The sequence below is a fragment of the Xanthomonas euvesicatoria pv. euvesicatoria genome (genome assembly GCF_020880415.1).
Classification (GTDB): Bacteria; Pseudomonadota; Gammaproteobacteria; order Xanthomonadales; family Xanthomonadaceae; genus Xanthomonas; species Xanthomonas euvesicatoria.
On sequence record NZ_JAJIUJ010000072.1, the window covers coordinates 1 to 115,343 of the forward strand.

Annotated in this window: 86 protein-coding genes, 1 tRNA gene, 4 pseudogenes and 1 riboswitch (1 of these 92 running past the window's edge); of the genes and pseudogenes, 39 read left to right on the forward strand and 52 right to left on the reverse strand. The window is 65.9% G+C overall.

The features are described 5' to 3' along the window. Window positions 1-115: 115 nt before the first annotated feature. From LN450_RS12275 to mrcB, 5 genes and pseudogenes are all read right to left on the reverse strand, one after another. Window positions 116-472, reverse strand: a pseudogene (locus tag LN450_RS12275) (ADP-ribosylglycohydrolase family protein); the annotation flags it as partial. Next, on the reverse strand, window positions 469-1,188 hold the full coding sequence (gene tsaB / locus LN450_RS12280; RefSeq protein WP_011348246.1) for a tRNA (adenosine(37)-N6)-threonylcarbamoyltransferase complex dimerization subunit type 1 TsaB: 720 nt from the start codon (window positions 1,186-1,188) through the stop codon (window positions 469-471). The gene tsaB and the pseudogene LN450_RS12275, both read right to left, overlap by 4 nt. 165 nt (window positions 1,189-1,353) lie before the next feature. Continuing rightward, complete coding sequence (gene yoaA / locus LN450_RS12285) at window positions 1,354-3,342, reverse strand: DNA repair helicase YoaA (protein ID WP_011348247.1); 1,989 nt, start codon at window positions 3,340-3,342, stop codon at window positions 1,354-1,356. A 270-nt stretch (window positions 3,343-3,612) separates the two neighbouring features. Continuing rightward, window positions 3,613-4,137: a hypothetical protein gene (locus LN450_RS12290; RefSeq protein ID WP_011348248.1), complete on the reverse strand. Its 525-nt coding sequence runs from the start codon at window positions 4,135-4,137 to the stop codon at window positions 3,613-3,615. A gap of 13 nt (window positions 4,138-4,150) precedes the next feature. Continuing rightward, window positions 4,151-6,598, reverse strand: a complete 2,448-nt coding sequence (gene mrcB, locus LN450_RS12295) for a penicillin-binding protein 1B (protein WP_011348249.1) — start codon at window positions 6,596-6,598, stop codon at window positions 4,151-4,153. A gap of 237 nt (window positions 6,599-6,835) precedes the next feature. Between mrcB and LN450_RS12300 the strand changes: the two genes are divergently transcribed. Further along, window positions 6,836-8,920: a glycosyltransferase gene (locus tag LN450_RS12300; protein ID WP_011348250.1), complete on the forward strand. Its 2,085-nt coding sequence runs from the start codon at window positions 6,836-6,838 to the stop codon at window positions 8,918-8,920. 355 nt (window positions 8,921-9,275) lie between these two features. On the opposite strand, the gene LN450_RS12305 is transcribed toward LN450_RS12300, so the two are convergent. Both LN450_RS12305 and LN450_RS12310 read right to left on the reverse strand, forming a co-directional pair. After that, on the reverse strand, window positions 9,276-10,706 hold the full coding sequence (locus tag LN450_RS12305; protein WP_039417080.1) for a hypothetical protein: 1,431 nt from the start codon (window positions 10,704-10,706) through the stop codon (window positions 9,276-9,278). Between the two features lie 274 nt (window positions 10,707-10,980). After that, entirely contained in the window at window positions 10,981-13,167 is a 2,187-nt protein-coding gene (locus LN450_RS12310; protein WP_039417082.1) for a RelA/SpoT family protein, read from the reverse strand. A 290-nt stretch (window positions 13,168-13,457) separates the two neighbouring features. Here LN450_RS12310 and pqqA point away from each other — a divergent pair, with 290 nt between their 5' ends. The 9 genes from pqqA (at window position 13,458) to LN450_RS12355 (ending at window position 23,242) form a co-directional block, all read left to right on the forward strand. Beyond that, the gene (pqqA, locus tag LN450_RS12315; protein WP_002812057.1) at window positions 13,458-13,538 is read left to right on the forward strand and encodes a pyrroloquinoline quinone precursor peptide PqqA; all 81 of its coding nucleotides are present in this window, start codon (window positions 13,458-13,460) and stop codon (window positions 13,536-13,538) included. 81 nt (window positions 13,539-13,619) lie between these two features. Beyond that, on the forward strand, window positions 13,620-14,519 hold the full coding sequence (pqqB, locus tag LN450_RS12320) for a pyrroloquinoline quinone biosynthesis protein PqqB (RefSeq protein ID WP_011348253.1): 900 nt from the start codon (window positions 13,620-13,622) through the stop codon (window positions 14,517-14,519). Beyond that, window positions 14,516-15,268: a pyrroloquinoline-quinone synthase PqqC gene (gene pqqC / locus LN450_RS12325; RefSeq protein ID WP_007967171.1), complete on the forward strand. Its 753-nt coding sequence runs from the start codon at window positions 14,516-14,518 to the stop codon at window positions 15,266-15,268. The genes pqqB and pqqC overlap by 4 nt, the downstream gene beginning before the upstream one ends. Beyond that, window positions 15,265-15,543 (forward strand): pyrroloquinoline quinone biosynthesis peptide chaperone PqqD, encoded by a 279-nt coding sequence (gene pqqD, locus LN450_RS12330; RefSeq protein ID WP_011348254.1) that lies wholly within the window; start codon window positions 15,265-15,267, stop codon window positions 15,541-15,543. The genes pqqC and pqqD overlap by 4 nt, the downstream gene beginning before the upstream one ends. Further along, entirely contained in the window at window positions 15,540-16,658 is a 1,119-nt protein-coding gene (gene pqqE, locus LN450_RS12335) for a pyrroloquinoline quinone biosynthesis protein PqqE (protein ID WP_011348255.1), read from the forward strand. Before pqqD ends, pqqE begins: the two co-directional genes overlap by 4 nt. 62 nt (window positions 16,659-16,720) lie before the next feature. Next, the gene (locus tag LN450_RS12340) at window positions 16,721-17,233 is read left to right on the forward strand and encodes a hypothetical protein (RefSeq protein ID WP_039417084.1); all 513 of its coding nucleotides are present in this window, start codon (window positions 16,721-16,723) and stop codon (window positions 17,231-17,233) included. A 428-nt stretch (window positions 17,234-17,661) separates the two neighbouring features. After that, the gene (locus tag LN450_RS12345; protein WP_011348257.1) at window positions 17,662-19,176 is read left to right on the forward strand and encodes a PhoPQ-activated pathogenicity-related family protein; all 1,515 of its coding nucleotides are present in this window, start codon (window positions 17,662-17,664) and stop codon (window positions 19,174-19,176) included. Window positions 19,177-19,468: 292 nt separating this feature from the next. Next, complete coding sequence (locus tag LN450_RS12350) at window positions 19,469-20,503, forward strand: glucokinase family protein (RefSeq protein WP_011348258.1); 1,035 nt, start codon at window positions 19,469-19,471, stop codon at window positions 20,501-20,503. Window positions 20,504-20,605: 102 nt separating this feature from the next. Next, on the forward strand, window positions 20,606-23,242 hold the full coding sequence (locus tag LN450_RS12355) for a TonB-dependent receptor (RefSeq protein ID WP_011348259.1): 2,637 nt from the start codon (window positions 20,606-20,608) through the stop codon (window positions 23,240-23,242). A 215-nt stretch (window positions 23,243-23,457) separates the two neighbouring features. Here LN450_RS12355 and hrpA read toward each other — a convergent pair whose 3' ends face one another. Beyond that, window positions 23,458-27,579 (reverse strand): ATP-dependent RNA helicase HrpA, encoded by a 4,122-nt coding sequence (gene hrpA / locus LN450_RS12360; protein ID WP_011348260.1) that lies wholly within the window; start codon window positions 27,577-27,579, stop codon window positions 23,458-23,460. Window positions 27,580-27,681: 102 nt separating this feature from the next. On the opposite strand from hrpA, the gene LN450_RS12365 reads away from it, so the two are divergent. The 5 genes from LN450_RS12365 to LN450_RS12385 all read left to right on the forward strand — a co-directional run bounded on the left by LN450_RS12365 (window position 27,682) and on the right by LN450_RS12385 (window position 32,456). Next, on the forward strand, window positions 27,682-28,230 hold the full coding sequence (locus LN450_RS12365; RefSeq protein WP_003482535.1) for a Dps family protein: 549 nt from the start codon (window positions 27,682-27,684) through the stop codon (window positions 28,228-28,230). A 381-nt stretch (window positions 28,231-28,611) separates the two neighbouring features. Continuing rightward, window positions 28,612-30,408: a DNA helicase RecQ gene (gene recQ, locus LN450_RS12370; protein ID WP_011348261.1), complete on the forward strand. Its 1,797-nt coding sequence runs from the start codon at window positions 28,612-28,614 to the stop codon at window positions 30,406-30,408. 138 nt (window positions 30,409-30,546) lie between these two features. Continuing rightward, the gene (locus LN450_RS12375; protein ID WP_008578046.1) at window positions 30,547-31,044 is read left to right on the forward strand and encodes a hypothetical protein; all 498 of its coding nucleotides are present in this window, start codon (window positions 30,547-30,549) and stop codon (window positions 31,042-31,044) included. 78 nt (window positions 31,045-31,122) lie between these two features. Beyond that, window positions 31,123-31,527 (forward strand): response regulator, encoded by a 405-nt coding sequence (locus tag LN450_RS12380; RefSeq protein WP_008578047.1) that lies wholly within the window; start codon window positions 31,123-31,125, stop codon window positions 31,525-31,527. A gap of 218 nt (window positions 31,528-31,745) precedes the next feature. Continuing rightward, window positions 31,746-32,456: a hypothetical protein gene (locus LN450_RS12385; RefSeq protein WP_228885086.1), complete on the forward strand. Its 711-nt coding sequence runs from the start codon at window positions 31,746-31,748 to the stop codon at window positions 32,454-32,456. An 895-nt stretch (window positions 32,457-33,351) separates the two neighbouring features. Here LN450_RS12385 and LN450_RS12390 read toward each other — a convergent pair. Further along, complete coding sequence (locus LN450_RS12390) at window positions 33,352-34,062, reverse strand: rRNA pseudouridine synthase (RefSeq protein ID WP_011348264.1); 711 nt, start codon at window positions 34,060-34,062, stop codon at window positions 33,352-33,354. Between the two features lie 232 nt (window positions 34,063-34,294). Between LN450_RS12390 and LN450_RS12395 the strand changes: the two genes are divergently transcribed. Then, entirely contained in the window at window positions 34,295-34,501 is a 207-nt protein-coding gene (locus LN450_RS12395; protein ID WP_008578051.1) for a hypothetical protein, read from the forward strand. Window positions 34,502-35,015: 514 nt separating this feature from the next. After that, entirely contained in the window at window positions 35,016-37,184 is a 2,169-nt protein-coding gene (locus LN450_RS12400; RefSeq protein ID WP_011348265.1) for a methyl-accepting chemotaxis protein, read from the forward strand. Between the two features lie 359 nt (window positions 37,185-37,543). Here the strand turns inward: LN450_RS12400 and LN450_RS12405 are convergent, their stop codons facing one another. Beyond that, window positions 37,544-38,170 (reverse strand): LysE/ArgO family amino acid transporter, encoded by a 627-nt coding sequence (locus LN450_RS12405; RefSeq protein WP_011348267.1) that lies wholly within the window; start codon window positions 38,168-38,170, stop codon window positions 37,544-37,546. A gap of 101 nt (window positions 38,171-38,271) precedes the next feature. Here LN450_RS12405 and LN450_RS12410 point away from each other — a divergent pair, with 101 nt between their 5' ends. Beyond that, window positions 38,272-39,174, forward strand: a complete 903-nt coding sequence (locus tag LN450_RS12410) for a LysR family transcriptional regulator ArgP (protein ID WP_011348268.1) — start codon at window positions 38,272-38,274, stop codon at window positions 39,172-39,174. 269 nt (window positions 39,175-39,443) lie between these two features. On the opposite strand, the gene LN450_RS12415 is transcribed toward LN450_RS12410, so the two are convergent. Both LN450_RS12415 and LN450_RS12420 read right to left on the reverse strand, forming a co-directional pair. Further along, window positions 39,444-39,803, reverse strand: coding sequence for a response regulator (locus LN450_RS12415; protein WP_008578055.1), 360 nt, complete (start codon window positions 39,801-39,803; stop codon window positions 39,444-39,446). Continuing rightward, window positions 39,800-40,807, reverse strand: coding sequence for a sensor histidine kinase (locus tag LN450_RS12420; protein ID WP_031423766.1), 1,008 nt, complete (start codon window positions 40,805-40,807; stop codon window positions 39,800-39,802). Before LN450_RS12420 ends, LN450_RS12415 begins: the two co-directional genes overlap by 4 nt. Before the next feature lie 276 nt (window positions 40,808-41,083). Between LN450_RS12420 and queC the strand changes: the two genes are divergently transcribed. Both queC and LN450_RS12430 read left to right on the forward strand, forming a co-directional pair. After that, window positions 41,084-41,758 (forward strand): 7-cyano-7-deazaguanine synthase QueC, encoded by a 675-nt coding sequence (gene queC / locus LN450_RS12425; protein WP_011348271.1) that lies wholly within the window; start codon window positions 41,084-41,086, stop codon window positions 41,756-41,758. Window positions 41,759-41,806: 48 nt separating this feature from the next. Beyond that, window positions 41,807-41,882: transfer RNA gene (locus tag LN450_RS12430), tRNA-Lys, on the forward strand. 247 nt (window positions 41,883-42,129) lie between these two features. On the opposite strand, the gene queE is transcribed toward LN450_RS12430, so the two are convergent. The 17 genes from queE to aspS all read right to left on the reverse strand — a co-directional run bounded on the left by queE (window position 42,130) and on the right by aspS (window position 58,758). Then, window positions 42,130-42,813 (reverse strand): 7-carboxy-7-deazaguanine synthase QueE, encoded by a 684-nt coding sequence (gene queE / locus LN450_RS12435; protein ID WP_011348272.1) that lies wholly within the window; start codon window positions 42,811-42,813, stop codon window positions 42,130-42,132. 41 nt (window positions 42,814-42,854) lie between these two features. Further along, on the reverse strand, window positions 42,855-43,673 hold the full coding sequence (gene ybgF, locus LN450_RS12440) for a tol-pal system protein YbgF (RefSeq protein ID WP_007971751.1): 819 nt from the start codon (window positions 43,671-43,673) through the stop codon (window positions 42,855-42,857). A 6-nt stretch (window positions 43,674-43,679) separates the two neighbouring features. Further along, window positions 43,680-44,198, reverse strand: a complete 519-nt coding sequence (gene pal, locus LN450_RS12445) for a peptidoglycan-associated lipoprotein Pal (protein WP_003482562.1) — start codon at window positions 44,196-44,198, stop codon at window positions 43,680-43,682. Window positions 44,199-44,255: 57 nt separating this feature from the next. Further along, window positions 44,256-45,575, reverse strand: coding sequence for a Tol-Pal system beta propeller repeat protein TolB (tolB, locus tag LN450_RS12450; protein WP_003482565.1), 1,320 nt, complete (start codon window positions 45,573-45,575; stop codon window positions 44,256-44,258). Between the two features lie 188 nt (window positions 45,576-45,763). Continuing rightward, a complete protein-coding gene (gene tolA / locus LN450_RS12455; RefSeq protein WP_008578062.1) occupies window positions 45,764-46,804 on the reverse strand; it encodes a cell envelope integrity protein TolA in 1,041 nt (346 codons plus the stop codon). Beyond that, a complete protein-coding gene (gene tolR / locus LN450_RS12460) occupies window positions 46,794-47,243 on the reverse strand; it encodes a protein TolR (protein ID WP_005913652.1) in 450 nt (149 codons plus the stop codon). Before tolR ends, tolA begins: the two co-directional genes overlap by 11 nt. 157 nt (window positions 47,244-47,400) lie before the next feature. Then, window positions 47,401-48,180 (reverse strand): protein TolQ, encoded by a 780-nt coding sequence (tolQ, locus tag LN450_RS12465; RefSeq protein WP_008578063.1) that lies wholly within the window; start codon window positions 48,178-48,180, stop codon window positions 47,401-47,403. 11 nt (window positions 48,181-48,191) lie between these two features. Beyond that, the gene (gene ybgC / locus LN450_RS12470; RefSeq protein ID WP_008578064.1) at window positions 48,192-48,650 is read right to left on the reverse strand and encodes a tol-pal system-associated acyl-CoA thioesterase; all 459 of its coding nucleotides are present in this window, start codon (window positions 48,648-48,650) and stop codon (window positions 48,192-48,194) included. A gap of 52 nt (window positions 48,651-48,702) precedes the next feature. Further along, window positions 48,703-49,743 carry a Holliday junction branch migration DNA helicase RuvB gene (gene ruvB / locus LN450_RS12475; RefSeq protein ID WP_042841112.1) on the reverse strand — a complete coding sequence of 347 codons (1,041 nt, stop codon included), beginning with the start codon at window positions 49,741-49,743 and terminating at the stop codon, window positions 48,703-48,705. 39 nt (window positions 49,744-49,782) lie between these two features. After that, entirely contained in the window at window positions 49,783-50,901 is a 1,119-nt protein-coding gene (locus LN450_RS12480; RefSeq protein WP_011348274.1) for an SMI1/KNR4 family protein, read from the reverse strand. A 2-nt stretch (window positions 50,902-50,903) separates the two neighbouring features. Then, on the reverse strand, window positions 50,904-52,808 hold the full coding sequence (locus LN450_RS12485; RefSeq protein WP_008578069.1) for a potassium transporter Kup: 1,905 nt from the start codon (window positions 52,806-52,808) through the stop codon (window positions 50,904-50,906). Window positions 52,809-53,004: 196 nt separating this feature from the next. Next, the gene (gene ruvA, locus LN450_RS12490) at window positions 53,005-53,589 is read right to left on the reverse strand and encodes a Holliday junction branch migration protein RuvA (protein WP_008578070.1); all 585 of its coding nucleotides are present in this window, start codon (window positions 53,587-53,589) and stop codon (window positions 53,005-53,007) included. Between the two features lie 157 nt (window positions 53,590-53,746). Next, window positions 53,747-54,271, reverse strand: a complete 525-nt coding sequence (gene ruvC / locus LN450_RS12495; protein WP_011348275.1) for a crossover junction endodeoxyribonuclease RuvC — start codon at window positions 54,269-54,271, stop codon at window positions 53,747-53,749. Between the two features lie 130 nt (window positions 54,272-54,401). Continuing rightward, window positions 54,402-55,130 carry a YebC/PmpR family DNA-binding transcriptional regulator gene (locus tag LN450_RS12500; RefSeq protein WP_008578072.1) on the reverse strand — a complete coding sequence of 243 codons (729 nt, stop codon included), beginning with the start codon at window positions 55,128-55,130 and terminating at the stop codon, window positions 54,402-54,404. A gap of 89 nt (window positions 55,131-55,219) precedes the next feature. Further along, on the reverse strand, window positions 55,220-55,897 hold the full coding sequence (locus LN450_RS12505) for an alpha/beta hydrolase (protein WP_011348276.1): 678 nt from the start codon (window positions 55,895-55,897) through the stop codon (window positions 55,220-55,222). A gap of 95 nt (window positions 55,898-55,992) precedes the next feature. Continuing rightward, entirely contained in the window at window positions 55,993-56,520 is a 528-nt protein-coding gene (locus LN450_RS12510; protein WP_011348277.1) for a GNAT family N-acetyltransferase, read from the reverse strand. Window positions 56,521-56,991: 471 nt separating this feature from the next. After that, window positions 56,992-58,758: an aspartate--tRNA ligase gene (aspS, locus tag LN450_RS12515; RefSeq protein WP_011348279.1), complete on the reverse strand. Its 1,767-nt coding sequence runs from the start codon at window positions 58,756-58,758 to the stop codon at window positions 56,992-56,994. 157 nt (window positions 58,759-58,915) lie between these two features. Here aspS and LN450_RS12520 point away from each other — a divergent pair. Next, window positions 58,916-59,699 (forward strand): annotated as a pseudogene (locus LN450_RS12520) (DUF3011 domain-containing protein). A 469-nt stretch (window positions 59,700-60,168) separates the two neighbouring features. On the opposite strand, the gene LN450_RS12525 reads toward LN450_RS12520, so the two are convergent. Continuing rightward, a complete protein-coding gene (locus tag LN450_RS12525; RefSeq protein ID WP_008578079.1) occupies window positions 60,169-60,462 on the reverse strand; it encodes an FmdB family zinc ribbon protein in 294 nt (97 codons plus the stop codon). 473 nt (window positions 60,463-60,935) lie between these two features. Between LN450_RS12525 and LN450_RS12530 the strand changes: the two genes are divergently transcribed. The 3 genes from LN450_RS12530 (at window position 60,936) to LN450_RS12540 (ending at window position 67,256) form a co-directional block, all read left to right on the forward strand. Further along, window positions 60,936-62,174 (forward strand): MFS transporter, encoded by a 1,239-nt coding sequence (locus tag LN450_RS12530; RefSeq protein WP_011348281.1) that lies wholly within the window; start codon window positions 60,936-60,938, stop codon window positions 62,172-62,174. 403 nt (window positions 62,175-62,577) lie between these two features. Beyond that, window positions 62,578-65,034, forward strand: a complete 2,457-nt coding sequence (locus LN450_RS12535) for a TonB-dependent receptor (protein ID WP_011348282.1) — start codon at window positions 62,578-62,580, stop codon at window positions 65,032-65,034. Window positions 65,035-65,108: 74 nt separating this feature from the next. Beyond that, window positions 65,109-67,256: a phosphocholine-specific phospholipase C gene (locus LN450_RS12540; RefSeq protein WP_011348283.1), complete on the forward strand. Its 2,148-nt coding sequence runs from the start codon at window positions 65,109-65,111 to the stop codon at window positions 67,254-67,256. Between the two features lie 258 nt (window positions 67,257-67,514). Here the strand turns inward: LN450_RS12540 and LN450_RS12545 are convergent, their stop codons facing one another. Together LN450_RS12545 and bla are read right to left on the reverse strand one after the other, a co-directional pair. After that, window positions 67,515-68,420 (reverse strand): alpha/beta hydrolase, encoded by a 906-nt coding sequence (locus LN450_RS12545; protein WP_011348284.1) that lies wholly within the window; start codon window positions 68,418-68,420, stop codon window positions 67,515-67,517. A 112-nt stretch (window positions 68,421-68,532) separates the two neighbouring features. Further along, the gene (gene bla, locus LN450_RS12550; protein WP_011348285.1) at window positions 68,533-69,426 is read right to left on the reverse strand and encodes a class A beta-lactamase; all 894 of its coding nucleotides are present in this window, start codon (window positions 69,424-69,426) and stop codon (window positions 68,533-68,535) included. Window positions 69,427-69,526: 100 nt separating this feature from the next. Between bla and ampR the strand changes: the two genes are divergently transcribed. After that, window positions 69,527-70,402: a LysR family transcriptional regulator AmpR gene (gene ampR, locus LN450_RS12555; protein ID WP_011348286.1), complete on the forward strand. Its 876-nt coding sequence runs from the start codon at window positions 69,527-69,529 to the stop codon at window positions 70,400-70,402. Window positions 70,403-70,417: 15 nt separating this feature from the next. Here the strand turns inward: ampR and LN450_RS12560 are convergent, their stop codons facing one another. Both LN450_RS12560 and LN450_RS12565 read right to left on the reverse strand, forming a co-directional pair. Then, entirely contained in the window at window positions 70,418-70,918 is a 501-nt protein-coding gene (locus LN450_RS12560) for a YcxB family protein (protein WP_039416460.1), read from the reverse strand. Window positions 70,919-71,110: 192 nt separating this feature from the next. Continuing rightward, complete coding sequence (locus LN450_RS12565; RefSeq protein WP_029820024.1) at window positions 71,111-73,027, reverse strand: ABC-F family ATP-binding cassette domain-containing protein; 1,917 nt, start codon at window positions 73,025-73,027, stop codon at window positions 71,111-71,113. Between the two features lie 179 nt (window positions 73,028-73,206). Here LN450_RS12565 and LN450_RS12570 point away from each other — a divergent pair, with 179 nt between their 5' ends. The 4 genes from LN450_RS12570 to LN450_RS12585 all read left to right on the forward strand — a co-directional run bounded on the left by LN450_RS12570 (window position 73,207) and on the right by LN450_RS12585 (window position 81,843). Further along, window positions 73,207-75,591, forward strand: a complete 2,385-nt coding sequence (locus LN450_RS12570; protein ID WP_011348289.1) for a TonB-dependent receptor plug domain-containing protein — start codon at window positions 73,207-73,209, stop codon at window positions 75,589-75,591. 423 nt (window positions 75,592-76,014) lie between these two features. Continuing rightward, window positions 76,015-76,440 (forward strand): VOC family protein, encoded by a 426-nt coding sequence (locus tag LN450_RS12575; protein WP_008571081.1) that lies wholly within the window; start codon window positions 76,015-76,017, stop codon window positions 76,438-76,440. Between the two features lie 273 nt (window positions 76,441-76,713). Further along, a complete protein-coding gene (locus LN450_RS12580; RefSeq protein ID WP_039416456.1) occupies window positions 76,714-79,101 on the forward strand; it encodes a TonB-dependent receptor plug domain-containing protein in 2,388 nt (795 codons plus the stop codon). Window positions 79,102-79,443: 342 nt separating this feature from the next. Further along, window positions 79,444-81,843 (forward strand): TonB-dependent receptor plug domain-containing protein, encoded by a 2,400-nt coding sequence (locus LN450_RS12585; RefSeq protein WP_011348292.1) that lies wholly within the window; start codon window positions 79,444-79,446, stop codon window positions 81,841-81,843. A gap of 199 nt (window positions 81,844-82,042) precedes the next feature. Here LN450_RS12585 and LN450_RS12590 read toward each other — a convergent pair whose 3' ends face one another. After that, entirely contained in the window at window positions 82,043-83,236 is a 1,194-nt protein-coding gene (locus tag LN450_RS12590) for a cytochrome P450 (protein ID WP_011348293.1), read from the reverse strand. A 439-nt stretch (window positions 83,237-83,675) separates the two neighbouring features. Here LN450_RS12590 and ybaL point away from each other — a divergent pair, with 439 nt between their 5' ends. The 8 genes from ybaL (at window position 83,676) to LN450_RS12630 (ending at window position 96,102) form a co-directional block, all read left to right on the forward strand. Beyond that, window positions 83,676-85,373, forward strand: coding sequence for a YbaL family putative K(+) efflux transporter (gene ybaL / locus LN450_RS12595; RefSeq protein WP_008571076.1), 1,698 nt, complete (start codon window positions 83,676-83,678; stop codon window positions 85,371-85,373). 337 nt (window positions 85,374-85,710) lie between these two features. After that, a complete protein-coding gene (locus LN450_RS12600) occupies window positions 85,711-86,472 on the forward strand; it encodes an HpcH/HpaI aldolase family protein (RefSeq protein WP_011348296.1) in 762 nt (253 codons plus the stop codon). Next, the gene (locus LN450_RS12605) at window positions 86,473-88,614 is read left to right on the forward strand and encodes a TonB-dependent receptor family protein (RefSeq protein ID WP_011348297.1); all 2,142 of its coding nucleotides are present in this window, start codon (window positions 86,473-86,475) and stop codon (window positions 88,612-88,614) included. A 236-nt stretch (window positions 88,615-88,850) separates the two neighbouring features. Continuing rightward, window positions 88,851-90,077, forward strand: a complete 1,227-nt coding sequence (locus tag LN450_RS12610; protein ID WP_011348298.1) for an ATP-grasp domain-containing protein — start codon at window positions 88,851-88,853, stop codon at window positions 90,075-90,077. Next, entirely contained in the window at window positions 90,074-91,876 is a 1,803-nt protein-coding gene (locus LN450_RS12615; protein ID WP_039416455.1) for an IucA/IucC family protein, read from the forward strand. Before LN450_RS12610 ends, LN450_RS12615 begins: the two co-directional genes overlap by 4 nt. Then, the gene (locus tag LN450_RS12620) at window positions 91,873-93,069 is read left to right on the forward strand and encodes an MFS transporter (RefSeq protein ID WP_011348300.1); all 1,197 of its coding nucleotides are present in this window, start codon (window positions 91,873-91,875) and stop codon (window positions 93,067-93,069) included. Before LN450_RS12615 ends, LN450_RS12620 begins: the two co-directional genes overlap by 4 nt. Then, window positions 93,047-94,816, forward strand: a complete 1,770-nt coding sequence (locus tag LN450_RS12625; protein ID WP_011348301.1) for an IucA/IucC family protein — start codon at window positions 93,047-93,049, stop codon at window positions 94,814-94,816. Before LN450_RS12620 ends, LN450_RS12625 begins: the two co-directional genes overlap by 23 nt. Then, window positions 94,813-96,102, forward strand: a complete 1,290-nt coding sequence (locus LN450_RS12630; protein WP_011348302.1) for a type III PLP-dependent enzyme — start codon at window positions 94,813-94,815, stop codon at window positions 96,100-96,102. The genes LN450_RS12625 and LN450_RS12630 overlap by 4 nt, the downstream gene beginning before the upstream one ends. Here the strand turns inward: LN450_RS12630 and LN450_RS12635 are convergent. From LN450_RS12635 to LN450_RS23285, 14 genes and pseudogenes are all read right to left on the reverse strand, one after another. Beyond that, a complete protein-coding gene (locus tag LN450_RS12635) occupies window positions 96,006-96,917 on the reverse strand; it encodes an AraC family transcriptional regulator (protein ID WP_011348303.1) in 912 nt (303 codons plus the stop codon). The genes LN450_RS12630 and LN450_RS12635 overlap by 97 nt on opposite strands. 232 nt (window positions 96,918-97,149) lie before the next feature. After that, on the reverse strand, window positions 97,150-97,884 hold the full coding sequence (locus tag LN450_RS12640) for an adenosylcobinamide-GDP ribazoletransferase (protein WP_011348304.1): 735 nt from the start codon (window positions 97,882-97,884) through the stop codon (window positions 97,150-97,152). Next, window positions 97,881-98,471, reverse strand: a complete 591-nt coding sequence (locus LN450_RS12645) for a histidine phosphatase family protein (RefSeq protein ID WP_011348305.1) — start codon at window positions 98,469-98,471, stop codon at window positions 97,881-97,883. The genes LN450_RS12640 and LN450_RS12645 overlap by 4 nt, the downstream gene beginning before the upstream one ends. Further along, on the reverse strand, window positions 98,468-99,514 hold the full coding sequence (cobT, locus tag LN450_RS12650; protein WP_011348306.1) for a nicotinate-nucleotide--dimethylbenzimidazole phosphoribosyltransferase: 1,047 nt from the start codon (window positions 99,512-99,514) through the stop codon (window positions 98,468-98,470). Before cobT ends, LN450_RS12645 begins: the two co-directional genes overlap by 4 nt. Then, window positions 99,507-100,031 (reverse strand): bifunctional adenosylcobinamide kinase/adenosylcobinamide-phosphate guanylyltransferase, encoded by a 525-nt coding sequence (gene cobU / locus LN450_RS12655; protein WP_011348307.1) that lies wholly within the window; start codon window positions 100,029-100,031, stop codon window positions 99,507-99,509. The genes cobT and cobU overlap by 8 nt, the downstream gene beginning before the upstream one ends. Further along, window positions 100,019-101,493, reverse strand: a pseudogene (locus LN450_RS12660) (cobyric acid synthase). Before LN450_RS12660 ends, cobU begins: the two are co-directional and overlap by 13 nt. Continuing rightward, on the reverse strand, window positions 101,490-102,473 hold the full coding sequence (gene cobD, locus LN450_RS12665) for a threonine-phosphate decarboxylase CobD (protein ID WP_011348309.1): 984 nt from the start codon (window positions 102,471-102,473) through the stop codon (window positions 101,490-101,492). The pseudogene LN450_RS12660 and the gene cobD overlap by 4 nt, the downstream one beginning before the upstream one ends. A gap of 93 nt (window positions 102,474-102,566) precedes the next feature. Continuing rightward, complete coding sequence (gene cbiB / locus LN450_RS12670; protein WP_011348310.1) at window positions 102,567-103,481, reverse strand: adenosylcobinamide-phosphate synthase CbiB; 915 nt, start codon at window positions 103,479-103,481, stop codon at window positions 102,567-102,569. Between the two features lie 70 nt (window positions 103,482-103,551). Next, window positions 103,552-104,163: a cob(I)yrinic acid a,c-diamide adenosyltransferase gene (gene cobO / locus LN450_RS12675; RefSeq protein WP_011348311.1), complete on the reverse strand. Its 612-nt coding sequence runs from the start codon at window positions 104,161-104,163 to the stop codon at window positions 103,552-103,554. Beyond that, on the reverse strand, window positions 104,160-104,771 hold the full coding sequence (locus tag LN450_RS12680) for a hypothetical protein (RefSeq protein WP_039416449.1): 612 nt from the start codon (window positions 104,769-104,771) through the stop codon (window positions 104,160-104,162). Before LN450_RS12680 ends, cobO begins: the two co-directional genes overlap by 4 nt. Further along, on the reverse strand, window positions 104,771-105,364 hold the full coding sequence (locus LN450_RS12685) for a hypothetical protein (RefSeq protein WP_039416447.1): 594 nt from the start codon (window positions 105,362-105,364) through the stop codon (window positions 104,771-104,773). The genes LN450_RS12680 and LN450_RS12685 overlap by 1 nt, the downstream gene beginning before the upstream one ends. A gap of 279 nt (window positions 105,365-105,643) precedes the next feature. Next, window positions 105,644-107,521 carry a TonB-dependent vitamin B12 receptor gene (btuB, locus tag LN450_RS12690; RefSeq protein ID WP_011348314.1) on the reverse strand — a complete coding sequence of 626 codons (1,878 nt, stop codon included), beginning with the start codon at window positions 107,519-107,521 and terminating at the stop codon, window positions 105,644-105,646. Between the two features lie 114 nt (window positions 107,522-107,635). Beyond that, window positions 107,636-107,859, reverse strand: a riboswitch (cobalamin riboswitch). Between the two features lie 145 nt (window positions 107,860-108,004). Further along, window positions 108,005-110,590, reverse strand: a complete 2,586-nt coding sequence (clpB, locus tag LN450_RS12695; RefSeq protein ID WP_011348315.1) for an ATP-dependent chaperone ClpB — start codon at window positions 110,588-110,590, stop codon at window positions 108,005-108,007. A 267-nt stretch (window positions 110,591-110,857) separates the two neighbouring features. Continuing rightward, a pseudogene (locus LN450_RS23285) lies at window positions 110,858-111,381 on the reverse strand (ATP-binding cassette domain-containing protein); the annotation flags it as partial. A gap of 180 nt (window positions 111,382-111,561) precedes the next feature. Between LN450_RS23285 and LN450_RS12705 the strand changes: the two are divergent. Both LN450_RS12705 and LN450_RS12710 read left to right on the forward strand, forming a co-directional pair. After that, window positions 111,562-111,888, forward strand: coding sequence for a GIY-YIG nuclease family protein (locus LN450_RS12705; RefSeq protein ID WP_039416464.1), 327 nt, complete (start codon window positions 111,562-111,564; stop codon window positions 111,886-111,888). Window positions 111,889-111,932: 44 nt separating this feature from the next. After that, window positions 111,933-112,640, forward strand: coding sequence for a glutathione S-transferase (locus LN450_RS12710; RefSeq protein WP_011348318.1), 708 nt, complete (start codon window positions 111,933-111,935; stop codon window positions 112,638-112,640). 226 nt (window positions 112,641-112,866) lie between these two features. On the opposite strand, the gene LN450_RS12715 is transcribed toward LN450_RS12710, so the two are convergent. From LN450_RS12715 to LN450_RS12725, 3 genes are all read right to left on the reverse strand, one after another. Further along, a complete protein-coding gene (locus tag LN450_RS12715) occupies window positions 112,867-113,685 on the reverse strand; it encodes a DUF3014 domain-containing protein (protein ID WP_011348319.1) in 819 nt (272 codons plus the stop codon). A gap of 294 nt (window positions 113,686-113,979) precedes the next feature. Further along, window positions 113,980-115,134, reverse strand: coding sequence for a lysozyme inhibitor LprI family protein (locus tag LN450_RS12720; RefSeq protein ID WP_011348320.1), 1,155 nt, complete (start codon window positions 115,132-115,134; stop codon window positions 113,980-113,982). A gap of 8 nt (window positions 115,135-115,142) precedes the next feature. Continuing rightward, a protein-coding gene (locus tag LN450_RS12725) for a SulP family inorganic anion transporter (RefSeq protein WP_039416445.1) crosses the window boundary here: on the reverse strand, window positions 115,143-115,343 show its 3' end. The gene runs 1,401 nt beyond the window's last position; only the last 201 of its 1,602 coding nucleotides appear in the window; its start codon lies off the right edge, out of view — the gene reads right to left on this strand; its stop codon occupies window positions 115,143-115,145.

The following is a 115,343-nucleotide window of genomic DNA, read 5'->3' on the forward strand; positions in this document are numbered from 1 at the left end:
GCCGATACTGCGTTGCGCGCTTTGCCCAGGCAGCCAGCCTGGGCCGCAGCGCACGCCTTGTTTCAACGCGCCACAGGCCGCTTCGCACTCATCTCAAAGTGGATGACACGCTCTAGGCGGGGCCGCCATCGAGATAGCGCTCCAGCGCCTGGCGCACGGTGTTGCCGATATCGAAACAATGGCCGGTGCTGCTGAGGTAGCCGTGCTGATACCAGTTGCAATAGCGATTCATCTGGTCGGCGGGGTCGAAGCCTTGCCGGTGCAGCAGGCTGTGCGCCAGGCACAGCGCCATCGAGGTGTCGTCGGTCCACTGCCCTGCACGCAGGGCGAACGGACCACCGCCGTGCATGTCGTCGATCGGCGTGAAGCTGCCGGGCGCCTGTAATTCCAGCGTGGTGCCCAGCGCATCGCCGACCGCCAGACCGAGCAGACAGCCGCGAAACCGCGCGCGTTCGAGATCGCCGTGTGTCATGGCGCGGCGGTGGCCGCCTTCGCTGCGCGGGCGGCCTGTTGCTCGACCAGGGTGAGTGCAACGTTGTCGCGCAGGTACGCCGGTTGCACGCGCTCTGGCGCCAGCCCTTCGCCCCGCTGCAGCGCGGGCACCGCAAGCGTGAGCAGATCGGCGGCATGCGGCAAGGCACGGGCATCGACGCTGCTCAGTTGTGTGGCTAGGCGCTGCTGCAGCAGTCCGTCGGCGGCCGCAAATCCGGTTCCCACCCCAGCCACGCGCTGCGCCGTCTCGGGCATGACCACCGCATCGGGCGTGCACACGCGCTCCGGGGCAAGTTCCAGCAACCCATCCTCGTTACGCGCAAACACTCCGGCATAGACCTCGCCCATGCGTGCATCGATGCAGGCCAGCACCTGGCTCGCCTCGGCAGGCGCACGCAAGGCCAGCACCTGCAGCGTGGAAACGGCCAGCACCGGCAGATCCAGCGCCAGCGCGATGCCCTGCGCAATGCCGATCGCCAGACGCACGCCGGTGAACGCGCCGGGGCCGCGGCCGACCGCAATCGCATCGAGCTGGCGACGGGTGATGCCTGCCTCGGCCAGCAATTGTTCGGCCCACGGTAGCGCCAGTTCGGCGTGGCGGCGCGGCGCCAGTTCGAAGCGCTCGATCACGCGCCCGTCGACCTGCAAGGCGACGGAACAGGCTTCGGTGGATGTCTCGAAGGCGAGGACGTTCATTGGGGGAGCCGGGACCGGGGACCCGGGATTGGGGACCCGGGAGGGCGCAAAGTTTAACTGATCGATCCGAGTGGCCGGCACGGTACCTGGGATGACAACCGCTGCACACCCGCCAACCAACCGGCAACGACGCCCACCCGGGTGCCGGAAGCGGTTCGCACGCCTTTACCCGGGTGCCCGGTCCCGGGCCCCCGGTTCCGGCGCGAAAAACGCCTGCACATCGGCAATGGCATGCGTGCGCGCAAACGGCGGCAGCGATTTCATGAAGGTGCGGCCGTAGCTCTTGTTCACCAGCCGCGGGTCGCACAGCACCAGCACGCCACGGTCGGTTTCGCTGCGAATCAGCCGGCCCACGCCCTGCTTGAGCGCGATCACCGCCTGCGGCAACTGCTCGTCGCGGAATGGGTTGCCACCCTCGCGACGGATCGCATCCAGGCGCGCTTCGAACACCGGGTCGTCGGGTGCGGCGAATGGCAGCTTGTCGATCACGACCACGCTCAAGGCATCGCCCACCACGTCCACGCCCTCGCGGAAACTGGCCGAGCCCAGCAGCACGCCATTGCCGGAATCGCGGAAGCGCTGCAGCAAGGTCGCGCGCGGCGCCTCGCCCTGCACGAACAACGGCCACGGCGCGCCGCGCAGGGCTTCGGCGGCTTCACGCAGCGCGCGGTGCGAGGCAAACAGCAAGAACGCACGGCCGTTGGAGGCTTCCAGCACCGGCGTCAGCGCGCCGATCAAGGCAGTGCCGAACCCGCGTGCGGCCGGATCGGGCAGGTTCGGCGGCAGGTAGCACAAGGCCTGGCGCGCCCAATCGAAGGGGCTGGGTTGCAGCAATGTCACCGGATCGCTCAAGCCCAGCCGCTGCGCGATGTGGTCGAACTCGCCGCCCACCGCCAGCGTGGCCGAGGTGAATACCCAGGCCGCCTGCGATTTTTCGCGGTGTTCGCGCAGCGGGCCGGACACATCCAGCGGCGTGCGCTGGCAACGGAAGCCGCGCGGGCTGAGTTCGTACCAGAGCACATCGTTGTCGACCACCTCTTCCGGCGGGTCCTGCGCGAAATCGGCCACCGGCTGGTCTTCGCCGAGCCAGCGCGACAGGCGGTTCAACGCTTCCTGCGCACGTGCCGTGCAGCCGTCGAAACCCGGTGAGGCCTCACGCAACGGCAGCAGGGATTCACCCAGCCGTGCCAGCGACGACAGCACGGCGTCGAACCCTTCGCGCACCTGCGGCTTGGCCAGCGCACGCCATTGCGTGCCGCGCGGCGGCAGCCCTTCCATGCCGGCACGCAGGCTGCGCAAGGCTTCGTCCAGCGCCAGGATCGGTGCCTGCAGGCTGGCCTGCGCGCCGGCCACCAGGCGCGCTTCGACCATGCAATCGCGCGCCAGCTCCTGCCATGGCCGCATGCCGAAACTTTCGCCGAAGAAATTGGCCGCCAGTTCCGGCAACTGATGCGCCTCGTCGATGACGAAGGCCTGCGCACCGGGCAGGATTTCGCCGAAACCTTCCTGTTTGAGCGCCAGATCGGCCAGCAGCAGGTGGTGATTGACCACCACCAGATCGGCCGCCTGGGCACGCTGGCGCGCCTGCACCACGAAGCATTCGCCGTAGAACGGGCAGTCGGTGCCCAGGCAGTTGTCGACGGTGGAGGTCACCATCGGCAGCAGCGGCGAGTCGCCGGGCAAGGCTTCCAGCTCGGCCATGTCGCCGAACTGGGTGCGCCCGCTCCAGGCCACGATGCGCTGGAACTGCGAGACCTGTTCGGGCGCGGCAAAGCGCGGTTCGCCACGCGCCTGCTGGGTGCGGTACTTGCACAGGTAGTTGGCGCGCCCCTTCAACAACGCACTGCGCAGCCCCACGCCCAGCGCTGCGCGCACGCGCGGCAGGTCGCGATGGAACAGCTGATCCTGCAGCGCGCGCGTGCCGGTGGAGACGATGGTCTTGAGCCCGGACAGCAAGGCCGGCACCAGGTAGGCGTAAGTCTTGCCGGTGCCGGTGCCGGCCTCTGCCAGCAGCACATCGCGTTGTTCGAACGCTTCGGCGATGGCTCCAGTCAGCCGCAACTGCGCAGCGCGTGGCGCGAACGCGTCGAGCTGGCGCGCAAGCGCTCCGCCCTCGCTGAGCGCTTCGATGCTGGCAGTGGCAAGTTGGGACATGGGAGCGAACGAAAAGCGGGCAGGAAGCACGACAGCCTAGCGCGTGCGCGATGACGCTGCCTGGGTTGGGCTTGTGCGCACATCCCTACGGCTGCGCCAGCAACCGTCGGGCGCCCTGCCTGTGCTTGCTGAAACCGCACCACGCAGCCAGGAGTACCTCGTCAGCTTGGCCGCGACGTGCACGGGCATCCAAAGCGCGCGACGACACGGCCACACCAGGCATCCACCGCGCCCGCCTTGCGGCGTGCGCAGTCGCTCCGATCGCCGGCCTCAGTACCGCTTCACGCCTGGCACGGTGCAACCGGCAATCTGCGCCTTGGCAGAGGCCGCGTTTTCCTTTTCGCCACGCGCCAGACGCGACTGCTCGATGGTCGCCCAATGCCGACGGCACAACGGCCCGGTCCTGGACCCCAGGTCGATCGCCTGCTTGGCGAAGCGTTCGGCCGCCGGCCAGTCGGCCTGCAGCACGGACACTTCGGCACGTTCCTGCAGAATCGCCGGGTCGCCCGACACCAGGCCCAGCGCCTGATCCAGGGCCGCAGCGGCGCCGGCCAGATCGCCGGCCTGGCGTTTGCTCTTGGCGGTGTCGCGCAAGTCATCCACCTGCGGGTCGCGCAGCGGCTGCACCGACAGTTCGGTGTCGTCTGCGCCGGCCTCACGTTCGATCAGCAACAGCCGCTGGGTCGGAGTGGTCGGGTCCACCGGGGTCGGCGGCGGCGCGGGCGGTGCGCTGAGGCAGGCAGTGAGTGCGGCCAGGACGCCGATCAGGGCGAGCAAACGGTGCAGTCGGTTCATGGGGTCATTCCAATCAACGCGTGGGTTGGGCCGCTGCGGGGGCGGCGGCAGGGTCTTCGGGCTTCTTTTCCAGGCCAAAGAAGCGGCGCCAGCCGCCGCCGCCGCTGGATTGTTCGGCAGGAGCGGCCGCTTCGCCGGGCGCAGCTTCGATCGACGGCGCATTGCCCGCGCACGGCGCGTAGGCCGGTGTGAAGCCGACCACGAACGGGAACTGGCGCGCGCCCGGGCAGCCCGGGTCGGTCACGCCGGTGCCGCTGGCGTCCACCCACTGCCAATCCAGGCCTTTCCCACTGACCTTCAATGGCGCACTCGGCAGGCGGGCAAAGATGCTCGACCACACCCGCATCGCACCGGTGGCGCCATACAGGCCGGTCTCTGCGTTCTGGTCGTTGCCCATCCAGATCACTGCCAGATGGTCGCCGGTGTAGCCGGCATACCAGCTGTCGCGACCGTCGTTGGAGGTGCCGGTCTTGCCGGCCGACGACAGGCGCCCCAGGCCATCGCTCAGCAACTGGCGCGCGGTGCCGCCGCTGACCACCTGCTGCAGGCCGATGCTGATGAGGTTGGCGGCCACCGAGTCGCCTTCCTGGGCCGGGGCCGGGGTCTTGTCGTAGCGCTTGAGCAGCTTGCCCTGCGGGTCGAGCACACCGCGCACCGCATGCAGTGGCTGGATCTCGCCGCCGGCTGCCAGGAATTGGTACAGCTGCGCCATGCCATACGGGCTCTGGTCAGTGGTGCCCAGGATCAGCGCCGGATTGGGCTCGGCCTTGATACCGGCCAAGACCTGGATCAGCTGCGCGATGCGGTCCGCGCCGACCTGCATGCCCACCCGCACCGTGGCCTGGTTGTAGGAATGCGCCAGCGCATCGACCAGGCGCACCGTGCCGTGGCTGCGATTGTCGGAATTGCCCGGCGACCAGGTCTTGCCGCGGCTGAGCTGCACGGTCACCGGCGAGTCGTCGACCCAGCTGGACAGCGCCCAGCGGTCCGGCGAAGCCAAGGCCAGCATGTAGACGAACGGCTTGAGCAACGAGCCCACCTGCCGCTGCGCTTCCACCGCACGATTGAAACCCGGCTTGGCCACATCGCGGCTGCCGACCACGGCCAGCACATCGCCGTTGTGCACGTCGGTGAGCACCAATCCTGCCTGCAGCGGCGGTCGCTTCTTGTTGTCCAGCCGCTTGATGGTGCCGGTCACTGCACCTTCGGCATACGCCTGCGCAGACGGCGACATGCCGGTGAGCACGCTCATGCCGGCGCCCTGCAGCACGCCTTCCGGATAGTCGTGCGCCAGCTGGCGTCGCACCAGGTCCACATACGCCGGGAAGCGGTTGGCGGCGACCAGGCCGGGCTCGGTCGGCACGCCCAACGGCGCAGCCAGTGCGCGCTTGTATTCGGCGTCGTTGATCAGGTTGTTTTCGTGCAGCTTGCCGAGCACGAAATTGCGCCGGTCCAGCGCGCGTTCCGGGTTACGCCGCGGGTCGTAGTACGAGGGCCCCTTGACCAGCCCGATCAACAATGCGATCTGCTCGGTGGTCATCGAATTGAGTTCGCGGCCGAACCACAGCTCTGCGCCCGAGGACACGCCGTGGATCGCCTGGCCGCCGCGCTGGCCCAGATAGACCTGGTTGAGATAGGCCTCCAGGATGGTGCGCTTGTCGTAGCGCGCCTCCATGATCACCGCATACAGGATCTCGTTGAACTTGCGCGTGAGCGTCTGTTCCTTGCCGATGCCGAGCAGGCCGCTGCGGGCCAGCTGCTGGGTCAGGGTGCTGGCGCCCTGGCGGACCTGGCCGCCGGAGCGCGCCATGATCCAGGCCGCGCGCACCATGCCGCTCAGGTCGATGCCGTGGTGGCTGTTGAAGTCGCGGTCTTCCACTGCCTGCAGGCCGGTGACCAGCAGCTCGGGCACTTCTTCCATGCGCACCAGGCGGCGCTCTTCCTGCTTCTGGCCGTACAGGGTGGCAATGCGCGCCGGGTCCAGGCGTGCGCTTTTGAGCGCCTTGCGGTCGCCGGCGTCGCGCAGGCTGGCCACGCGCCCACCGGCCAGGCTGACTTCGACCCGGCGCGCCGGCACGCGTCCATCCACATCGATGTAGCCGCGGCTGGCGATGGTGAAGCGGCTGCCGTCCTGCTGGTAGGTGCCGGCCAGCTTCGCCTGACCGTCGTCGCGGTACGACGCCGCGTCCAGCTCGGTCTTCAGGGTGGCCGCATCCAGTGCGTTGCCCGGCACGAGCACCAGCGGCCGGCCGTATACGCGGGTCGGGATCTGCCAACGCAGTTCGCCAAAGCGCTGGGTGACCTGCTTGTTGAGATACATCGTATAGGGAATCAGGAAACCGAGCGCCAGCGCGAACGCGGCAAATCCCCAGACGATGAGTCTGCGTTGCCAGCGGGAGCCTTGCGCGTTGGTGTCGTCCTCGAAATCGTCGGGAGCGTCGTTGTCGTGGCGTCGGGGCACAGGAATGCGAGAATGTAGAGTCCGGCGAGTCTAGCAGCGCTGTCATGGCTGTGACCTGCCGGCCCCGTCGGCCGTTAAGAGCGGCTAACAAAACGCCCGACGCCGCTTCGCCAAGCGCGACGTGTTCTCGGCAGCAGCAGGCATGGTTCGTACACTGCGCGGGCAGATGCAACGATTGCCTCGACCCGCGCGCTGCTCGCACCGTTCACTGCCATACCACGCTGGAGTTCCAACGCAATGTCGATGTCTTTGGCCGATGCGCGCTATCTGTTCAATCGCGTCCTCGGCCTGATCCACCGCAGCGTGGCCAGCATGCGCACGCGCGGCTGGCGCGCCACCTGGCAGCGCATTCGCGTACACACACAGGCGCCTCCGGTCGCCCTGGGCACGCCGCTGTGGCTGCCGCAGGCCGCCCCATTTGCGGCGTTCGCACTGCCGCACAGCGCGACCCCGCGGGTGACGGTGGTGATTCCGGTCTACAACCACATTGCGCACACCCTGGCCTGCCTGCGCGCGCTGGCGGCGCATCCGCCGCTGCTGAGTGTGGACATCATCGTCGTGGACGACGGCAGCAGCGACGCCACCGCTGAACAGTTGCCGCAGATCGCCGGCCTGCACTACCACGTGCGTGCGAGCAACGGCGGTTTCATCGCGGCCTGCAACGACGGCATCGCGCTGGCGCGCGGCGAGTTCGTGGTGCTGCTCAACAACGACACCATTCCGCAACCTGGCTGGCTGGACCGGTTGATCGACACCTTTGCCCGGTATCCGGCCGCCGGTCTGGTCGGCGCGCAACTGGTGTATCCGGACGGGCGCCTGCAGGAATCCGGCGGCGTGGTCTTCGCCGATGGCAGCGCCTGGAGCTACGGCCGCTTCGAATCGTCCGAGGACCCGCGCTATGCATATGTCCGCGCGATGGACTACTGCTCGGGCGCGGCCATCGCGCTGCCGCGCGCGCTGTTGCAGACACTGGGCGGGCTGGACCGGCGCTACATGCCGGCGTATTACGAAGACACCGATCTGGCGTTTGCCGTCCGCGCGGCCGGATATCAGGTGCTGGTGCAGCCGGCCAGCGTGGTGGTGCATAACCAAACCCATGACACGAAGAAAGAATCAGTGGTTGCGGAGCATCAAAGGCAATTTGCTGAAAAATGGTCACCGCAACTCAGCGAACAAATTCAGCAGCCGGTGCTGCCCGGGCCTGCGCTGCTGCACCGCCACCAGCGACAGGTCTTGATCCTGGACGAGTGCGTGCCGCAGCCGGACCGCGACTCAGGCTCGCTGCGGCAGTTCAACCTGTTCCGCCTGCTGCGCGAGGAAGGCGCGCATGTCGTCTTCGTGCCGACACGCCGCGAACACGCCGGGCGCCACACCCAGGCATTGCAGCAACTCGGTGTCGAAGTCTGGTACGCGCCGTTTCTCGAAGGCATCGGCAGCTGGCTGCGCAGCCATGGTGCGCGGTTTGCGGTGGTGCTGCTGGTACGCCACCACGTGGCGCATGCCTGCCTGCCATTGCTCAGGCAATACGCGCCTCAGGCGCGCACCTTGTTCGACACCGTCGACCTGCATTACCTGCGCGAACGCCGCGGTGCCGAGCTGGCCCGCGATGCCAATCTGCTGCGCAGCGCAGAACGCACCCGCCTGCGCGAGCTGGAGATCATGGCGGCCACCGATGTCACCGTGCTGGTGTCGGCCGCAGAACAGGCGCAACTGCGCGCAGATGCGCCGCACATCCGCACCGCGCTGCTGTCCAACCTGCATGAAGTCGCCGGCAGCGGCCATCGCTTTGCGCAACGCCGCGACCTGGTCTTCGTCGGCGGCTTTCGTCATCCGCCGAATGTGGATGCGGTGCAATGGTTCATCAGCGCCATCTTTCCGCAGGTCCGTGCGCAGCTGCCCGAGGTGCTCTTCCACTGCATCGGTGCCGACCTGCCTGACGCCCTGAAATTGCTGGCCGATGAGTGCCCCGGCGTGCAGTTGCATGGTCATGTCCCGGATCTGGTTCCGTTCATGGACAGTGCGCGTATCGCAGTGGCACCGCTGCGTTTTGGCGCGGGCGTGAAAGGCAAGATCAATCTGAGCATGGCGCACGGCCAGCCGGTGGTCGGCACCACCTGCGCGGTGGAAGGCATGCACTTGCGCGACGGCGAGGATGTGTGCGTCGCCGACGATGCGGACGCCTTCGCCGCTGCAATCGTGCGGCTGTATCAGGACGCAGCACTGTGGCAACGCCTGGCCGACAACGGCTTGCGCAACGTGGCCGAACATTTTTCGCTGGACGCAGCACGGGCGACGGTGCGCGAGTTGTTCATTGCGGGGTGAGCAGGTGGCTAGGGATTGGCGTCTGAATCGTTTGCATCACCAAACGCCGCAGTACACGCAATGATGGGCGATTGATCCGCTCGCGCCGCATCACGCTGCTGCGCTCGCACCCTCATCTGCCCCTCGCGGCATCTTCTCCCGGTGGAGAAGGGAGTGTGCATCGCAGCTTGATCGCGTACCGGTTGAAAGGCTGCACAGCTTGGTTCACCTGCGTCTGCAGCACGCATTGCATCTGATGCAAATAGGGGGGCTTGGAGCGTGGGACTGTGCCTGTACCTGATGCAACACGGGCCTGAGACCTTGGGACGACACACGCTCGGCGGGCTTCCACGTTACCCACATCACCAGCAACTGCTCACCGCTGTTCGGCCACCGCCTTGACCCGTCGCGTGAATTCGGCAAGTTCCGGCAAACCCGGATCCAGCTGATGCGCCTCGTCCTGCGCACGGCGGGCGAAGGCTGCGTCCTCCTGGCCCAGCCGTTCGCTCCCGACCGCCACCCAGCGCTGTGCAAGGCGGCGTCGCGCACCGGCCAATGCATCGGCATTGGGCGTCAGCGCCTGCCAGGCATCCAGGCACCCGCGCGCGGCGCGCAGGCGGTTGTTGCGCAGTTCGTCCTCGAAACAACGTTGGCTGGCCGGTACCACGCGCGCCGCGGCCTGCAGCACACGCGGATCGCGTGGCGCCAGCGCCTGCGCGGCACGCACGGCGTCATAGGCGCTGGCGCCAGGCGGTGTCATCCAGCGTTGCTGCGCTTCGGCATCGGCAACGCGCTGCAGCAATGCCCGCAGGCGGCGCTCGCGCGTGCCCCGCGACAGGCTCGCGTCCGGGCCGCGCTGGGCGTCGCGCGCGCGCGCAATCGCTTGCTCGGCCTGCACGATCGATGCGGCGCCAGGCACCAGGAGCTGTGCCTGACGCAGGGATTGCAGCGCATCGTCGAAGTGGAAATCCGCCGCCTGCCGGCTGGCCTGTGCGGCGTACTCGTCCGCGACCTGATCGCGGCCGCGCTGGGCGATTGCATCGTCCGGTTCGGCGGCCAGCACCGCGTTGAAATCGCGCGCAGCCGGGGCCAGGCGGCCACGTCGCAGCAAGGCCTGCGCGCGCTGACGTCGCTGTTCCAGCAGGCGGTGGTACTGCGGCATGTCGACATGCCCGGGGTCGTAACGCTTGGCCGCGGCCAGCAACGCCGACGCCTCGCCGAGCGCATCGCGCGCCAGTGCGTGGCGTGCCTGCGCCAACAGATCGGTCAGGGCGTCCTCGCGGCCTTCCAGTGCGTCGGTGCGGTCGGGCGCCAGGGTCAGGATGCGTTGATAGAGCGGCAACGCACTCTCCGGCGTGCCGTCCAGGCGACCCTGCTGCTGCGCGAGCGCGGCCTGCGCCAGCAAGGCATCCAGCCCCACCCGACGCGCCTGCAGCGCGCGCAGCCGCGCCGCAACCGGGGCGATCTGCGCCTGCGGCGTCTCCAGGGCGGTGGCCAGCGCCAGCGCGCGCTGCGCTGCTGCGGCATCGCCTGCCGCAACCGCTGCACGCGCCTGCGCTACCGCAGCAGCGCCGGTCCGCGCCAGCCCGGTACGGGCTTCCCCACGGTCGCTGTCCAGTGCAAGCGCGGCGGCGAACAGTTCGCGCGCACCGTTGCCGTTGGCGGCGCTGAGCTGGCCGCGTGCCAGGGCCGCATCGCCCCGCTGCAACAATTGCTGGATGCGCGTGTCCGGCCACAGCCAATCGGCCAGCGGCTTGCGCAGCACGATCACGGTGAGCAGCAAGCAGGCGCACAGCGCCAACACCATGCGCCAGAGCGCACGGCTGCGCAGTGGCGCCCAGAGGCGGGGCGATCTGGCCCAGCGCGGGAGCGGAGACATACGGTGGCGTCCATCCTTGGCGCGACCTGACGGGGACGCGTTCACCGCATTATGGTAGCGGTGGAGGCTGCGAAGGCGGTGTGGGCTCTTCGGGAATCGGGAATCGGGAATCGGGAATCGGGAATCGTCAGGCAAGCACAGCTCACCTCTTTCATGTGCTGTCTGTTTTCAACCGCGTGCTCTTGCCAGGTGCGCGGCGTCCTCAGCCCAGCCGCCGCACCTCGCTCACGCCGGGCAGCGCATCCAGCTTGCCGAGCAGGCCGGACAGCTGGTCGTAATCGCTGACCTTCAAGCGCAGCCGTAGCTGCGCCCTGCCGGTATCGCGCACGTTGTCGCTGTTGATTTCCAGCACGTGCGCGTCTTCCTGGGCGATCAGGTTGGTGATGTCCTTGAGCAGCCAGCGGCGGTCCACCGCGCGCACCTGCACATCCACTTCGTAGCCGCTGCCGGCCTTGCCCCACTCCACCGGCAACACGCGCTGCGGGTGGGCGGCGGCCAGGCGCGCCAGTGCCGCACAGTCGGTGCGGTGCACGGTGATGCCGCGACCGCGGGTGAGATAGCCGGCAATCGGTTCGCCGGCCACCGGCTGGCAGCAACGCGCCAACTGCACCAGCAAATTGCCCACTCCCTCGACGGTGAATTTGGATTTCCCCAATCCATCGCGCCGCGCGGTCGGCCGCGGGGGCGCCGGTACCGCCGGCTGGGACGCGGCACGTTCGGCTTCCAGCAACGCACGGCTGACCTGGTTCGGGCCGGTATCGCCCAGGGCGACCTGGATATACAGCTCGTCGACGTTTTCGGCGTGGAATTTGCGCGCGGCCACGCTCAGATCCGCATGCTGCAGGCCCAGGCGCTTGAGCTCGCGATCGAGCAAGTCCTTGCCCGCCTGCACATTGCGCGCGCGGTCCAGCTTGTGGAACCAGGCGCGTACCTTGTCGCGCGAGCGCCCGCTGGCCAGAAAGCCGTTGGAGGCCAGCAGCCAATCGCGGCGCGGGTCCGCTTCCTTGGCGGTCATGATTTCCACGCGGTCGCCGCTGCGCAGCCGGTAGGTCAGCGGCACGATGCGGTCGTTGACGCGTGCGCCACGGCAGCGATGCCCGACCATGGTGTGCACGTGATACGCAAAATCCAGCGGCGTGGCACCTTGCGGCAGATCGATCACCTCGCCCTTGGGGGTGAGCGCATACACGCGGTCTTCGATCAGCTCGGCATCCAGCGCGCCGGCCAGTTCGCCATGCTCGCCCTCCTGCACCTGCTCCAGCAGCTGGCGCATCCACAAAATCTTGCGATCGAACGCTTTTTCGCCGCCCTTGCCGCCTTCCTTGTATTTCCAGTGCGCAGCCACGCCGAGTTCGGCCTGGGCGTGCATTTCGAAGGTACGGATCTGGATTTCGATCGTGCGCCCTTCCGGGCCGACCACCGCGGTATGCAACGAGCGGTAGTCGTTGGCCTTGGGCCGGGCGATGTAATCGTCGAACTCGCTCGGCACCGGCGCCCACAACGAATGCACCGCCCCCAGCGCGGCATAGCACGCCGCCACGTCCTCGACCATGACCCGCACCGCGCGGATGTCGTACAGCTGATCGAACGACAGCCGCTTCTTCTGCATCTTTCGCCAGATGCTGTAGATGTGCTTCGGCCGTCCGCTCACCTCTGCGCGCAGGCCCTGCTGGGCAAGCGCTGCCGACAGGGTGCGCTTGACCGCTTCCAGGTAGCGCTCGCGCGCCACGCGGGTTTCGTCCACTTCGCGGGCGATGCGGCGATAGGTCTCCGGCTCCAGATGCCGGAATGCCAGGTCCTCCAACTCCCACTTCACCTGCCAGATGCCCAGCCGGTTGGCCAGCGGCGCGTGGATGTCGCGCGTGAGCTGGGCCAGCGCGCGGCGCTCATCTTCGCTCAGGCGATCGGCCACGCGCATGCGCGCCAGCTGCCGTGCCAGCAGGATCGGCACCACGCGCAGGTCGTGGATGATGGAAAGCAGCAGACGCCGCAACCCTTCGCTGTTGCGCCCGGCCTCGCGTCCGGCATGCAGCGCCCAGACCTGATCGGCTGCATCCAGGCCGTCCAACAGGCCTTCTACCGCCACCCGCCGCTCCGCCGGTTGCCACGGCAGGCCCGCGATCGCGCCGCGCAAGGCAGACAAGTCGAACAGCAACGCCGCAATCAGGGTGGCTTCGTCGGCGGCCAGCAGCGCCAATGCATCCAGGGTGTCGCCGAGCAATGCCCACGGCACGCGATCGGTCTGCGTAGGCGGCAGGTCCTGCCAGGCCTGCGCCAGCGCGTCGCGCACTGCCGGCGCGATCGAGGCCACGGCAGGCCGCTGCAGCAGCGCCTGCAGACGATCAAATGAGGAACTGGTCACAGCGGTGGACACGGCGGCGGGCAACAACGGGAGGCTGACGACTACGGTAACGTGCGCGTCACCTTCTCCACAACGCGTTTTACCGCGGCGCTCGCCGTGCGGGAGGACGCGCGTGCTTAGGCCAGGTTCACCCCGCAACGTCTTGATTCGTAACCGCCGGGCGCGAAAAGCGGCACGGCGCTGCGCACGGAAATCGGAACCTACGCACCTTTTTACGTGCCCTTTACAACTGCGCCAGACCGCCTGCCTATGCTCGGGGCACGTCGTGCGTTGCATCCTGCAGCCAGCGACGTTTTTCCCAACTGCGAGGTAGCCGTATGAAGACCTGGAAGAAGCCTGTCGTTCGTGAAGTCAATTGTGGCGCCGAAATCAACTGCTACGTCTCCGGCGAGTTTTGATCCTGCACGTTTCACGCTTACCTTGCCGCCTTCCTCTTGATGCATGACCGGCAGTTGCCGGCAGATTAGGTCCAGTTCTCCATGCGTATCATCGTCTTGGGATCGGCGGCCGGCGGTGGGCACCCGCAGTGGAATTGCCACACCCTCGCGAGCCTGCGGGCGTGGCAGCAAACAGACGGTGCCCAGCGTCGTACCCAGGCCAGCATCGCAGTCAGCGCCGATGGCGAGCGCTGGGTGCTGATCAATGCCTCGCCAGATTTCCGCCAACAAATTCTTGCGACACCGGCCTTGTGGCCGCAGCACGGGCTGCGACATTCGCCGATCGAGGCGGTGCTGCTGACCAGCGGCGAGATCGACCACATCGCCGGCCTGCTCTCGATGCGCGAAAGCCAGCGGTTCTCGTTGCATGCCAGCAGCCGCGTGTTGGGCCTGCTCGCGCAGAACCCCATTTTCGACGCCGTCAATCCGCAGTACGTGAGCCGGCAGCCGTTCGCGCTGGACACTCCGCTGGTGCTGTGCGGATTACAGCTCACGCCCTTCTCGGTGCCCGGCAAGGTGCCCTTGTTCATGGAGTCGCGCAGTGGCGGCGACCTGGCGGGGTCCGATGAAGAAACCCTCGGGCTCACCATCGACGATGGCCGTCGCCGCATGCATTACATTCCCGGCTGCGCTGCGATGACCGACGCCTTGCGTGCGCGCCTGCAAAGCGCCGAATTGGTGTTCTTCGACGGCACGTTGTGGCGCGATGACGAAATGGTGCAGCTGGGCGTCAGCCAGAAGACCGGCCAACGCATGGGCCACATGAGCATCGATGGCCCCGATGGCACCATCGCCGCGTTCGCGCCGTTGAACGTGGCCCGCAAGATCTTCATCCATCTCAACACCACCAATCCCGTGCTCGACACCCTGTCGCCCGAGTTCGCCAGCGCGCGCGCCAGCGGTTGGGAAGTTGCCCATGACGGCCTGGAGATCGCCCTGTGACTGCGCTGCTCAGCCCCGACCAACTGGAAGCAGACCTGCGTGCCATCGGCGCGCGCCTGTATCACGACCAGCATCCGTTTCATGCGCTGTTGCACCACGGCAAGCTCGACCGAGGCCAGGTGCAGGCCTGGGCGTTGAATCGCTTCGAGTACCAGCGCTGCATTCCGCTGAAGGACGCGGCGATTCTGGCGCGCATGGAAGACCCCGCGCTGCGGCGGATCTGGCGGCAACGCATCCTCGACCACGACGGCAATAGCGCCAGCGACGGCGGCATCGCACGCTGGCTGCATCTCACCGACGCGCTGGGCCTGGACCGCACGCTGGTGGAGTCCGGGCGTGCGCTGCTGCCCGGCACGCGCTTTGCGGTGCAGGCGTACCTGCACTTCGTGCGCGAAAAAAGCCTGCTCGAAGCGATCGCCTCGTCGCTGACCGAATTGTTCGCGCCCAACATCATCGGCCAGCGCGTGGCCGGCATGCTCAAGCATTACGACTTCGTATCGTCCGAAGCACTGGCCTATTTCGAGCATCGCCTGACCGAGGCGCCACGCGATTCGGATTTCGCACTGGACTACGTCAAGCAGCATGCCGATACGGTCGAAAAACAGGCGCTGGTCAAGGCCGCATTGCATTTCAAGTGCTCGGTGCTGTGGGCGCAGCTGGATGCATTGCATGTGGCCTACGTGACGCCAGGCATCGTCTGGCCGGATGCCTTCGTGCCGGACCGCGACGCCAGCCGGGTCGCGGCATGAGCGGCATTACCCGCCATAGCCAGCCGTCCCTGCGTGCAGGCGTGCGCCTGCAACATGACCGTGCGCGCGACCAGTGGGTATTGCTGGCGCCCGAACGCGTGGTCGAGCTGGACGACATCGCCTTGGTGGTCGCGCAGCGCTACGACGGCACACGCTCGCTGGCGCAGATCGCGCAGGAGCTGGCTGCAGAATTCGATGCGGACGCGGCCCAAATCGAAGCGGACGTGATTGAACTCACCGATACCCTGCATCAGAAGCGTTTGCTGCGGCTATGAGCATCGCGCCGCCACCGCTATCGGTGTTGTTGGAATTGACCCACCGCTGCCCGTTGGCGTGCCCGTATTGCTCCAACCCGATCGCGCTGGCAGCGCTGCGCGAGGAAATGGACACCGCAGGCTGGCGCTCGCTGCTGCAGCAGGCCGCCGACATGGGCGTGCTGCAGGCGCATTTTTCCGGCGGCGAGCCCATGTTGCGCAAAGACCTGCCCGAACTGGTCGCGCATGCGCGCGCACTCGGGCTGTACAGCAACCTGATCACCTCCGGCGTCGCTGGCGGCGAGCCAATGCTGGACCAACTGCAGGCGGCCGGGCTGGAACATGTGCAGTTGAGCGTGCAGGACGTGGATGCGGCCGGCGCCGACCGCATCGCCGGCTACCGCAACAGCTTGTCCAAAAAGCGCGAATTCGCCGCCGCGGTCCGCGCCCGCGGCCTGCCGCTGACGATCAACGCGGTACTGCACCGCCATAACGCCGAACGCGTGCCCGGGATGATCGCGCTGGCGCTGGAATGGCAGGCCGAGCGCATCGAGGTGGCGCACACCCAGTACGACGGCTGGGGCCTGCGCAACCGCGCTGCGCTGATGCCCAGCCGCGAGCAACTGCTGGCCACCATCGACGCGGTGGAAACCGCGCGACGCCAGCTCGGCGACCGCCTGGCGATCGATTTCGTCACGCCCGATTACTACGCGCGCCAGCCCAAACCCTGCATGGGCGGCTGGGGCCAACGCTTCGTCAATATCTCCCCGCGCGGCGACGTGCTGCCCTGCCACGCGGCCGAAACCATCGACGGCCTGCGCTTTGACAATCTGCGCGAGCGTTCGCTGGCCGATATCTGGAATAACGGCGAGGCATTCGTGCGCTTTCGCGGCACCGCATGGATGCCGGAGGTGTGCCAGGGCTGCCCCAAGCGCGAGATCGATTGGGGTGGCTGCCGCTGCCAGGCGCTGGCGCTCAGCGGCGATGCCGCCACGCTGGACCCGGTCTGCGAACGTTCGCCCATCCATGCGCAGGTGCGCGCAACCGCCGAGCAGGAGTCGGCATCGCCGGCACCGGCCTTCATCTATCGCCGCCCAGAACGCCCCGCAGCAGCCACCGCAGACCCGCTGGAATAGGCAGCGCCGGCATGCCCCAACAGCGTCTACACTAGCCCTCTCCTCTTCTTCGGATGGCTTCCATGTCGCTCGCGCGCCGCATTCCCTTGATGGTTTGCCTGACCTTGGCGCTGCATGCCGCCCCTGCCCTGGCGCAACGCGCGGTGCAAGGCGACCTGCAGTCGCAGATGAGTGCCGAACAGTTCAAGGCCGCCGGCCTGGACAAGCTCAATGCGAGCGAACTGGCTGCGCTCAACGATTGGCTGCAGGGCAAGGTCGCCAAGGAGGCCGCAGTGGTGGTCGAACAGGCCAAGGAAGCCGGCCGCCAGGAAGTGATCGTCAAGAACCGCGGCTTCTTCGACTTTGGCAGCAAGGAGCCGATCGAGAGCACGATGGTTGGCGAATTCAAGGGCTTCGCCAAGGGCCGCGTTTACACGCTGGCCAACGGTCAGGAGTGGGAACAGACCGATGCCGCCAGCCTGTCTGGCGTGCGCAAGGACGCACCCAAGGTCAAGATCAAGCCGGGTCTGGTCGGCGTGTGGTATCTGCAGATCGAGGGTTACAACACCCCGGCCAAGGTGCGGCGGATCAAGTAAGCGCCTCCGCCGAGCTTGCGCGGCTGCCGAAAGCGGTTGCCACGCATGGCATCGGCATGCGCCGCGCGTATCCCGCCGCTGCGCGTTGCGCATGCGACATTGCAACCAGCCGCTGCAATGCGCTCGCCGTAGAGCAGCGCATGCGCAAGGCGGCGCCGGTGCGGCAGACAGAGCGCAAGCGTCAGTGCGCACCCGCCATGCCCAGGCGCAGCCAACGTGGCGCGCCGAATCATCGTACTCAGCATCGCGCACACGCAGCCCATTGGCGGTAGCGATAGGTGCCGTCCTACTGACCGATTCCGACCACGCGTACACTCCTGCACACACCGCGCCACCCACCCGTCGCTGACGCCACTGCTAACCGCGTTTTTCCCACGCGATTGGTCGCAGCAATCGCTGGCCACACGCACGGACTCTGGAGAACCTGCATGCGCTCGAAGACCTATTGCAGCCTTGCACTGCTAACGTCCCTGACACTCTTTGCAGGCGTCGCGCCCGCTGATCCCATCGCGTCCGCTGCGTCGCCGGCGGAGCGCTGCGCCAATGCACCGGACGTTGGCTTCGGGCAAGCCCTGGTGTGTTACCACGATGCCATCGAACAACAACCGCTGACCTATACGCGCGTTGGCACCAGCAGCGTGGCCGGTGTCGAGCGGCGCGATTACCTGCTGACCTCGCAGGACTGGTCGCCCGAGGGACTGGTCACGCCGGCGCGCTGGCAGCATGACGTGGCGATCTACGTGCCGACAGAGGCCTTGCCCACGCGCGCGGTGTTGATCTCAACCAATGGCACGCGTCACCCGGCGGATGGCAGTGCGGCGCAGCCGGCCAGCGAGTTGGCGCCCGAAGCGCTGGCCGCCTTGGCGCAACGCACCCGCACGGTGGTGATCGCGCTCAGCGACATCCCCAACCAGGCGCTGATCTACCAGGGCGATGCCACCCCGCGCCGCGAAGACGACAGCGTGGCCTATAGCTGGTCGCTGTTTCTCAAGGCGCCGCAGCAGCGCAAGACATTGCCGCTACATGTGCCGATGGCGGCCGCGATTGGGCGCACCATGAGCCTAGCCGAGCGCGAACTGGCCCCACTGCGAATCCATCGCTTCGTCCTTGCCGGCGCCTCCAAACGCGGATGGGCCAGCTGGCACGCCACCATCGCAGACCGGCGCGTGGAGGCGGTGGCGCCATTGGTGATCGACATCCTCAACATGCCGGCCGTGCTGGAGCATATGTCCCGCACCTATGGCGGCAACTGGCCGATCGCCTTCAACGCCTATGCAAAGCAGGGCATCACCTCACAACTGCAGACCCCCGCCTTCGCGCAATTGGTGCAGCTGCAAGATCCGCTGAGCTATTTGCACACGCCGTACCGCACGCGGCTGGCGGTGCCCAAGTACATCGTCAACGCCAGCGGCGACGACTTCTTTTTGCCGGACAACACCCAGTTCTTCTACCACGCACTACCCGGCAGCAAGGCGCTGCGCGTCCTGCCCAACAGTGCGCACAACATCCGCGCCTCCGTCGTCGATACCCTGGCACCGTTTATCACGCGCCTGCAGCAGCAGCGCCCGTTACCGCAGGTAAGCGATGTGTTGCGTACGGGCCAAGCGCCGCAGATCCGCTTCCGCTCCTCCGAGCGGCCAACGCAGGTGCAGCTGTGGAGTGCACATAATCCGCACGCGCGCGATTTCCGCTACGCCTGCGGCATACGCTACAGCGCCACACCCATTGCGCTTGCCGGCGGCGGCCCGGTACCGGTACCGGTGCAGATTCCGGAGAACGGCTGGAGCGCGTATTTCGTCGAAGCCACTTACGCGGACGGATTCGTTGCCACCAGCCAGACCTATGTACTCGGCAAGCAGCGTTACCCCACCCAGGCACCGCCCACCGATAACGCGGCCTGCAGCACGTTGCCCGGCGTGACCACCGCTGCCGCCGTGCGCTGACGCAGTTCTTGAACGATGGCGATCGCCGGCTGAAGCACCTCGCGGGCAATTGAGCGCCATGCGCCAGTTGCCGGGTCGGCTTTTCGGCAACCACCGCGCCACGTTGGACGCGTTTGTCCACGTTGCGCAATGAAGTCCGCACAGACAATGCCAAATGGCACGTTTTTGCACTTGAGCACGCCACCAAGATCGATCCAACCCGACTGATCCATTGACATCGTTGTCACCAACTCCTACACAGGCCCCTACTCGCTGACGGCATCGGCCGATCAGACGGACCAAAGGACTGAATGTGGCTGCGATTTCGCGTTCCGCTTACGCCTCTGCCTCGCCCGATGTCCCCGTTGCCACCAGCTTCGTCGCTGCCGATGTCGGTGGCACGCATGTGCGTGTCGGGCACATGCTGCAGACGCGCGATGCAGCCATCGAGCTTTCGCATTACCGCACCTATCGCTGCGCCGAACACGCCAGTCTCCAGGCCATCCTCGAGGACTTCCTGCAACAGCGGCGCCGCGTCGATGCGGTGGTCATCGCCAGTGCCGGCGTAGCGCTGGACGATGGCAGCTTCATCAGCAACAACCTGCCCTGGACGATTTCGCCCAGCCGCATCGGTACCGCACTGGCGGTGCGCGACGTGCACCTGGTCAACGATTTCGAGGCGGTGGCCTACGCAGCGCCGCAGATGGAACAACGCGCCGTGCTGCAGCTGAGCGGGCCCACGCCGCGCCATGCGCGCGCCAACGGTCCGATTCTGGTGGTCGGCCCCGGCACCGGTCTGGGTGCAGCACTGTGGATCGATGCCAAGCCACGCGCAATCGTGCTGGCTACCGAAGCCGGCCAGGTCGCGCTGGCCAGCACCCACCCGCACGAATACGCCTTGCTGCAACGCCTGTTGCGTGGCCGGCACTATCTGCCGCTCGAGCACGTGCTTTCCGGCCCGGGCTTACTGCATCTCTACCACGCGGTGTGCGAGCTGCATGGCGCAACGCCGCTCCATCGCCTGCCCGCCGCCGTGACGCACGCAGCGCTGCACGAAAACGATGCGCTTGCGCGCGAGTGCCTGCAAATTTTTTGTGGCCTGCTGGGGAGCGCGGTCGGCGACATGGCACTGGCCTACGGCGCTGCCGGTGGCATCTATCTGGCCGGGGGCTTCCTGCCGACGATCGGCCAGTTCCTGGCTGGCAGCACATTCGCCGAGCGCTTCCTGGACAAGGGAAACATGCGCGCGGTGCTCGAACGCATCCCGGTCAAATTGGTCGAGCACGGGCAACTGGGCGTGCTCGGCGCGGCCAACTGGTATCTGCAACACCACACCGAGCTGTCGTAAGCGATCTACCACGCGTTCCACCCCGAGCGCGCGTCTGCAAGACCCCGCATCCGGCGAGCGGCAGCCCGCCGTCCATCCCTGTGCGTGATGAGGAGAGACATCATGAAATACAGCATCACCCTGCTGTCCAGCGCCATTGCACTATCGCTGGCATTCGCTGCGCAAGCCCAGGACGGCGCTGGCACGCAAGCCACCGACCTGGATGCCGTCCAGGTGGTCGGCATCCGCGCCAGCCTGGAAAAATCGCTCGATACCAAACGCAACAACACCGGCATCTCCGAGGCGATCACCGCCGAAGACATCGGTAAATTCCCAAGCACCAACGTGGCCGAAGCGCTCTCGCAGATTCCCGGCGTCACCCTGGACCGGCGCTTCGGGCAAGGCGAGCGCGTGAGTATCGACGGCACCGACCCCAGCCTCAATCTGTCGTTCCTGGACGGGCATCCGGTTGCGCAGGCGATCTGGCTTTATGGCGAACAGCCCAGCCGCGGGTTCGATTACACCCTGCTGGCCCCGCAGATCCTGGGCCGTGCGGAAATTCTCAAATCCTCCGAAGCGCGCCTGACCGAAGGCAGCCTGGGCGGCACGGTGCTAATGCACACGCGGCAGCCGCTGGATCTGAAGGCCAACGAAGTGGCTGCGTCCATCGGCTATAGCTACAGCGACCAGGCCAGCCAGGGCAAACCCAACGCGGCACTGCTCTACAGCTGGAAGAACGCGGCGCAGACCTTCGGCATTGCGGTGTCGGCGCAGCACTACGAAGAACGCGTCGACCGCCGCGGCATGGAAGTGTTCGGCTACGCACCGGCCAGCACTTTCGCCAATGCCGCAGGCGGCGTGCCTGCCGATGCGGATGTACCCAACTCGATCAACGCGGCCTGGTTCCAGCAGGATCGCGAGCGCGACAGCGCCGTGGTCAACCTGCAACTCAAGCCCAGCGAGGCGCTGGAGTTCAATCTGAGCGGCCTGTACATCAATGAGAACTTCGACAACTACAACCAGTCGATGTACAGCTTTTTGACCTGGAATGCCGGCACCGTGGCGGCGGTGGACCAACTTGGCGGCGTCCGTAACGGCGTGGTCACCAGTGGCCACTCCAGCGCCAATGCGATCCCGCTCGGCGGCACGGTGATCTACGACAACAACGTGCGCGAATCGGAGGTGACCACCAAAGGACTGGACCTGCGCGGCGCCTTCCGCGGCGAGGGTTGGGGCTTGAACGGACAGGTGGGCCAGAGCAAGTCCGAGAACAACGATCTCTCGCAATACTTCATTGAGCCGTTCTACAACGGCGGCTTCAGCTGGGACACCCGCCGCGGCATCCGCTTCGATGATCCCGCAGCGGCACGTAATCCCGCCAACTGGGGTTCGGCCGGCGGCTGGTTCGGCAACAACGGCATCTTCTCTACCGAAAGCAAAGACACCTACGGCCAGCTGGATTTCAATCTGCAGTTCGATGGCGTGTTCAATCAACTGCTGTTGGGCGTGCGCCACGGCAAGCATGACGAGCGCTTCGAGCTCAATGTCTATGGTGGTGTCACCCCCGGCACCCTGGCCGACGTGGGCACGATCGGGCTCACCGATCTGCAGGGGTTCTATCCCGATCACGGCCGACATATACAGGCAGGTCGCAACAACCTGCTGAACTGGATCCGCAACAGCCCGGTCGATTACGGCGCGCCGGATCCGGCCAGCTACCTCAACAACAGCTGGGCGCTGGAGCAGACCAACAATGCGGCCTACGCGCAGCTGAATTTTTCCGGCGGCGGTCTGCGCGGCAATCTCGGCGTGCGCTACGTGGATTCCAAGACCGAAGGCAGTGGCTTCGTCTACAGCGGCACGCCCTCCCTCGCCGACGCCGGCAGCGTGTGGCAGACCCGCACCCGCAAGGAAGACTTTCTGCTGCCTTCGCTGACGCTGTCGTACGACACCAGCGACGACTGGGTATTCCGCTTCGCTGCGGCCAAGGTCATCGCCTGGGCACCGTACAACCAGATGGTCAACAACACCTTCCTCAACGACACCACCTTGACCGGCAGCGGCGGCAATGCAGACCTGTCGCCGTATGAATCCTGGAACTTCAATCTCTCTGCCGAATATTATTTCGCGCAGCAAGCGGTGGTGGCGTGGTCGGTGTTCTACAAGAAGATCGACAACTACATCGACACCAGCGCCAGCGTGGAGCGCCAGTACAACGCACTGCGCGACACTGCGCCGCAGAGCTGGGCGCAATTGCTCGGCAGCAACGGCTGTACCGCCGATGGCTATTGCGACTACAGCATCCAGCGGCCGCGCAACGCCGGCGATGGCAAGTTCAAGGGCTTCAACATCTCCTTCCAGCAACCGTTCGGCGACAGCGGCTTCGGCCTGACCGCCAACTACACCTATGCCGCCGGCGAAAACAACACCGGCGATGCCCTGCCCTACCAATCGCGCAACAGCCTCGCCTTCAGCCCCTACTACGAAAAAGGCCCACTCAATGCCCGGCTGACCTACAACTGGCGCGACAGCTATCTGGCCGGCGGTTATGTGGCCGGTGCGGCACCGGCAAGCGTGGACGATTACGCCGAACTCGGCGCCAGTATCGGCTATGCCTTCAGCCCGAACTGGTCGCTGCAGGTCGATGCGCAGAACCTGCTGGACGAGCAATACCTGCAGTATCTGGGCGACAAGGACCACCTGGCCGGACGCTACAAGAGCGGACGCCGCTACATGGCCAGCCTGCACCTGAAGTTCTAGCGCAGCTAGCAACGACTGCGCTCACCGCCAGGCGGGCGCGGTCGGTGCTCGTAGCCGGGCGTACCGCTTGTACGCCCCGGCTTCGAGCGCACCGTCTGCGCCGATCTGCCGACTGCTCGCGACGATATACGGGCCGTTCTCAGCATCGGAGGCGCACGCCGCGTGCCTTATAAAGACGCACGCGGCTTTGTTCGGATACATGCCCGACCGAAGGCTCAACTGCGCAGTGCAGCGACCCGTTGCGACAGTTTCTTCGCCGAAACGCCGGATTTGGCACCCAGCTCCTGCGCAAAGACCGACACGCGCAGTTCTTCCAGATCCCAACGCAGCGCCTGCCACTCTTGGCGGTCTTGCAAACCGTGCGCAGCGGCGGCTTCCACTGCATCCACGAACGGTTTGAGCTCGAGCATGCGCGCCTGGTCGCGCGCAGGATCGCGCTTTGCGCGCTCGGTACGCAGGATCATCGCCCTGAGGTAGCGCGGATAATTGGCCAATGCATCGGCCGGCGTGTCGCGCAGGAAGCCTGCATGCACCAGCGCGCGCAGTTGCTGCTCCATGTCATCCAGGTTGCCGCGTGCCCAGCCCATCAACGGTGCTTCCAGCAGTGGCTTGAGTTCGGCCACGGCGCCCAGGATGCTTTCGGCCAACTTCAAACGCTCCATCGCTTCGCCGAACAGCCGCTTGCCCGCATCGTCGCGGCGCTGCGCAAACGCGCCGGGGTCGCGAATGGCGCCCAGGCCATCGGCCAGCACGGCATTGAGCGCCGCATCGACCAGATCGCCACGCAGGCGTTCCTGCGATTCAATCGCCGCATACAGCAGACCGGTCTTGGGCGACACCGGCAGTTGCTTGCGCGCCTGCTTGATCTTGTCGGCCAATGCGATTTCCAGCAAGCGCCGCACGCCGCGCGGATGCGCCCGCGCAGCGTCGTTGCGGTCTGCAAAGATATGCAGCGCCGCATTGTCGCCTTGATCCACCAGCGCCGGGTATGCCGGCACGCCGGCCTCGCCGGCCACCTGTTCGGGAATCGGCGCACTCGGAAAGTCGCGCAGGCCTTCGGCGGCCAGCGCGCGCCCGGCCCGTGCGGCGAATGCCTGCCCCGCGCGCTCGCCGAAGCGCGCACGCAGCCCGTCCAGATCGCGCGACTCGGCCAGCACCTTGCCGTCGTCATCGCGCAGGCGCAGGTTCATCAGCAAATGCGTGTCCAGCGCCTGCTCATCGAAATCCAGTGCCGTCACCTGCGTCCCGGTGGCCTTGGTCAGAAAGCGCGCCAGTTCGCCGCGGATATCGTCGGCCGAGGCAATGCTAAATGCCTCGTAGAACGCACGTCCGAAATCCGGTGCCGGCACATAGTTGCGGCGTTGCGCCTTGGGCAGGCTACGAATCAACGCAGACGCCTTGTCGGCGACGAAGCCCGGCGCCAGCCACGACAGGCGCGCCGGATCCAGCGCATTGAGCAGGTGCAACGGCACCTCCAGCGTCACGCCGTCGTCGATGGCCCCCGGCTCGAAGCGGTAATGCAACGGCAGGCGCGCATCGCCGAGCGGGAAATATTTCGGAAAGCGATCGGCTTCGCTGCCTTCGCCCGGCAGCAGATCGTTCAACGACCAATGCAGGCTGCGGCGCTTGTCCGGCGGCAAGGTCTTCCACCACGCATCCAGGCCGCTGGCCGAATGCAGCTCGGCCGGAATGCGATCCAGATACCAGCGCGCCTGCCAGCCTTCGTCGGCAACGATACCGGCACGACGCAGCTTGGCCTCTTCTTCGCGCGCCTGCTCGAGCACCTTGAGATTGTCGGCCACGAATGCGGCCCGCGTATTGATTTCGCCCGTCACCAGGCCTTGGCGCACGAACAGGTCATGCGCTGCGGCCGGATCGATCTTGCCGAAATGCACGGGCTTTTTCGGCGCCAGCACCAGCCCGAACAGGCTGATCTGTTCCGAAGCGACCACCTGCCCCTGCGCACGCGACCAGTGCGCATCGAAATGCTTGCGCGCCAGCAGATGCGGCAGCTCGGCAATCGCCCAATCCGGCTCGATCGCGGCATTGGTCATGCCCCACACTTTCTGCGTGTCCAGCAGCGTGGCCGCCAGAATCCACGGCGGCGGTTTGCGCGCCAATGCGGAACCCGGAAACGGCACGAAGCGGCGTTGCCGCGCAGCCAGATAGTCGCCTTTTTCGGTGCGATGACCGATCTGCGTCGGCAGGCCCGCCAGCAGCGCGCGATGCAGCGCCTGATACGCCGCCGCACGCTCGCGCTCGGTGGTCCGCGCCGAGGCTTCGGCAGCCTCGGCCTGCTTGTTCGTCGCAGCAGGCGCAGGTTGCACAGGCGCCGCGTTCGGATCCGGCTTGCCTTCGCGCGCCAGCCGCGCAGCACGGTGCAGTTGGCCACGCGTGGGCCGGTTGACGCTGTGGCCGTCCTCGCGGGCGGGCGCGCTGGCACCGGCCAACAACGGCGCCAGCATCACATTGGCCGGCTCTTCGCTCCAACCCAGTTCTTCGCACAGCAACCGCAGCTGCCGGTGCAGCTCGCGCCACTCGCGCATGCGCAGGAAACCGAGGAAATGCCGGTTGCACCAGTCGCGCAGCTTGGATTGGGTGAGATCTTCATGCACCTGCCGGTACGCATCCCACAAGCGCAGGATGCCGACGAATTCAGAGCGCGCGTCGGCAAACAGCGCATGCGCGTTATCGGCGGCCTCGCGCGCTTCCGGCGGGCGCTCGCGCGGATCCTGGATGCCCAGGAATGCGGCGATGATGATCATCTCGCGCAGGCACCCATGTTGCTGCGCGGCCACCAGCATGCGCGCCAGCTTGACGTCCACTGGCAGGCGCGCCATCTGGCGCCCGGTGGCGGTCAGACGCCGCTGCGCATCGATGGCGCCCAGCTCCAGCAGCTGTTGCCAGCCATCAGCCAACGCACGTTCGTCGGGTGCCTCCAGGAACGGGAAGTCTTCGATCCTGCCCAGCCCCAACTGCAGCATGCGCAAGATCACCCCGGACAACGAGGAACGTCGGATTTCCGGATCGGTGAACGCCGGACGCGCGGCAAAGTCCGCTTCGGCATACAGCCGGTAGCAGATACCCTCTGCAATGCGCCCGCAACGGCCCATGCGCTGGTTGGCGCTGGCCTGCGAGATCGGCTCGATATGCAGCCGGTCCAGCTTCTGGCGCGGGCTGTAGCGCTTGACGCGGGCAAGCCCCGGATCCACCACATAGCGGATGCGCGGTACCGTCAGCGAGGTCTCGGCCACGTTGGTGGCCAGTACCAGGCGCCGCCGCGGGCCCGGGTTGAACACGCGGTCCTGATCGGCCGCCGACAGCCGCGCGTACAGCGGCACCACTTCGGTTTCGCGGTATTTGCGCCGTTCCAGCGACTGGTGCGCATCGCGAATCTCGCGCTCGCCCGGCAGGAACATCAGCACATCGCCGCGCGGGTCGATGCGGGTAATTTCGTCGATGGCCGCCACGATCGCATCGTTGACACTGCGCTCGCCGTCGCGGCCGCTGCCGTGTTCGCCATCGTCGCTGTCGCCCGTATCGCCTTCCAGCGGGCGATAACGCACCTCGACCGGGAAGGTGCGGCCTTCCACGCTGATCACCGGCGCATCGTCGAAGTGCCGTGCAAAGCGCTCGGTATCGATGGTGGCCGAGGTGACGATCAACTTGAGATCGGAGCGCTTGCGCAGCAACTGCTTGAGATAGCCGAGCAGGAAATCGATGTTGAGGCTGCGCTCGTGCGCCTCGTCCACGATGATGGTGTCGTAGGACGACAGCCAACGGTCGCTGGCGATTTCCGCCAGCAGGATGCCGTCGGTCATGAACTTGATGCGCGACTGATCGCTGACGCGATCGGTGAAGCGCACCTGGAAGCCCACCGTCGTGCCCAATGGCGTCTTCAGCTCGTCGGCCACGCGCGCGGCCACTGCACGCGCGGCGATCCGGCGTGGTTGGGTGCAGCCGATCATCCCGGCGGCTCCGCGTCCGGCCGCCAGGCACAGCTTGGGCAGCTGGGTGGTCTTGCCCGAGCCGGTTTCGCCGGCGATGACCACCACCTGATGGTTCCGGATCAGCGCGATGATGCGCTCGGCCTCGCGTGCGATCGGCAACTGGTCGTCCAGCGTGATGGCCGGCTGCTGCTCGGCCCGCGCCTGGCGTTGCGCCTGCGATGCCGCCAGCGCCTGCTCGAACGCATCGCGCACCTGCGGGTTGCCCGGCTTGCCCTGCCAGCGCGACCATAGGCCCAGCAAGCGGCCACGGTCGCGGCTCATCGCACCATCCACGGCACGGCGGCGTTCACGCAAGGTGTCGGCAAGGGTGGAGTCGATAGCGCTCATTGATGGAAAAATGTGAAAAATTGAATGACGTTTGATCCTTTAGCCTGTCTATTGTGACGCCATATCAGTTCCCCAAGACATCCACCCTGCAAGGACCATCCCATGTCCAAGAAAAAAAACGCCAATAAGCCCGTCGTCGTCAGTGATGCCCTGCCGGTCGCTGCTGCGTCGGCACCGCATATCGATATCGGGATCAAGGACAGCGATCGCAAGCAGATCTCCGACGGTCTGGCCCGCTACATGGCTGACGCCTTCACCTTGTATCTGAAGACCCACAACTTCCACTGGAACGTCACCGGGTCGATGTTCAACTCGCTGCACACCATGTTCGAAACCCAGTACACCGAGCAGTGGGCGGCGCTGGACGAGGTGGCCGAGCGCATCCGCGCCCTGGGCTACAACGCGCCGGGCTCGTACCGCGAATTCGTCGCGTTGACCTCGATCCCGGAAGAGCCGGGCCTGAGTGACAGCGCCGACTGGCGTGAAATGGTGCGTCAGCTGGTCAGCGGCAACGAAGCCGTCTGCCGCACCGCACGCAAGGTGCTGGGCACCGCCGACGACGCCGGCGACGACCCGACCGTAGACCTGCTGACCCAGCGTCTGCAGACCCACGAAAAGTACGCCTGGATGCTGCGCTCGCTGCTGCAGTAAACCTGCCGGCTTCGCACCTTCGGGTTGGCCAAGGTTTCGCAGCCGCGAAACCTTGGGCCTCTGCGCAACTGCCTGCCACACTCAGTGCCTCCAGCGTCGCCTGACCCGGGGGGCGGCCATGTCCGCTTCGCGGATATCGCTGGCACCGTATGTCTTGCAAACGCCGAACCCCGCTACGCATCTGCATCTGCGCCTTCGGCACGGGCCGGCGCGCAGGGCGGGGTTGAGGCGAGGCCGCGCGGCGCGCAACTCAGTCTGCCTGAGACTCAAGCACCGCGGCTCAGGGCACCAACCGCATCACGGCAATCCCTGATGCCTCTTCGTGTCGTCCAAGCCTGCATCCGCCCGGCCAGGGCTTGACCCGCACGGTATCCTAGGTCGATGTCTTCCCCCGCTCACGAACTGCTCAGCCGCGTCTTCGGCTACGACGACTTCCGCGGCCCGCAGCAGGCCATTGTCGAACACGTCGCTGCCGGCAACGATGCCCTGGTCCTGATGCCCACCGGTGGCGGCAAGTCGCTGTGCTACCAGGTGCCGGCGCTGCTACGCGACGGCATCGGCATCGTGGTCTCGCCGCTGATCGCGCTGATGCAGGATCAGGTCGAGGCCCTGCGCCAGCTCGGCGTACGCGCCGAGTTCCTCAATTCCACCCTGGATGCAGAAAACGCCCAGCGCGTGGAACGCGCCCTGTTGTCCGGCGACCTGGATCTGCTCTACGTTGCGCCCGAGCGCTTGCTGACCCAGCGCTTCCTCTCGTTGCTGGAACGTAGCCGCATTGCGCTGTTCGCCATCGACGAAGCCCATTGCGTCTCGCAATGGGGCCACGATTTCCGCCCGGAATACCGCCAGCTCACCGTGCTGCACGAGCGCTGGCCGCATATTCCGCGCATGGCGCTGACGGCCACCGCCGACCCGCCGACCCAGCGCGAAATCGCAGAGCGCCTGGATCTGGTGGACGCGCGCCACTTCGTCAGTTCCTTCGACCGCCCCAATATCCGCTATACGGTGGTGCAGAAGGACAGCGCGCGCAAACAGCTGCAGGAATTCCTGGGCCGTCATCGTGGCTCGGCCGGCATCGTGTATGCGATGTCGCGGCGCAAGGTGGAAGAAACCGCGCAGCAACTGTGCGCGCAAGGCTTCAATGCACTGCCCTATCACGCTGGCCTGCCGGCAGAGGTGCGTGCAGAAAACCAGCGCCGCTTCCTGCGCGAGGACGGCATCATCATGGCCGCCACGATCGCTTTCGGCATGGGCATCGACAAGCCGGACGTGCGCTTTGTGGCGCACGTGGATCTGCCCAAATCGCTGGAGGGCTACTACCAGGAAACCGGACGCGCCGGCCGCGACGGCGACCCCGCCGAAGCCTGGCTGTGTTACGGCCTGGGCGATGTGGTGCTGCTCAAGCAGATGATCGAGCAAGGCGAAGCCGCCGAAGAGCGCAAGCGTCTGGAGCGCGCCAAGCTCGACCACCTGCTGGGCTATTGCGAATCCATGCAATGCCGCCGCCAGGTGCTGCTGGCCGGCTTCGGCGAGACCTATGCCAAACCCTGCGGCAATTGCGACAACTGCCTGACCCCGGCCGCCGCCTGGGACGCCAGGGTAGCCTCGCAGAAGGCGCTCAGTTGCGTGTATCGCAGCGGGCAGCGCTTTGGCGTGGGCCATCTGATCGACATCCTGCGCGGTAGCGAAAATGAACGTATCAAACAGCTGGGTCACGACCAGCTGAGCACCTACGGCATCGGCCGCGACCTGGACGAACGCACCTGGCGCGGCGTATTTCGCCAGCTGGTGGCCGCCAGCCTGCTGGAGGTGGATAGCGAAGGTCATGGCGGCCTACGCCTCACCGATGCCAGCCGCCAGGTGCTCAAGGGCGAGCGCCAGGTCATGATGCGCCGCGAAAACCCGGCTGCCGGGCGCGAGCGCAGCGCGCAGCGCACCGGCCTGCCGGTGCAGCCGCAGGATCTGGCGTTGTTCAACGCCTTGCGTGGCCTGCGCGCGGATCTGGCCAAGGAACAGAACGTGCCGGCTTTCGTGATCTTCCACGACAGCACCTTGCGCAACATCGCCGAACAACGGCCAACCAGCATCGATGCGCTGTCGCGGGTGGGCGGCATCGGCGGCGGCAAGCTGGCGCGTTATGGCGCGCAATTGATCGAGATCGTGCGCGAACAGGGCTGATGCAGCAGCATGTGTCAACACAACACCGCAGACGGCACAAAAATCCGCAGGATCGACAGCGCGCATTCAATCAGCCGTTGCTAGTTTCACAAAGCGAGCCGGCACGCGCCGCCAGCCCCTCTTCGTAGAGTCCAACCGATGAAACGCAGCCTGCTTGTTCTGGTCACTCTGTTTGCCACCGGCAGCGTCGCCGCTGGAAGTGCGTTGGCCCAAGCCAGCGACGGCAATCCCGAAACGGCGAGCGCACGTTCGCTGGACCTGAGCATTCCGCAAGCCCCGGTGCAGCTCCGCTCCGACCCGGAATACAGCAACGACCCGCCGGGCACCTTCTACGGCGACAAGAGCGGCCCCAAGCCGGCGCTAGCCCGGCCAAGTGCCGCTTCCATCGCTGCCGAGCGCGCCGAGCAATGCCAGGGCAAGCTGCATGGTGCTGTCGAAACCGGCCTGGGCTACTCCAGCCGCGGCGGCAACAGCAACTGGCAGGCGGTGAATTTGAATTCCTGCAAGACCTATTATGACGACGACGGTAAGGCGCACCAGATTGGCGTCAGCATCAGCGTCGGACGTGGTGAGGGCTCCATTTTTGGCCCGCGTTATGCACCCGGCGGCTATGGTCCGGGCCCGTTCGGCTGGTAACCATACGGCGAGGTGTGCGTTGACAGAGGGTTCACTGCCGCATCGCTGAGAATGTGGCCTGCCTTACGAGACCAGCTCATGCCACAGAACAAGGAACGGCCGGTTGTCTTCGTTGTCGAAGACGGCGACGGAACCCGACAGCTCAGCTGCCTTGTGCTGGAGAGCTATGGGTTCACCTGCCGTAGCGCCGGCTCGGTCGAAGAAGCTTTGGCCTTGATCGAAAGCGACCCGCGGGTGGACGTGCTGTTTTCCGATATCCATTTCCCGGGCGGCCTGACCGGTGTGGATCTGGCGCTCAAGACTGCACATGCGCCGTACAACCTGCCGGTGCTGCTGACTTCGGGCCTGGCGGTCGAATACGTGGAAGAGATCCTGCCCGACGGCGTGGCCTTTCTGGAAAAGCCGTACACCCCTGAGCAACTGCTCAGTGCGATCCGCAGCGTGATGGCCAAGCACCGCGTGCTGGCCACCCCGGTCGCGTAAACACGAGCGGCCGCGACTGGACGGCCGCCCACAATCCCGGTATTAAATGCCAGCCCTCGCGCGATGCGGCGGCAACGGGGATCGACCACACCACGGTAGTACCACAGACGCGGCGTAACGCCCGGCTGGCCGTACCGTGTCCTACGCCAGGGGAAAACATGAGACATCTAGTGACCGCAGCCATTGCCATGGTTGCGCTAAGCGGTTGCGCCACGGTCATGAACGACGCGACCCAGCCAATTCGCATCGACACCAAGACGGCCGATGGGCAACTGGTTTCCGGCGCCGACTGCGCCATCAGCAACGACAAGGGCCGCGTCACGGTGAAGTCCGGCCAGACCGCACAAGTGCATCGTTCCGCGCGCGATCTGGAGGTGACCTGTGTGCTGCCCGGCCAACGTGATGCCGCCGGCCGTTCCATCTCGCGCGCCAACATGGGCATTTGGGGCAACATTCTGATCGGCGGGGCGATTGGCGCCATCGTCGATCACAGCAAGGGCACCGGCTATACCTACCCGAGCTGGATCCAGTTGGTGTTCGGGCAGACGCTGAGCTTCGACCGCCATCGTGAAGACCGGGGCCAACCGTTGCAGGGCGAGAACGCGCACGGTGTGGTGGTTGCAGGCAATCCCAGTTCAGGCAACTCCGCGCACGGGTCGGCGGTCACCCTGCCATTGACGAGCGAACCGGCAGCCGCCGAGCAGGCAGACGTTGCGGCAGCGTCTGCCAGTGTCGGGGGCAACGCTGGGCCTGCAAGCCCGGCGATGTCGACCGCGTCGGCGGCAAGTCGCGCCCAGGGCATCAGCAATGGCCTGCAATGCGGCACCGTGCAGGCCACCAGCGCCACGCGCTTCAGCGCGGTCTGCAGCAGCGGCAATACGGTGCAGATCGATTGTTCCGGCTTCCGCTGCACCTCTACGTTTCAGTGATGCAGTGAGCTGGGCTGTGGGCACAAGCCCACGGTCATGCGCAGATCGTCGCGACGGCTGTCGGGTACGCCCCGACAGCGTGTCGGCTCGCTCCCGATTTACGTGATAGATGTCGCATTTAAACTGCAGCTACCGGACGCGAGGCCTGTTGGGCCGCTCAACTCGCGGGGCGCAGAGCACGCCCCTGCCGGGACACGGATGAAAAGGCGCGACAGAACGGCCGAGCCTTCCCTGCGATCTGCGCGTGCGTTCGTCCGTGCAGTCGCTTAGCACCAAAGAATTGGCGCCAGGTTCGATGCCTGGAAGACCTGCCCCGTCCTGCGATTGACCGCAGCTCTACCGTCGTTGCGATTGCGCATCACTTTCATGGCACTCAATCCGCGCGGCATGCCGATGAGCGCATCATTGCGCAAGCGCCTGCTTGGCTACCCGCTCATGCACCGGGCCATCCTTTCCCGAATCACGCTGCACAGGCACGCTCCCACACGTGCCAGGTGGCTGATTGATTGCTGCATGGATCGATGCAAGGCAACGCCAGCTTCCGCGCCACTTACGTCGATGCGCTGATCATCGATGCGGCAGAAATATGTGCCTGCTTCTGCGGCAAGCCATGCATTTCACGCGATCAAGCAGGCCGCTCGCTAGGCTAACGTCATCGCAGCGCTGTGCTGCGCAAGACTGTCAGGAGTTCCGCATGGGCGACAATTCGTTTTTATCTCCGGCCTTCATCATCCTGGTCATCGGTGTAATTGCCGTTGTGCTGTTTCTGGTCACGCGTGCCAAGAAAAAGCGCAACAAGAAATAATCGCTGCATGCGCTGCTGGCCGTGACTGAGCACGCTTGCACACAGCGCGACGTGATTCCAGCGGCTGCAGCCGCATACTCCGTGCTGCAGTCAGAACCGCTCACCTGCCGGCAGGTAGCGCCATTCACCGATCGCCAGCTTGCCCAGCGACACCCGGCCCACGCGCAGGCGGCGAATGCTCACGACCTCCGGGCCCACTTCGCCGCACATGTAGCGCAATTGGCCCGGCTGCACGTGCTTGATCGCAAACCGCAGGCGGTCTTCGTTTTGCCAGCTCACCTTGCAAGGCGACAGACTGCGGTGCTGATAGACCAAGCCATGCGCCAGCCGCGCCATGCCGTAAGGGCGCAATTCACCCCGCACTTCGACCAGAAATTCCTGCTCGATCGCGCTGGCGTCAGCGCTCAACCGGCGCAGCACGCGGCCATCCTGGCTCAGGATCAGCAGGCCGCTTGCGGCGTCTTCCAGCGGCAGCGGTGCGTGCAAGCGTAGGAAGTGCCGTTTCAGCACACGTACGTCCGCCTGATCCAGTGCGCTGCGCGTTGCCGGCGTGGCCAGCGCCAGCGCGGCATCGACGCAGATGCCTGCCGGCTTGTGCAGCAACAAGGTGGCGGGCTCGGCAGGCGCCAGTACCGCATTTTCGGCCAGGGTAACCTGCGCCGCGGTAGCCAGCGTCTGCGGTTCTTCGACCACCACGCCGTCCACGCTGACCCACCCACCCTCGATGTACTGCTGGGCCTCGCCACGCGAGCAGCCGAACGCGGCAGCTATACATTTATCGAGACGGATCGGATCAGACATCGGGCGAGCTCAGCATCAGGGGACGGCAGTGTACGTGCTGGCTGCTCGCCCGCGTGAGTCGTTGCACGGCAGCGATGGAGCGTTGCCCAATGCATTGGACGGTGCGCCTGCGCAAGTTGCGCATTGCCCGCCACCAACGCAACGGCAAACGCAGTGTGCACGCAGGCACCGGCAAACGCTTCTGCACCGCACGACAACGTGGGAAACTCGAAGCTCACACAGGAGATCGCAGATGTTTATCCAGTTCGGCACCGCCCGGGTCCGCCTCAACCATATCTCTGTCATCAGCGACCCATTCAATGCTGGCGAAAGCTTCGGGTCGTATTGCCACTCGGTTCGGGTCGGGCTGATCTCCGGCGAAGAAGTCTTTGCGCGCTTCAACAGCGAGAGTGGCGCCAAGCAACTGCACGCAGACGTGGTCGCTGCGCTGGAAGCCTGAGCAAAGAGTGATCGCCATCGCGTCGCGCCGCTGCGCACGCGATGGCTCACGCTGCAGCACGCGGTGCTTACTGGCATGCATGCTGCGGCGCGGCAATCCGCTCGGCGTACGGCGTGGCACACCTCCAATGAGGTGGCTCGCACGACCTATCCGCTCACGGGCTCGCGGCAGATCGTTGCCCAGCGTTCGATGCAGCACTGGCCCTGCATGCAATCCGGTGGCCGGTCATACGCGTCTGTTAGTCAGCGCACATGTCGGCAAGACGTCGGAAAATCGCTGCATTCCTGGCACGCTTCGATCCGGCCAGACACATCTGAATTCGCGCCCTGGGGCGCCCGTGTCAGGACGCGGGAAACTGCTGTCAGGAAACTTCCGATCTGTAATGAATCAGCGGTAAGTATTTTCGATCGACGGTCTTTAGCTCCCTCAAATCCGGCCGCTAGCTGGGCAAGACGCTTGAGTCGATGCACCCCGCATCCACCGAGCTGCTCAGCTGTACTACCTGGAAGCGGTCATGAATGACTTTCTGCAACGCCTCAATGTCGGCCGTCGCCTCGGAATGGCCTTCGGCATCTTAATTCTGCTGTCGGGCCTGCTGGTGGCGACCGGCCTGATCACCATGTCCAATGCGCGTTATGAGCTGGACACCATCGTCAACAACAACATGGAAAGGATCCGGCTGTCCTCCGAAATGCTCGACGCCAACACCAACGTGGCGATCGGCTTGCGCGACGTGGTGATGGTGTCCGGCGATGCGGCCAACCGGCGCGCGCTGCACATCATCGAAAAGAGTCGTGCGCGCTACAAGCAAGCCCACGATGCCTTGGCTGCGATGCCAAGCAGCGAACTCGAGAAAAACGCGCTCGCACTGGTGCAGGAAAAGCGCGACGTCTCGGTCAAGTTCAACAACCAGATTCTCGACTACGGCATGCGCGACCAGAATCAGCAAGCGCAGGCCTTGTTGCAAGGCGCTGCCGCTGCGGCGATGGACGAGCAACAAGCCGCAATTGCTGCAAATGCGGCCTTGGAGCGCCGCCTCAGCAAAGACGCATACGCGGCAGCGGTTGCATCAATGCACAACGGCAAGATCATCCTGGCCAGCGGCGGTATCGCTGCGCTGGTGATCAGTGCGCTGCTCGCATGGTTGATCACGCGCAGCCTCACCACGCCGTTGAGCCAGGCCACGCGCACTGCCGAAGCCATCGCCGCAGGCAATCTGCGCAACGATGTGCACACCACCGCAACGGATGAAACCGGTCGCCTGTTGCAGGCCATGGACAAGATGCAACTGCAGCTGCGCAACCTCATCGCGGCGCAGACCGACATGGCCAAGCATCACGACAACGGCCAGATCAGCTTCCGCATCGACGCAACCGTGTTCCCGGGCGACTACGGCCGCATGGCCAACGACACCAACGCGTTGGTGGCCTCGCACGTGGCCGTGCAAAACGATCTGGCGCGCATCATGGGGCGCTATGCCATCGGCGAACTCTCCGAAGACATGCAGCCCCTGCCGGGCGAAAAAGCCGCCTTCAGCAACACCATGTCGCAGGTCAAGCTCAACCTGTCGGCGATGAATCACCAAATCAGGCACCTTGCACAGGCGGCTGCCAATGGCGACTTCAGCGCCCGTGGCGATGTCGAACGCTTCCAGTTCGATTTCCGCATCATGGTGGAGAGCCTGAACCAATTGATGTCCACCGCGGACGGAAATCTGCAATCGCTGTCGGCACTGCTGCAGTCGATCGCAGCGGGCGACCTCACCGCACGCATGAGCGGCGACTTCCGCGGCGTGTTCGCACAGATGCGCGATGACGCCAACGCAACGGCGAGCCAGCTGGCGCAGATCGTCGGCAACATCCAGCAATCGGCCGTGTCGATCAACGCGGCGGCCAGCGAGATCGCCGCGGGCAATCAGGATCTGTCGCAGCGGACCGAGCAGCAGGCGGCCAACCTGGAAGAGACCGCCGCTTCGATGGAAGAGCTGACCTCTACCGTCAAGCAGAATGCCGAGAGTGCGCGCCAGGCCAATCAACTGGCGATCGGCGCCGCGCGCGTGGCCTCGGAGGGGGGCAATGTGGTCGGCAAGGTCGTAGACACGATGAGTGGTATCGAAGCCTCGTCCAAGAAGATCGCCGACATCATCTCCGTCATCGACGGCATTGCCTTCCAGACCAACATCCTGACGCTGAACGCCGCAGTGGAAGCTGCCAGGGCAGGCGAGCAGGGCCGTGGTTTTGCGGTTGTCGCCTCGGAAGTGCGCACGCTGGCGCAACGCTCCTCCGGCGCAGCCAAGGAAATCAAGGACCTGATCGACGATTCCGTCCAACGCGTGGCCGAAGGCTCGGCACTGGTGCACAGCGCCGGCAAGACCATGGGCGAGGTTGTGGCCAGCGTCCAGCGCGTCACCGACATCATGGGCGAAATTTCGGCGGCCTCGCAGGAGCAATCTGCCGGCATCGAACAGGTCAATCACACCATCACGCACATGGACGAAACCACCCAACAGAACGCCGCGCTGGTGGAAGAAGCCACTGCCGCGGCGCGCTCCATGGAAGAACAAGCCGTGCACCTCACCGACGCGGTCGCCATCTTCAAGATCGATGCACGGCACGCACGCCGCGCAGACACCCGCGCTACCGCACCGGTCACGCATCTGTTGGACAAGGTACGCCACGCCTGAGTGGCATGGCCCGCTGGCTGCCCTGCAGAGGCGCAGCTGGCCTGAGCGCACCGAAGCGGTTGCCGGCGGCAATCGCAACACGCCACTGACCTCGTCCCAAGCGCGCCCTGAGAGGCGCGCCTGGATGTTGCAACGGCGCCGTCCACATCCCAGGGACACCATCCACGGCAATGCCGCCTGTTCGCTGCCGATGAAACGGCCCAAACACAGCGAAATGGCGCGCAATCGCAGCATCAGCGGCGATCCGGTGGCCCTGGCCTGGCGGTGTACGGCAACAGATCACGATGGATCGGGATACCCAGCTCCGATGTGTCGCAAGTCATGCGCAATGACTGCATCACACCGTCCAGCCAGAGCGATCAGCGCAGCGCCGCGTGCTCGGGTAGCAGCAACAGCACACACAGCAGCAGCATGAAGACCGCGATCAGTCCATCCAGTATCCGCCACGCACGCGGATGCCGGAACACCGGCTGCAACAAGCGGGCCCCATAGCCCAGGCCAGAGAACCAGCTCACGCTGGCGATACACGCACCCAGTGCAAATGCCCAGCGCAACGCGCCGGGGTAATGCGTGGCCAGGCTGCCGAGCAAGAGCATCGTATCGAGATAGACGTGCGGGTTGAGGAAGGTAAACCCCAGGCAGGTGAGCATGGCGCGTTGCCAGCGGTCTTCGCCGTGTTCTGCCGGCGACATTGCGCCATCTCCGCGCCAGGCCCGGCAGGCGGCCATCCACCCATACACCGCCAGGAATGCGGCGCCTGCGTAGCGCAACAGCTGCAGCAGGCCCGCGTATTGCTGCGCCAACGCGCCGATTCCAGCAACGCCGAGCAGGATCAGCGCGATATCGCCAAGTGCACAGATCGCCACCACCAGTCCCACGTGCTGGCGCTTGATCCCTTGCCGCAGCACGAACGCATTCTGCGCGCCGATCGCGACGATGAGACCGGCACCGGCAAGAAAACCGGCCACTGTTGCTTGAACGATCATGGTGGTGTCTCCGAGGCAGGCGTGCATCGTGTGCCCTTCCATCGGATTAGGAAAACTAAATAATCTGTATGCTGATTAGCAATTCTAATGCAGGTGAACGCATGGATCTTCTGCATCCGCAATTGGCGGCCTTCGCAGCCGTGCTGGACGAAGGCAGCTTCGACGCCGCCGCGCAGCGTCTTGCACTGACGCCCTCGGCGATCTCGCAACGCATCAAGGCGCTCGAAGATCGACTCGGGCAGGTACTGGTCATGCGCACGGCGCCTTGCCGGCCCACGCCGACCGGCGAACGGCTGCTGCGCCGGCTCAAGCCCATGCAGGTCCTCGAAGCCGAAGCGATTGCCGACTTCCTGCCTGGCGATGGCATCGCCGGGCACCCACGTACCCTCGCCATCGCGGTCAATGACGACTCGTTGCAGACCTGGTTCCTGCAGGCGCTGTCTTCGCTCCACCAGGCGCACGGCTTCTTGTTCGATGTGCAGATGGACGACCAGGACCACACCCTGGAGTTGCTGCGCGCTGGCAGCGTGCTGGGCGCGGTCACCTCCGAGCGCGCGCCACTGCAGGGTTGCAATGTCCAGGCGTTGGGCGTGATGCGTTACCACGCGATCGCATCGGCGGCGTTCGTCGCTGCGCATTTCCAGGACGGCTTCACTGCCGACGCGCTGGGAAAGGCGCCGATGCTGGTGTTCAATCGCAAGGACACCTTGCAGGCGCGTTTCGTCAGGCGGGTCACGCGTAGCCGGCTGAGCCCGCCCACGCATTACCTGCCCACCTCCACCGGTTTTGTCGAAGCCGCTGCACGCGGGCTGGGCTGGTGCCTGGCGCCCGAAGCGATGGTGCTGCCTGCGGTGCGCAACAAGCAGGTCGTCATCGTCGACCCCACCCGCTGGCTCGATGTTCCGCTGTACTGGCAGTACGCCGCTGTGCGCTCGAACGTGTTGCAGCAACTCAACCAGGCACTGCGCGAGGCCGCTGCCACCAGCTTGCGTGGCAGCAGATAGACACCACGGCCATCGTTCTCACCGCCTGCCCGTCGCCGGGCTGCCATGCATCTGCATACGCTGCGAATTCCGGCACCCATCGCCACATTGGCTACACCTGCCACGCTAGCCGGGTAATCGCTGCGCAGGCACGCCCAAGTGCCGATTCCAGTCACTGTCCGCACCGGTTGAATGCCGCGGTGCCATGCACGTCGGAGTATTGCGGCAGTCGGCGATATCGAACTTCTCCCCGCCCCCATGTCGTTCAACTGCAACAAGACCCGCGCTGATCACTCGGCGCTGCGCTGCTGCAGCAGCGATAGCGCATGTTTTAGATCACGAAAATGGAAGGGTTTCTGCAGGCCATGCCGGTGCCGGTACTTTTCGGGAATCCCACCCTGCGCATAGCCGGTCACGAAGATATACGGAACACCGCGCGCATCCAGTTCTTCCGCAATCGGAAACGACAAGGTGCCGCCAAGATTGATATCCAGCAGTGCCAGGTCGAGGTTGCCTGCCTGCACCGCTTGCAACGCAGCGTCCACGTCGGCCACGGTTGCCACCACCTCGTAGCCCAGTTCCGCCAGGCAATCCTCCAAGAGCATCGCCACCAACGATTCGTCTTCGACCAAAAGTACGCGCATGGTCATGGCCGTGCCTCGGCATGCTCGGGCGGCAACGGGATGGAAACGCGGAAGCACACGCCAGCCGGATCGAAGGACAGCTCAACGTCGCCCTTGAGGTCGTGCTTCAAGCCACGCTCTAGAAGACGCGTGCCGAACCCCTTGCGCGTGGGTGGCTGCACGGGCGGCCCCCCGGTTTCCCGCCAGATCAATTCAAGCAGTTCCTGCTCGCCACGCGTGCTGCGCTCCCACGAAACCAGCACATTGCCAGCTGGCAAGGATAAGGCGCCGTGCTTGAGCGCGTTGGTGCACAGCTCATGCAGCGCCATCGACAGCGCCAATGCCCGCCGCGGATCAAGCCGACAGGAATCACCCTGCAACGTGAAGCGCTGGCTGTCGTGCGACTCATACAGCGCGGCAGCGTCGCGGGTCAGTTCCAGGATGTCGGCGCTGACCCAGTTTTCGCGCGTCAGCGTGTCGTGTGCCCGCGACAGCGCCAGCAAACGCGCGTCGAGCTTTTCCTGTGCGTCGGCCAGGCCACCGGCGTTGGTGAACGACTGCCGCGCCAACGATTGCACCATCACCAACGAGTTCTTGACCCGGTGGTTGAGCTCGTTGATCAACAGCTGCAGATGCTGCTCATGCTGCTTGTGTTCGGTGATGTCGCGCGTGGCGCCGGCGATCGCCTCGACTTTGCCGTCGGGTCCGAACACCGGGGTAAAAATGTAGTCGTAGATGCGCAGGCCCTTGGTCGTATGCGGGAATGGCACTTCGCCGCGCACTGGCTGGCCTGTTGCGATCACCTGTTCGATCTCTTCATCGTGCATGGCCGCATGCCAGGGCTCGTAGCCCAGTTCCAGGCAGGTTTTGCCGCAGGCGTCTTCCCAGCGCATGCCCCACATCGTCAACAACGCCTGATTGGCGTAGACGAAGCGATGCTGGATATCGAACACATACAAAAGATCCGGTGTCGCCTGTAGCAGGGCCTCGTAAATGCGCGATTTCGCTGCGTCTTCCTGATGCTCGGCCATTGCGTCATGGTTCCAAAATTGAAGCGAACGATAAATGGACTTACGTGAACGCCTGATCATGCGTATTTGACGTCGGATCCAGCTCAACAAAGACGCGCGCCGTCGCCGGACAAAGCGGTTGCGATCGACCAATACCGTAAGCGCATTCCACTGTTTCGTGCCTGCACCGGCCAACCCCGCGCCAACCGGAGCCGGATCGAAGACCGGTCCCTGGTCGCCCTGCGCCATCGTCCCTGATAGCCTTCGGGCTTATTCCGCAGTGATCGCCGATTCGCCATGAAAAAAGCCGTTGTTCTGTTGTCCGGTGGCATGGATTCCGCCGCCGTCATCGCACTCGCGCAGGAGCAGGGCTTTGCCGTCTACGCGCTGAGCGTGCGCTATGGCCAACGCCATACGTCCGAACTGGACGCCGCAGCGCGCGTCGCTGCCGCGCAGGGCGTCGTTGCGCACAAGGTGGTCGACGTGGACCTGCGCAGCATCGGCGGCTCGGCATTGACCGACGACATCGACGTCCCCGACGCTGGCGGCGACGGCATCCCCGTCACCTACGTGCCCGCGCGCAACACCATCATGCTGTCGCTGGCGCTCGGTTGGGCCGAGGTCGTCGGCGCCAACGACCTGTTCTGTGGCGTCAATGCGGTGGACTACTCCGGCTACCCCGATTGCCGTCCCGAGTTCGTGCGCGCTTTCGAGGTGCTGGCCAACTTGGCCACCAAGGCAGGCGTGGAAGGTGTAGGGCTGCGCGTGCACGCACCGCTGCAGTTCCTCAGCAAGGCCGACATCGTCCGTGAAGGCGTGCGCCTGGGTGTGGACTTCGGCCTCACCGTCTCCTGCTACCGCGCCGATGCCGATGGACGCGCCTGCGGCCACTGCGACGCCTGCCGCCTGCGCGCGGCCGGCTTCTCCGATGCCGGCGTTCCCGACCCCACGCACTACGCCATTTTGTCTTGACGCCCGCGTAGGGTAGAATGCGCACCCCGACGCAATGTCGGGGTCAGTGGGCCGTTAGCTCAGTCGGTAGAGCAGAAGACTTTTAATCTTTTGGTCGATGGTTCGAATCCATCACGGCCCACCATCTCCAGCAAGGCTTTCAGCGAACTTCATCGCTCCGCAGAAGGCATCGGCTCGGCAATTGCGCAGTATTCGCGCGCCCGTACGAGCGCGCGGACACCGGTGCGCCGTTACGCTAACGCATCACCGCATAGCGGCTACAGGTCTTTGCCACTTTGTGGGATCACCGGCTGCCTGAGCAAATCAAAACACCGTCCGTAATTTTTGCCAGCGCAAGGCAGTCGCCTGATGCACAGCGCTACGCGCCTGCCTCACCGCCCAGGCTCGTCGTTCCACAGCAGCTTGTGCAGCTGCATCTGGAAGCGCACCGGCAAGCGGTCTGCCACGATCCAGTCAGCCAGTTGCCGTGGGCTCACCTCGCTTTTGCTGGGCGAAAACCACACCGTGCAGCGGCGATCCAGTGTATGCGCGGCGACGATCTCGCGCGACCATTCGTAGTCGACGCGGCTGCAGATCACGAACTTGATCTGGTCGCGCGCGGTCAGCAGCGGCAGGTTTTCCCAGCGATTGCGTGCCTCCTCGCCGGATGCGGGCGTCTTGATGTCGACCACGCGCGAGACGCGCGGATCAACGGCAGACACGTCCAGCGCACCGGAGGTCTCCAACGAGACGTCGTAACCGGCGTCGCAGAGCTTCTCCAGCAGAACCAGGCAACGCTTCTGCGCCAACGGCTCGCCGCCGGTCACGCAGACATGGCGCACACCATGACTGGCGACTTCGGCGACGATTGCGTCAATGTCATGCCACTGCCCGCCATGGAACGCGTACGCGGTGTCGCAGTACAGGCAGCGCAACGGGCAGCCGGTCAGGCGGACGAATACCGTGGGCCAGCCAGCCGCTTCGGCCTCGCCTTGCAGGGACAAAAAGATTTCGGTGATCTTCAACCGCGGCAATGGCGACTGGACGATCTCGCTGGGGACGGCGGCGGCATTCATGGGCAAAGTATGCGCCGTGCCGGCAGGCACGAACGCGAGGCTCAGCGCAGTTGCTGGCCGAGACGGATGGACTGCAGGCGCTCCTGCGCAACGCGTGCCGCGTCGGAGCCGGGGTACTGCGAAGCAACCTGCTGCAAGGTCTGCTGGGCCTCGTTGTTCTTGCCTTCGCCGTACTGCGACAGGCCAAGCTTCAACAAGCCGCCGGCGGCCTTGTCATGCGTGGGATAGCGGCTGACGAGATCGCGGAACTGCGCCTCGGCAAGCTGGAAATTACGGGTGGCGTAATAGCTCTCGCCCAGCCAATACAAGGCATTGGGGGTATAGACGCCGTTGGGATAGAGCTCCAGAAAGCTCAGGAACAGCTGCGACGCATCGTCGTACTTGCCGTTCTTCAATGCATCGAAGGCCACGTTGTAGGCCGTACGTTCGTCGTTGCTGACGGCCAGGGTGCCTGGGTCGCCATGGACGGTGGGCGGCTTCTCGGAAGTTGCCGCCGCTGCGGGCCGCGCAGCAGGTGCCGGGGCCGGGGTCACGCTGCCGGTCGCTGGGGGCAATGGCGGTGTTGCGCCACCTGCGCCTTCCAACCGGTTCAAGCGTCCATCCAGGTCCAGATATTGGTCCTTGGACTGCTGCTTGAGTTGCTCATTGTCGTGCTGCAGCTGTTCGACGGTCGACCGCAATGCCTGCAGGTCCGAACGCGCCTGCTGCAGCTGATTGAGGAGATCGTTGTTGGCCTGACTATTGGCCTGCTGCTGCTCGAGCACGGCCACACGATCAGCGAGACTGGCTCGCTGGGCGTATGCCGGCGCGGCGACCACGAGGGCCGCCGCGACGAACAGGGATGTCACTCGAAAGCGCATCGCTTCTTACTGAGCCGTGTACACGATTTCGACGCGGCGGTTCTGCGACCAGCAGGACTCGTTCGACTCGGTGCAGACCGGACGCTCTTCGCCGTAGCTGACGACGGTCAGCTGGCTGGCCGAGCCACCGGCAGCCTGCAGCGAGGACGACACGGCATTGCCGCGACGCTCGCCCAGACCCATGTTGTACTCACGCGAACCACGCTCGTCCGCATTGCCCTGCAGGGTGATGCGCGAGGAAGGACGGTCACGCAGGTACTTGGCGTGGCAAGCCATGATGGCCTGGAATTCCGGCTTCAGGGAGTCCTGATCCAGATCGAAGTAAACAACACGCTGACGCAGGCAGGCATCGGTATCCAGGTCGCCCGGGCCGTACAGGCCAGAGGTGGACGGGCCGGTGGGAACCGAGGAACCAGCGGTGGTATCGGTCGCAGGAGGCGGAGTTTCCTTCACCTTCTTCGAGCAACCAGCCAGCACAGCAACGGACAGCAGGGAGACAAGCAAGACGCGGGTGGACTTGTTCATGGGGTACCTATGGAGGCTCTGGGCCAATGAGTGGTTTAACGCAGCGAAATATTAACATTAATGCGCGGTTCGGTAAGGCCCCCATGCGGGTTCTCTCACATCGCCGTCGGCCAGCACCAGGCGCTGGCGGACCCGAGCGTCGGAAGAGACCGCGTACAGCACGCCACGGCCGCCTTCGCGTGCGGCGTACAACACCATGCTGGCGTTAGGCGCAAAGCTCGGCGATTCGTCCAGCGACCCCGGCGACAGCGTGCTCCAGCTGGGCGAACCCAGGCTGCGGTCCATCATCGCGATACGGTAGGTGTTGCCGCTGCCCTGAGCCACGGCAATCTTCTTGCCGTCGAACGACACGCTGGCGGTGGCGTTGTAGTTGCCCTGGAAGGTCACGCGGTTGGCGCTGCCGCCGCTGGCTGCCACCTGGTAGATCTGCGGACGGCCGCCGCGATCGGAGGTGAAGTAGATGCTGCCGCCATCCGGCGCCCAGGTCGGCTCGGTGTCGATGCCGAAGTGGTTGGTGAGCTGGGTGAGCTGCTTGCTGCCCAGGTCCATCACGTAGATTTCCGGGTTACCGCTGCGCGACAGCGCCAGCGCCAGGCGACGTCCGTCCGGCGAGAACGACGGCGCGCCGTTGATGCCACGGAAGCTGGACACCAGTTCGCGTGCACCGGTGGCGATGTCCTGCAGGTAGATCGACGAGTTGCCGCGCTCGAAGCTCACATATGCCAGCTTCTTGCCGTCCGGGCTCCAGTTGGGCGACAGCAGCGGCTCGGCCGAACGCACGATGGTCTGCGGGTTGTAGCCGTCCGAGTCGGCCACCATCAGCGCATAACGCATGGCGCCGCCCTTGCCGCTGGCAGTCACATAGGCAATGCGGGTCCAGAAGGCACCGCGCACGCCTGTGATTTTCTCGTAGATGGCATCAGCCATCTGGTGCGAAACATCGCGCATTGCATTGGCACGAGCCGTCATCGCCAGGCCCAGCATGCGCTCGCCCTTGGCCACGTCGAACAACTCGTATTCGACCCGGTATGCGCCTTCGCCGGCGTCCATGACGCGGCCGACCACGATGTAGTTCTGCTTGAGGGTGCGCCAGGTCTGGAACTGCACCTCGGTGCCACGGGTCGGCTTTTCGACGATCTGCGCGGCCGGCAACGTGCGGAACTGCCCGGAACGATCCAGGTCGGCGCCGACCACGGCGGACACGTCGGTCTGCGGCGCGGTGCCCGAGCCCTGATACGGCATCGGAATGACAGCGATCGGCGTGGCAGACGCGCTACCGCCGACGATATCGATGGTGAGACCTTGCTGCTGCGCGAGTGCGCTCAGCGGCAACAACAGGGCGGTCAAGGCGGCTAGCCAACGCAGCGGTTTTTTCATGGACGGCTCGGATCGGGCAGGAAAAGTGTGCAAGGGATAGCAATCAACGAGTGAACATACTCGCAATCGTGAATGAGTTGACGTGAAAACGGAGCGAGCGATGGTGTAGCGACATGGACAGCCCCATGGGCGATCACGCGGGGTGGCACCAGGCTGCGGCGCCAGTGGCCGCCGCAGCCCGACAACGATTACTGATCCTGCGCAGTGAACACAAAGGTCAGGTTGCGCTGGAACACCGACTCGAACCCGCGGTAAGGCAATGGCTGGGCGCTCAACACGGCCGCTTCGATCGAACGCTGGCCAGCCTCGTCGTAGGGGCAGCCCGGCGCCACCTTGGCCTCCATCACGCTGCCGCCCGGCAGCTGGCGGATGTTGATGGTGCATTTCTGGCCTGGCGGCACCGACGGCGGACGCACCCACTGCGCCAACACTTTCTGTTGAATCGCCGCGGCGTATTTGGCCGACAGGTCGGTACTGGTACCGCCCTGCCCTGCGGTCGGTTGCGCGCTGGTCGCCGCGGCCGCGGAGGCCTGCTGCGCACGTGCGGCGGCGACCTGGCGCAACTTCTGTTCGGCCAGCGCCATCTCCTTATCGGCTTGCGCGCGCTGACGACGGATGTCGGCGATCTTCTTCTGGCGTTCGGCTTCTTCCGCCGCCTGCTGTGCGGCCGCCTGTTTCTTCTTGGCGTCGGCCTCTTCCTGCTGCTTGGCAAGGCGCAGTTTCTGCTCGGCCTCTTCCTGGCGTTTCCGCTCGGTCAGGTCGATCTGCTCCTGGCGACGCTTGGCTTCCTGTTCCTGCTTGGCCTTTTCGGCGGAAATGGCCAGTGCATCCACGCGCTCCTGGTCGACCTTGTCGGGCTGGGCTATGCGCTCCTGTGCCTGCGCCTGCTGCGGCGTGGGCGCATCCTGCGGGCGCGGCTCGGGGATCGGCTGTGGCGGTGGCACGCTGTCTTCCGGCGCGGGTTCGGGCAACGGCGCAGGCGGGGGCGGCGTCTCGACCGGCGTGGCCTTCAATGCCTGGCGCGCAACCCGCGCCTCGGCAGCCGACACGTCCAGCGAGGCCTCCATGCTGGGGTCGCCGGCCGCGGGCTCCACCGAGCGTTCGGGCGACCACAGCCAGCCGGCGATAAACACCAGCGCGACCAGGACGTGCACGACCAATGCCAGGACGACCGGTCGAAACCAGCCGTCATCGCGCGCCGTCTGCGTGGGGAGTGCGTCAGCGTGCATCGCTGCCTGCGGTGCCGCCGGAGTCGGAAATCAGGCCCACTTTCTCGACCTTGGCCTGCTTGAGCACGTCGATGGCATCCATGATCTTCTGGTACGGCGCGGCGCGATCGCCGGCCACCACCACACGTGCGTCCTTGTCCTGCGCCACGATGGCAGCCAGCTGTGCCTGCAGCGCAGCCACGTCCATCGCCTGCGGCTTGCCCTTGGGCAGCTGCAGCGCCAATTTGCCATCGGCAGCGACCACCACCACGACCGGGTCCTGCTTGCTTTCCAGCGCCTTGGCGCGCGAACTGGGCAGGCTGACGTCGGTACTCAGGGTCAGCAACGGTGCGGTGACCATGAAGATGATCAGCAGCACCAGCATCACGTCGATATACGGCACGACGTTGATGTCGGATTTGAGCTTGCGCTTCTTACGACGGGAAATACCGGAGATCATCGCGAAACGTTCCTAATTAGTCCTCGGCGCCGGCTGGCAGTGCGCTTGCACGGTGCCCCGAAAAGGGACACCTGCACGTGGCACTGCGCACCGACGCGACTGGCCCTGCCGGACACTTCCCGCGTCACGCCATGCGGGGGCATGCCGGCAGCGCGCATCACTCGTCCGCGCCGGCCTGGCGCTGCAGGATGGAGCTGAACTCGTCGGCGAAGGTCTCATAGCGCACCGACAGCCGTTCCACGCGGGTGGTGAAGCGGTTGTAGGCCCACACGGCCGGAATCGCCACGAACAGACCGATGGCGGTGGCGAACAACGCTTCGGAGATACCCGGCGCCACCGCGGCGATACCGGCCTGCTCGCCGCTGCTGACCATGTCGTGCATGGTCACCATGATGCCGAACACGGTGCCGACCAGGCCGACGTACGGCGCAGTGGAGCCGATGTTGGCCAGCAGTTCGAGGTTGCGCTCGAGCTGGTCGACTTCGCGCGTGAACGCGGTGCGCATGGCACGCTGCGCGCCTTCCAGCTGCACGCGCGCATCCAGACGGCGGCGGTCGCGTAGACGCGAGAACTCGCGGAAGCCGCTTTCGAACATCGATTCCAGACCGCCCACGGTGCGGTTGCGGTCGGTGGCCGAGGCGTACAGCTTGGCCAGGTCCGCACCGGACCAGAACCGGTTCTCGAACTCGTCGGCCTCGCGATTGGCCAGCTTGAACGCACGCGCCTTGCGGAAAATGATCACCCAGCTGATGAACGAGCCGATCAGCAGCAGCAACACGATGATCTTGACCGGGATACTGGCGCGCAGGATCAGGTCTACATAGTTGATGCTGCTGTTGTGCGCCACGCTGGCGGTCTGCGCCGCGGCAGCGGCGACGTCCTGCGGCAGTGCTTCCACTACCGTGTCCTGCAGGGCCAGGAGCAATGCAATCGACATCCGTTCGTTCCTCAGTAATCGGATTCTGGGGTTTCTAGAGCTTTCAACACGTCATACAGCGCATCGTCCATGCCACGCGGACGGAAGTCGCTGGTACCGAGCGCGGCAATACGCACCTCGGCGGTCAGCAGCACTTCGCCTTCGCGACGGACCGATTGCGCGAACAGCAGGCTGGCCCGTCTGCATCGCAGCAATACCGCCGACACTGACAGCGCGTCGTCGAGCCGGGCCGGCTTGAGGAAATCCAGTTGCATCGCGCGGACCGCAAACACCAGGTCGTGCTCCTGGCGCATACGCTCCTGCCCGTAGCCGAGCGCACGCATCCACTCCGTGCGCGCGCGTTCCATGAAGGCCACGTAGCGCGCGTGGTAGACCACCCCGCCGGCGTCGGTATCTTCCCAGTAGACGCGTGTCGGCCAACTGAATACCGGCAGGGATTGGGGATTGGAGAATGGGGATTCGATGGTCATGGGCACGGAATTTCGGTCGTGACGGCCCAGGTTGGCGACCAGCAGAGCGTCGTCAAAACAGGTCTCCCGGTTCGCCGATGCCCGGGGCGCGCTCGCGCGGCACCTTCAGGCCCAGATGCAGATAGGCCTTGGGCGTGACCATCCGGCCGCGCGCCGTGCGGATCAGAAAGCCCTGCTGGATCAGGTACGGCTCGATGACGTCTTCCAGCGTGCCGCGCTCCTCCGACAGCGAGGCGGCCAGCGATTCCACGCCGACCGGGCCGCCATCGAAATGTTCGACGATGGTGCGCAACATGCGACGGTCGAGCTCGTCAAAGCCTTCCGGATCCACTTTCAGCATCTGCATGGCCGCCTGCGCCACCGGCAGATCGATATGCCCGGCCGCCTTGACCTGGGCGTAGTCGCGCACGCGACGCAGCAGCCGGTTGGCGATACGCGGGGTGCCGCGCGCGCGGCGTGCGATTTCCGCCGCGCCTTCGGGCGTGCAGTCGATGCCCAGTATGGCCGCCGAGCGAATCACGATGCGGGTCAATTCCTGCGGGGAATAGAATTCCAGCCGCTGCACGATGCCGAAGCGGTCGCGCAAGGGCGCGGTGAGCAGGCCGGCACGGGTGGTGGCACCGATCAGGGTGAACGGCGGCAGGTCGATCTTGATCGAGCGCGCGGCCGGGCCGTCGCCGATCATGATGTCGATCTGGAAATCTTCCATCGCCGGATACAGCACTTCTTCCACCACCGGCGAGAGGCGATGGATTTCGTCGATGAACAACACATCGTGCGGCTGCAGGTTGGTGAGCAACGCCGCCAGATCGCCGGCCTTTTCGATCACCGGGCCAGAGGTCACGCGCAGGCTCACGCCCAGCTCGTTGGCGATGACGTGACTCAGCGTGGTCTTGCCGAGCCCGGGCGGCCCGAAGATCAGCACATGATCCATCGCCTCGCCACGCGCCTTGGCCGCCTGGATGTAGATCTCCATCTGCTCGCGCACCGGCTGCTGACCGAGATAATCGGCCAGGCGCTTGGGACGAATGCTCGCATCGGCGGCGTCGTCTTCGCGGGTGGAGCTGCTGGCGATGATGCGCTGCTCAGTCATCCGGCCATCTTCTCATGCCGCGCGCGGATGGCCCAACATCTAGACATCAAGCTCGGCCTGGCGCAGCACTGCGAAGAAGGCATCGAAGCGCGCGGCGCGCCAGGTCGGCACCAGCCCTTCCCAGTTCTCGAAATAGACGACCTCCGGCTCGCATTGCGGGCCGCGCGCGCGGTAGTCCAGGCACAGCAGGCTATCGACGTTATGGCAAGACAGCACCAGCACCTGATCCAGGCCGGCGTGCAGGCAGGCCGCAGCGCGGAAGTCACTCCGGTCTTCGAAGGCATCGGCAAAATCCAGCACGCTGCGGATCTGCGCCAGCGGCGATAGATCGCGATCAACCAGCACGCATTCCCAATCCACGTAGTGATCGGACGGAAAACGGGTACGCGGCACCCAGCACCAGCCGGTATCGCCCCCGTCCTGGACACTGTAGAGACGCTTGAACAATGCCGGCAGGCGCACGCCCAGGCGTGCTTCGGCCTCAGCGAAGGCATCGGCGTCCGCTGCGGCTCCGCCGTCGTTCCGCCCATCGGCGCCGCTCCAGAACGTGGTCAATGCCGGCGGCTGCGGCTGCCACTGCACCACATCTGCGTCGTGCTTGGCCTGCAACGCGGGGGACCAATAGTGGACATCGACCAACTGCGCCAGCAGGTCCTCCACGTTGGCGAACACCGCCAACCGGCGCTTGTCGCCTGCATCGACGTAGACCAGTGTGGGCTCGGCACCGAATGCGGAGTAGTCCAGGCACAGCGCCCGGCTCGGCGAACGGTCATCGGCCGCGATGACGATCAGATGGCGATCATCGCCACCGGCAGCAAGCCCGGCAAACGCGTCGTCGCGGTACTCCTCGCGGGCACGCACTTGCGCAAAGGAAAACAGCTCCGCACTGCCGAGCAGGCGCGCGCGCGGGAACAGCCATTCGGCCTTGAGCCAGTTGTCCGGCTCCTCCAGGGACTGACCACGCGCCATCTGCACCGCGCCGCCGTCGTAGCGTGCGTACAACTCACGCAGCCAGGCCGGCAGGCGGACACCGAGCCGCGCTTGCGCCGCCGCGATCGCGGCCTCGGTGGCCGGCACGCGCCCGAGGTTGAGTGCGTCATCCCAGAAGGTGTCCAGGCTCGGTGAGCGCCCGTAGACCATCCACTTGAGCGCGGCCACGCTCAGATCTCCACTTGCGCGCCCAACTCCACCAGGCGGTTACCGGGGATGCGGAAGAAACCGGTGGCCGGGGCGGCATTGCGATGCATCAGGGCGAACAGCTTGTCGCGCCAGATCGGCATGCCGCGATTGGCGCTGGCCACGATGGTTTCGCGGCTGGCGAAATAGGTGGTGTCCATCGGATCGAAATAGATCCCGCCCTGATCGCAGGAGCGCATCAGCGCCAGCGGCACGTCCGGGGTCTCCATGAAACCGAAGCGCACATGCACGCGGTAGAACTCGTCGCCGATCGCGTCGATCTTGAGCCGTTTCCCGGCGGCCGCGTACGGCACCTGCAGGGTTTCCACGGTCAGGAACACGTTGCGCTCGTGCAGCACCTTGTTGTGCTTGAGGTTATGCATCAGCGCGTGCGGCACCACCATCGGGTCGGCGGTCAGGAACACGGCCGTGCCGGGCACGCGCACCGGCGGCGCCAGCATCAACCCGGGCAGGAAGGTGTCCAGCTTGATACCGTCCTTGCGGATCTCGTCGTGCAGCAGCTTGCGGCCGCGGCGCCAGGTACGCATCAGGGTGAACAGGATCAGACCCAGCAACAACGGGAACCAGGCGCCGTCCAGGAACTTGATGATGTTGGCGTAGAAGAACGCGCAGTCCACGGCCAGGAACACCAGCGCGAACAACCACAGCAGCGGCGCCGGCACGCGCGGGTTGGCACGCGCGTAGATAATCATCAACACGGTGGTGATCAGCATGGTGCCGGTCACCGAAACGCCGTACGCGGTGGCCAACGAGGCCGAGTCGCCGAAACCGATCACGGCCACCGCCACCAGCGCCAGCAGGCACCAGTTCACCGCCGGCACATAGATCTGGCCGATGGTGGAGTGCGAGGTATGGCGAATGTGCATGCGCGGGATGTAGCCGAGCTGCATGGCCTGGCTGGCCACCGAATAGGCGCCGGTGATCAGCGCCTGCGAGGCAATCACCGTGGCTGCAGTGGCGAGCACGATCATGGGGTACAGCGCCCACTCGGGCACCGCCTCGTAGAACGGGTTGCTGACCGCGGCCGGATTGCGCAGCATCAGCGCGCCCTGCCCTAGGTAGGTCAAGGTCAGCATCGGCAGGACCACGAACTGCCACGAGCGGCGGATCGCCTTGGCGCCGAAATGGCCCATGTCCGCGTACAGCGCTTCGCCACCGGTCACTGCCAGCACCACTGCGCCCAGCACGAACACCGCATGCCAGTTGTGTTGCGCGAAGAAGCGCACGCCCCACCACGGATTCAGCGCATGCAGCACTTCCGGTGCGCGGGCCATGTTGTAGACGCCGATCGCGCCCAACGCGAAGAACCAGAGCAGTGTGATCGGCCCGAATGCCTTGCCGACACGTTCGGTACCGAAGCGCTGCGCAAGGAACAGCATGCCCAGTACCACCAAGGTGATCGGCACCACGAACGGCTCCAGCCTGGGCGCAGCCACCTCCAGGCCCTCCACCGCCGACAGCACCGAAATCGCCGGGGTGATGACGCCGTCGCCAAAGAACAGCGAGGCACCGAAGATGCCGAGGATGCCGACCACGTACATCGAGCGCGAACCGCCCGGCAGGGTGCGTTGCGCCAGCGCGGTCAGCGCCATGATGCCGCCCTCGCCGTCGTTGTCGGCGCGCATGATCACGGTGACGTACTTGAGCGTGACCACCAGCATCAGCGCCCAGAACACCAGCGACAGGATGCCCAGCACGGTGTCGTGGTCCGGGGTCAGCCCGTAGTGCGGCGAAAACGCTTCCTTAAGCGTATACAGCGGGCTGGTACCGATATCGCCGAAGACGACGCCGATCGCGCCGATGACCAGGGCGGTCTGGCTGTTGGCGGGCGCGTGGCTGGAGCCGGCTGATTTGGGGGTGTGGGACATGAGGTGGGCAGTTTTCGCCAGACAGCGTGAAGATGATGAGGGAGCCAGCACCTGTCGAAGGTGCCTGCACTGACGTCACAGACACCCAAGGTACGGGCTGGCCGCGGGCAAGGATGCGCAGTGTACGGGCCGCCCCTGTCGATGCCGAGTGCCGGCCGCGCCCGCTTTGCGGCCAGGCGATGGTTCGTGGCCGCGCTCAGCGCAGCGCGGCTTGCAGTGCCTTGCGGATGACCGTGGCGACCTCGTCGCCTTCTGCACCGGCGTCGCGCGCCATGCGGGCGGCCTCGGCCGGCTTGTAGCCCAGCTGTTGCAAGGCCACGGTGGCTTCGGAAACGGCGTCGGGCCCCAACTGGCCGGTGATCGGGGCGCCGCTGCTGAAATCGGCCGCGCGGTCGCGCAGTTCCACCACCATGCGCTCGGCGGTCTTCTTGCCGATGCCGGGAATGCGCGTCAGCGCGGTGATGTCGCCGCTGGTGATCAGGCGGGCGAACTCGTCCACGCTGACCCCGGACAACACCGCCAGCGCAATCTTGGCGCCGATACCGGTGACCTTCTGCACATCGCGGAACAACCGCCGCTCGCCTTCGCGCAGGAAACCGTACAGCGCGACGCTGTCTTCCTTCTGCGCGTAATGGGTGAACAGGATCACGTCGCGACCGACATCGGGCAGATCGTAGAAGGTGCTCATCGGCGCCTCCAGCTCATACCCCACCCCACCCACGTCGATCACCAGCCACGGCGGCTGCTTGTAGGCCAGGATCCCGCGCAGACGGCCGATCATTGGGCACCGCCGTTGTGGTGCCGGGATTGGGGATTCGAGATTGGGGATTGGCGAACTCCCTCGCTGCCGTTGACGACGGCTGCGCACCGCCGAAGCGGTACAGCGCACGCGAACTCGCGGTTGCGAATCCCCAATCCCAAATCCCGAATCCCGATTGTCATTTCTTGCGGCTCCAGGCCTGTTGGGTATTGACGCCCAGGCGTTGCGCGGTGGCGCGCACGTGGGCGTGAGTGATGGCGACCGCCAATGCGTCGGCGGCGTCGGGCTGCAGCTTGCCTTTCAGGTTGAGCATGATGCCGACCATGTGCTGGACCTGCACCTTGTCCGCGCCGCCCTTGCCGACCAGCGCGAGCTTGACTTCGGTGGCAGCGTACTCGTGCACCGGCAGGTCGCGCATGACCACCGCGCAGATCGCCGCGCCGCGCGCGTGGCCGAGCTTGAGCGCCGAAGCGGCGCTCTTGCCCATGAACACCCTTTCGATCGCCACCTCATCCGGCCGGTAGGTCTCGATCAGCTCGCCCAGCCCCTGCAGCAGCCGCTTGAGCCGTTGGGAGAAATCACCCTCCCCCAGCAGCATCAGCGGCGCGTGGTGCACATGCCGGCTGCGACCGTCCTCGTCGATATCGATGATGCCGATGCCGGTGCGCTGCGAACCGGGATCGATGCCCAGGATGCGGGTCATTGAGCGGCCGGCAATTGGGAGTCGGGAATCGGGAATGGGTAAAGCGGCCTACTGGCGTGCTCGACATTGCCGAGCGATGCAGGATGCTGCTGTTTCGATTCCCGATTCTCCATTCCCGATTCCCGGCGCCTCAGGCGCCAAGCGCCGCTTGATCGACGTTCGAATACACGTCCTGTACGTCGTCCAGGTCTTCGAGCATGTCCAGCAGCTTGCGGACCTGCACGGCGGTCTCGCCGTCCACGGCGATGTCGTTGTCGGCGCGGAAGGTGATTTCGGCGTGCGCCGGTTCCAGCCCGGCAGCGACCAGGGCGTCCCTGACCTGGGCGAAGGCGTCCGGGGCGGTCAGCACATCGATGGCGCCGTCTTCCGGATACACCACCACATCGTCGGCGCCGGCTTCGATGGCGGCATCGGTGAGGGTGTCTTCATCGATGCCGGCAGCGAAGCTCAGCACGCCCAGGCGCTTGAACATGAAGGCCACCGAGCCCTCGGTGCCCATGTTGCCGCCGCATTTGCTGAAGGCATGGCGCACGTCGGCCACGGTGCGCACGCGGTTGTCGGTCAGGCAGTCCACGATCACCGCCACGCCGCCGGGCGCGTAGCCCTCGTAGCGCACTTCTTCGTATTCCACCCCTTCCAGCTCGCCGGTGGACTTCTTGATGGCGCGCTCCATCACGTCCTTGGACATGTTCGACGACAGGCCCTTGTCCATGGCCGTCCGCAGACGCGGATTATTGGACGGGTCGCCGCCGCCGGCGCGGGCCGCCACGCTGATCTCGCGGATGATCTTGGTAAACATCTTGCCGCGCTTGGCGTCGGAGGCGTTCTTGCGGCCTTCGATCGAGGGACCTCTACCCATGGGTGGTTCCAGACTGGCTTCAATGACAGGGCGCGGATTTTACCTGATTGCCCGCCCTCACCGGGGCAGCGACATCCGCCTGCGCATGTTCACCGCTGGAAGCGGCCGGTGCGCAGAAAGGCCAGCGCCTGTGCGGCGGCCTCGGGCGAGCGCAACAGGCCGCTGTGGCTTGCCTGCACCACGCAATGATCGCGCAGCCCGGGCAGGCGGGTTTCGGCCAGCGCCACGGTGCCGTCCGAGCCGCCGTCGAGCGGGGCGAGCCAGCGGCCGATCCCACGTGCCACGTTGCCGGCCACCTGACCGATCTCGGCCTGGCCGTCCCAGCGCACAAAGCCCTGTTGCAAGATCGCGGCGCTGCGGCCCAGCGCCCATAGCCCGCCACGTTGCGCCAGCCCGCGCGCGGCGGCGCTGCCGCACAACGGCGAGCCCAGGCAGACCACGCGACGCACCGGCAGGTCGGGGGCATCCTGCAATGCCTGCAGGGCCATCAGCCCACCCAGGCTATGACAGATCACCAGCTGCGCGCGGCTGGCGCGCAGGCGCTCGATCAGACGCGGCACCGCATGCGCGGGGCCGCCGAGCACGCTGGCGTAACCGAACAGCGCAGGCGCCAGCCCGTTGGCACGCATCCGCCGCGCCAATGGCAGCAGCCAGTGCGCGGTGTTCCAGATGCCGTGCACCAGCAGCACGTCGGCGGTCGCGGCGCGCGTACCGTCGCGCGGACTGCGCCGCGGCGCCGCCGGGCCGATGGAGGATGCGCTGGACACTGAGATGGTTACCTGCAGAGGGCATCAACTGCGCGTGCGTTGCGCGCTGACGCCAAGCGAACGCGCAACCGCAACGGGCGGCAGCACGGGTGCGATCAGTCCGCTGCCAGCACCGGGCTGCGCCGCAGGATGTATTCGCGGTCGACGATCTTGCCCACCGGAAAATCGTATTCGCCCACCTTTTCGAAACCATAGCGGGCGTAGAAGCGCTGCGCGCCGAAATTCTCCGACCACACGCCGATCCACAAGGTGCGTGGGCCGTCGCGCTCCAACCATTGCAGCGCAGTTTCGAACAATCGGCTGCCCCAGCCGCTGTTCTGATAGTCCTTCAGCAGATACAGCCGCTTCAGCTCCCCATCGCCGGGCCGCACCTGATCGTGCGGCAGCCCGCAGGGGCCGGCGGCCGCATGGCCGACCAGCAGGTTGTCCATCTCCAGCAGCCAGATCGCGTAATCCGGATGCGACAACACGGTGCGCGCGCGCTCCACGGCATAGGTCTCTTCCAGAAAACCGCGCAGGTCCTCTTCCGGATACAGATGCCCGAAGGTTTCGGTAAAGGTCTGCGCGGCCAGAAGCGACAGCGCTTCGGCATCGTCCGGCGTGGCGCGGCGAATGCGGGTCATGCGGGCCCCTCTGGCAAGTCGACGCGGCAGCTTCTCGCATGCTGCGGCGTTGCTGCAAGTGGCGAATCGGGAATGGGGAATGGGGAATGGGGAATGGGGAATGGGGAATGGGAATTGCCGAGCGCCCTGCGAGTCGGGCACCAGATGCGTCTGCCCGGCTGGTGGTCTTACCACCCAGAGGCCTGGTTGCCGCGTACGTTGGAATTGCCGCGCGTATCGGAGCGGCATGCAAAAAACGCGCTGCGTCACCTGCTAGAGCTTGGGTGCAGTTGCTGACAAGCACTCAGGGTTACGGAAAGTCGCGGTGCGCGATTGCTTGGCAGTTCGTTACGCACGCCGCGCTGCGCGTGCAGCTGTTCGATACGCGCGTTGCGTGCAGCGCAGATCGGCCAGCAACGCCTTGCGCCAGCTGCCCGCTGCGCATGAACAGCACGGCCACGCAATGGGCGTGGCCGTGTGTTCGATGACGGGTCAGACCTGCTTCGGGCGCACCTGCACGTGCACTTCGGCGAGCTGGTCGGCAGCGATCGGCGACGGGGCGTCGGTCATCAGATCCTGCGCGCCGGTGGTCTTGGGGAACGGGATCACGTCGCGGATGGACTCGGTACCGGCCATCAGCGCGGCGATGCGGTCGATACCGAAGGCGATGCCGCCGTGCGGCGGCGCGCCGTAGTTCAACGCGTCCAGCAGGAAGCCGAACTTGGCGCGCGCTTCTTCGGCGCCGATGCCGAGCAGTTCGAACACGGCGCTCTGCATGTCCGGGCGGTGGATACGGATCGAGCCGCCGCCGATTTCGTTGCCGTTGAGCACCATGTCGTAACCGCGCGAGACCGCGGTGCGGGCGTTGGCGCGCAGGTCGGCAATATCGTCCACCGCCGGTGCGGTGAAGGGGTGATGCAACGCGACGTAACGCTGCGCCTCATCGTCCCATTCGAACATCGGGAAGTCGGTGACCCACAGCGGCGCCCAGCCGTCGGCGACCAGGTTGAAGTCCTTGCCGGCCTTCAGGCGCAGCGCGCCCATGAAGTCGGACACCTTGGTGTAGCCGCCGGCACCGAAGAACACGATGTCGCCATTGCTGGCGCCGACATGCTTGAGCAGCGCGGCGAAGGATTCTTCGCTGAAGAACTTGGCGATCGGCGAACTGACCTCGCCGGTCTCCGACAGCTTGATGTAGGCCAGGCCCTTGGCGCCGTATTTGGCGGCATGCGCTGCGTATTCGTCGATCTGCTTGCGCGACAGGCTGGCGCCACCGGGAATGAGCAGCGCGGCAACGCGGCCATCGGCATCGTCGGCGGCAGCGGTGAACACCGGGAATTGGCTGGCCTTGACCAGCTCGGCCACGTCGACCAGTTCCAGCGCGATACGCAGGTCCGGCTTGTCCGAGCCATAGCGACGCATCGCCTCGGCCCAGGTCATGCGCGGGAACTGCGCCGCCAGGTCGACATCCACCACTTCCTTGAAAATGGCGCGGATCATGTCTTCGACGAAATCCTGCACATCGCGCTCGCGCACGAAGGCGAATTCCATGTCGAGCTGGGTGAATTCCAGCTGGCGGTCGGCACGCAGCGCTTCGTCGCGGAAGCAGCGCGCGATCTGGTAGTAACGGTCGAAGCCGGCCACCATCAGGATCTGCTTGAACAGCTGCGGGCTCTGCGGCAAGGCGTAGAACTCGCCCGGATGCATGCGCGCAGGCACCAGGAAGTCGCGCGCGCCTTCCGGGGTGGCCTTGGTCAGGATCGGGGTTTCGATGTCCTGGAAATCGCGCGCATCCAGATGCCGGCGCAGCGCCTGCACCAGCTTGATGCGGGTGCGCTGCATGCGCTGCATTTCCGGCCGGCGCAGGTCCAGGTAGCGGTACTTCAGGCGGGTTTCTTCGCCCGGGTTTTCGTGCGCGTGGAACGGCAGTGGCGCGGCCTTGTTGAGGATGCTGATGCGCGTGGCGATCACTTCCACCTTGCCGCTGCGCAGCTTGTCGTTGACCGCATGACGCGCGCGCACCACACCTTCCACCTGCAACACGTCCTCGTAGCCCAGGCTGGCGGCCACCTTGAACAGCTCTGCGCTGGCGTCGTCGCCGGCCACCGGCTCCACCGTCACCTGCACGATGCCTTCGTGGTCGCGCAGGTCGATGAAGCACACCCCGCCCAGGTTGCGGGCCACGTCGGTCCAGCCGGCGAGAGTGACGGTTTGGCCGATCAAGGTCTCGTCGACCAGGCCGCAGAAGTGGGTACGCATCGAAAGCTCCGCTGAAAACCCGACGCAGGACAGCGCCGGAAAGCCGGATATTCTGGGGCCGGCGAGCGGCAGGAGCAAATGCGCGGGCGCTCATGGGCGCTTAAGTCGGTGCCCGGCTGAATAGGCGCCACGCCCCTCCTGCACCAAGGACGACACGATGCTGCGCACTGCCCTGCTGCTCTCCGGCTTCGGCCTGATCACCCTCACCGGCGCATTTGCCAGCGTCACTGCCAGCGCCCAGGAGCGTGGCTGGAATGGCCCCAGCATCACCTGTTCCAGCAACGACAACCGCCGCCGCGAGTGCGATACGCCGTTCCGCGGCCGCGCGGTGCTGGTGGAAAACATCTCCGGCACGCGCTGCATCGAAGGCCGCAACTGGGGCAGCGAGCGCGGCCGGATCTGGGTGGACAATGGCTGTCGCGGCCGTTTCGTCGACGCCCGCAGCGGTGGCGGCTGGGGCGGCGGCTATGGCCCCGGCGGCGTTGGCGGGATCGCTGGAACGGTGCGCTGCGAGAGCAACGATCAGCGCCAGAACATCTGCGATACCGGCTGGCGCCGCGCCAATTTGGTGCGCCAACTCTCCAACACGCCCTGCGTGGAAGGCCGCAACTGGCGCCAGGAAGGCGGCCGGATCTGGGTGGACGACGGCTGCCGGGGCGAATTCGCGCAGGCCCGCGGTGGCGGTGGCTGGGACGGCGGCTATGGCGGCCGCGATGACCGCCCCGGCAACGGCTATGCGATCACCTGCGCCAGCGACGACCGGCGCCAGCGACGACCGGCGCCTGCGCACCTGCGCCTGGGATGGCCGCTATGGCCGCCCGGTGCTGACCCGCCAGCTGTCGGACACCCGCTGTGCGGAAGGTCGCACCTGGGGCTACGACGATCGTCGCGCCACGGTGTGGGTCAACGACGGCTGCCGGGCGCGTTTCGAGGCGCGTTGATGCACTGGCCGCGCAGGCTGGCTGGGTGAGATAGGCCTGCGCGCGTCGGCGAGACACCGGCGCCAGCGTTCTGGACCACGGCACGCATCCAGGCGGATGCGGCTGTCAACTTCAGTCGGGGCGATCCATAGAAGGGCGGCAAACCGCACGCGCAACGCGTGCGTCTTAGCCTTGCAGCCTCGCGGCTACCCGCCATGCTTCACCACAGTTTGCCGGGACTGCACTTGGCCCGGCTGACGTGGGTGTATCGACACCGGCCCGGCCAGCGAGATCGTCCACCGCGCATGCCGGGCGCTACCGGGGAACGCAGTCCTGGCCGCGGCGAACGGCGGTGGGATGGCACAGCCGTCCGGGTTGGCGGCAAGCACCCATGCAATCCTCCGCGACACAGCCGGCAGCACGGTGCTCGACGTGGAGTCGTTGCAACGCGCAACCGCGCTGTGCGGCGCAACCTGCACGCCGCGGCCACTTATGCCGGATCGGACGCGGGCTTGGCGGCCGGCTTGCTCTCCGCGGTTGCCGCCGGTTTGGCATCGCCGCCGGCGCTGCTGCTTTCGGTGAGGTTCTTCTTTTTCTCGCCGGCCGATTTGAAGTCGGTCTCGTACCAGCCGCTGCCGGACAGGCGGAACGACGGCGCGGTGACCTGGCGCTTGATCGTGGCAGCGGCGCAGGCCGGGCAGGTTTGCGGATCGGGGTCGGCCATTTTCTGCAGGCGGTCGAATGCGTGGCCGCAGGTAGTGCACTGGAAACCGTAGATGGGCATGGCAGGGATCAGCTGAAGACGTTGCAAGGGGCGCAAATTCTAGACGCATGCGGGCAGGCAAGGGCAGCGCGCCGCCTGCGACGGGCAGCAGGCAGCCGGTGATGCGTCTACTTGGCCGGCGCCAGGCGACGGCGGCAATGTGCAGTGGCCGCTTCGACGCCCCGCACATGCCGATGGGCTGCGCGCACCGACGCAATGCCGCCCCACCCTGCGCGCAGGCGTGGCTGGCGGCAGCGTGGGGCGAGCGCAGCGCACAACACCTCCGCGTGCACGCCATGCGATCGACACATGCATGGGTTGCGTATCCAAGCAACGCACGAGCAATCGCAAAACACCCCCCGCGGCAATCACATCCTCACGCACAATCGCCGAAAACCGCGCACGCGCCAACGGCGCCGATCGAGCCGCACCGACCAGGCTGTTACACTCGAACACGTGATCGACGCGCCTTTTCCCCCACGAGGGCCGCATCCATGTTGCGGTTGACTGCCTTACTGCTGGGCGTTGCCCTGCTACTCACCGGTAGCGGGTTGCTCGGCACGCTGCTCGCCGTGCGTGGCGATCAGGCCGGCTTCGATGCGCGGGCATTGGGGTTGATCATGTCCGGCTACTTCGCCGGCTTCTTTCTGGGCACCTTCTTCGCACCGCCGCTGATTCGCCGCATCGGGCATATCCGCGCGTTTGCGTTTTATGCGGCGCTGGCAGCCATTGCGGTGTTGCTGCATCCGATCTGGTTGAACGCCTGGGGCTGGGGCGTGCTGCGCCTGGTGACTGGCGCGGCGTTGGTCGGCCTGTACACCGTGATCGAAAGCTGGCTCAACGCCGAGCCCGACGCGCGCCGGCGTAGCCGGGTGTTTTCGGTCTACATGGCGATCAATCTGTCGGCGCTGGCACTGGGCCAGGTCCTGCTCACCATCGGCGATGCAGGCGCACCGGCGATGTTCACGCTGACGGCGATCCTGTTCTGTGCAGCGGTGATGCCGGTGATGACCACGCGGCTGATCCCGCCCGAGGTGCCGCATGTATCGCGCCTGCGGTTGGTCACGCTGTATGCCCTGGCGCCGGTGGCCACGATTGGCGCCGGCCTTTCCGGCCTGGCGATGGGTGCGTTCTGGGGCTTGCTGCCGGTATATGCCAACCGCATCGGGCTGAATTCCGACGGCGTGGCGATGTTCATGCTCACCGCCATCGTGGGCGGTGCGGTGCTGCAGTGGCCGATCGGGCGCATCAGCGACGGGCATGACCGCCGCATCGGCCTGGTGACCGTGAGCGTGCTGGCCGCCGGCATCGCGATCGCTGCCGCGTTGCCGATGGTGCAGACACAGACCACCGTGCTGTTCGTGCTGTTCTTCGTCTATGGCGGGTTGGCGTTTTCGCTGTACCCGTTCGCGGTGGCGCACATGCTCGATTACCTGCCGCGCGAAGACCTGCTTTCCGGCAGCAGCAGCTTGTTGCTGGTGCATGGCGTGGGTGCGGCGATCGGCCCTGCATTGGCCGGCGGCGCGATGCAGAAGTTCGGCCCGGCCGCGTTGCCGGTGTATTTCGCGGTGATGTTGTTGGCCCTGGCTGGCTTCACGTTGTCGCGGCTGCTGCGTTTCACCCGCCGCCGCCCCCATCCGATCGCCTTCCGCCCGATGCTACGCACCACGCCGTCGGCACTGGAGTTGATGCCGGAAACACAGCAGACCGACACGCCACTGCGAACCAAGTAACGCTGACCATGCTCTTTCGCGCTGGCTTTAGGATGGTCGAACAATTCGATCAGCGGACTGCACACCTGCCACTGCGGCCAGCGCGGTTGTGCTGGATCTCGAAACTTCGCTCGCTGTCTGGTGCGGTGGCCTCGCCAATTGCGGGACCGTTGGCGGCATGGATGCCGCCATCGAGCCCCCAGGGATGGGCTCACGGCGTGTCCAAAGCGGTGAGGCATCGCGCTATCGACCGACTCCGCGTTTGACCCAGCCCGTTGACCGGCCCACATCCTGCTTGGCCCAAGATCTCGTCAGCTCGGCTGGAAGCATCCGAACGCCGCTAACCCAGCTAACCAAGTCTTCGCTCTGGCCATGAGGTTGCATACATCCGGCGCGTGATCGCGACCTCGCCTGTAGCGCGGTCATGATCACGCAACGCAAGCGCGGCAGTCTTTCCAGACCCCCTCCCCCGCTGTGGATTTCAATGGATTCGATGTCCTCCTTGCGCGTGCGCCGTCCTGCCACGCTGGCGTTACTGCTGGTTCCGCTCACCCTACCGGCTTATGCACAGCAGGTTCCCGACGGCGCAACGTCTGACCCGGCCGTCACCGACGGGCAAGTATCGACGCTGGATCAGGTGCAGGTGGTCGGCCAGGCAATGACCTATTCCAAGACCACCGTCAGCAAGGAAATGCTGGACCGCCAGTTCGTGCTCGGCAGCGTCAACGATGCGCTCAACGAACTGCCCGGCGTGGTGGTGACCGAAGCCGATGCCTTTGGCTCCTCGGATTGGGGCACGCAGATCAGCATGCGCGGCTTCGTCAGCAATCGCGATACGCAGCAGATCGGCACCACCATCGACGGCGTACCCAATGGCGGCTCGGCGTACGGCGGTGGCTCCAAGGCCAATCGCTTTATCGACATGCCGGATCTGGAAACGGTGGAAGTGAGCCAGGGCACCGCCGACATCGCCTCGCGCTCCAAAGAAGCCCTGGGCGGCACCTTGAATTACCTCACCAGCGAACCGCTGGAAACGCAGCGTGTGCGCGTGATCGGCGGCATTGGCGATAACCAGGCGCGCAAGTACTACGCGCGCTACGACACTGGCCTGATCGGCGGCACTACGCGTGCCTGGGTCAGTGGCTCGTCGGCACGCAATGACGACTGGATCGACGGCAGCGGGCACACCAGCCGCGATCACCTGGCCGGCAAATTCGTCAGCGTGCTGAATCAGTGGACGCTCAGCGGATACGCCTCCTACGACGATGCCGACGAATCCGAATACACCAGCGTGACCCCGGAGCAATTCGCGCGCGACCCGGAGCACGACCTGTTGACCGGCACGCTCACCGGCATTCCGTACCTGGACCAGAACTACCGCTCCGGCTCGCGCGCCTTGCGCAAGAACATGTTCGGCTACCTGCGTGGCGCCTTCGATGGCGGCAATGGTTTCAAGACCACGCTGACCGGCTACGCGCACCGCATGCAGGGGCGCGGCGACTGGATTCCGCCGTATCTGGTGGATGTCAGCAACGATGGCGCCGGCGCACCCGAATCCGAAGCGCGTGGCGGCAACACCGTGTATGGCGGCAGCGATCTGGGCAAACTGTATTACCTCACCCCCGGCGGCGCGGCTACCACCATGTTGGCCGGTTGCGCCGGCAGCGACGCGGTGCCGGCCGAATCCAATCCGGCCTGCTATCCGGCCGGTTCGGTGCCGGTGCAATCGTATCGACATAGCCACTACGACAATCACCGCGCCGGCGCGATGGCCGATGTGGAATGGCGCACCGATCTCGGCGCCATCGACAACACCGTGCGTGCCGGTGCCTGGCTGGAACGCGTTGAACGCAGCGTCACCCGCGACTGGCACCGCCTGCTCAACGTCGGCACCAACATCAGCTTCGATCATCAGCCGTACTGGGTGCAGTTCAAGGACAACTACCAGACCGACGAGCAGATGTATTACGTCGAAGACGTGATGCGTTACGGCGCATTCGCATGGCGCGTGGGCGTCAAGCAGTTCTTTGTCGACCAGACCCGCGACCGCCGCATCGGCGATGCGCAGCATGTGCAATCGGATTCGCGGTCCGACCCGCTGCTGTCGGCCGGCCTGACCTGGACCACACCGGTGCAGGGCCTGGAGGCCTTTGCCGGCTACTCGCAGAACTTCGCCGCGATTGCGTCCGGCGTGCTGGGCGAAACCGACCCGGTGGCGCTGAGTCGGGTGAAACCGGAAACCGCCGACAACATCGAACTCGGCCTGCGTGTCAGCCGCTGGCCGTTGACCGGCAGCGTCACGCTGTACGACATCCGCTTCGACAACCGCATCGTGTACGTGCCGGCCAACTTCGTCACCGGTATCGACTACCTGGGCGAAACCGATGGCGTGTACGAAAACTTCGGCGGTGTGCATGCGCGCGGCGTGGAAGCAGCGCTGGGCTACGGCTGGGACAACGGCTGGCGCGTCAATGGCGCCTACACCTACAACAAGGCCGATTATCTCGGCAGCGGCGATGCCGCGCGCGATACCGCCTTGGAGATCACGCCCGGTGCGCAGGTGATCGGCCAACCGCGCAATACGCTGGTGGTGTCGGCCGACTGGCGCGGCCAGGCATGGCGCTTCGGTGTGTCCGGACGCTACCTGGGCAAGCGCTACCTGGACGCATCCAACCGCGCCGCACTCGATGGCGTGACCACCTTCGATGCCAATCTGGGTGTGGAACTTTCGCAACTGACCTCGCAGCTCAAAGGCCTGCAGCTGGCGCTCAACGTCAGCAACCTCACCGACAAGCGCTATCTGGAAGGTGTGGACGGTAGCGACAGTGCCTTCATTGCCGCCCCGCGCACCGTCGGCCTGACCCTGACGCTGGACCTGTAACGGCGAACTGCCATGCTATGCGATGCCCGCACCAGGCACCGGCGCGGGCAGTCCTTCCGATGCGATGAGCCCACATGATCGATCTGCCCCGACGCCGCCTGCTGCAAACCGGTCTCACCAGCGGCGCGGCCGCGTTGCTGCCCAGCATCGCGCGCGCCGCAGCCATCGCGCCGGACCGGCGCAGCGGCACGCTGGAGGACCTTCGGCATGTGGTGATCCTGATGCAGGAAAACCGCGCGTTCGATCATTACTTCGGCGCGCTGCCCGGCGTGCGGGGTTTCGGCGACCGTTTCCCGATCCCTGCGCCGGCCTTGCCGGGCGCACCGGCGCGCACGGTGTGGCTGCAACCCAGCGAGGACGGCCGCCAGTGGTTGACGCCATTCGCGTTGGACACGGCCGCGCAGTTCGGCTTCATGCGTGTCAAGGGCACCCCGCATAGCTGGCCGGATGCACAACAGGCCTGGGACCATGGACGGCTCGGGCACTGGGCTGCCGCCAAGCACAATCATGCACTGGGCTATTACACGCGCGCGGACATTCCGTTTCAGTACGCGCTGGCCGACGCCTTCACCATCTGCGATGCGTACCACGCTGCGATCCAGACCGGCACCAATTCCAATCGCGTGTTCCTGTGGACCGGCGGCAACGATCCGCAGGCGCGCGCAGGCGGCCCGGTGATCGGCAATTCGCACGACAACTTTGCGGAACTGGGCGGCTTTGCCGAGCCGTATCGTTGGGGCACCTACGTGCAAGCCCTGCAGAACGCCGGTGTGTCCTGGCAGATCTATCAGGACATGGCAGACAACTTCACCGACAACCCGCTGGCCGGCTTTGCGGCATTTCGACAGGCGTACAGCGCCGCGCCCGGACATGATCCGCAATTGCGCGCGCGTGGCGTGAGCACGCGCGGTCTCGCGCAGTTGCGCCAGGACGTACTGGGCGGGCGCCTGCCTGCAGTGAGCTACATCATTGCCGACGCGGCCGGCAGCGAGCATCCGGATCCGTCCAGCCCCGCCCAGGGCGCGGCCTACACCGCACGCGTGCTGGATGCGCTCACTGCCGATCCGGCGGTGTGGAGTCGCACCGCCTTGCTGGTGATGTTCGACGAGAACGACGGCTTCTTCGACCATCTGCCGCCGCCCGCACCGCCGTCGCCGGATGCACGCGCAACGGGCGGGTTTGCCGGCGCATCGACGCTGGCCACCGACGACGACTATCACCGCCACCCGGCGCCGGGCGAGCAGAACGTGGATCTTCCCGAGCTACGCGGGCGGCCCTATGGGCTTGGCCCGCGCGTGCCGATGTATGTGGTCTCGCCATGGAGCCGCGGCGGCTGGGTGGATTCGCAGGTGTACGACCACACCTCGGTGCTGCGCCTGCTCGAACGCCGCTTCGGCGTGCCCGCGCCGGAAATCACGCCCTGGCGGCGTGCAGTGTGCGGCGATTTGACCAATGCCTTCGATTTCCGCCAGGCCGATACGCGCGCGTTCGTCGCCGCGCTGCCGGATGTCGGTGCAACCGCTACGCGCGCGGCCGCTTTGCGCGAACACGCACTGCCGCCGTTGCCGGCCACGTTGCAGCCGCCCGAACAACCGTTCGGCGTGCGCCGCTCGCGTGGGCTGCCATATCGTCCCAGCGTGGAGCTGGCCCACCTGACCGAGCGCGGCGAAGTTAAGCTCCGCATGTCCAATGCGGGCGCGGCGGCGGTGCTGCATGTCTACGACCGCTTCGATCTAGCGGCAATTCCACGCCGCTACACAGTGGGAAGCGACGCCATCGTGGACGGCACGTGGACCACCTACGACGGCCGCTACGATCTGTGGCTGCTCGGTCCCAACGGCTTCCATCGCCATTACCGCGGCGACCTCGATGCAGCGCCGCTGCTGGCCGAGATCGCGCAGGATCCGAACGATTGCACTTGCGTGCTGCTATCGCTACGTCATAGCGGCAACACTGCTGTGCAGATTGAGCTGCAGCCAGGTGCATATACCGCCGCACAGCCGCGCGAGCGCCTGAGTCTTGCACCCGACACCACCGTGCAGCGGCGCTGGAAGGCGGCAGCAACCGGCGGCTGGTACGACCTATGGGTGCGCCACGACAGCGCGGCCCAGCATCTGGCCGGGCGCATCGAAACCGGTGCAGACAGCGTCAGCGACCCGGCCATGGGTGGGCCGGCGCGATTGCAGCAGGACATGCCTGTCTCGATCGGCGCACTCGGCTAAGCGTGGCTAACAAGACCACAGCGCTCACCGCCGGATGGGCGCGGCCGATCCTCGACGCGGAATCTCCCACTCTTACACCGCAGTTTTAAGCGCGCTGCCTCAGACCCTCCTGGCGACTGTTCGCTCGGTTTTTGATGGCCGTCCCAAGTCTTGCAGCGCGGTATGCGCTGCGTACACATGGGGATGCCTGATCAGCAGGCTTGCGCACAGTCACACTCAGCGCGCGCCAGTCGCATCAAGCACGCCGATCGTGTGCAATTAGGTTTCCACCAAGTGCGGCCACCGCGCAATCGGCAGCCCCTTGGCGCGCAGACCGAAGGCATGGCCACCCTGGGCGTACACATGCATTTCCACCGGCACGTCGGCATGGTTGAGCGCGACGTAGTACGCCAGCACCTGCGAAACGCCGTCCACCTGATCGTCCTGCGCCTGCAACAGGAAGGTCGGCGGGGTATCGGCGACGACGCGAATGTCCGGGCGCAGGTCCAGGTGGGTGGGATCGCGGGTGGCGTCATCCTCGTCCTCGTGCGCCCACAAATGGCCCGGATACACGGCAATGGCGAAATCCGGGCGACAGCTCACGCGATCGGCGGCATCCACCGGCAGATACGTGCGCGCTGCAAAATGCGTACTGATCGCGGCCACCAGGTGACCACCGGCAGAAAAGCCGAGCACACCGATCTTGTGCGGATCCACGGCTAACTGGTCCGTCTGCTCGCGCACCATCCCCAACGCTCGTTGGGCATCCTGCAGGGCTGTTTGCACCTTCGGGTAATAGCGGCGGTCGTTGACCCAGGTCGGCCCCGAGTTCGGTACACGGTATTTCAACAGCACACAGGTGATACCGCGCGCGGTCAGCCAGTCGCAGATTTGGGTCCCTTCCAGATCCATGGCCAGGACTTGATAACCACCGCCCGGGAACACCAGCACCGCCGCGCCGGTGTTGTGAGCCTTGGGCTTGTATACCGTCATCGTCGAGCGGCTGACATCGCTGACCTTGGTCCATGGGTAACGCCCCTCGCCGGTGCCCACTGATTCGGGCTTCGGGTGGCGCACCGCATCAGGCACCGCGCGCGGCCAAAGCGGTATTTCGACCTGACCAGGCGCTGGCTGCCAGGCGCGCGCCGGTGCGAGCCCATGCACAAGCAGCAGCGCAACTGCCATCCACCCATGACACGACCTGATTTGCACGATTGGACCTTGAAGGGTTGAAGAAACAGAAAGCACGTCGTGAACTCATGCGCCAATGACGCGCGTGAGACACCGGACCTCGCACTCACGCCGCGATGCTCTCGCGCACCGCGACCGCCACCGCCTTCAGCGCCGCATCGCGTGCCGCGTCGTCGACCTTGGCACCGTTCAAGTACGTGGTCAGCAACAGGGGCGCGCTTCCCTTCGGTGGCCAGAGGATGGCGATGTCGTTGCGCGTGTCGGTGCCGTTGCTGCCAGTCTTGTCGCCGATCTTCCAGCCGGCCGTGAGCCCCGCACGCAGGCAATCGTCGCCGGTGCGGTTGTCGATCATCCAGTCGGTCAGCTGCTTGCGCGAGGCTGGATGCAGCGCGTCGCCAAGCAGCAGCGTGCGCAGCGTGGCGGCCATTGCCGCAGGCGTGGTGGTGTCGCGGGGGTCGTCGTCGGCGAACCGGTTCATCTGCGGCTCGTAGCGGTCGGTGCGGGTCTGGGCATCGCCGATACCGCGCAGGAACGCAGTCACCCCGGCCGGTTCGCCGACCAGCGGGAACAGCAGATTGGCGGCCGGGTTGTCGCTATAAATCATCGTGGCCCGACAGAGCTCGCCAACACTGAGCGAACCGCCGACATGGCGTTCGGTCACCGGGGCATGCTCCAGCATGTCGGAGGCACGGATCCTGACCTGCTGCGCCAGCGTCAACTTGCCCTGGTCCACCCGCCGCAGCACCGCGGCAGCCAATACAAATTTGAAGGTGCTGCACATCGGAAAGCGCTCATCCTCGCGCTGCCCGAGGCGCTTGCCGGTGGCGCTGTCGAGCAGGCAGATGCCCAGCCGGCCGCCGGTGCCACGTTCGATCTGCGCCCACTGTGCCCGCAGCATGTCGTCCACGTTTACCGCGGGGGTGAGTGCCCATGCGGGTCTGGACGCTGCAAGCAGCACGCCCGCGCCGGTTGCGTGCAGGAACTGTCGCCGATTCAACATGCGGTTGCCTCCTTGAGAGAGCCCGCAGTATCGATGCGCAGGATGCAGCCGACCATCGCGATGTTTCGATCTCAGGCATGAATTGAACTAATCTCTACCCATGCCCCGCCCCCGCCTGCCGCTCAATGCCCTGCGCGCGTTCGAAGCCGCCGCGCGCCATCAGAATCTGACCCGCGCGGCCAACGAGCTATGCGTCAGCCAGGCCGCGCTGAGTCACCAGATCAAGGCGCTGGAGCAGCAGTTGGGCACCAGCCTGTTTCACCGCCTGCCGCGCGGTGTAGCGCTGACCGACGAAGGCGCCGCGCTGGCGCCGGTGCTCGGCGAGGCCTTCGACCGCATCGCCGCCACCTTGGAACGCTTTGCCGATGGCCGTTACCGCGAGGTGCTCAGCGTGGGCGTGGTCGGCACCTTCGCCACCGGCTGGCTGTTGCCACGGCTGGCGGCATTTCATGCGGCGCACGCGGATATCGAACTGCGCCTGTCCACCCACAACAACCGCGTCGACCTGGCCGGAGAGGGCCTGGATCTGGCCATCCGCTTCGGCGATGGCGATTGGCAGGGCCAGGTTGCCGAAGCCGTGATGGAAGCGCCCTTCGCGCCGGTGTGTGCGCCGGCAATGGCGCGCGGCTTGCGCGTGCCGGAGGATCTGGCGCGTGTGCCGCTATTGCGCTCGTATCGCCTGGATGAGTGGCCGCAGTGGTTCCGCGCGGCGCGTGCAACGGAGGTGCCTGCGCGCGGCAGCATGTTCGATTCGTCGCTCACCCTGGCCAGCGCAGCGGCAGCCGGCGCCGGCGTGGCGTTGTTGCCGTTGCCGATGTTTCGCCAGGACCTGGATGCCGGGCGCCTGGTCTGCCCGTTCCCGATCACCATCGACGCCGGGCGCTACTGGCTGACGCGGCTACGGTCGCGGCCGCAAAGCGATGCCGGGCGCCGGTTGCGCGATTGGCTACTGGCCCAACAGCACGTCAGCAGCTGAGCAGCGCTGCCACTCTCAGAGCGCCTTGGATGTCTTTCCCACCCGCAAGGCCAACTGGCGAAACGCCTCGAACTGCGCCCTGTCGGCGAACCAGTGCGGGCAGAACAGCTCGAACAGCCGATCGTTGTGGTACAGCAGCAGCACCCGGTCGTTCTCGCGGACGCGGATGTAATCGGTCCAGGGCCGGCGGAAATGCCCGTCCGCCCAGGTGACTTCCAGACCGTTTTCGTCCCACGCATAGGTGTAGGTATGCCGCAGCGAGGCCTGCTGCGCATGCAGGCGTTTGATCCGCCGCGGCAGGCCCCACACGTGCAACGCCACCAGGCCGAGCAACCCACCGCCACCGCCGCCGATCAGCACCGGGCCGATAATCTCGCTCGCGCCGCTCAGGTGCAGCAGCCCCGCTCCGATCAACAGCAGGACTGCCAGAAACACGAGCAGGCGTTTCGCATCGTGACGCGCATGCAAGCGCTGCGCGGCCAGATGGTCTTCCAGACTGATGGTGACGCTGATCATGCGCGCGACATCCGTGTGTGGCTCAACGCGCAGCGTAACCCACGCGCTTTCATCGTGGCCAACACGACGCAGCGCGCAGGCAGCCGCTAGGTGTAGACCAGGCGCGGCAACCGCGATGTACGCCTGGTACATCTCGCAACGACCATCTGACACGCCATCGTACGGTTGCGCAGGCGTTTTTGTCAGTGACGCTTACGCACCGTCGATCAACTCCATCCATGCGGTCTCGGCTTCAGCCAGCTGCTGCGCGGTTGCTTCGCGGTCGCGTCCGAGCACCGCCATCTTTTCGCTGTCGGCGTAGTTGCCGGGATTGGCCAGCTCGCGATCCAGCGCAGCGAGCGCCGCTTCCAGCTCGCCGACGCGCTTTTCGGCACTGGCCAGCTTGTGCGGGTTGACGGCTTTTTTCGGCGGCAGCGGCTTGGTCGGCGGTGGCGGGGTCGGCGCCGCCTCGGCCATCTTCTGCTTGGTCCCCTGCGCGGCCGGGCGGCTCCGCAACCAGGCGGCGTATTCGTCCAGGTCGCCGGCGAACGGCTCGACCACGCCATCGGCCACGCGCCAGAAACTGTCGCAGACCAGGCCGATCAGATGGCGATCGTGCGAGACCATCACGATGGCGCCTTCGAAATCGCTCAGCGCCTCGGCCAGCGCTTCGCGCATTTCCAGGTCCAAGTGGTTGGTCGGTTCGTCCAGCAGCAGCACGTTCGGCTGCTGCCAGGCGATCAACGCCAGCGCCAGGCGCGCGCGCTCGCCGCCGGAGAAACCATCCACCACTTCGAAGGCGCGGTCGCCGGCAAAATTCCATTTCCCCAAAAAGTCGCGGAACGCCTGGTTGGAACCATCCGGCGACAACTCGCGGAAATGGTCCATCGGCGACTGGCCTTCGTGCAGCGACTCCACCGTGTGCTGGGCGAAGTAGCCGATGCGCAAATCCGGATGTGCGCTGCGCTCGCCTGCCAGCGGTGCCAGTTCGCCCACCAAGGTCTTGACCAGGGTGGACTTACCTGCGCCATTGGGCCCAAGCAAACCAATCCGGTCACCCGCCTCTAGCCCGAATCCGACATCATGCAGCACGGTAATGGCATCGCTGGAACCACGCTTTTGCGATTCCCCATTCCCGATTCCCGATTCCCGCGGCGCAGCGGCATAGCCGGCTTCCACGTGATTGAGCCGGATCAGCGAGAACGGCAGCCGGCTGGGCTGCGCGAACTGGATGCGGAACTCGCGCTCGGCACGCACCGCCTCGGTACCGGCCATCTTGGCCAGCCGCTTCATACGGCTCTGCGCCTGGGTCGCCTTGCTGGCCTGCGCCTTGAAGCGGTCGATGAAGCTCTGCAGATGCGCGCGCTCGGCCTGTTCCTTCTCGTGCGCGATCTGCTGCTGGCGCAAATGCTCGATGCGCTGGCGTTCGAAATCGGTGTAGCCGCCGACGTACAGCTTGGCGGTGCCGCCGTGCAGGTGGAGGGTGTGGGTGGCCACGTTGTCGAGAAATTCGCGGTCGTGCGAAATCAGCAGCAGCGTGCCCGGGTACTTGAGCAACCACTGCTCCAGCCACAGCACCGCATCCATGTCCAGGTGGTTGGTCGGCTCGTCGAGCAGCAGCAGGTCGCTGGGCATCATCAGCGCGCGCGCCAGATTCAGCCGCACCCGCCAGCCGCCGGAGAACGACGACACCGCGCGATGGTGCGTGTCGGCCGGGAAGCCCAGGCCGTGCAGCAACTTGCCGGCGCGCGCTTCGGCGTCGTAGGCGCCGATCTCGGCCATCTTCTGGTGTGCATTGGCCACTGCCTCCCAGTCCTCGCGCGCGGTAGCTGCGGCTTCTTCCTGCAGTACCGCAGACACCTCGATGTCCCCGCCCAGTACGAACGACAGCGCCGGGTCGGGCAGCGAGGGAGTTTCCTGCGACACGCTGGCCGTGCGCACCTTGCCGGGCAGATCGACATCGCCCTTGTCGGCTTCCAGCTCGCCCTTCACCGCAGCGAACAGGCTGGACTTGCCGGTGCCGTTACGGCCCACCACACCGACGCGGTAGCCGGCGTGCATGGTCAGGTCGACGTTGGAGAGCAGCAGACGCTCGCCGCGTCGCATGGAGAAGTTACGCAGGGAAATCATTGATGGACAGTCCGATAGAACGAAAAGGAATGAGCAGATGAGCAGCATTCCTGCGACGCCATTCTAGCGTTAACGAATAATTAGCGCCTTCAGCGTGGCCGCCGTCTTGTTCGCCCTCCCGCGACCGCCGCCTGCCTAGCCTTGCCTGGTCCTGCCTGGACCCACGTTTCGGAGTTGTCATGAACGCCCCCCTTTCCGCGCTTGCGACCGCCGTGGTCGCTGCACTGCTTGCTTCCCCCGCCCTGGCCCAGACCGCCGCCCCGGCGACCGCCCCGGCCAATACCCTGGATACGGTCATCGTCACCGGTACCCGCGTATCGGACCGCACCGTGGCCGAGTCGCAGTCGCCGATCGACATCATCAGCGCCGAATCGCTGCAAGCCACCGGCACCCCGGAACTGGCCACCGCACTGGCGCGCGCCCTGCCATCGCTGAACTTCCCGCGCCCTGCCCTGAGCGACGGCACCAGCGCGATCCGTCCCGCGCAGCTGCGCGGCCTGTCGCCGGATCAGGTGCTGGTGCTGGTCAATGGCAAGCGCCGCCACACCTCCTCGCTGCTCAACCTCAACGGCACCATCGGTCGTGGCGCGGCGGCGGTGGATCTGAACACCATCCCGGTCGCGGCCATCGCGCGGGTGGAAGTGCTGCGCGACGGCGCCTCGGCGCAGTACGGCTCCGACGCCATTGCCGGCGTGGTCAACATCGTGCTCAAGGGCGCAGAAAAGGGCGGCAGCCTGCAAGCCGGCTTCGGCCAGTATTCGGCTGGCGACGGCAACAACTACGAGCTCTCCGGCGACACCGGCGTGGCCTATGGCGGCGACCGCGGCTGGCTGCACGTGGCCGCCCAGCTCAACCAGCAGGACCCGACCGACCGTGCACGCGCCTACGCCGGCGCGCCCAGCGTCTCGCAGCCGGCAGTCGGCCAGAAGGCGTTCAAGATCGGCGACCCGGAGGTCAATGCGCAGGCGGTCTCGGCCAATACCGAATTCGCCTTCAGCGACAGCATCACCGGCTATGCGTTCGCCACCGCCAGTAACCGCGACATCACCTCGTTCGCGTTCTTCCGCGCGCCGGGCAGCAGCCAGAACATCCTGTCGGTGTATCCGCAGGGCTTCCTGCCGGAAATCCAGACTTACGCCAAGGACCGCTCGCTGGTGGCCGGCGTGCGCGGCTCCACTGCCAGCGGTTGGGACTGGGACGCCAGCTACAACTACGGCTACAACCGCATCGATTTCCACACCCGCAATACGCTCAACGTCAGCCTGGGGCCGACCTCGCCCACGGCGTTCTACGACGGCGCGCTGGAAACTACGCAGAACATCGTCAACCTGGACGTCAAGCGCGGCTTCGATTGGGGCCTGGCGTATCCGGTGACGGTGGCCTTCGGCGCTGAATACCGCAACGAAAAGTGGAACCAGTCGCCGGGCGAAGTGGGCTCGTATTTCCAGGCAGGCACGCTGGCCGGTGGCGCGCAGGGATTCGGCGGCTTCGCTCCTAGCGTGTCGGGCCGCTACTCGCGCGACAGCTACGCGTTGTACGCCGACATCGAAGCCGACTTCACCGACAAGTTCTCTGCCGGCCTGGCCGGGCGCTACGAGGACTACAGCGATTTCGGCAGCCAGGCCTCGGGCAAGTTCTCCGCGCGCTATGCGTTCACCGACAGGATCGCGTTGCGCGGCACGGTGTCCTCGGGCTTCCGCGCGCCGTCGCTGGCGCAGCAGTATTTCCAGTCCACCAGCACCACCTTCCTGGCCGGCAACCCGAATCCGTTCGAGATTCGCACCTTCCCCGCCGACAGCACCGTGGCGCGCGCGCTCGGCGCCGAGCCGCTGGATGCGGAAACCTCGCTGTCCTACAGCCTGGGCCTTGTGCTGCAGCCCACCGATGCGCTCTACCTCACCGTGGATGCGTACCAGATCGATGTGGACGACCGTATCGTGCTGTCGTCCAACCTGACCGGCGCAGGCGTGCGCAGTCTGTTGGAGTCGCAGGGCATCTTCGGCATCAATGGCGGGCGTTACTTCACCAATGCGGTGGATACGCGTACGCGCGGCGTGGACGTGGTGGGCAGCTACCGCTGGCAGCTGGCCGCCAGCAGCGTGGACCTGACTGCCGGCTATAACTATTCGGAAACCGAAGTGCGCAGCGTGGCCGCCAATCCGGCCGCGTTGTCGGCCAACGGGCTGAGCCTGGAGCGCATCGACCGCACCGAGCGTGGCCGCATCGAAGCAGGCTTCCCGCGCGACAAGTTCCTGATCAACGGCAGCTGGAACTCCGAGCACTGGACACTGGCCCTGGGGGCCACGCGCTATGGCAAGTACAGCACCCGCCCAGCGGACGCGAGCAACGACCAGACCTTCGGCGCCAAGTGGGTGGTGGATGCATCGGCCAGCTACAAGATCGATCGCTGGACGCTGACGCTGGGCGCAGACAATGTGCTGGATCAATACCCGGACGAAAACAACTTCGCCAATTCCACCAGCGGACAATTCCCGTACAGCAATCTGTCGCCGTTCGGCTTCAATGGTGCGTACGTGTATGGGCGCATCAACTACCGCTGGTAAGCGCTGCGCTTGAGCAGCCGAGGTTGTCTTTGTGATCGTGAGGCGGGCGATGCGATCGGCCATCTCGCGATCAGCGCGAGACATTGCTGTGATCGGCAAATGCAACGTCGCTGCATGCATGGCGTGTCGCCATTGCATCCTTCGACATCGAGAGTCGACCACGCGCCCCGGCCAGCCTGGGGCGTGTGCGCATCTGCCTAAGGTCTTTTTGGAACGGCACACAAACTCACTGCCGGCACCAGGCGGACGCGGCCGCGCCATCGACCCTGCGTGCGCTGCGGTTGGTGTCGCCGTCGGCGCGCACCTGAGGACTGCGCGCGACGCGTTGGTCGCCACTATGCGCACCGTATCGCTGCGAGGTGAAGACCTGACGGCAGCTGCGGTGGTATCAACGGTGCTCCCGTCATTGCCGGAGCACGCTCCATGGAAACATCGCAGCTGTCGCGCGGACGCTTGATCGACCATCTGCACCTGGTGGTGCAGGACCTGCCGGCCAGCCGGCGCTTCTACCAGGCTGTGCTGGACGTTCTTGGGATTCCGGTCGGCGGCGAAGGCGATGGGTTCTTCTGGGCCGACGAATTGTTCGTTTCTGACCGCGACACGGTGGCACAGGGCGTGCTTACCGGCCGCCACCACCTGGCATTTCAGGCACGCGATGTGGCAATGGTGCATGCCTTCCATCAAGCGGCGCTCGCCCATGGTGGTCGCGACAATGGTGCGCCCGGCCTGCGCCCCTATCACCCGCAGTACTACGCCGCGTTCGTGCTCGATCCGGACGGCAACAACATCGAAGCGGTCTTCCATGGTGTTGCGCAACGCAGTGCTGATGCGGTGCAGATCACATTCTGATGCACAAGTTTCATAACTGGTATTGCCGTCCACTATGGTGCAAGCGAGCGCCTGCCCCAGCAGGTCTGGTGCAGGCGTCGCATCACTTTGGTGCACGATGACAACGTTGCCAGTAGCACGTCAGAGATGACAGTTGCTTGCGCAACGTAACCAAAATTTGACATGCGGTTACACGTGGTTAATGGTTGAGAACGCACCGCAGCTGCCGCGATGGACGCGGCCCGGGAGGGGGCCCCTGCGATGCATCCGTTCCCCACTCGGAGTTGTCACCGCATGAATTGCAAGACCAGTCCACTCGCAGTCGCCGTTGTTCTTGCACTGTCGTTTTCCGCTTCAACCGCGTCTGCGCAATCGCAGGCGCCGGCCCAGAAAACACTGGACATCCTGATCGTGACCGGCACGCGTGTGGCCGATCGCACGGTCGCCGAATCGGCATCGCCGATCGACATCATCTCGCCGCAGGCACTGGAATCGACCGGCACCACCGAATTGGCGACCGCGCTCTCACGCGCGATTCCCTCGCTCAATTTTCCGCGCCCGGCCATCTCCGACGGCTCCGACGCGGTGCGCCCGGCACAGTTGCGCGGCCTGTCGCCCGATCAGGTGCTGGTGCTGGTCAACGGCAAGCGCTATCACAGCACGGCGTTGATCAATCTCAACGATACCCAGGGGCGTGGCTCTTCGCCGGCAGACCTCAACACCATCCCGATCGCCGCGGTGGAGCGCATCGAAGTGCTGCGCGATGGTGCGTCTGCGCAATACGGCTCGGACGCCATCGCCGGCGTGATCAATGTCGTGCTCAAGGGCAGCGGCGAAGGCGGCAGCATCAATGGCCGCTACGGCAAGTACAGCGCTGGCGACGGCGAGCAGTACCAACTGTCCGGCGATGCCGGTTTCAGCTTCGCCGGCACCGGCAAGGTGCACCTGGCCGCACAGGCCGGGCACTCGGATCAGACCAACCGCGCGTTGCCGTTCCAGGGCCGTGTGGAGCAGCGTTATGGCGACCCCGACATCGACCAGGGCGCGCTCTCGTTCAACGGCGAATACAGCCCCACCGATTACCTCACGTTCTATTCGTTCGGCATGGTGAGCCGGCGCGAAGTGCTGTCCAACGGCTATTTCCGCTTTGCCGGTGATAATCGCAACCGCCCGGAAATCTATCCGGACGGCTTCCTGCCGCAGATCTACAACGTCAGCAAGGACGTCTCGTGGGTAGGCGGCTTGAAGACCTCCACCGAAGGGGGCTTGAACATCGATCTGAGCTACAACTACGGCCAGAACAATCTCACCTTCGATGTGCGCAACAGCTTGAACAACAGCTTGGGGCTGGCCAGCCCGACCGACTTCCACGCCGGTACGCTGGAAGTGACGCAGAACGTACTCAATGCCGATTTCACCAAGACGCTGGATTGGGGCCTGGCCTATCCGGTGACGCTGGCCTTCGGTGCCGAATGGCGCGGCGAGAAATTCAACGAATCGCCTGGCGATGCGGCTTCCTCGGCCAACGGCGGTATTCCCTCGGCCAATGGGTCGTTGATTCCCGGCGCGCAGGTGTTTCCAGGCTTCAAGCCCTCCGATGCCGGTTACTACAACCGCAACAGTCATTCGTTCTACGCCGATCTGGAAACCGATTTGACCGAGAAGTTCTCGGCCGGGCTGGCCGGGCGCTACGAGAAGTACAGCGACTTCGGCGACACCGCCACCGGCAAGCTGTCGCTGCGCTATGCCTTTACCGACAAGGTGGCGGTGCGTGCGACTGCATCCACCGGCTTCCGCGCGCCGTCGCTGCAGCAGCAGAACTTCCAGTCGATCGCCACCCAGTTCCTCAACGTGGCGCAGCCCAACGGCACGGTGACCGCGATTCCGTTCGAGATCGGCACCTTCCGTACCGACAACCCTGCCGCGATCGCGCTCGGTGCCGAACCGCTCAAGGCCGAAGAGTCCAAGAATTACGGCTTGGGCGTGGTGCTGCAGCCGGTGGAGAATCTGTACATCACGGTGGATGCGTATCGCATCGATATCGACGACCGTATCGTGCTGTCTGAAAACCTCACCTCGACTGCGGTCCGCAACTACCTGCAGGCCAATGGGTTCCCGGGCATCGGTGGCGGGCGTTACTTCACCAATGCGGTAGACACCAAGACGCAAGGCGTCGATGCGGTCGGCACCTATCGCTGGAACCTGGATGGCGGCAGCGCAGAGCTGACCTCCGGCTACAACTACAACAAGACCGAAATCAAACGCATCGCCGACAACCCGGCAGCGCTGATGGCGATCGATCCGAGTGCGGTGCGCATCGGTCGCGCCGAAATCGGCCGTATCACCGAAGGCACGCCGCGCGACAAGTTCTTCCTCGGCGGTACCTGGTCGCCGGGCAACTGGTCGTTCACCGGCACCGCCACGCGCTGGGGCGAGTTCAGCACGTTCGGCACCAACGCCGGCAGCGACCAGACCTACGCGGCCAAGTGGACGCTGGATCTGGCCGCGTCCTACAAGTTGGGCGCGTGGAATTTCACCATTGGTGGCGACAACGTGCTCAACGAATATCCGGACCGCCAGCAAGCCGGCTTGGGCACGCGCACTTACCTGCCCTACAGCAGCGCCTCGCCGTTCGGTTTCAACGGCGCGCTGGTCTATGCAAACGTGAACTACAAGTGGTAACTCCCAAATGCCGGTCGGTCACGGCCGGCATTTGAGTCGCGCGGCACTGCATGTCTGACGTGTCGCCGACGTCACCGTCCCTGGCCACCCTCGCACACATGAGGTGGCCAGGTTAGACGCTCTCCGCTGCACGTTGCACCGCTTCAGCAAGGATGCGCGCAGCAAAGTGCGCAAGGCGCCACACCGCGCATTGCCGGTTGCTGCCCTCTTCGCGCGCACTGCTCCGTCCTGCGGACGCATGCGGCGCGCAGGCATGGCCGATTACCCGTTCGCAGTTGCATTCCCCCGGTATTTACGGTGCTTCGTCGCTACGTCCATCACTCCTTTCGAGCCTTGACTCCCATGCACAACTCCAACGCACTTTCGCTGGCGATTTCAGTCGCACTCACCGTCTGTACCTTCGCTGCCAGTGCGCAGTCGCAATCGACCCAGCCGCAGAAAACCCTCGACACCCTGATCGTCACCGGTACGCGCGTCAGCGACAGGACCGTGGCCGAATCCGAATCGCCGATCGACATCATCTCCGAGGAGTCGCTGCAGGCCACCGGCGCCACCGATGTCGCCACCGCGCTCGGCAAGCTATTGCCGTCGCTGAACTTCCCGCGCCCGGCCATCGCCGACGGCAACGACGCCGCCCGTCCCGCCACGCTGCGCGGGCTGTCGCCGGACAACGTGCTGGTGCTGGTCGACGGCAAGCGCTATCACACCTCCTCGCTGGTGAACTACAACCCCTATGTCGGTCGTGGTTCGGCGCCGGCCGATCTCAACTCGCTGCCGATGTCGGCGATCGCCCGCATCGAGGTGCTGCGCGATGGCGCGTCGGCGCAATACGGCTCCGACGCGATCGCCGGCGTGGTCAACATCGTGCTCAAGCATGGCGCCGCGGCCGGCAGCAACAGCATTTCGGTCAATGGCGGCATCATGGACAAGGGCGACGGCGCACAGAACGGCGTCGACGGCTCGGTCGGCTTGCCGTTCGGCGCCACCAGCGGCGACACCGCGCCTGGCTGGGTGCGGCTGTCGTGGAATTACCAGAATTCGATGGACACCAACCGCAGCGAGAACACCAATCGCGCCACCACGCTTGCCGGCGCCGCCAATCCCAGCGGCGTGCCCTACCAGCGCCATGGCGATCCGGATGCCAGGTTCTACCAGGGCCTGGTCGCGTTCGGTTATGACTTCACGCCCAACGTCGAGCTGTATGGCCATCTGAGCGTGAGCCGCCGCGAAGTGACCTCCAACGGCTACTACCGTGCCTACGACAACACCGACCGCAACGTGCAGGCGGTGTATCCCAACGGCTTCCTGCCGCAGATCTACAACCCGATCAACGACCGCTCGGCGGTGCTCGGCGTCAAGGGCACCACGGCCAGCGACTGGCATTGGGACGTGTCGGCCACCTATGGCAAGAACGACATGACCTTCAACATCCTCAACAGCATCAACACCAATCTGTACTGGAGCACGGGCAGCTCGCCGACGAACTTCAATTCCGGCGGTTTCGAAACCGAACAAGGCACGCTCAACGCCGATTTCAACAAGTCCTTCGATTGGGGCCTGGCCTATCCGGTCAATCTGGCCTTCGGTGTGGAACATCGCCAGGACCGCTACGAGATCGTCGCCGGCTCGCCGGCGTCGTATTTCTTCGACCCCGACACCATCAACCCGGAGACCGGAACCCCGTACCCCGGCGGTGCGCAGGTGTTCTCCGGTCTGGAGCCCTCGGTGGCCGGCAAGTTCGGCCGTCACAGCAACGCGGCCTACGCAGCGCTGGAAGCGGACCTGACCGACAAGCTGTCCGGTGGCATCGCCGGGCGTTACGAGAACTACAGCGATGCCGGTTCCACCCGCTCGGGCAAGCTGTCGGCACGCTATGCATTCACCGATACGTTCTCCATGCGTGCCACGGTTTCCAACGGCTTCCGTGCGCCCTCGCTGGCGCAGCAGAACTACGCCTCGGTGGTGACCCTGCCGCAGGACGGGCAGCTGGTCCAGGTCGGCACCTATCGCACTTCCGACCCGATCGCCGTGCAGCTGGGCGCGCGTCCGCTGAGCCCGGAAAAGTCCACCAACTACGGGATCGGCAGCGTCTGGCAGCCGACCGCCAACTTCACCTCGACGCTGGACGTGTACCAGATCCGCATCTGGGACCAGATCCTGTATTCGGACCAGATCCAGCTCGCCCAGCCGATCGGCCAGGTGGGTGCGGTGCAATTCTTCGTCAACGGCGCCACCAGCCGCACGCGCGGCGTCGACTGGGTGAACAGCTATCGGGCCGATCTCGGTGCCGGCGGCAGCCTCAACCTGAGCGCCAGCGCCAATTACAACAAGACCAAGATTCTGGAGCTGTCCAATCCGAATTTCGGACGTGCCAGCCAGGGCCTGTTGACCGAATCCACGCCACGCACCAAGTACATGCTGGCAGCGGACTGGACCTTGGGCGGCTTCTCGCTCAACGGCAATGCCACCCGCTATGGCGCGATCAAGCGAATCGGCGATCCGGCCGACGGCAGCCAGGACCAGACATATTCGGCGCGCTGGATCCTCAATCTGGCGGCCAACTACACCTGGCAGGCGCTGACCTTCACCGTGGGTGCCGACAACGTCACCAACCAGTATCCGACCAAGGCACAGCTGACCACCGGCTACGATGATCGCGCCAGCGGTCTGCAGTATTCCTCGTTGTCGCCGTTCGGCTTCAACGGTCGCTACTGGTACGGCCGGGTGACCTACCGCTTCTGATCGGCCGGCTCGAGCGAACCTGCCGATCCGCGCATGTGTATACGCAAACACCGCCGAGTGATCGGCGGTGTTTGTCGTTGTGGGCATCTCGATTCGGGTGCCGCGGCCGTGCGTCATCTGCCGCGACGATCGCCAGCGCAGTGATTGCCGCTGCGATGCCGTCCCGGCAGGTCACGTCACTGCACTGCCTGGCCGCGGCTCACCAGGAGGCGAGCAGCGTGTCGACACCGCGCAGGTTGGCGCGGTCGTTCCAGCTCAGCGTGTCCAGCTGCTCCAGCCGAAGCGCCGGCAGACGCGCAAGCAGGCAGGCCAGCGCCGCTTCCACTTCGATCAGGGCCAGCCGGTTGCCCAGGCAGTGGTGGATGCCGCCACCGAGCGACAGCGCGCGGCCCTGCTGGCGGCGGATATCCAGCACCTGCGGGTCGGTGAACTGCAGCGTGTCGTGATTGGCCGCGCCCAGCATCAGATACAGCATGGCGCCCCGGGGAACCGCCACGCCCTCGATCTCGAAATCCTGCAAGGCGGTGCGCGTGGCCATCTGCACCGAGCTGTCGTAGCGCATGCATTCGAGCACTGCATTGGGCAGCAGGCCCGGGGTTTCCTGCAGCAGGCGCAATTGCTGCGGATGCCGATGCAGCGCGACCAGCGCATTGCAGATCATGTTGGAGGTGGTTTCGTGGCCGGCAAAGAACAGCAGGATCACGTTGGAGACGATCTCCTCCTCGCTCAGGCGGCGGCCGTTGTCCTCGGCCTGGATGAAGCGCGCGATCAGATCGTCGCCGCCAGCGCTGCGACGTTGCGCGATCACGCCGTGGAAATATGTTGCCAGCTGGTCGTACGCAACGCTGGTGGCCTGCAGTTCTTCCGCCGTCATCATCGGATCGAAGACTTTCGCCAGCGCGCTGGTCGCGTGACTCAGCGCGGTGACATCGGCTGCATCGATATCCAGCATCCGGCAGATGATGGCGATCGGCAGCGGGAACGCGAACTCGGCCAGCAGATCGCAGTGGCCGTTGGCCTGGAAAGCGTCGATCAACCCGGCGGCGGTATCGCTGGCTACCTCACGCATGGACTCCATCTGCCGCGCACCGAAGGCCTGCGTCATCAGTCCGCGCAACTGCGTGTGCAGCGGCGGATTGAGCAGCAGGAACATGCGGCTCATGCCCTGGAACAGCGGCAGGTGCACCGCCGCCTCGCCGTAGCGCAGACGAACGCTCTGCAGATAGTCGCGGCCGACCCGTCGGTCGCTGAGCAGGCGATCGACCACGGCGTAGCGGCCGGACATCAGCCGCCCGTCCGCCACCTGCACCAGTGGGCCTTCTTCGCGCAGGCGTGCGTAGGTCGGATAGGGATCGTGGCGGAACTGGGGTGTTGCCAAATCGCTGAGATGCATAGCCTGGCTCATGTGGCATCACCCCCGAAATAGGGGCGATGCATGCGTACACCTGCCAAAGGACGCAGGTGCTCGACGGGATGCCCCGATTATATGCACGCATCGCGCCCCGGCCTTGCGCAAGCGCGAAGCGGTGTCGTCAATGTTGACTCGGCATGCCGGACTTGCGCCGTGCGTCTCGGCTCGCAGGCGCAGGCGCAGGCGACAGCGGTTTACGCGCGCCACCTGACGCATGCATCTGTTTGCACGCATGCGCCGCGTGTCGCATCGCGTTAATCATGCGCTGTGTACTATGGGCGTCCGGCCAACCGGACCTGTTTTGCGGTCCAGTTCCCCCTGCCGGACTCCAGCCATGACCACGCAATGCCCGCAGGCGATGCCCGGCGCAGTGCCGTTGGCTGGCTCGACGATCTCCCGGACACTCTCACAACGGATTGGAATGCATCACGACACCAGCCTCATCGACATCATCGCCGTCGGCCTCGCGGTCGCCTTCATCCTTGGCACGCTCGCGCAGAAGGTGAAGCTCTCGCCGTTGGTCGGCTACCTGCTGGCCGGCGTGTGCGTAGGGCCGTTTACGCCCGGATTCGTGGCCGACCAGACCATCGCCAACCAGTTGTCCGAACTCGGTGTGATGTTGCTGATGTTCGGCGTGGGGCTGCATTTTTCGCTCGACGATTTGATGGAAGTGAAGTGGATCGCGGTGCCTGGCGCATTGGCGCAGATCGTGGTGGCCACCCTGCTCGGCTGGGCGCTGGCGTGGAGCATGGGCTGGTCGCTGATTCACGGCTTGGTGTTCGGCCTGGCGCTGTCGGTGGCCAGTACGGTGGTGCTGTTGCGTGCGCTGGAAGAACGCCGTTTGCTGGACACCCAGCGCGGCCGCATCGCGGTGGGCTGGCTGATTGTCGAAGACCTGGTGATGGTGCTGGCATTGGTGTTGCTCCCGGCGCTGGCGGATGTGCTCGGTAGCGGCGCACCAGCCACGACGCACGATGCGCAATCGCCCTCGCTGCTGGCCGCGCTGGGCGTGACCTTGCTCAAGATGGTGGCGTTCGTCGCGGCGATGCTGGTGATCGGCCGGCGCGTGATTCCCTGGTCGTTGGAAAAAGTGGCGGCAACCGGCTCACGCGAACTGTTCACCCTGGCCGTGCTCGGTATCGCGCTGGGCGTGGCATTCGTGTCGGCTACGTTGTTTGGTGTGTCGTTCGCGCTCGGCGCGTTCTTCGCCGGCATGCTGCTCAAGGAATCGGAACTCAGCCATAAGGCCGCCAACGATTCGCTGCCGTTGCGCGACGCGTTTGCGGTGTTGTTCTTCGTGTCGGTGGGCATGTTGTTCGACCCGATGATCCTGATCGCGCACCCGTGGCAGGTTCTGGCGACCTTCCTGACCATTACCGTGGGCAAGTCGTTGGCGGCATTTTTGATCGTGCGCGCGTTCGGCCACCCCACCGGCACGGCGCTCACCATTTCCACCAGCCTGGCGCAGATTGGCGAGTTTTCCTTCATCCTGGCCGGCCTGGGCGTGCAACTGGCGATCCTGCCGGAAACCGGGCGCGACCTGATCCTGGCCGGCGCGCTACTGTCGATCGTGGCCAACCCGTTCCTGTTCTCGTGGCTGGACCGCTGGCAGGCCAAGCAGGCGCAGGACGCGCCCGCCGCCGTGGAACCGGAACTGCCGCCCGGCCCGCCGTTGCCGGCCGATGGGCATGCCATCGTGATCGGCTACGGCCGCGTCGGCAGTTCGCTGGCGCAATTGCTGCGCAGCCGCGGCGTGCCGGTGCTGGTGATCGACGACAACGGCGACCACGTCGCCAAGGCCCATGCGGCTGGTATTCCCGGCATCCGGGGCAGCGCAGCGGCCGACCGCGTGCTGGCCGAGGCACGCCCGGAACACGCCAAGATCGCAATCCTGGCCATTCCGCAGCCGCTGGAAGCCGGCGAAGCACTGGCCAAGCTGCGCGCCATCAACCCCTCGCTGACCCTGCTGGCGCGCGCCCACAGCGACGCCGAGGTCAAGCACCTGCTCGAACACGGCGCCGACGGCGCGGTACTGGCCGAGCGCGAACTGGCCTATTCGCTGGCCGAAATGGTGATGTCCACCCCGCCGTACCGCGCGTTGAACGTGCCGGCGTCGTAGTTGCACTAGCGCACGCATGCGGAGTGCCGTCCAAAAAGCCCCTGCCGGGAGACGCCACCTCTGTGCACCAGTTACTTTTCTGGCGTTGGCGCGCCTGCACGGGCACGAGCGTCGCCGCCAGCAGCGACCTCCGCCCAGATAAGCCAGGCATCGAAGCCTGGGGATGTCCAAGCCCTGCGGGCGCTTCTGTTGCGGGCGGTTAGTTCAGATTGAAAACATCGATCTGACCCTTGCCCACCGCCACGACCAAAACTCAAAAAAGAGCATCGCTAGACACACTTGATAATCATTCCCATCAAGTGCAGGATGAGCGCCCGTTTCCTCGGCGGCCTCTTCCATGGCGGTTGCAGTCGGCATCCTCAACGCATTGCCAAGCGTGCAGCTCTGCGAGTTGCTGGGCCGCATCGGCTATAGCTTCGTGGTGCTCGATCTGGAGCATGTGCTGCACGCGCCCGACACGCTGGAACATGCCATCCGCGCCTGCGAGTTGTCGGGCTGCGAGGCCTGGGTGCGCGTGCCGGAGGTGGACGAAAAACTGATTGGCCGCGTGCTGGATGCCGGCGCGCGCGGAATCGTGGTTCCGCGTACCGAGTCTGCGGCGCAGATCGGCGACGCCATCGCCGCGGCGCGCTTCCCGCCGCTGGGCCGGCGCGGCATCACCGGCGGCCGTGTCACCGGCTTTGGCAATGTCGATCTGCCCACCTACATCGCGCATGCCAATGCGAACACCCGTATCGTGCCGATGATCGAAAGCGCCGCCGGCGTGGCTGCCCTGCCGGAGATTCTTGCCATCCCAGGCGTGGCCCTGGTGATGGAAGGTGCGCTGGATCTTGCGCTGGATCTGGGTCTGGGCCCGCAGCCCACCCATCCGCAGGTGTGGGAATTGCTGCTGCAACTGCATGCGCAGTGTCTTGCTGCAAACGTCCCGTTCTGCCCCAACCCGCGCACTGACGCGCAGCGTGCGCACTGGCTGCAGCAGCCGGAGCTGCGCTGGCTGCTGGCCGGCGAAGACCGCGCGCTGATCCAACGCGCCCTGCGCGGCCATTTGGCCAGCCTTGCCGTCCCCCAATCACCTCCCGCCTGCAGGAGCACGCCGTAGATGTCGACGTTCCGTTTCCACGCCCTGGCCATCGCTATCGCGGCGAGCACGCTGACGCTGCCGCAGCTGGCGCGCGCAAGCGATACGCCGACGACCGATGCGCTTGATGCCAGCGGTGGCGGCACGCCGATTCGTGCACTGGATGCGATCCAGGTGCAAGGCAGCCTGCTCGGTCGCTCCAAACCCGACGATGTGCAGCGTTATGCCGGCAGCCGCCAGGTGATCGACCGCGAGCAGTTGCGCAATGGCGGCAACCGTTCTCTGGACGATGCATTGCAGCGCGTGCCCGGCATCAAGATCTTCGACGAAACCGGCACCGGCGCACTGCCGCAGCTGATGCTGCGCGGTCTGTACGAAAGCCGCAGCGGTCGTGTGCAGGTGCTCGAAGACGGCATTCCACTGGCGTTGGCCCCGTATGGGCAGACCAGCCTGTCGCTGTTTCCGGTAGGACTGAACCAGATCGACCGCATCGACATCGTGCGCGGCGGCGCGGCGGTGCAGTACGGGCCGAACAACGTGGGCGGGGTGATCAACCTGGTCAGCAAGGAGATCCCGAGCGCGTGGAGCACCACGCTGGCGCACAAGGTCACTGCCGGCGGCCAGGGCCGGTTCCTGCAGGACAGCGCGCTCAGCAGCGGCGGATATCTCACCGATAACTTCGGGATGCAGGTCGATGCCAATCGCACCTATGGCGAGTACTGGCGCGCGCATAGCGACACCGACATCAGCAATCTGCGCGTCCGTGCCGAATGGTGGCTGGACGACACCAAGCTGCTCAAGGCCAGCGTGCAGCGTTATCTGGTCGACATGGATCTGGCCGGCGCCCTCAGTCCGGACGATTACCGGCGCGACCCGCGCCAGTCCACCCGCCCGCTGGACAGCTTCAACGGCCGCACCACACGTGCGTCGCTGAGCTACGAACAGCTGCTGGGCGATTGGGGTCCGATGCAGGACGTGCGCCTGGATTGGAGCAACTTCAGTGCACGCAGCAGTCGCAATTTCATTGTCGGCATGCGCCAGGCCTCCACCGAAACGTGGCGTTCGGACCTGCCGCCGCAACTGCGCCAGACCGCACCGCGCAATTTTCGCGTGGTCGGCAGTGAGCCACGGCTGAGCTGGAGCATGGGCGATGCCGGTGGCGTGCGTCAGCAGTGGACTGCCGGGGTGCGTGCAGTGCGCGAGGACATCGATTTTCTGGTGGGCAATCTGCGTCTGCGCGACGGGCTGTTCAGCACCGTGCGCGATTGGCGGTTCGAAGACCGCGCGTTGGCCGCATACGTCAGCAACGCCATCACCCTGCCAGGCCAGCGCGTGACGATTACGCCGGGCCTGCGCTACGAACGCCTGGATTCGCGCTATTTCAATCGCGCCACCGGCGTCAGCACGCTCAACCAGACGCGCGATGTCCTGCCGGGGCTGACGTTGGGCTTCCAGGCAAACGAGCAATGGTTTTTCTACGCCGACGGGCAGCGTTCGATGCGTGCGCCGCAGGTCACCCAGATCATCTTCGGCAACAACCTGGATGCCGAACTGGCATGGAATTACGAGGCGGGCGCGCGCTATCAGCCCAACGAGCGGACACGTGTCCGGCTGGGCGGCTACCTCATCGATTTCGATCAGCAGATTCAGCTCGACAACACCACGCGCGTGTTCCGCAATCTCGGCAAGACCCGCCATCAAGGTGGCGAGCTGGAACTGCAATGGAGTCCGGAGCAACTGCGTGCGCTCACCCTCAACGCCAGTTATGCCTATCTGGATGCCGGCCAGGAATCGGGTGCATTCCGCGGCTTGCGCGTGCCTTACACCTCGCGCTACCAGATCACGCTGGGCGGCACTTACGCGCTTGGTCACACCACTGTCGCGCTTTCCGGCTATTACTTCAGCAAGGCCTTCAGCGACGCTGCCAACACCGTGCAGGAGAATGCCATCGCTTCGGTGGGTCAGTTGCCGGCCTACATGGTGTGGAACACGCAAGTGAGCCATACCATGTTCGAACGCGATGGACAGAAGTTCAGCGCATCGTTGGCGATCAACAACCTGTTCGACCGGCAATACTGGTTCCGTGGCGTGGACACCAGTCCCTGGGGGCGTCAGGCCGCGCCTGCGCGCACCGTCACTGCCGGACTGGAGTACACGTTTTGAACCTGCATCACCTGGCAAGCGCTGCACACGACCGACGCACACAGGCGTAGGTTGCGCGCGAAGCGGCGGCGGTCGTACTGACAGCCGCCAAGACAACACGGCGTGCATGAGGCACGCATCATTGCCGCAGCACGCGGCATGCGATCGACGTATCGCAGGCCACCCAACGCCGCCATGGCGCCAGGCAGCCCGTTCAGTACCGGTTTTCCCCACCGTCCTGTCGAACGAGAGCTGCCATGACTGCGACATCCGCTGCACCGTTGGTGATCCTCACCCATGTCTGCCATCCGGCCATCACCGAAGGTTTCCTGCCCGCCGCGCGCGCACTGGGCCTGCCCGTGTGGTTGCTGACCGACCACCGGCTCGATCACCTGGCCTATTTCCGCGAGCATCCCGCCCATGCACCGCAGCGGGTGATCGAATGCGATGTGTTCAATCCGCTCGGCGTCCTCGACGTACTGCACGATGCAGACATCACCCCGCGCGCGGTGTTCAGCAATAGCGACCATCTGCAGACCAGCACCGCGCTGGTGGCCGCAGCGCTTGGCCTGCCGGGCAAGGACTGGCAGGTGTGCTACGCCGCCAAGAACAAGGCTGCGATGCGCCAACGCTTGCGTGCGCATGGGCTGCCCTGCCCGTGGTTTTGCACGCTGGCGCCGGGCGCGGCGTTGCCGGCCCAGATTCCATGGCCTGTGGTGGCCAAGCCCCGCGAGGGCGTGGCGAGCCTGGATGTGCGCTGCTGCACCGATGCAGCGCAATTGCAGGCGTACCTGGACGATGGATGGCAGCGCCATCCGCAGCGCACCGTGCTGTTGGAAAGCATGCTGGAAGGTGCGCTGTTTACGCTGGAAACGCTGGGCGATGGCAAGCACCTGCAAGCCATCGGCGGCTTCAAGGTGCGATTGTCGCCGCCGCCGCATTTCGTCGAATGCGAAGCGCAGTGGGATGCCAACGTGGACACGCCGGTGATCGCGCAGGCGCTGCAACAGCTGCGCGCGTTCGGTGTCGGCTTCGGGCTGTGCCATAGCGAATTCATCCTCACCGCCGATGGCCCGGTGCTGGTGGAAATCAATTACCGCAGCATCGGCGATCGGCGCGAATTCCTGCTCGACGAGATGTTTTCCAAGCAATGGTTCAACGCGGCGCTGGCACCGCATCTGGGCCTGCCGTTGCCACAGCTCCGCAGTGCCCATGCGCATGCCTTGCTGCGCTACTACGTGGCCGAACACGACGGCGAATTGGTCGCCGCCAGCGAAGACCGCCGCCAGCGCGATGCCCACAGCGACGTGCAGTACCGGCGGATGCGCGCACCGGGCGAGCGCATCCGCCTGAGCCATTCCAACAAGGATTACCTGGGCGTGCTGAGTGCGTTGGCACGCGATGCGCAGACACTGCAACACGCAGTGGTGCAGGCCGAAGCGGGCCTGCAGTGGCGCATCGACGGCGCGGAACTGCGCGCATGAGCAGCATGGACGACCAACGCTACATCGCCACCCGCATCATCGATGCCTGCCTGCGCGAAGACCTGCGTGGGATTGCGACCCGCGGCAGTGCGGCGGTGCCGGATGCGCAGGTGCTGGCGCAGTGGACCGACCCCAGCCCGGTGCATGGATGGTGGCGCATCGCTCATCTGCCCGGCGGCACGATGTGGGTGCCGATCCATCGTCAAGGCGTGCTGCAGGACATCGGTGCCTGCGGCGACAGCTGGATTGTGCGCAGCGACGACAGCGTGCATGTCGAACGTGGCGCGCACGCCTGGCTGCACCGCCTGAGCGCAGAACTCGACAGCGAAACGCAACAGCTGCATCGCGCCTACGCCGACGAAGCCGACTGCGCCGCCGCGCACCGCGGGCTGGCGCGGCAGGCCTACCACGCGCAGGCACCGGCGTTGCGCACTGCGCTGCATCACCGCGATGCCGCCGAGCGCGCCTACCGCTGCGACCAACTGGCCAGCTACCGCGACCATCCGTTCTATCCCACCGCGCGCGCCAAGGCCGGGCTGGATGCGGCCGAGCTGCGCCACTACGCGCCGGAATTCGCGCCGACCTTCGCGCTGCGTTGGCTGGCGGTTCCGCAGGCGTTGGCGCAATGCACCAGCGCCCCGCCGGCCGAGCTGTGGCCGGATTTCGCCAGCCTGGGCCTGCCGCCGGAGTTGGCCGCCACGCATCTGCCCTGGCCGGTGCATCCGCTGGTGTGGGAGCGCCTGGAGCAGGAGGGCTTCGCACTGCCCGAGGACGTGCTGCGAGCGCCCAACGCCTGGCTGGACGTGCGCCCGACGCTGTCGGTGCGCACGCTGGTGCCGCTGCGGCATCCACACCTGCATCTCAAATTGCCCATTCCGATGCGCACGCTGGGCGCCCTCAACCTGCGTTTGATCAAGCCGTCCACGCTGTATGACGGGCACTGGATGGAGCGCGCGTTGCGGCGCATCGATGCGCTGGATCCTGCAGTGCAAGGCCGCTGCGTGTTCGTCGACGAGTCGCACGGCGGGCATGTCGGGCAGACGCGGCATCTGGCCTATCTGGTGCGGCGTTACCCAGCGCTTGACGATGCCACGCTGGTCCCGGTGGCTGCGCTATGCGCGCCCATGCCCGATGGCCGCCCGATGGCGATCCATCTTGCCGAGCGTTTTGCGCATGGCGACGTGCTGCATTGGTGGCGCGACTACACCGAACTGCTGCTTGCCGTACATCTGCGCCTGTGGCTGCGTTATGGCATTGCACTGGAAGCCAATCAGCAAAACAGCGTGCTGGTGTATGCCGATGGCCAAGCCACGCGCCTGTTGATGAAGGACAACGACGCTGCGCGGATTGCGCTGCCGCAGTTGCGCGCGGCGCTGCCGGAGCCGGATGCAATGGGCCCGCTGCAGGATGCGCGTATTGCGGTGGACGATCCACAGGCATTGGCGCAGATGTTCTGCACGATCGTGCTGCAGCTGGATCTGCAGGCGGTGCTGGAAGGCCTGGCCGAATGGCAACCCGCATTGCGCACACCGTTATACGCGCAGCTGCAGGACCAGTTCGCTGCGACGTTGGCGAAACTGGACGCCGATGGCATCGATACCGGCCCTGCGCGCCGGCTGTTGGCCGCGCCACGGCTGCCGGTGAAATACCTGCTCAGCGCCGGCAGCCTGCTCAGCAAGCACCTCACCGGCGCCACCGACATCAACAAGTTCTACGGCGACAGCGCGCCCAATCCATTCGGCGATGCCTTCGCCGATACGCAACAACCGCCGCGCAGGCAAGCGGGCGTGCCGCGATGAGGCGCATCCTGGGTCCGGTGCTGGCTGCGCATTATCTGGCGGCATTCACGGCGTTGGGCATGCCGCTGTTTCTGCCGCAGGTGTTGGCCGAACTTGCACCATCGGCCGCGGTTGGCTGGAGCGGCGTGCTGTATGTCTTGCCCACGCTCTGCACCGCACTGACGGCAAGCAGCTGGGGGCGTTGGGCGGACCGCCATGGACGCAAACGTTCGCTGCTGCGCGCACAACTGGGCCTGGCGCTGGGCTTTGCGATTGCCGGCTTCGCGCCGTCGCTGACCTGGCTGGTGATCGGCCTGGTCGTGCAAGGCACCTGCGGCGGCTCGCTGGCGGCGGCAAATGCGTATCTGGCCAGCCAGCCGCAGGCCGGCCCGTTGGCGCGTGCATTGGACTGGACACAGTATTCGGCCCGCCTTGCCATGGTAAGCGCACCGGCACTGCTGGGCATGGCACTGGCGCTGGGTCCTGCGCAATCGCTGTATCGCGCACTGGCGTTGCTGCCATTGATAGCGTTTGCGTTGACGTGGCGACTGCCGGCCGATCGGCCTGCTGCGCGAGGACACACTGCCGGCAAGGCTGCCACGTCTTCCAGGCACGCAGCTCCATCGCCTGCATCGCCGCGCCCCCATGCCGCGCCGTTGTGGCCAGCCCTGCTGCTCGCACAGTTCTTGTTCTGCTTCGCGATGGTGGTGACATTCCCGTATTTCATTCCGTATGCGCTTGCGCGCGGCGCCGGCCACGATGCGCTTGCCGGTTTGCTCTACAGCCTGCCGCATCTGGTCTATCTGGTGGTGCTGCCCTGGTGGCGACGCGGCGATAGCGAGGCGTGGCTGGTGCCGGGCCTGGCGTTGTTTGCGGTGGCCTGCGTGTGGCAGGCGCTGTTGCACGATGCCGTCACATTGGCGGCAGCGCGGCTGTTGTTTGGCTTCGGCATGTTGTTCGGGCTGCGTGGGCTCAACCGCAGCCTGGCGCACATTGCCAGCGGGCATGGCGCCGGGCGCCTGTTCGGCCGCTTCGATGCCTGCGGCAAATGGGCCGGCGTGTTCGCCGGTGCCGCTGCCGGCGCACTGGCACAGGCGTCCGGCCCCGCCACCCCTTTCCTGGCTGCGGCGCTGGCCGCGACCGTTGCTGCGCTCACCGTTCTGGTGCGCTTTCCTTCGAGGAGAACTGCCGATGTCGCCGCACACGATGCATGACCCCTGGTACGACAGCATGGCCGACGCGCAGGCCTGCAGCTGCTGGTTGAACTGCTATCTGCGCGAATTCGCGATTCCGCAGCGTGCGGTGCAGTTCGACTATCGCGGGCTGGATCGACCCGGCCCGCGCGTGGCCGAACAACGCTGGCTGCGCATCGATCTGGGCGAGGTCGGTACGCTGTGCGTGCGCATCGCCTTTGCCGATCGCCTGGGCCGCTGCCGGTTCGCCTCTGCGCCGTTTCTCAAGAGCGCCGGCAAGCCGTGGCATAGCCTGGATGCGCAAACGCTGGCACGCTGCCTGTTGCAGGCCCTGGGCAGCGCGCAGGACATCAACCCGGAGCTGCTGGCGCAAAGCGCCAATAGCGTGGCCGTCACCGCTGCGTTATTGCGCCAGGCCCAGGTCGCCGCCGCCACCGGCGAGGTAATGATCGACGCCGAACAATCGATGCTGTGGGGGCATGCATTGCACCCGACGCCCAAGAGCCGCGAAGGCGTGGATCTGGATCAGGTGCTGGCCTGCGCACCGGAAGCGCGCGCGTCGTTCCAGCTGTTCTGGTTCCGCATCGACCCGCGCCTGCTGCGCATCCAGGGACGCGACGTGCGCGCGACATTAAAGCAGCTCAGCGGCAGCGATGATCTCTATCCCTGCCACCCCTGGGAAGCGCAGCGCCTGCTCGACGCCCCCTTGCTGCGCAGCTTGCAGGCACGCGGCCTGATTACGCCGGTCGGCCCATTAGGCGATGCACTGCGGCCCACCTCGTCGGTCCGCACGCTGTACCACCCGGAACTTGCGTATTTCCTCAAGTGCTCGGTGCATGTGCGGCTCACCAACTGCGTGCGCAAGAACGCATGGTACGAACTGGAGAGCGCGGTTGCGCTCACCGAGCTGTTGGCACCGAGCTGGCGTGCCCTGGCCACACAGGTGCCGGGCTTCGATGTGATGCTGGAGCCGGCGGCGACTTCGCTGGACGTGGCGTCGGTCGATCCCGCATTGCATGCCGCCGACCCGTTGGCGGCGCGCACCTTGTCGGAGAGCTTCGGCATTCTGTACCGGCAAAACATTCCCGCCGCGCAACGTGCACGCTGGCAACCGCAGGTGGCTGCGGCCTTGTTCACCTGCGATGCGCAGGGCAATAGCGTGTGCGCCGCGCGCCTGCGGGCGCTCGGCAGCGCGCAGATGGACCACCGAACCGCAACGCTGCTGTGGTTCCGCACCTATGCCGGGCTGCTGCTGGACGGAGTGTGGAGCGCGCTGTTCCAGCACGGCATCGCGCTGGAGCCGCATCTGCAAAACACCGTGATCGGCTTTGCCGACGGCTGGCCGACGCGGGTGTGGGTCCGCGACCTGGAAGGCACCAAGCTGCTCGCCCATCACTGGCCGGCCGCGCGCCTGCGCGGCGTCGGCGAACGCGCACGCCAATCGCTGTACTACACCCCAGAACAGGGCTGGAACCGGGTGGCGTATTGCGCGCTGGTCAACAATCTGGCCGAGGCGATCTTTCATCTGGGCGAAGGCGATGCCGTACTCGAAGCGCGGCTATGGCAATGCGTGGGCGAGATCGCGCTGCGCTGGCAACAACGCCATGGCGCGCAAGCGGCGCTGCAGGGTCTGGTCGACGGCGCGCCGCTGCCGGGCAAGAACAATCTGGGTACCCGTCTATGGCAGCGTGCCGACCGCCAATCCGACTACACCGCGCTGCCCAACCCCATCCCCCGCATCACGGCGCAGCGGCAGGTGGCGGCGTGAGTCTGCACATCGATACCATCGCACTGCTTGCGGCCTTGCCGCAGGTGCGCGACCGCTGCGAAGGCCCGATCTGCGCGTATGTCTACGATCTGGCGGCATTGGACACGCATGCGGCCTGGATGCGTGCGCAGCTGCCGGCGCAGTGCGAACTGTTCTATGCAGCCAAAGCCAATGCAGAACCGCCGATTCTGCAAACGCTGGCAGCGCACGTGGATGGCTTCGAAGCCGCATCCGGCGGCGAACTCGCCTGGCTGCATGCGCAGCAACCGCAGGCACCGTTGTTGTTCGGTGGCCCGGGCAAACTCGATACCGAGCTCGCCCAGGCAGCCGCCCTGCCCGACTGCACCGTGCATGTGGAAAGCCTGAGCGAACTCGAACGCCTGGCGGCAATTGCAGCGCACGCCGGCCGCTGCGTGCCCGTGTTCCTGCGCATGAATATCGCCGTACCCGGCGCGCAGAGCACGCGCTTGATGATGGGTGGGCAACCCTCGCCGTTCGGCCTGGATCCAAGCGATCTGGATGCAGCAGTCCGGCGAGTGCAGGCCAATCCATCGCTGCGCCTGGAAGGCTTCCATTTCCATCTGATGTCGCATCAACGCAGCGCCGCCGCGCAGCTGCATCTGGTGGCCGCCTACCTGCACACCGTGCAGCAATGGCGACAGACCTATGCGCTTGGTCCACTGCGGGTAAACGCCGGTGGCGGCTTCGGTGTGGACTACCTGGCACCGGATGCGTCGTTCGACTGGGCCCGCTTCTGTGCCGGGCTGCCTGCCGTGCTGCGCGAACACGGTACAGACCTGCGCTTGCGTCTGGAGCCGGGCCGTTACCTCAGCGCCAGCTGCGGTTGGTACCTGATGGAAGTGCTCGATCTCAAACGCAGCCACGGCGCCTGGTTTGCGGTTGCGCGCGGTGGTACCCATCACTTTCGTACGCCGGCCGCGCAGGCGCACGATCATCCATTCCGCGTATTGCGCGGCGAGCGTGCGCCAGTGTTGCGCGATACCCCGGTGACCCTGGTCGGCCAGTTATGCACGCCCAAGGACGTGCTGGCACGCCAGCAACCGGTGGCCGCACTCGCACCCGGCGATTGCCTGGCCTTCCCGCTGGCGGGCGCCTATGCGTGGAATATTTCGCACCAGCACTTTCTGATGCACCCGGCACCGCAGATGGTGTTCTTGCCGGCGACGCATTACCTCGGTAACGCGACCTCGCCCGACCGCTGCACGGGCAACCGAATGTCCGCACGCAACTCGGCCTCGGCGACGGTTTCCGGATCATCGAGATAGAGGTAATGCAGCGGTGCCTCGCGCAGTGCGTAGCCGCTGTCCGGCAGCCAGCATGCGAGCACGTGGTCGAGTGCGTCTTCCAGTCCCGCGTAATTTCCCACATGACGCACGACCGCATGCAGGCCACCGCTGAGTTGGCGCAGGTGCAGGGGCGCTGACGGCGCCACGGCGGTGTCGAATGCCATCGCGCAGTCGAACAGGTGCTGCGGCGGCGGTACATCGCGGTGGTCGTTCAGCGGCAGTCCGATCAGCGCCTGCAAGTGGTCGATCACTGCGCTGCGCTCGGCCCACGCGGCGATGCGGCCGAAGCCACGGTCCAGGTCATCGAACGCGCCACGCCTGCGCAGCACCACCACTTCCAGGGGGTCGAGCACCTGCACCAGCACCTGCAATGGCGCGTCGTGCGCCTGCGCTGGCAGCGACGGGCCGGCCAGTTGCTGCAACTTCTGCGCGCGCAGCTGCGGTGCGTTACGCAGGCTTGAAGGGCTGGCCTGCAGCACCGTCCGAAACGCGCGTGCCAGCGCCTGCGGGGTGTGATAGCCGACTGCCAATGCCACCTCGGTGACCGAGCTGCCCTGCTCGCCCAGCAGATGCAGCGCATAACTCAGACGCAACCGCGCGGTGGTGGCGCCCAATGTCTCGCCCGCCAAGGCCCGGTAAACACGATGGAAATGCGGCGGCGATTGATGCGCCAGCGCGGCCAGCGTCGCCAGGTCCGGCAGCGGTTCGCCCGCGCGGATGCTGGCCTGCAAATGGGCCACGACGCGCTCGACTGCACGCTGCCGATGGAAGACGACCGAGGTTGCTGCTGGCATGGGCGACTCCTCTGGAAGGCGGTGAGCATCGCGCACAGGGGCATCCGGCGCGGTCCCGATCTTGCGCATTTGCGGCACCTGGCCGCGTTGGTCGGGTCTAGCGGCATACAGTGGTTGGCACCCGTTCGCCAGTCGTCGGGCAGCTGCGGCGTTGAAACAAAGCAGCGATCCAAACACTCCACGCAGCGGGCCTGCTTGCCCGTTTTCAGCGCAATCGCGTCGCACCCAGCCTTCAGCTCGTTTGCAGCGCCAAGGCCACCAGCACCGCTGTTTCGCTGATCTCCACCAATGCACCGCAGGTATCGCCGGTCATGCCGCCCAGGCGCTGCAGGCAGGCACGACGCCACATTACCAACACCACACTCGCCACTGCGCAGGCCAGCATGCCGCGCAAGCGCCCGACGGCGAAGGCGCAGGCCAGCCCGAGCAGCAACGACAACAGCAAGCCAGCACGCGAACTGCCAACCAGGCCACTGCCAAGCCCGCCGGCACGCACGTACGGCGTCGTCAAAAAAGCCGCTACCAGCGCCGTGCGCGCCAGCAGCGGAGCAAGCCACACCCCACCCGGCGCCGTGGGCAACAGGGCAGCCAGCGCCGTGTATTTGAGCAGCAAGATCAGCACGATCGCAGTCACCGCCATCGGGCCGCTGGTGGGATCTTTCATGATCGCCAGGGTGCGCGTGCGATCGCCCATGCCGCCGACCCAGGCATCGGCGGTGTCTGCCAGGCCGTCGATGTGCAAGGCGCCGGTAAACCAGACCCAGCTGCTCAACAACATCGCGGCCCCGAGCAACGCCGCCGCATCCCGCAAACACCACGCCAACGCGCTCACCACTGCGCCGATCAGCAGTCCGACGGCCGGGTACCACGGCAGCGAACGCGCCTGCGCGCCGGGCCGGGCGAACACCCGGGCGGGCACCGGCATGCGGGTCAGGAACCCGAGCGCAGCAAGCAAGCCGTCGATCATCCGGAGCTGGACGCCATGGACACGGCTATCGGCGTCGCGACGGCCGGTGGCCACGCCAGCGGATGCAGGCTGGCGTGCGGCACGGCGATGTCGGTCATGTTGCCGAAGGGGCGTGCTTCGACGATGCAGCGCAACGCGCGGATGGCGCCGCCATGGGTGACCACCAGCACGCGCTGTGCCGGATAGCGGGCGACGATGGCATCGAGCGCGGCCGACAGGCGCGCGCAGAAGTCGGTAAACGGTTCGGCCTGCGGTGGCGGATGGCGCACCGGGTCGGCCCAGAAGCGGCCGAGCGCTTGCCCTTCGTCGCGATCGATGTTGGCCACCGGCACGCCCTGCCAGCGGCCGAAGTGATATTCGCGCAGGCGCCGGTCCAGCTGCAGCGGAATGGCACGCGCGTGGGCAAGCTCGGTGGCGAACAACGCGCAGCGCTGCAACGTGGACGCCACGACTGCGTCCCACGTGCCATCGGCAGTGGCCGCACGCAATTGCTGCCAGCCCAGTTCGGTGAGCGGGTCGTCGAGCTGGCCGCGATAGCTGCGTTGCCCGGTGTCGCCATGCCGCAACAAGGTGATTTGCGCGCTCATGCGTCCGACACCCCGGCTTCGGCAAACGTCGCCATGCCGTTATGTAAGGCGCAGGCGCTGCGCAGCAGCGGAATCGCCACCGCCGCGCCGCTGGCTTCGCCCAGACGCAGGTCCAGTTGCAGCAAGGGCTCGGCATCCATTGCGCGCAGCAGCGCTGCATGCCCACGCTCCTGCGAGCGATGCCCGAACAACAACCACTCGCGCACGCCGGGATTCAGGCGAGTGGCCACCAGTGCCGCCGCCGTGGTGATGAAGCCATCCACCAGCACCGGGATGCCGGCCTGCGCGGCGGCGATGTAGGCGCCGACCAAGGCAGCGATTTCGAATCCGCCCAGCCGGCGCAAACGCTCCAGCGGGCTCGATGCATCGGCATGCAAGGCCAGCGCACGCGTGATCACGGTGGCCTTGTGCGCAATGCCTTCGGCATCCAGGCCGGTGCCTGCGCCGGCCATCGCCTGCGGAAACTGCGACAGCAAGGCGCAGCCCAGCGCCGCGGCGGCGGTGGTGTTGCCGATGCCCATCTCGCCGCCGACAAATAGCTGGGTATCGCAACTCTTGGCCTGCGCGATGCTGTCGGCGCCGGCGGCGAGCGCATCGCGCAATTGGGTGGCCGTCATCGCCGGCTGCTCGCAGATATTGGCGCTGCTGGGCGCAATCCAGGCACGCCGCACCCGCGGCAGGTCGCCGGGGTCGTTGACCACGCCCAGATTCACCACTTCCAGCCGCGCGCCCAACTCGCGCGCCAGTACCGCAATGGCGGCGCCACCGCGTGCGAAATTGCGCACCATCTCGCCGGTCACTGCCTGCGGAAAAGCCGAGACTCCTTCGGCCGCTACGCCATGGTCGGCGGCATACACCGCGATCCAGACCCGCTGCACTCCGGGCCGATCGGTGCGTTGCCAGGCGGCCAGCCGCACTGCCAGGTGTTCCAGCCGGCCCAATGCGCCGGGCGGCTTGGTCAGCTGTTCCTGCCGGGCAAGCGCGGCAGAGCGCATGCGCGCGTCCGGCACTGCGCAGGCACCAAAAATCCAATCGCTACTCACACGCGCTCTCCTTCAACACCATCGGCAATCCTGCCACCACCAACACCACACGCTCGCACTGTAGCGCCAATGCCTGATGCAGCCAGCCAGCCTCGTCCACAAACCGACGCGTGAGTTTGCCCAACGGCACGATGCCCTGCCCCACTTCGTTGCTGACCAGCAGGATCTGCCCCGGCAACTGCGGCAGCGTTGCCAGCAGCGCATCGCGCTCGCGCGCGAACATGCCTGCATCCGGGTGGCCGAGCAGATTGCTCAGCCACAGGGTCAGGCAATCCACCAGCACGCAGCGATCCGGCGCGGCATGCGCCTGCAAGGTCGCCGCCAGCGCGATGGGCTCTTCCACGCACTGCCAATGCGCGGGGCGTTCGCTGCGGTGATGGGCAATGCGCCGATGCATTTCGCCATCGAAGGCTTGCGCTGTGGCCAGGTAAGTCACTGCGCGCCCGGACCCTGCCGCGATGCGCTCGGCCAGCGCGCTCTTGCCCGAACGGGCGCCGCCAAGAATCAGTTGCTGCATGCCGGTTCCCTGCTGATGAGGCGTGTCAGTGCCGCGGTATCCAGATGCGTGTGCACCGCATCGGCCAGACGCTCCAGGCTGGCTTCGCGCAGCGCGGCAAGATCCAGTGGCGCGGCCTGCGCCAGACCGGCCCACGCCAGCAATGCAGCCAGTGCATGGGGTGGTCGAACACCCCATGCACATAGGTGCCGAGCACCTGGCCATCGTCGGAGATGGCGCCATCGGTACGCCCATCGTCCAGCTGCAGCAATGGCCGTGCCAGCGCGGCGCCGCTGCTGAGAGCGCAGTGAATTTCATAGCCGCTGACACTGGCGTCGCCCAGCAGCAGGCGCCCGTGCACGCGATGCAGTTGCTTGTGCGGCTGCAGCGTGGTTTGCAGCGACAGCCACCCAAGACCGGGGCTGCTGCCCGCTGCCCCCTCGATGCCACGCGGGTCGTGGAGATGGGTGCCCAGCATCTGCAGTCCACCGCAGATGCCAAGCAGTTTTCCGCCGTAGCGCAGGTGACGGGCAATGGCGGCGTCCCACCCGTGCGTACGCAGCCACTGCAGATCGTGCCGGGTGGATTTGCTGCCCGGCAACAGGATCAGATCGCACGGCGGCGGCGTCTGCCCGGGACCGATCAAGCGCACATCCACCTGCGGATGCGCCAGCAACGCGTCGACATCGGTGTGATTGCTGATGCGCGGCAGCACCGGCACCACCACGCGCAATTGCGACTGTGGTTCCTGCGGCGCGTTGCGTGGCACCGCATCTTCGGCATCCAGCTGCAGTCCGTGCAGATACGGCAGCACGCCGAGCACCGGCTTGCCCGTTTCGCGCTCCAGCCACGCCAGCCCGGGCTGCAGCAGCGCCAGATCCCCGCGAAACCGATTGATCACAACACCGGCAACGCGTGCGCGCTCGCTGGCCGAGAGCAACGCCAGCGTGCCGACCAGATGGGCGAACACACCGCCGCGGTCGATGTCGGCCACCAGGATCACGGCGCAGTCCACCGCTTCGGCATAGCCCATGTTGGCGATGTCGTTGTCGCGCAAATTGATCTCGGCCGGGCTGCCAGCACCTTCCACCAGCACCACATCGAAGCGCTCGACCAGGCGCGCGTGCGAGGCCAACACGGCGTTGAATGCGGTCGCCTTGTAGGCGTGATAGCCCACCGCATCCAGGGTGGCGACCGGATGCCCGTGCACGATGACCTGCGCACCGGTATCGCTGTTGGGCTTGAGCAACACCGGGTTGAAATCGGTCTGCGGCTCCAGCCCGCATGCCTGTGCCTGCAATGCCTGCGCGCGGCCGATTTCGCCACCGTCCACCGTCACTGCCGAATTCAACGCCATGTTCTGCGGCTTGAATGGCGCCACCGCAATGCCCTGCCGATGCAGCCACCGGCACAGCGCGGCCACCAGCGTGCTCTTGCCCGCATCGGAGGTGCAGCCCTGCACCATCAGGACGCGCGCGCTCATGCCAGCACCTGGCGCAGTGCCACGCCCAGGCGCGCCTCGCCCGCGGCGTCGGGTGGAAGACCCAGGCGCAGACTGTTCGGTGTGTCGAACAGCCGCGTCAAAATGCCGCGCTGCGCCAGCGCGACGTGCAAGGCAGCCGCGTCGTCGCGCCGGCACCACTGAAAGAACGCCGTGCCTGCGGTAGGTACGATCGCATGCGCATGCAACAGCTGCGCAAGCCGCTGCGAGGCCGCGTGCAGACGCGCACATGCCTGAACCTGCCACGGCGTATCGGCCAATGCCTGCTGCACGGCCCATCGCGCCGGCCCGCTCAGCGTCCATGGTCCCAAGCGTTCGCGCACGGCATCCAGCAATGCGCGATCTGCGCAGACAAAGCCCGCACGTGCGCCTGCCATGCCGAAGAACTTGCCCACCGAGCGCAGCACCACCAAACCGGGCCGCTGGGTGAAGGCGCAGACGCTGTGTTGCGGGGTCGCATCCATGAAGGCCTCGTCGATCATCAGCCACCCGCCGCGTGCTGCAAGCCGCGCATGCAGCTGCAGCAGCGCGTCGGGATCGAAGCACTCGGCGCATGGATTATTGGGATGAATCAGCACGGCCACATCCAGCGTCTCACCCGCGTGCAGCAATTGCGCCGCGCTCATCGGCACGACCTGATGCCCGGCACGCCGCCATGCCTGTGCATGCTCGGCGTAACCAGGCGTAAGTACGCCGACGCGGCCGGGCGCGCGCAGCAGTGGCAAGGCCTGAATCGCCGCCTGCGAGCCGGGCACCGGCAGTACCTGCGGCGCGCCGTAATAGGCAGCCGCGCACTCTGCCAGGCCATCGTCGTCTTCCGGCAAGCGCTGCCACGCATGTTCCGGAATGGCGGGCACCGGCCAGGCGAACGGGCTCACGCCGGTGGACAGGTCCAGCCAGTGCGCGAGCGGAATGTTGTAAGCCTGCGCAGCGCGGCGCAGGCGCCCGCCATGTTCAAGCATTGCGCACTCCCGGTAATGGAGCGGCGCTACCTGCGCCGGCGTGAACGGTGCGCCGGTGCGTGTTGGTGAAACGCCAGGCCATCCGCGTGCCGATCATCGCATCGCCAGCGCGGTTACCAGCGCGCCCAGCAGCAGCCAGAACGCGACCCCGGCACGCACCAGCCGCAATGCGCGTTGCACGCTGTTTGCGCTTGCTGCCGCGCCCTCGCCCAGCGCGGGGCGCGGCTGCCAATGGCCGTGGTACGGCGCAGGCCCGCCCAATCGGACATGCAGCGCGCCTGCGCCCGCCGCCATCACGGGGCCGGCATTGGGGCTCTTCCAGCCGCGTCCCTGCCGCCACGCGCAGCGCATGCCCGCACGGGTGCGGCCCAGCACGGCGTAGGTCGCTGCGGTCAGCCGCGCCGGCAACCAGTTCAACGCATCGTCGATGCGCGCCGCGGCCCAGCCGAAGTTGACGTAGCGCGGCGTGCGATAGCCCCACATGGCATCCAGCGTATTGGACAGCCGGTACAACACCGCGCCCGGTGCGCCCAGCGCGACGCCCCAGAACAGTGCGGCGAACACGGCGTCGCTGCCGTTTTCCAAGACCGACTCGGTCGCTGCGGCAGCGACTTGGGTGGCGTCCAGCACAGCCGTATCGCGGCTGACGATACGACCCACTGCAGCGCGGGCGGCAGGCAGATCAGTGACCTGCAGCGCATCGATCACCGCTTGTGCGTGTTCGCCCAGGCTACGCAGGCCCAGCGCCAGATACAGCGTGATCGCGGCGAACGCGGCCGCCGCCCAGGGCGACACGCACCACAGCCCCCATTGCACCACTGCAGCGATACAGGTCAACGGCAACACGCTCATGCACCACGCCAGGATGCCCACGCTGCGACGGTTGCGGTGCAGGCGCGCTTCGATACGTTGCGCCCAGGTGCCGAACAACACCAGCGGATGTCCGCGCCGCGGCTCGCCGAGCAGCAAATCCAGCAGCACGGCAACGGTGGCAGTCACCAGCAGCATGGCGTGCAGTCCCGGCGCATGCCAGCCAACATGCCGAGCCATGCAAGGCATTGCGCGCGCACGCCCACGGCTACAGCTCGATGCCGAGTTGCGCCTTGATGCCGGCATTGAAGGCGTGCTTGACCAGGCGCATCTCGGTCACGGTGTCGGCGACCTCGATCAACCCGGCCGGCGCGCCGCGCCCGGTGATCACCACGTGCTGGCCGGGCGGCCGCGCGGCCACGGCAGCAAGCACCTCATCCAGCGCGATGTAGTCCTTCACCAGGGCGATGTTGAGTTCGTCCAGCAGCACGAAATCGTAGCGCGCATCGGCCAGCATGCCGCGCGCACGCTGCCAGGCCGCCTGCGTGGCGGCGATGTCGCGTGCGCGGTCCTGGGTTTCCCAGGTGAAGCCTTCGCCCATGACGTGATAATCGAGCAGATCCGGAAAGCGACGGAAAAACGCTTCTTCGCCGGTCGAAAACGTGCCCTTGATGAATTGCACCACGCCGCAATGCAGGCCATGCCCAAGCGAGCGCGCCAGCATGCCGAAGCCGGACGAGCTCTTGCCCTTGCCATTGCCGGTATTGACCAGCAGCACACCGCGGTCGATCACTGCACGTGCGATGCGCCGGTCGACCAATTCCTTCTTGCGCTGCGCACGTTCGCGGTAATGCGCCTCATCGTGCTCGGGGGTGGTCATGCGCGTGCTCCCATGGGTGGACGTGCACCAGCGGCGCGGTGTGCAGCCAACAGGGCGAAAGCCAGGCCGATATAGCCGGCCAGTGTTGCAAGGGCGTGTAGATAGTCCGCCGGCATGCGCGCAATGAACCCGCTGAGCGTGGCATGCGGGTAGCGACCAGACAGGAAATAGAAACCGGCCTTGGACAGCACATAGGCGGCGCTGCCGCTGATCAGCAAGGCCAACAGCGGCCCGGTGACGCGACGCCAGGCCTGGTGCTGCAGTTGCGATGCAAACAGCAGCCCGCCCCACCACAACGCGGCGTACGCCAATGCCAACGCCCAGTACGCCGGCGACAGGCACCAGTCGCTGCTGCTGCCCGAGGCCAGGCCGATCAGATCCAGCAGCGATACAATCCCGAACAGCAGCGGCAACATCCACAGCGGGCGTAGCAACGCACCGGCCAGAAAAAATACCGCCCATGAGGCCGTGGGCAAGGCATCCACATTTGCAAAATGCTCGCCGCGCGCGCAGACCATCAAGCCGGCAAGTGCGATGCCGCACGCTCTGGCCGCTGTGCCGTGCAACGGCAACGGCAACGGTGTCGCTCCAGTGCGCCGCGCCACCATCACGACACATCCGATGGCTTGGACAACGGCGCTGCGGCGCGCAGATGACGCCAGCGCAGCACGCACCACGCCGCTGCCAGCACCACCGCCAGATACAGCGCTGTCGTGCGCACGAACAACGGCCCCCACTGCCAGGCGCGCTGCAGGTACTGCGCCCAGTGCGGGTCGGCATAGCGCCCGCCCCACCAGTAGAACGCGCCATTGGAGATCAAGAACGACAGCACGGCGGCCAAGGTGCCCAGACCCCAGGCGATGCTCAGCGACGCAGCGCCTGGCCGCCCACGTGCGACAGACGCGCGTCCGGCGTACCAGAGCACGCCATAGGCCACCGGCAAGGCCGCGTAGGCCGCCGTGATGCAGAAGTCGCTGACGCCGGCCAGGCGCACTGCAGCCCAATCGATCGCCACCGACAACCCCAGCAAGGCAACGAAGTCGCCGTGCCGCCGCAATGCCAGGCCACCGAGAAAGAACACCGCCATGGAGGCATCCGGCAGGTGCAGCCAGTCACTGACATGATGGAAGCGGGTCGCGGTCATCAGCAGCATCGAAGCGATGAACACCAGGCGTTCGCACGAGCGGGATAAAGGCGGCATCGATGGTCTCCTTCAGATTTTCGATCGCCACCCGGATGGCGCAACAGACATCTGGCAAATGATCGCCCCCTGCAAACCGTAGCGATCCTTGCATCCAGCGGCAAGCGCCGACTGCGCAGCCGGTGTCGGCGGCGCGCTTGGACGGGCTAACACAATGTCGCGCGCACTCGCCAGGCGCATGCGGACAGCAGGAGCAAACGCAGTATCCGCCTGGTCCATGCGGATCCGGGCACCGCCCGCAACCATGCGGTGGCTGCGCGGTCGTGTCGTCGGCTGCTCTCAGTGCGCCGGTTGGTAGCGGAAGGTCAGCAGATAATTGCGGCGTGGCTGGGCATACCAGCGTGCGGTTTCGTAGTGGCGGTCGAACACATTGTTGGCGGCAAATTGCACCTTCCAGTCCGCATTCACTGCATAACTCACGCGCAGATCCAGCAAGCCGTAGCCGGCCAACCGATCGGTATTGGCCAGATCGTCGTAGCGAGCACCCGAACCGAACAGGCTTGCGCCAATGCCGAATGCACCGATGCTGCGGTCGGCATCGATACGCCCGCTCTGGCGCGCACGCCGCGGCAACCAATTGCCATGATTGACTTCACCATCGGCCTGCGGCGCAAGCCAGGTCACTGCGCTGCGCACGGTCCAGCCGGCCAGCACGGTGTCGTAGCCGGCTTCCACGCCGCGGATGCGCGCCCGGTCGATATTGTTCGGCTGCCCGAACGGGTGCGTGGCATCCACCAACGACGCGTCGTAGGCGATGAGATCGTCGATACGGGTCTGGAACGCGCTGAGCGTCCAGGTGCCCCAATCGTAGCGACCGCGCAGACCGAGTTCGGCACTCTTGGAGGTTTCCGGCCCGAGCAGCGGGTTGCCGTAATCGGGGTAGTACAACTCGTTGAAGGTGGGCGCCTTGAACGCAGTGCCGTAGCTGGCCGTCAGGCGCAGATGCTCGGCAAAATCCCAACCCCACAGCAGGCTGCCGGTAGTCTTGCCGCCGAACTGGCTGTTGTCGTTGCGGCGCAGGCTGGCTTGCAGCGATTGACTGCCAAAAGTCTGCTGCCACTGCGCAAATGCGGCGCGGTCGATGCGGCTGTCGGCATTGTAATTGTCGCTGCTGGCGATGGCGTCCCGCTGCCAATCGAAGCCGACCGTGAGCAGACCGGGGCCGGTGTCGAGATCGGCCTGCAACGCACCCTGCTTGCGGCGGGTGTCGTAGGTCGACAGGTAGGCGCCTTGGTAATACGCATCGCTCAGATCGGCGCTGCTGCCCACGCTGGCAGTGAGCGTGAGCGCCTCGTTCGGCGCGTACCGCACGCGGCCGCCGATGGCCTGCTGCACGCCCTTGCCCAGATTGCCGCCGAATGCCGAACCGTCGTATTCGTTACGGCTCTGCGCGCGCACTGCATGCACATCGGCATCCCACTGGCGATTGAAACGCCAGCCGCCCTGCGCGCTCAACGAATCGTTGCGATAGCCGTCGCGGTCCGGGTCATAGGCGCTGGAGCTGGTATCCAGATACGCGTTGATACCGTCGGTTTCGTCGTGCACGGCGTTCACCGAATACCAACCACCGGCATCGCTCAGATCGCCCGGGCTGCGCCCGGCGATGCCCGCGCCGTAGCGGCGCGCGTTGTCGCTACCGGCCGCCACGCTCAAGGTCGGCACGACACTGCCTTGCGGGCGTCGGGTAAAGATCTGGATCACACCGCCCAGCGCTTCGGAGCCATACAGGCTGGAAAACGGGCCACGCACGATTTCGATGCGTTCGATCTGCTCGATCGGCACATCCTGCAGCGCCGCACCGCCGGCGGTCGCCGAGCCGATGCGCACGCCATCGATCAGCACCACCACCTGGTCGGCCTCGGTGCCGCGCAGGAACAGCGAGGTCGCCTTGCCGGGTCCGCCATTGTTGGCCAGCGACACGCCCGCTTCGCCGCGCAACAGGTCCTGCAGCGAATTGACCTGACGACGCTCGATCTGTGCGCGGTCGATCACCGTGACCGGTGCCAGGGCCTGGTCCTGGGTCTGTGCGGTGCGCGAGGCGGTGACCACGACTTGGTCCAGATCGATGGCGGCCTCGGCCTGAGCCGCAGTGGCAGCGCACAGCGACAGCCCGACGACGAGCACGGCACGACGCGGCGAAACGGAAGAAAGGGACATCAACTGCTGCTCCTGGAACCGCGCCAACCCGCGCGTGGGCAATCGGGCGGCAAGCAGCAACGGGCCAGGCGTCCGGCGCGCAGCGTCAGACGAGCAAGGCCACGCCCACCGCGTGCCGGGTCAATCCCTCAGGCCGGTCTCCGGGCTCGCGAGTGGAAGCTGGTGCTTCCGATGCCGCGCCTTCCCATGCGGCTGCACAGTGGCATGTTGCGGCACCTGGCCTCGCCCACCGTTGCGGGGGCAGCTCCGGAATTGCGCCTGGCCCAAGGCGACGCGCGCACCGGATTCCCGTTTAAACCACCGGCCAACCGGCAGTCACCTCAGGGGCGCGCATGGTAGCAGGATTGGCGCACCGCGCCGCCGAGATCGGCGGCGACGGCCAGAGGCACGTTCCAGCTCGACGTAGGAGCGCACCTGGGCGCGATGGGCGTTCCCGGTAAAGCCATCGCCCACGTGCGCTCCTACGCCGTGCGGGCCGCGTACTCAGTCCTTGGTAAACACCAGCCGCCCGCCGTCGGCGCGCACGCGCACGCTCTCGCCGCTGAGATACTGGCCGGACAGGATCTGCTGCGCCAACGGGTTCTCCACCTGCGACTGGATCGCGCGTTTGAGCGGGCGCGCGCCGTACACCGGATCGAAGCCGACATTGCCCAGCACCTCCAGCGCCGCATCGTCCAGGTCCAGCTTGAGTCCGCGCTCGGCCAGGCGTTTTTCCAGGCCTTGCAACTGGATGCGCGCAATCGACTTGATCTGCGCCTTGTCCAGCGGATGGAACACCACGATGTCGTCCAGCCGGTTGATGAACTCCGGGCGGAAGTGCGCCTGCACCACGCCCATCACCGCGGCCTTCATCTGCGTATACGCCTCGGCGCTATCGTCGCCGGACAGCTCCTGGATCTGGTGCGAGCCCAGGTTGGAGGTCATCACGATGACGGTATTGCGGAAGTCCACGGTGCGGCCCTGGCCATCGGTCAGGCGGCCATCGTCGAGTACCTGCAGCAGGATGTTGAATACATCCGGATGCGCCTTTTCCACTTCGTCCAGCAGGATCAGCGAATACGGACGACGACGCACGGCCTCGGTGAGGTAACCGCCCTCTTCGTAGCCCACATAGCCCGGAGGCGCGCCGATCAGGCGTGCGACCGAATGCTTCTCCATGAACTCGCTCATGTCGATGCGGATCATCGCCTCGGTGCTGTCGAACAGGAAATCCGCCAACGCCTTGCACAGCTCGGTCTTGCCCACGCCGGTGGGACCTAAGAACAGGAACGAGCCACTGGGGCGGTTCGGGTCGGACAGGCCGGCACGCGAGCGGCGCACCGCATCGGACACCACCTTGATCGCCTCGTTCTGACCGACCACGCGATGATGCAAGTCGTCTTCCATGCGCAACAACTTGTCGCGCTCGCCTTCGAGCATCTTGTTGACCGGAATGCCGGTCCAGCGCGACACCACTTCGGCGATTTCCTCGGCGGTCACGCGGTCCTGCACCAGCTTGAAATCGTGGTGTTCCACCTCGTTGGCCAGCAGCATCTGCTTTTCCAGTTGCGGCAGCACGCCGTACTGGATCTCGCTCATCTTGGCGTAGTCCTGGCGGCGCTGTGCGGCCTCCAGTTCCAGCTTTGCGTGCTCGATCTGCTCCTTGATCTTGGTGGTGCCCTGCAGCGCGGCCTTTTCCGACTTCCACACTTCATTGAGGTCGGAAAACTCGCGTTCGAGCTTGTCGATATCGCTTTCCAGATCGGCCAGGCGCTGCCGCGAGGCCTCGTCCTTTTCCTTCTTGAGCATCTCGCGCTGGATCTTGAGCTGGATCAGGCGGCGCTCCAGGCGGTCGAGTTCTTCGGGCTTGGAGTCGATCTCCATGCGGATACGCGAGGCCGCTTCGTCCATTAGGTCGATGGCCTTGTCCGGCAGCTGGCGGTCGGTGATGTAGCGGTTGGACAGCGTGGCCGCGGCCACGATGGCCGGGTCGGTGATCTCCACGCCGTGATGCACCGCGTAGCGCTCCTTCAGGCCGCGCAGGATCGCGATGGTGTCTTCCACCGTCGGCTCGCCCACGAACACTTTCTGGAAACGGCGCTCCAGTGCGGCGTCTTTTTCGATGTACTTGCGGTATTCGTCCAGCGTGGTGGCGCCGATGCAATGCAGCTCGCCGCGTGCCAGCGCCGGCTTGAGCATGTTGCCGGCATCCATCGCGCCATCGGCCTTGCCGGCCCCGACCATGGTGTGCAGCTCGTCGATGAACAGGATGATCTGGCCCTCGTTCTTCGACAGGTCGCTGAGCACGGCCTTCAGGCGCTCTTCGAATTCGCCGCGGAATTTGGCGCCGGCGATCAACGCGCCCATGTCCAGCGAGAGCACGCGCTTGCCGCGCAGGCCTTCGGGCACTTCGCCGTTGATGATGCGCTGGGCCAGGCCTTCGACAATGGCGGTCTTGCCCACGCCGGGCTCGCCGATCAGCACCGGGTTGTTCTTGGTGCGCCGTTGCAGCACCTGGATGGTGCGGCGGATTTCCTCGTCGCGGCCGATCACCGGATCGAGCTTGCCGCTCTCGGCGCGTGCGGTCAGGTCGATGGTGTATTTCTCCAGCGCCTGGCGCTGTTCTTCGGCGTTTTCAGACTGCACGGTTTCCCCGCCACGCAGCTTGTCGATGGCCGCTTCGATCTTCTTCTTGTCGCCACCGGCCGCGCGCAACGCCACGCCCAGCGGGCTGGCATCGTCGGCAGCGGCCAGCACGAACCACTCGCTGGCGATGAACGCGTCGCCATGTTGCTGGGCGAGCTTGTCGGTCTGGTTGAGCAGGCGATTGAGATCGTTGCCGATCGACAGATTGCCTTCCTGCCCGGACACCTTGGGCAGCGTGTCCAGCGCCTCGCCCAGGCGCTCGCGCAGCAGCGGCACGTTGACGCCGGCCTGCGACAGCAGCGGGCGCGTGCTGCCGCCGCTCTGGTCGAGCAGCGCGGCCAGCACGTGCACCGGCTCGATGATGTTGTGGTCGCGGCCCACAGCCAGCGACTGCGCGTCGGCCAGCGCCTGCTGGAACCGCGAGGTGAGCTTGTCCATCCGCATGGGAGATCCTCTGAACAGGTGGCCGGCACCGCCGGCGATACCGTGCAAATGCGGTTGGCGAGCGAGGTTTCAAGGTTTGCCGGTGCTGGAGATGCAAGCGGCCAGGCCGGCGCTGTCCAGGCGGGCTTGGCGAAGCGGTACGTGCAGATGGCTACGCAGGGGTGACGCACCCGCCAGCGACGCCGCGTGTCGCCCTGGGCGGTGGGTGAAACGGCGCGCAGGGGCCGGCATGGTCGCGGGAGCTGAGCCCCACACGCGCGGGGCTGGGATGCGTTGCAACGGCGAGACTTCCTGTGCCGTCGTCTCGCGGGGTGCCGCATGGCGCATCTGCGCCTTCGGGGCAGCTGGCTCCGGCACCTGTGTCGCGCCCAGCAGACGCGACAGCACCTGTGCCTGGATCGTCGCCAGCGCCGGCAGCCCGGGCGCACGCGGATGCGGCACGGGCCCGCCACACCCAGGCCGCCCTTGCCGTGATCGAGCACCACGATGCGATCGGCCAGCGCGCTCGCCTCGGCCACGTCGTGGGTGACCAACACCAACGCAAACCCGTGCTGCCGCCACAACCGCACGATTTGCTGCTGCATCACGATTAGCTGCTGCATCACGATACGGCTCGATGCATCCAGCGCCCCCAGCGGTTCGTCCAGCAGCAACAGCCGCGGCCGATGCACCAATGCACGTGCCAGCGCCACCGGCCGACGTTGGCCGCCCGACAGCGCGGACGGCCACGCGTTGCCGCGCATGCCCAGGCTCACCGCGTCCAGCGCCTGCGCCTGCGCACGACCGGCCCGGCGCCGCACGACTGGCGTGCAGGCAACAAGACCGGCTCGACCGAGCGATGCGATACGGCATGCTGTTTGCCGGCGCCCCAAGCGTCCAGTAACCAATGCTTAGGCGGTTAATCAGTCCCGGTGCGTTGGCGGTAGCGAATGCAACAAGCTCTGTCATGCATGCACGCTGCGCAATCGCGCATGAGTGGCGATAATGCGCCGATGGATGCTCCCAAGCCCTGGCACCTCTACCTGCTGCTATGTCGCAACGGCAGCTATTACGCCGGCATTACCAACGATCTGGAGCGGCGCTTCCAGGCCCATCTGCGTGGCACTGGTGCGCGTTACACGCGTGCCAATCCGCCCGTGCAGCTGCTCGCCAGCCACCGGTACCCCGACCGCGCCAGCGCTTCGCGCGCAGAGTGTGCGCTTAAGCGCCAGCCACGTGCGCGCAAGCTCGCCTGGCTGCAGGCACAACCGAACGGTGCGGAGTCACAACCTGCTGACGCATCGATCACGCGTGTCTAGCCATCGTTTTTCTACCCTGCAGCGCCCGACATGCGGAGCGGCGCATGCATTATCAGCTGTATTACTGGACCGGTCTGCAAGGCCGCGGCGAATTCGTGCGACTGGCACTGGAAGACGCCGGCGCGGCCTACACCGATGTCGCACGTATCCAGGGCGACGAGGTCATGACGGCGTTTTTGCAAGGCGAGCAGGTGGGCGCGCAGCCGTTCGCACCACCATTTCTCAAAGCCGGCGACGTGGTGGTGGCGCAGGTCGCGGCGATCCTGCACTTCATCGGGCCACAGCTGCAATTGGTGCCCGATTCGGAACCACAGCGGCTACAGGCGCTGCAATTGCAGCTGACCATCGCCGATCTGGTGGCCGAGGTGCACGATACGCACCACCCGATCGCAACCGGCCTGTATTACGAAGACCAACAAGCCGAAGCGGCCAAGCGTGCGCAGGACCTGCGTGAAAACCGCTTGCCCAAATTCCTGGGCTATTTCGAGCAGGTCCTGCAACAGGCTGGCGGCACGCACGTGCTCGGCACGCATTCGTACTTGGATCTATCGTTGTTCCAGTTGTTCAGTGGCCTGGAGTACATGTTCCCCAAACGCATGGCGAGGTTGGCAAAAAACTTGCCAGGACTGAAGGCGCTGCAGCGGCACGTGGCCCAACGGCCGCGCGTTGCGGCCTATCTGGCGTCCGAACGACGTGTGGCCTTCAATACCAACGGCATCTTCCGCCATTACCCGGAGCTGGATGCGGCATAGGCAGCGGCGGCGAAGGCGCTGCGGCCGGTCGCAACAGGCTGGCGCCGCATAAGGGTGCGGCGCGGCCCGCGGTGCTGATTGCTGCGAGCGATCACGCAACAACGCCACCTGATCCTGAGCGACGCGTGCAGCGTTACGTCGTGTACGTACGCACCCACCCAGGTGCGAAGGCCGCAGGTCGCCTGACATGCGGCGTTCGCTCTCCGGTAGTGGGAAGCCAGCGGCCTCAGCGCCCCTGCAGCAAGGCCGTGCGAATCCGCTGCAGTTGCGCCTTGACTGCAGCCGCTTGCGTCGGCCCCAGGCGCAGCAGTGCCTTCTGCCCCACCGACAGCGATTCCAGCGATGGGTCGACGAAGCGGTAGCGGCCACGGTCGTCGCGTTGCACGCCGATCGGCTGCGTCGGCTCAGGCGTGCGTAGCAAGTGGTCGATCACATCGATGACGCGGTCGTTGAAGTAACGATCCGGCGCGCCCAGATCCGCGTACGCCTGCTGAAACAGTGGATAGAAGCGCACATAGCTACGCGCCATGGCCTGCGCATCCACGCTGGTGAATGCGGCCACGTAAGGTGCATAGCGCGCCGCATTGGCCTGATCGAGCACCGGATGATCGCCTGCGCCGGCCACCTGCAACTCGCCAGGCACCGGCTGCAGCACCAAGGCACGGCGGCTGATGCTGGGTTGGGTGAGGTTGTCGATCATCACCACCACGCGTTCGATCAGGTGCTTGCGCAATACGATCGACAGCGCGTCATCGTCCTGCACCAACGCCAGCAGCGCTTGCCACGCGGCATCGTCGCTTTGCGCCAACGCAGGAATCGCAGCATCGGCAGCGTCGGCCGATGCTGCCGGCACCGGATGACGCGGCTCGCCACTGGCCGGCGTCGGCTGTGGGCTGACCGCAGCGGCCACGGCACTGGCGGTACGGCTGATGGGTGCAGGCAAGTTGCCCTGCGGATCGGGCGGGCCGCTGAACAGCCACCACGCGGCGCCAGCGATCAAGGGGACCGCCAACAACCACGGCCAGCGCGAGGATTTGCTTTGCATCGTGGAACTCCTGACATCGACAACATCCAGTGTGTGACCGTGGGATGCTGCGGTGGTTCCATCGATTTACGGTGTCGCTCGTTGAGCCGCTTGACGCTGGACGTGACGCACTACGCTCGCAACCATGGGAAACGCAGCGCCCGGCTCGCCGGCTGTCTCACCGTCGCGGGATTCTTGGCGGCATGAATGCCGCCAAGGAGCCACAGAGACGTACTTGCAGCGTGTCCTGCGATGGTGGGCGGGCAAGGGCCCTGCAGCGGAGAGGCAGAAGCTTCGCTGCGCGATCCACGCCGCTTAGCCGGCGAAATCCAATCGCGCGTTCACCCAAGCCGCGACAATTGCAGCGGCAACCTGTTCGGCCCGCCTGGCAGGCATACGCCTTCTTGCCAGCCAGGCGGCCGTCTCTGCGCGCACCTTCGGCAACAGCGCGCGCGCAGCGTTGCGCTCGGCTGCCGGCCAGTCGCTGTCGTCGCCGGACCACGCAGCAATCGCCTGCTCCGGATCGTTGCCGTAGCGCTTGCGCAACTCCGGCTGCAGATACAGTGCCGGCGACACGGCAGCCCGGAGCGCGATGATCTGCCACTCGGCGTAGCTGGCATAGCGAATGGTGCCTGCGTCCTTGCTCAAGGCTTCGATCAGTCCTGCGAATCCGTCATCCAGCTGTTTCCAGCTCGGTCGCGCGAACAGCCCACCGGGCGGCTCGCAGATCGGCGCGAAACTGTCGCGTGTCGAGCCATAGAGCGGGCCGAACGCCTCATAAGCCGGCTCGCCCACTGCAGCGAAGATGAAGCAATGCACATACGGCCGCTCGGAACGATCTTCGCGCTCGATCCACATGCGCAACAAGGTCAGCACACGCTGTTGCTGTTGCATGGCGGGCGCGCCTTCCACATCGTCGAGCAAGGATGCTGCGAAATCGTCGGTCTTGCGCAACGCCTTGCGTGCGCTTTCAAAACGCGCGCTCGCCAACGCCGCATCCACGCCAGCGGCAGGCACGAAGTCATGCAGATACGCCAGCCATGCCGATGCCAGCGGCGCGTCGTAGCCCTGCAACTGGCGCGCAGCGTCCGCTGGCGTTTTCGGGATGCTGGCGATGATGCGGTCCAGCGTTTGCTGCTGGGCGTCGAGTGTCTTGCCCAGCGCATCGACCCTGGTCTTCAGACTGCGTTGCAGGCAGGCATCCACCTTGGCGTCCTGCGCGCAGGCATTGCGCTGGCGCAACCAGGCGCGTTGCTGATCGCGCACTGCGGTGAGCGAGGCGCGCGGTGTGGTGTCCAGCACGCCGCGATAGGCCTCATCCAGCTGATCGTCCAGCTGGCCGAGCGCCGGCACCGCGCACAGCCGCTTTTCCACCGGCGTGCCCGCCTGCTTGCAGTCGAACGACGCCGACCATGCGGCGCCAGCGCTCAGCACCAAAGCGCCAGCCACAATGCTCTGCGCGACACGCATCCGATAACTCACTGCAACGCCTCCTTGCGCGCCGGCAGCAGCGACAGCAACAGCAGCGTCGCCGCCAGCGCCACGTAGGCACCGACGAACTGCCAGCTGATCACCCGCGCCAGGCCTTGCAGCGACCACGGCAGGTAGATGCCGCCGCGCGGGTCCACCGAGTGGATCAGGCCGAACAGGGTCAGCCCGGCAGCTACCAGCAGGAACGC

Bases quoted from the DNA above. Each gene is read 5' to 3' on its own strand.
- cbiB (WP_011348310.1), bottom strand. From the start codon at position 103,481: ATGCTGCTGGTGACTGCCACCGTTGCCGTGCTGCTGGATTTGCTGCTC.
- LN450_RS12545 (WP_011348284.1), bottom strand. From the start codon at position 68,420: ATGGCAGTTGCGCTGCTGCTTGTGCATGGGCTCGCACCGGCGCGCGCC.
- LN450_RS12420 (WP_031423766.1), bottom strand. From the start codon at position 40,807: ATGGCCGAGCATCAGGAAGACGCAGCGAAATCGCGCATTTACGAGGCC.
- tolB (WP_003482565.1), bottom strand. From the start codon at position 45,575: ATGAAAAAACCGCTGCGTTGGCTAGCCGCCTTGACCGCCCTGTTGTTG.
- btuB (WP_011348314.1), bottom strand. From the start codon at position 107,521: ATGTCCCTTTCTTCCGTTTCGCCGCGTCGTGCCGTGCTCGTCGTCGGG.
- hrpA (WP_011348260.1), bottom strand. From the start codon at position 27,579: ATGAGCGCTATCGACTCCACCCTTGCCGACACCTTGCGTGAACGCCGC.
- pqqA (WP_002812057.1), top strand. From the start codon at position 13,458: ATGAAGACCTGGAAGAAGCCTGTCGTTCGTGAAGTCAATTGTGGCGCC.
- LN450_RS12585 (WP_011348292.1), top strand. From the start codon at position 79,444: ATGCACAACTCCAACGCACTTTCGCTGGCGATTTCAGTCGCACTCACC.
- pal (WP_003482562.1), bottom strand. From the start codon at position 44,198: ATGAACAAGTCCACCCGCGTCTTGCTTGTCTCCCTGCTGTCCGTTGCT.
- cobD (WP_011348309.1), bottom strand. From the start codon at position 102,473: ATGCTTGAACATGGCGGGCGCCTGCGCCGCGCTGCGCAGGCTTACAAC.
- LN450_RS12720 (WP_011348320.1), bottom strand. From the start codon at position 115,134: ATGCGTGTCGCGCAGAGCATTGTGGCTGGCGCTTTGGTGCTGAGCGCT.
- pqqE (WP_011348255.1), top strand. From the start codon at position 15,540: ATGAGCATCGCGCCGCCACCGCTATCGGTGTTGTTGGAATTGACCCAC.
- recQ (WP_011348261.1), top strand. From the start codon at position 28,612: ATGTCTTCCCCCGCTCACGAACTGCTCAGCCGCGTCTTCGGCTACGAC.
- LN450_RS12385 (WP_228885086.1), top strand. From the start codon at position 31,746: ATGAACGACGCGACCCAGCCAATTCGCATCGACACCAAGACGGCCGAT.
- LN450_RS12565 (WP_029820024.1), bottom strand. From the start codon at position 73,027: ATGATTTCCCTGCGTAACTTCTCCATGCGACGCGGCGAGCGTCTGCTG.
- LN450_RS12415 (WP_008578055.1), bottom strand. From the start codon at position 39,803: ATGACCATGCGCGTACTTTTGGTCGAAGACGAATCGTTGGTGGCGATG.
- LN450_RS12290 (WP_011348248.1), bottom strand. From the start codon at position 4,137: ATGAACCGACTGCACCGTTTGCTCGCCCTGATCGGCGTCCTGGCCGCA.
- LN450_RS12365 (WP_003482535.1), top strand. From the start codon at position 27,682: ATGTCCAAGAAAAAAAACGCCAATAAGCCCGTCGTCGTCAGTGATGCC.
- LN450_RS12530 (WP_011348281.1), top strand. From the start codon at position 60,936: ATGTTGCGGTTGACTGCCTTACTGCTGGGCGTTGCCCTGCTACTCACC.
- LN450_RS12510 (WP_011348277.1), bottom strand. From the start codon at position 56,520: ATGACCCGCATTCGCCGCGCCACGCCGGACGATGCCGAAGCGCTGTCG.
- LN450_RS12300 (WP_011348250.1), top strand. From the start codon at position 6,836: ATGTCGATGTCTTTGGCCGATGCGCGCTATCTGTTCAATCGCGTCCTC.
- LN450_RS12575 (WP_008571081.1), top strand. From the start codon at position 76,015: ATGGAAACATCGCAGCTGTCGCGCGGACGCTTGATCGACCATCTGCAC.
- LN450_RS12540 (WP_011348283.1), top strand. From the start codon at position 65,109: ATGATCGATCTGCCCCGACGCCGCCTGCTGCAAACCGGTCTCACCAGC.
- aspS (WP_011348279.1), bottom strand. From the start codon at position 58,758: ATGCGTACCCACTTCTGCGGCCTGGTCGACGAGACCTTGATCGGCCAA.
- LN450_RS12570 (WP_011348289.1), top strand. From the start codon at position 73,207: ATGAACGCCCCCCTTTCCGCGCTTGCGACCGCCGTGGTCGCTGCACTG.
- ruvB (WP_042841112.1), bottom strand. From the start codon at position 49,743: ATGACTGAGCAGCGCATCATCGCCAGCAGCTCCACCCGCGAAGACGAC.
- queE (WP_011348272.1), bottom strand. From the start codon at position 42,813: ATGAATGCCGCCGCCGTCCCCAGCGAGATCGTCCAGTCGCCATTGCCG.
- cobU (WP_011348307.1), bottom strand. From the start codon at position 100,031: ATGCAGCAACTGATTCTTGGCGGCGCCCGTTCGGGCAAGAGCGCGCTG.
- queC (WP_011348271.1), top strand. From the start codon at position 41,084: ATGAAAAAAGCCGTTGTTCTGTTGTCCGGTGGCATGGATTCCGCCGCC.
- LN450_RS12680 (WP_039416449.1), bottom strand. From the start codon at position 104,771: ATGGTGGCGCGGCGCACTGGAGCGACACCGTTGCCGTTGCCGTTGCAC.
- LN450_RS12590 (WP_011348293.1), bottom strand. From the start codon at position 83,236: ATGCATCTCAGCGATTTGGCAACACCCCAGTTCCGCCACGATCCCTAT.
- cobO (WP_011348311.1), bottom strand. From the start codon at position 104,163: ATGACCACCCCCGAGCACGATGAGGCGCATTACCGCGAACGTGCGCAG.
- LN450_RS12525 (WP_008578079.1), bottom strand. From the start codon at position 60,462: ATGCCCATCTACGGTTTCCAGTGCACTACCTGCGGCCACGCATTCGAC.
- LN450_RS12405 (WP_011348267.1), bottom strand. From the start codon at position 38,170: ATGATCGTTCAAGCAACAGTGGCCGGTTTTCTTGCCGGTGCCGGTCTC.
- LN450_RS12715 (WP_011348319.1), bottom strand. From the start codon at position 113,685: ATGCAAAGCAAATCCTCGCGCTGGCCGTGGTTGTTGGCGGTCCCCTTG.
- LN450_RS12355 (WP_011348259.1), top strand. From the start codon at position 20,606: ATGAAATACAGCATCACCCTGCTGTCCAGCGCCATTGCACTATCGCTG.
- LN450_RS12640 (WP_011348304.1), bottom strand. From the start codon at position 97,884: ATGATCGACGGCTTGCTTGCTGCGCTCGGGTTCCTGACCCGCATGCCG.
- tolA (WP_008578062.1), bottom strand. From the start codon at position 46,804: ATGCACGCTGACGCACTCCCCACGCAGACGGCGCGCGATGACGGCTGG.
- LN450_RS12610 (WP_011348298.1), top strand. From the start codon at position 88,851: ATGACTGCGACATCCGCTGCACCGTTGGTGATCCTCACCCATGTCTGC.
- LN450_RS12345 (WP_011348257.1), top strand. From the start codon at position 17,662: ATGCGCTCGAAGACCTATTGCAGCCTTGCACTGCTAACGTCCCTGACA.
- LN450_RS12600 (WP_011348296.1), top strand. From the start codon at position 85,711: ATGGCGGTTGCAGTCGGCATCCTCAACGCATTGCCAAGCGTGCAGCTC.
- ruvA (WP_008578070.1), bottom strand. From the start codon at position 53,589: ATGATCGGCCGTCTGCGCGGGATCCTGGCCTACAAGCAGCCGCCGTGG.
- ybgC (WP_008578064.1), bottom strand. From the start codon at position 48,650: ATGACCATCGAATCCCCATTCTCCAATCCCCAATCCCTGCCGGTATTC.
- LN450_RS12620 (WP_011348300.1), top strand. From the start codon at position 91,873: ATGAGGCGCATCCTGGGTCCGGTGCTGGCTGCGCATTATCTGGCGGCA.
- LN450_RS12705 (WP_039416464.1), top strand. From the start codon at position 111,562: ATGAGTGGCGATAATGCGCCGATGGATGCTCCCAAGCCCTGGCACCTC.
- LN450_RS12375 (WP_008578046.1), top strand. From the start codon at position 30,547: ATGAAACGCAGCCTGCTTGTTCTGGTCACTCTGTTTGCCACCGGCAGC.
- LN450_RS12580 (WP_039416456.1), top strand. From the start codon at position 76,714: ATGAATTGCAAGACCAGTCCACTCGCAGTCGCCGTTGTTCTTGCACTG.
- LN450_RS12635 (WP_011348303.1), bottom strand. From the start codon at position 96,917: ATGCCAGCAGCAACCTCGGTCGTCTTCCATCGGCAGCGTGCAGTCGAG.
- ybgF (WP_007971751.1), bottom strand. From the start codon at position 43,673: ATGCGCTTTCGAGTGACATCCCTGTTCGTCGCGGCGGCCCTCGTGGTC.
- LN450_RS12625 (WP_011348301.1), top strand. From the start codon at position 93,047: ATGTCGCCGCACACGATGCATGACCCCTGGTACGACAGCATGGCCGAC.
- ybaL (WP_008571076.1), top strand. From the start codon at position 83,676: ATGCATCACGACACCAGCCTCATCGACATCATCGCCGTCGGCCTCGCG.
- LN450_RS12615 (WP_039416455.1), top strand. From the start codon at position 90,074: ATGAGCAGCATGGACGACCAACGCTACATCGCCACCCGCATCATCGAT.
- LN450_RS12380 (WP_008578047.1), top strand. From the start codon at position 31,123: ATGCCACAGAACAAGGAACGGCCGGTTGTCTTCGTTGTCGAAGACGGC.
- LN450_RS12535 (WP_011348282.1), top strand. From the start codon at position 62,578: ATGATCACGCAACGCAAGCGCGGCAGTCTTTCCAGACCCCCTCCCCCG.
- ampR (WP_011348286.1), top strand. From the start codon at position 69,527: ATGCCCCGCCCCCGCCTGCCGCTCAATGCCCTGCGCGCGTTCGAAGCC.
- ruvC (WP_011348275.1), bottom strand. From the start codon at position 54,271: ATGACCCGCATCCTGGGCATCGATCCCGGTTCGCAGCGCACCGGCATC.
- LN450_RS12395 (WP_008578051.1), top strand. From the start codon at position 34,295: ATGTTTATCCAGTTCGGCACCGCCCGGGTCCGCCTCAACCATATCTCT.
- LN450_RS12685 (WP_039416447.1), bottom strand. From the start codon at position 105,364: ATGCCGCCTTTATCCCGCTCGTGCGAACGCCTGGTGTTCATCGCTTCG.
- LN450_RS12500 (WP_008578072.1), bottom strand. From the start codon at position 55,130: ATGGGTAGAGGTCCCTCGATCGAAGGCCGCAAGAACGCCTCCGACGCC.
- LN450_RS12400 (WP_011348265.1), top strand. From the start codon at position 35,016: ATGAATGACTTTCTGCAACGCCTCAATGTCGGCCGTCGCCTCGGAATG.
- tolQ (WP_008578063.1), bottom strand. From the start codon at position 48,180: ATGTCGATTGCATTGCTCCTGGCCCTGCAGGACACGGTAGTGGAAGCA.
- clpB (WP_011348315.1), bottom strand. From the start codon at position 110,590: ATGCGGATGGACAAGCTCACCTCGCGGTTCCAGCAGGCGCTGGCCGAC.
- LN450_RS12645 (WP_011348305.1), bottom strand. From the start codon at position 98,471: ATGAGCGCGCAAATCACCTTGTTGCGGCATGGCGACACCGGGCAACGC.
- LN450_RS12410 (WP_011348268.1), top strand. From the start codon at position 38,272: ATGGATCTTCTGCATCCGCAATTGGCGGCCTTCGCAGCCGTGCTGGAC.
- LN450_RS12710 (WP_011348318.1), top strand. From the start codon at position 111,933: ATGCATTATCAGCTGTATTACTGGACCGGTCTGCAAGGCCGCGGCGAA.
- yoaA (WP_011348247.1), bottom strand. From the start codon at position 3,342: ATGTCCCAACTTGCCACTGCCAGCATCGAAGCGCTCAGCGAGGGCGGA.
- pqqB (WP_011348253.1), top strand. From the start codon at position 13,620: ATGCGTATCATCGTCTTGGGATCGGCGGCCGGCGGTGGGCACCCGCAG.
- LN450_RS12390 (WP_011348264.1), bottom strand. From the start codon at position 34,062: ATGTCTGATCCGATCCGTCTCGATAAATGTATAGCTGCCGCGTTCGGC.
- LN450_RS12485 (WP_008578069.1), bottom strand. From the start codon at position 52,808: ATGTCCCACACCCCCAAATCAGCCGGCTCCAGCCACGCGCCCGCCAAC.
- LN450_RS12605 (WP_011348297.1), top strand. From the start codon at position 86,473: ATGTCGACGTTCCGTTTCCACGCCCTGGCCATCGCTATCGCGGCGAGC.
- tsaB (WP_011348246.1), bottom strand. From the start codon at position 1,188: ATGAACGTCCTCGCCTTCGAGACATCCACCGAAGCCTGTTCCGTCGCC.
- LN450_RS12305 (WP_039417080.1), bottom strand. From the start codon at position 10,706: ATGGTGTTGGCGCTGTGCGCCTGCTTGCTGCTCACCGTGATCGTGCTG.
- tolR (WP_005913652.1), bottom strand. From the start codon at position 47,243: ATGATCTCCGGTATTTCCCGTCGTAAGAAGCGCAAGCTCAAATCCGAC.
- bla (WP_011348285.1), bottom strand. From the start codon at position 69,426: ATGTTGAATCGGCGACAGTTCCTGCACGCAACCGGCGCGGGCGTGCTG.
- LN450_RS12340 (WP_039417084.1), top strand. From the start codon at position 16,721: ATGTCGCTCGCGCGCCGCATTCCCTTGATGGTTTGCCTGACCTTGGCG.
- LN450_RS12560 (WP_039416460.1), bottom strand. From the start codon at position 70,918: ATGATCAGCGTCACCATCAGTCTGGAAGACCATCTGGCCGCGCAGCGC.
- pqqD (WP_011348254.1), top strand. From the start codon at position 15,265: ATGAGCGGCATTACCCGCCATAGCCAGCCGTCCCTGCGTGCAGGCGTG.